The 114,565-nt window shown below is 64.3% G+C and carries 101 protein-coding genes and 6 tRNA genes (2 of these 107 running past the window's edge); 45 read left to right on the plus strand and 62 right to left on the minus strand.

The annotated features are described in order from the left end of the window. Positions 1-1,139: the 5' portion of a cell division protein ZipA C-terminal FtsZ-binding domain-containing protein gene (locus tag QQS38_RS01275; RefSeq protein ID WP_479643563.1), read on the minus strand. The gene continues 115 nt to the left of window position 1, outside the view; only the first 1,139 of its 1,254 coding nucleotides appear in the window; the start codon lies at positions 1,137-1,139; its stop codon lies beyond the left edge, outside the window. A gap of 73 nt (positions 1,140-1,212) precedes the next feature. Next, complete coding sequence (gene smc, locus QQS38_RS01280; RefSeq protein ID WP_479643564.1) at positions 1,213-4,731, minus strand: chromosome segregation protein SMC; 3,519 nt, start codon at positions 4,729-4,731, stop codon at positions 1,213-1,215. A 355-nt stretch (positions 4,732-5,086) separates the two neighbouring features. On the opposite strand from smc, the gene dapC reads away from it, so the two are divergent. The 7 genes from dapC (at position 5,087) to cls (ending at position 12,358) form a co-directional block, all read left to right on the plus strand. Further along, positions 5,087-6,292, plus strand: coding sequence for a succinyldiaminopimelate transaminase (dapC, locus tag QQS38_RS01285; protein WP_479643565.1), 1,206 nt, complete (start codon positions 5,087-5,089; stop codon positions 6,290-6,292). Between the two features lie 180 nt (positions 6,293-6,472). Continuing rightward, the gene (dapD, locus tag QQS38_RS01290) at positions 6,473-7,300 is read left to right on the plus strand and encodes a 2,3,4,5-tetrahydropyridine-2,6-dicarboxylate N-succinyltransferase (protein ID WP_277427986.1); all 828 of its coding nucleotides are present in this window, start codon (positions 6,473-6,475) and stop codon (positions 7,298-7,300) included. After that, positions 7,300-7,662 (plus strand): arsenate reductase, encoded by a 363-nt coding sequence (locus tag QQS38_RS01295; protein WP_479643566.1) that lies wholly within the window; start codon positions 7,300-7,302, stop codon positions 7,660-7,662. Before dapD ends, QQS38_RS01295 begins: the two co-directional genes overlap by 1 nt. A gap of 141 nt (positions 7,663-7,803) precedes the next feature. Continuing rightward, positions 7,804-8,943 carry a succinyl-diaminopimelate desuccinylase gene (dapE, locus tag QQS38_RS01300; RefSeq protein WP_479643567.1) on the plus strand — a complete coding sequence of 380 codons (1,140 nt, stop codon included), beginning with the start codon at positions 7,804-7,806 and terminating at the stop codon, positions 8,941-8,943. A 61-nt stretch (positions 8,944-9,004) separates the two neighbouring features. Continuing rightward, positions 9,005-9,892 (plus strand): 50S ribosomal protein L3 N(5)-glutamine methyltransferase, encoded by an 888-nt coding sequence (gene prmB / locus QQS38_RS01305; RefSeq protein ID WP_479643568.1) that lies wholly within the window; start codon positions 9,005-9,007, stop codon positions 9,890-9,892. 74 nt (positions 9,893-9,966) lie between these two features. Then, positions 9,967-10,716 carry a lysoplasmalogenase gene (locus QQS38_RS01310; protein WP_479643569.1) on the plus strand — a complete coding sequence of 250 codons (750 nt, stop codon included), beginning with the start codon at positions 9,967-9,969 and terminating at the stop codon, positions 10,714-10,716. A 190-nt stretch (positions 10,717-10,906) separates the two neighbouring features. Next, positions 10,907-12,358 carry a cardiolipin synthase gene (gene cls / locus QQS38_RS01315; protein WP_479643570.1) on the plus strand — a complete coding sequence of 484 codons (1,452 nt, stop codon included), beginning with the start codon at positions 10,907-10,909 and terminating at the stop codon, positions 12,356-12,358. A 148-nt stretch (positions 12,359-12,506) separates the two neighbouring features. On the opposite strand, the gene QQS38_RS01320 is transcribed toward cls, so the two are convergent. Next, positions 12,507-12,986 (minus strand): glutathione peroxidase, encoded by a 480-nt coding sequence (locus QQS38_RS01320; RefSeq protein WP_479643571.1) that lies wholly within the window; start codon positions 12,984-12,986, stop codon positions 12,507-12,509. Positions 12,987-13,123: 137 nt separating this feature from the next. On the opposite strand from QQS38_RS01320, the gene QQS38_RS01325 reads away from it, so the two are divergent. Further along, positions 13,124-15,085 carry an ATP-binding cassette domain-containing protein gene (locus QQS38_RS01325; RefSeq protein ID WP_479643572.1) on the plus strand — a complete coding sequence of 654 codons (1,962 nt, stop codon included), beginning with the start codon at positions 13,124-13,126 and terminating at the stop codon, positions 15,083-15,085. A 92-nt stretch (positions 15,086-15,177) separates the two neighbouring features. Continuing rightward, positions 15,178-16,221: a CaiB/BaiF CoA transferase family protein gene (locus QQS38_RS01330; RefSeq protein ID WP_479644073.1), complete on the plus strand. Its 1,044-nt coding sequence runs from the start codon at positions 15,178-15,180 to the stop codon at positions 16,219-16,221. On the opposite strand, the gene radA is transcribed toward QQS38_RS01330, so the two are convergent. Further along, the gene (gene radA / locus QQS38_RS01335) at positions 16,205-17,581 is read right to left on the minus strand and encodes a DNA repair protein RadA (protein WP_479643573.1); all 1,377 of its coding nucleotides are present in this window, start codon (positions 17,579-17,581) and stop codon (positions 16,205-16,207) included. The two genes, QQS38_RS01330 and radA, sit on opposite strands and share 17 nt — an antisense overlap. Positions 17,582-17,682: 101 nt before the next feature. Next, on the minus strand, positions 17,683-18,753 hold the full coding sequence (gene alr / locus QQS38_RS01340; protein ID WP_479643574.1) for an alanine racemase: 1,071 nt from the start codon (positions 18,751-18,753) through the stop codon (positions 17,683-17,685). Positions 18,754-18,968: 215 nt separating this feature from the next. Between alr and lplT the strand changes: the two genes are divergently transcribed. Further along, positions 18,969-20,276, plus strand: a complete 1,308-nt coding sequence (lplT, locus tag QQS38_RS01345) for a lysophospholipid transporter LplT (RefSeq protein WP_479643575.1) — start codon at positions 18,969-18,971, stop codon at positions 20,274-20,276. A 28-nt stretch (positions 20,277-20,304) separates the two neighbouring features. After that, positions 20,305-21,114, plus strand: a complete 810-nt coding sequence (thiD, locus tag QQS38_RS01350) for a bifunctional hydroxymethylpyrimidine kinase/phosphomethylpyrimidine kinase (RefSeq protein ID WP_479643576.1) — start codon at positions 20,305-20,307, stop codon at positions 21,112-21,114. A gap of 145 nt (positions 21,115-21,259) precedes the next feature. Here thiD and QQS38_RS01355 read toward each other — a convergent pair whose 3' ends face one another. Genes QQS38_RS01355 through tsaB form a run of 4 tightly spaced genes read right to left on the minus strand, consistent with a single transcriptional unit; the run spans position 21,260 to position 24,309 of the window. After that, on the minus strand, positions 21,260-22,240 hold the full coding sequence (locus tag QQS38_RS01355; RefSeq protein ID WP_479643577.1) for a DUF1853 family protein: 981 nt from the start codon (positions 22,238-22,240) through the stop codon (positions 21,260-21,262). Beyond that, positions 22,237-23,067 carry a uracil-DNA glycosylase gene (locus tag QQS38_RS01360; RefSeq protein ID WP_479643578.1) on the minus strand — a complete coding sequence of 277 codons (831 nt, stop codon included), beginning with the start codon at positions 23,065-23,067 and terminating at the stop codon, positions 22,237-22,239. The genes QQS38_RS01355 and QQS38_RS01360 overlap by 4 nt, the downstream gene beginning before the upstream one ends. Then, positions 23,054-23,548 (minus strand): ribosomal protein S18-alanine N-acetyltransferase, encoded by a 495-nt coding sequence (rimI, locus tag QQS38_RS01365; RefSeq protein WP_479643579.1) that lies wholly within the window; start codon positions 23,546-23,548, stop codon positions 23,054-23,056. Before rimI ends, QQS38_RS01360 begins: the two co-directional genes overlap by 14 nt. After that, the gene (gene tsaB, locus QQS38_RS01370) at positions 23,545-24,309 is read right to left on the minus strand and encodes a tRNA (adenosine(37)-N6)-threonylcarbamoyltransferase complex dimerization subunit type 1 TsaB (protein ID WP_479643580.1); all 765 of its coding nucleotides are present in this window, start codon (positions 24,307-24,309) and stop codon (positions 23,545-23,547) included. The genes rimI and tsaB overlap by 4 nt, the downstream gene beginning before the upstream one ends. 173 nt (positions 24,310-24,482) lie before the next feature. On the opposite strand from tsaB, the gene QQS38_RS01375 reads away from it, so the two are divergent. The 3 genes from QQS38_RS01375 (at position 24,483) to aceA (ending at position 28,407) form a co-directional block, all read left to right on the plus strand. Next, positions 24,483-24,752, plus strand: coding sequence for an acyl-CoA-binding protein (locus QQS38_RS01375; protein WP_479643581.1), 270 nt, complete (start codon positions 24,483-24,485; stop codon positions 24,750-24,752). A gap of 380 nt (positions 24,753-25,132) precedes the next feature. Then, positions 25,133-26,692 (plus strand): DEAD/DEAH box helicase, encoded by a 1,560-nt coding sequence (locus QQS38_RS01380; protein ID WP_479643582.1) that lies wholly within the window; start codon positions 25,133-25,135, stop codon positions 26,690-26,692. Between the two features lie 410 nt (positions 26,693-27,102). Continuing rightward, complete coding sequence (aceA, locus tag QQS38_RS01385; protein WP_479643583.1) at positions 27,103-28,407, plus strand: isocitrate lyase; 1,305 nt, start codon at positions 27,103-27,105, stop codon at positions 28,405-28,407. Positions 28,408-28,524: 117 nt separating this feature from the next. On the opposite strand, the gene QQS38_RS01390 is transcribed toward aceA, so the two are convergent. Both QQS38_RS01390 and QQS38_RS01395 read right to left on the minus strand, forming a co-directional pair. Next, positions 28,525-28,959: a universal stress protein gene (locus tag QQS38_RS01390; protein WP_479643584.1), complete on the minus strand. Its 435-nt coding sequence runs from the start codon at positions 28,957-28,959 to the stop codon at positions 28,525-28,527. Between the two features lie 171 nt (positions 28,960-29,130). After that, positions 29,131-30,033 (minus strand): LysR family transcriptional regulator, encoded by a 903-nt coding sequence (locus QQS38_RS01395; RefSeq protein ID WP_479643585.1) that lies wholly within the window; start codon positions 30,031-30,033, stop codon positions 29,131-29,133. Positions 30,034-30,184: 151 nt separating this feature from the next. Between QQS38_RS01395 and QQS38_RS01400 the strand changes: the two genes are divergently transcribed. Both QQS38_RS01400 and aceB read left to right on the plus strand, forming a co-directional pair. Then, on the plus strand, positions 30,185-30,937 hold the full coding sequence (locus tag QQS38_RS01400; protein ID WP_479643586.1) for a haloacid dehalogenase type II: 753 nt from the start codon (positions 30,185-30,187) through the stop codon (positions 30,935-30,937). An 85-nt stretch (positions 30,938-31,022) separates the two neighbouring features. Then, complete coding sequence (gene aceB / locus QQS38_RS01405; protein ID WP_479643587.1) at positions 31,023-32,615, plus strand: malate synthase A; 1,593 nt, start codon at positions 31,023-31,025, stop codon at positions 32,613-32,615. Positions 32,616-32,709: 94 nt separating this feature from the next. Here the strand turns inward: aceB and QQS38_RS01410 are convergent, their stop codons facing one another. After that, the gene (locus QQS38_RS01410) at positions 32,710-33,141 is read right to left on the minus strand and encodes a gamma-glutamylcyclotransferase family protein (RefSeq protein ID WP_479643588.1); all 432 of its coding nucleotides are present in this window, start codon (positions 33,139-33,141) and stop codon (positions 32,710-32,712) included. A gap of 305 nt (positions 33,142-33,446) precedes the next feature. On the opposite strand from QQS38_RS01410, the gene QQS38_RS01415 reads away from it, so the two are divergent. Next, positions 33,447-34,337: an AraC family transcriptional regulator gene (locus QQS38_RS01415; protein ID WP_479643589.1), complete on the plus strand. Its 891-nt coding sequence runs from the start codon at positions 33,447-33,449 to the stop codon at positions 34,335-34,337. A gap of 116 nt (positions 34,338-34,453) precedes the next feature. On the opposite strand, the gene QQS38_RS01420 is transcribed toward QQS38_RS01415, so the two are convergent. The 5 genes from QQS38_RS01420 to QQS38_RS01440 all read right to left on the minus strand — a co-directional run bounded on the left by QQS38_RS01420 (position 34,454) and on the right by QQS38_RS01440 (position 35,636). Next, positions 34,454-34,933, minus strand: a complete 480-nt coding sequence (locus tag QQS38_RS01420) for a GNAT family N-acetyltransferase (RefSeq protein ID WP_479643590.1) — start codon at positions 34,931-34,933, stop codon at positions 34,454-34,456. 176 nt (positions 34,934-35,109) lie between these two features. Continuing rightward, a tRNA-Asp gene (locus tag QQS38_RS01425) sits at positions 35,110-35,186 on the minus strand. Positions 35,187-35,266: 80 nt separating this feature from the next. After that, positions 35,267-35,342: transfer RNA gene (locus tag QQS38_RS01430), tRNA-Glu, on the minus strand. Positions 35,343-35,403: 61 nt separating this feature from the next. After that, a tRNA-Asp gene (locus QQS38_RS01435) sits at positions 35,404-35,480 on the minus strand. A gap of 80 nt (positions 35,481-35,560) precedes the next feature. Continuing rightward, positions 35,561-35,636: transfer RNA gene (locus QQS38_RS01440), tRNA-Glu, on the minus strand. Between the two features lie 522 nt (positions 35,637-36,158). Between QQS38_RS01440 and arcD the strand changes: the two genes are divergently transcribed. From arcD to arcC, 4 genes are read left to right on the plus strand one after another with little or no spacing between them, the layout of a single operon-like run. Continuing rightward, positions 36,159-37,640 carry an arginine-ornithine antiporter gene (arcD, locus tag QQS38_RS01445; protein WP_479643591.1) on the plus strand — a complete coding sequence of 494 codons (1,482 nt, stop codon included), beginning with the start codon at positions 36,159-36,161 and terminating at the stop codon, positions 37,638-37,640. Positions 37,641-37,665: 25 nt separating this feature from the next. Then, positions 37,666-38,883: an arginine deiminase gene (locus QQS38_RS01450; RefSeq protein WP_479643592.1), complete on the plus strand. Its 1,218-nt coding sequence runs from the start codon at positions 37,666-37,668 to the stop codon at positions 38,881-38,883. Between the two features lie 36 nt (positions 38,884-38,919). Next, positions 38,920-39,918: an ornithine carbamoyltransferase gene (gene argF, locus QQS38_RS01455; RefSeq protein WP_479643593.1), complete on the plus strand. Its 999-nt coding sequence runs from the start codon at positions 38,920-38,922 to the stop codon at positions 39,916-39,918. Positions 39,919-39,926: 8 nt separating this feature from the next. Then, complete coding sequence (arcC, locus tag QQS38_RS01460) at positions 39,927-40,835, plus strand: carbamate kinase (RefSeq protein WP_479643594.1); 909 nt, start codon at positions 39,927-39,929, stop codon at positions 40,833-40,835. A 218-nt stretch (positions 40,836-41,053) separates the two neighbouring features. On the opposite strand, the gene QQS38_RS01465 is transcribed toward arcC, so the two are convergent. Continuing rightward, positions 41,054-41,129 (minus strand) — tRNA-Ala (locus tag QQS38_RS01465). Between the two features lie 103 nt (positions 41,130-41,232). Then, positions 41,233-42,642 carry a glutamate--tRNA ligase gene (gene gltX, locus QQS38_RS01470; protein ID WP_479643595.1) on the minus strand — a complete coding sequence of 470 codons (1,410 nt, stop codon included), beginning with the start codon at positions 42,640-42,642 and terminating at the stop codon, positions 41,233-41,235. A gap of 158 nt (positions 42,643-42,800) precedes the next feature. Between gltX and QQS38_RS01475 the strand changes: the two genes are divergently transcribed. After that, complete coding sequence (locus QQS38_RS01475) at positions 42,801-43,838, plus strand: patatin-like phospholipase family protein (protein ID WP_479643596.1); 1,038 nt, start codon at positions 42,801-42,803, stop codon at positions 43,836-43,838. Between the two features lie 165 nt (positions 43,839-44,003). On the opposite strand, the gene QQS38_RS01480 is transcribed toward QQS38_RS01475, so the two are convergent. The 5 genes from QQS38_RS01480 to QQS38_RS01500 form a co-directional block, all read right to left on the minus strand. Further along, complete coding sequence (locus QQS38_RS01480) at positions 44,004-44,699, minus strand: C40 family peptidase (protein ID WP_479643597.1); 696 nt, start codon at positions 44,697-44,699, stop codon at positions 44,004-44,006. A gap of 125 nt (positions 44,700-44,824) precedes the next feature. Then, on the minus strand, positions 44,825-46,471 hold the full coding sequence (locus QQS38_RS01485) for an ABC transporter ATP-binding protein (RefSeq protein WP_479643598.1): 1,647 nt from the start codon (positions 46,469-46,471) through the stop codon (positions 44,825-44,827). After that, on the minus strand, positions 46,468-47,499 hold the full coding sequence (locus QQS38_RS01490) for an ABC transporter permease (RefSeq protein WP_479644074.1): 1,032 nt from the start codon (positions 47,497-47,499) through the stop codon (positions 46,468-46,470). The genes QQS38_RS01485 and QQS38_RS01490 overlap by 4 nt, the downstream gene beginning before the upstream one ends. A gap of 77 nt (positions 47,500-47,576) precedes the next feature. Next, entirely contained in the window at positions 47,577-48,623 is a 1,047-nt protein-coding gene (locus QQS38_RS01495; RefSeq protein ID WP_479643599.1) for a microcin C ABC transporter permease YejB, read from the minus strand. Positions 48,624-48,676: 53 nt separating this feature from the next. Then, positions 48,677-50,584, minus strand: coding sequence for an extracellular solute-binding protein (locus tag QQS38_RS01500; RefSeq protein WP_479643600.1), 1,908 nt, complete (start codon positions 50,582-50,584; stop codon positions 48,677-48,679). A 110-nt stretch (positions 50,585-50,694) separates the two neighbouring features. On the opposite strand from QQS38_RS01500, the gene fabI reads away from it, so the two are divergent. Continuing rightward, complete coding sequence (gene fabI, locus QQS38_RS01505) at positions 50,695-51,489, plus strand: enoyl-ACP reductase FabI (RefSeq protein ID WP_479643601.1); 795 nt, start codon at positions 50,695-50,697, stop codon at positions 51,487-51,489. Positions 51,490-51,724: 235 nt separating this feature from the next. On the opposite strand, the gene QQS38_RS01510 is transcribed toward fabI, so the two are convergent. The 9 genes from QQS38_RS01510 to ehuR form a co-directional block, all read right to left on the minus strand. Continuing rightward, positions 51,725-52,066, minus strand: coding sequence for a PXPV repeat protein (locus QQS38_RS01510; protein ID WP_479643602.1), 342 nt, complete (start codon positions 52,064-52,066; stop codon positions 51,725-51,727). 132 nt (positions 52,067-52,198) lie between these two features. Continuing rightward, the gene (locus QQS38_RS01515) at positions 52,199-53,587 is read right to left on the minus strand and encodes an aminotransferase (RefSeq protein WP_479643603.1); all 1,389 of its coding nucleotides are present in this window, start codon (positions 53,585-53,587) and stop codon (positions 52,199-52,201) included. 18 nt (positions 53,588-53,605) lie between these two features. After that, positions 53,606-55,084 carry an NAD-dependent succinate-semialdehyde dehydrogenase gene (locus QQS38_RS01520; RefSeq protein WP_479643604.1) on the minus strand — a complete coding sequence of 493 codons (1,479 nt, stop codon included), beginning with the start codon at positions 55,082-55,084 and terminating at the stop codon, positions 53,606-53,608. A gap of 123 nt (positions 55,085-55,207) precedes the next feature. After that, positions 55,208-55,699, minus strand: a complete 492-nt coding sequence (locus tag QQS38_RS01525; RefSeq protein ID WP_479643605.1) for an Lrp/AsnC family transcriptional regulator — start codon at positions 55,697-55,699, stop codon at positions 55,208-55,210. A gap of 12 nt (positions 55,700-55,711) precedes the next feature. Further along, positions 55,712-56,737 carry a N(2)-acetyl-L-2,4-diaminobutanoate deacetylase DoeB gene (gene doeB / locus QQS38_RS01530; protein ID WP_479643606.1) on the minus strand — a complete coding sequence of 342 codons (1,026 nt, stop codon included), beginning with the start codon at positions 56,735-56,737 and terminating at the stop codon, positions 55,712-55,714. 4 nt (positions 56,738-56,741) lie between these two features. Then, complete coding sequence (gene doeA / locus QQS38_RS01535; protein ID WP_479644075.1) at positions 56,742-57,950, minus strand: ectoine hydrolase DoeA; 1,209 nt, start codon at positions 57,948-57,950, stop codon at positions 56,742-56,744. A gap of 21 nt (positions 57,951-57,971) precedes the next feature. Continuing rightward, positions 57,972-58,973, minus strand: coding sequence for a cyclodeaminase (locus tag QQS38_RS01540; protein WP_479643607.1), 1,002 nt, complete (start codon positions 58,971-58,973; stop codon positions 57,972-57,974). Next, positions 58,966-59,940, minus strand: a complete 975-nt coding sequence (gene eutB / locus QQS38_RS01545; RefSeq protein ID WP_479643608.1) for a hydroxyectoine utilization dehydratase EutB — start codon at positions 59,938-59,940, stop codon at positions 58,966-58,968. The genes QQS38_RS01540 and eutB overlap by 8 nt, the downstream gene beginning before the upstream one ends. 81 nt (positions 59,941-60,021) lie before the next feature. After that, positions 60,022-61,431 carry a MocR-like ectoine utilization transcription factor EhuR gene (ehuR, locus tag QQS38_RS01550; RefSeq protein WP_479643609.1) on the minus strand — a complete coding sequence of 470 codons (1,410 nt, stop codon included), beginning with the start codon at positions 61,429-61,431 and terminating at the stop codon, positions 60,022-60,024. A gap of 223 nt (positions 61,432-61,654) precedes the next feature. On the opposite strand from ehuR, the gene ehuB reads away from it, so the two are divergent. The 4 genes from ehuB (at position 61,655) to ehuA (ending at position 64,789) form a co-directional block, all read left to right on the plus strand. Further along, on the plus strand, positions 61,655-62,506 hold the full coding sequence (gene ehuB / locus QQS38_RS01555) for an ectoine/hydroxyectoine ABC transporter substrate-binding protein EhuB (protein WP_479643610.1): 852 nt from the start codon (positions 61,655-61,657) through the stop codon (positions 62,504-62,506). Between the two features lie 60 nt (positions 62,507-62,566). After that, positions 62,567-63,235 (plus strand): ectoine/hydroxyectoine ABC transporter permease subunit EhuC, encoded by a 669-nt coding sequence (ehuC, locus tag QQS38_RS01560; RefSeq protein WP_479643611.1) that lies wholly within the window; start codon positions 62,567-62,569, stop codon positions 63,233-63,235. After that, on the plus strand, positions 63,232-63,891 hold the full coding sequence (gene ehuD, locus QQS38_RS01565; protein ID WP_479643612.1) for an ectoine/hydroxyectoine ABC transporter permease subunit EhuD: 660 nt from the start codon (positions 63,232-63,234) through the stop codon (positions 63,889-63,891). The genes ehuC and ehuD overlap by 4 nt, the downstream gene beginning before the upstream one ends. A 73-nt stretch (positions 63,892-63,964) precedes the next feature. Further along, the gene (ehuA, locus tag QQS38_RS01570; RefSeq protein WP_479643613.1) at positions 63,965-64,789 is read left to right on the plus strand and encodes an ectoine/hydroxyectoine ABC transporter ATP-binding protein EhuA; all 825 of its coding nucleotides are present in this window, start codon (positions 63,965-63,967) and stop codon (positions 64,787-64,789) included. A gap of 23 nt (positions 64,790-64,812) precedes the next feature. On the opposite strand, the gene QQS38_RS01575 is transcribed toward ehuA, so the two are convergent. The 7 genes from QQS38_RS01575 to cysS all read right to left on the minus strand — a co-directional run bounded on the left by QQS38_RS01575 (position 64,813) and on the right by cysS (position 72,140). Beyond that, positions 64,813-65,001, minus strand: coding sequence for a hypothetical protein (locus QQS38_RS01575; protein WP_479643614.1), 189 nt, complete (start codon positions 64,999-65,001; stop codon positions 64,813-64,815). Positions 65,002-65,192: 191 nt separating this feature from the next. After that, positions 65,193-65,286 (minus strand) — tRNA-Ser (locus tag QQS38_RS01580). Between the two features lie 182 nt (positions 65,287-65,468). Then, positions 65,469-66,719, minus strand: a complete 1,251-nt coding sequence (locus QQS38_RS01585; protein WP_479643615.1) for an aspartate kinase — start codon at positions 66,717-66,719, stop codon at positions 65,469-65,471. Between the two features lie 352 nt (positions 66,720-67,071). After that, on the minus strand, positions 67,072-68,583 hold the full coding sequence (tilS, locus tag QQS38_RS01590) for a tRNA lysidine(34) synthetase TilS (protein WP_479643616.1): 1,512 nt from the start codon (positions 68,581-68,583) through the stop codon (positions 67,072-67,074). 69 nt (positions 68,584-68,652) lie between these two features. After that, positions 68,653-69,624, minus strand: coding sequence for an acetyl-CoA carboxylase carboxyltransferase subunit alpha (locus QQS38_RS01595; protein WP_277427920.1), 972 nt, complete (start codon positions 69,622-69,624; stop codon positions 68,653-68,655). A gap of 117 nt (positions 69,625-69,741) precedes the next feature. Next, the gene (locus QQS38_RS01600; RefSeq protein ID WP_479643617.1) at positions 69,742-70,692 is read right to left on the minus strand and encodes a DNA-3-methyladenine glycosylase family protein; all 951 of its coding nucleotides are present in this window, start codon (positions 70,690-70,692) and stop codon (positions 69,742-69,744) included. A gap of 50 nt (positions 70,693-70,742) precedes the next feature. Further along, positions 70,743-72,140 (minus strand): cysteine--tRNA ligase, encoded by a 1,398-nt coding sequence (cysS, locus tag QQS38_RS01605; RefSeq protein ID WP_479643618.1) that lies wholly within the window; start codon positions 72,138-72,140, stop codon positions 70,743-70,745. Positions 72,141-72,371: 231 nt separating this feature from the next. On the opposite strand from cysS, the gene QQS38_RS01610 reads away from it, so the two are divergent. The 4 genes from QQS38_RS01610 (at position 72,372) to QQS38_RS01625 (ending at position 75,087) form a co-directional block, all read left to right on the plus strand. After that, on the plus strand, positions 72,372-73,070 hold the full coding sequence (locus QQS38_RS01610) for a tetratricopeptide repeat protein (RefSeq protein WP_479643619.1): 699 nt from the start codon (positions 72,372-72,374) through the stop codon (positions 73,068-73,070). Between the two features lie 40 nt (positions 73,071-73,110). Further along, entirely contained in the window at positions 73,111-73,692 is a 582-nt protein-coding gene (locus tag QQS38_RS01615) for a peptidylprolyl isomerase (RefSeq protein ID WP_479643620.1), read from the plus strand. Between the two features lie 61 nt (positions 73,693-73,753). Next, positions 73,754-74,248 (plus strand): peptidylprolyl isomerase, encoded by a 495-nt coding sequence (locus QQS38_RS01620; RefSeq protein WP_479643621.1) that lies wholly within the window; start codon positions 73,754-73,756, stop codon positions 74,246-74,248. Positions 74,249-74,274: 26 nt separating this feature from the next. Continuing rightward, positions 74,275-75,087, plus strand: a complete 813-nt coding sequence (locus QQS38_RS01625; RefSeq protein WP_479644076.1) for a UDP-2,3-diacylglucosamine diphosphatase — start codon at positions 74,275-74,277, stop codon at positions 75,085-75,087. A gap of 4 nt (positions 75,088-75,091) precedes the next feature. Here the strand turns inward: QQS38_RS01625 and cysE are convergent, their stop codons facing one another. Both cysE and QQS38_RS01635 read right to left on the minus strand, forming a co-directional pair. After that, positions 75,092-75,889, minus strand: a complete 798-nt coding sequence (gene cysE, locus QQS38_RS01630) for a serine O-acetyltransferase (RefSeq protein ID WP_479643622.1) — start codon at positions 75,887-75,889, stop codon at positions 75,092-75,094. 243 nt (positions 75,890-76,132) lie between these two features. Beyond that, on the minus strand, positions 76,133-76,948 hold the full coding sequence (locus QQS38_RS01635; protein ID WP_479643623.1) for an RNA methyltransferase: 816 nt from the start codon (positions 76,946-76,948) through the stop codon (positions 76,133-76,135). A 336-nt stretch (positions 76,949-77,284) separates the two neighbouring features. Between QQS38_RS01635 and QQS38_RS01640 the strand changes: the two genes are divergently transcribed. From QQS38_RS01640 to QQS38_RS01650, 3 genes are all read left to right on the plus strand, one after another. Continuing rightward, entirely contained in the window at positions 77,285-78,085 is an 801-nt protein-coding gene (locus tag QQS38_RS01640) for an inositol monophosphatase family protein (protein WP_479643624.1), read from the plus strand. 552 nt (positions 78,086-78,637) lie between these two features. Further along, complete coding sequence (gene mutS, locus QQS38_RS01645) at positions 78,638-81,343, plus strand: DNA mismatch repair protein MutS (RefSeq protein WP_479643625.1); 2,706 nt, start codon at positions 78,638-78,640, stop codon at positions 81,341-81,343. Further along, positions 81,343-82,665, plus strand: a complete 1,323-nt coding sequence (locus QQS38_RS01650; RefSeq protein ID WP_479643626.1) for a hypothetical protein — start codon at positions 81,343-81,345, stop codon at positions 82,663-82,665. Before mutS ends, QQS38_RS01650 begins: the two co-directional genes overlap by 1 nt. Here the strand turns inward: QQS38_RS01650 and QQS38_RS01655 are convergent. Then, the gene (locus tag QQS38_RS01655; RefSeq protein ID WP_479643627.1) at positions 82,642-83,181 is read right to left on the minus strand and encodes an FKBP-type peptidyl-prolyl cis-trans isomerase; all 540 of its coding nucleotides are present in this window, start codon (positions 83,179-83,181) and stop codon (positions 82,642-82,644) included. The genes QQS38_RS01650 and QQS38_RS01655 overlap by 24 nt on opposite strands. 31 nt (positions 83,182-83,212) lie before the next feature. Between QQS38_RS01655 and QQS38_RS01660 the strand changes: the two genes are divergently transcribed. Both QQS38_RS01660 and QQS38_RS01665 read left to right on the plus strand, forming a co-directional pair. Continuing rightward, complete coding sequence (locus QQS38_RS01660; protein ID WP_479643628.1) at positions 83,213-84,463, plus strand: JmjC domain-containing protein; 1,251 nt, start codon at positions 83,213-83,215, stop codon at positions 84,461-84,463. A 230-nt stretch (positions 84,464-84,693) separates the two neighbouring features. Next, a complete protein-coding gene (locus tag QQS38_RS01665) occupies positions 84,694-84,960 on the plus strand; it encodes a hypothetical protein (RefSeq protein ID WP_479643629.1) in 267 nt (88 codons plus the stop codon). 174 nt (positions 84,961-85,134) lie between these two features. Here the strand turns inward: QQS38_RS01665 and QQS38_RS01670 are convergent, their stop codons facing one another. The 10 genes from QQS38_RS01670 to QQS38_RS01715 all read right to left on the minus strand — a co-directional run bounded on the left by QQS38_RS01670 (position 85,135) and on the right by QQS38_RS01715 (position 94,253). Next, a complete protein-coding gene (locus QQS38_RS01670) occupies positions 85,135-85,911 on the minus strand; it encodes an MBL fold metallo-hydrolase (RefSeq protein ID WP_479643630.1) in 777 nt (258 codons plus the stop codon). Positions 85,912-85,919: 8 nt separating this feature from the next. Beyond that, positions 85,920-87,056 carry an outer membrane protein assembly factor BamC gene (gene bamC / locus QQS38_RS01675; protein ID WP_479643631.1) on the minus strand — a complete coding sequence of 379 codons (1,137 nt, stop codon included), beginning with the start codon at positions 87,054-87,056 and terminating at the stop codon, positions 85,920-85,922. Between the two features lie 119 nt (positions 87,057-87,175). After that, complete coding sequence (gene dapA, locus QQS38_RS01680; protein ID WP_479643632.1) at positions 87,176-88,093, minus strand: 4-hydroxy-tetrahydrodipicolinate synthase; 918 nt, start codon at positions 88,091-88,093, stop codon at positions 87,176-87,178. A 42-nt stretch (positions 88,094-88,135) separates the two neighbouring features. Beyond that, positions 88,136-88,738, minus strand: coding sequence for a class I SAM-dependent methyltransferase (locus QQS38_RS01685; RefSeq protein ID WP_479643633.1), 603 nt, complete (start codon positions 88,736-88,738; stop codon positions 88,136-88,138). Further along, complete coding sequence (locus QQS38_RS01690) at positions 88,735-89,937, minus strand: tryptophan--tRNA ligase (RefSeq protein WP_277427903.1); 1,203 nt, start codon at positions 89,935-89,937, stop codon at positions 88,735-88,737. The genes QQS38_RS01685 and QQS38_RS01690 overlap by 4 nt, the downstream gene beginning before the upstream one ends. Before the next feature lie 4 nt (positions 89,938-89,941). Further along, positions 89,942-90,607 (minus strand): site-2 protease family protein, encoded by a 666-nt coding sequence (locus QQS38_RS01695; RefSeq protein ID WP_479643634.1) that lies wholly within the window; start codon positions 90,605-90,607, stop codon positions 89,942-89,944. Between the two features lie 46 nt (positions 90,608-90,653). Then, a complete protein-coding gene (locus QQS38_RS01700; RefSeq protein ID WP_479643635.1) occupies positions 90,654-91,286 on the minus strand; it encodes an L-threonylcarbamoyladenylate synthase in 633 nt (210 codons plus the stop codon). A gap of 94 nt (positions 91,287-91,380) precedes the next feature. Then, positions 91,381-92,211: a 3',5'-nucleoside bisphosphate phosphatase gene (locus tag QQS38_RS01705; RefSeq protein WP_479643636.1), complete on the minus strand. Its 831-nt coding sequence runs from the start codon at positions 92,209-92,211 to the stop codon at positions 91,381-91,383. Between the two features lie 151 nt (positions 92,212-92,362). Continuing rightward, a complete protein-coding gene (locus tag QQS38_RS01710) occupies positions 92,363-93,247 on the minus strand; it encodes an alpha/beta fold hydrolase (protein ID WP_479643637.1) in 885 nt (294 codons plus the stop codon). 136 nt (positions 93,248-93,383) lie between these two features. After that, on the minus strand, positions 93,384-94,253 hold the full coding sequence (locus QQS38_RS01715) for a ferritin-like domain-containing protein (protein ID WP_479643638.1): 870 nt from the start codon (positions 94,251-94,253) through the stop codon (positions 93,384-93,386). 149 nt (positions 94,254-94,402) lie between these two features. Between QQS38_RS01715 and QQS38_RS01720 the strand changes: the two genes are divergently transcribed. The 4 genes from QQS38_RS01720 to QQS38_RS01735 all read left to right on the plus strand — a co-directional run bounded on the left by QQS38_RS01720 (position 94,403) and on the right by QQS38_RS01735 (position 96,492). Next, positions 94,403-94,927 (plus strand): gamma carbonic anhydrase family protein, encoded by a 525-nt coding sequence (locus QQS38_RS01720; protein ID WP_479643639.1) that lies wholly within the window; start codon positions 94,403-94,405, stop codon positions 94,925-94,927. Positions 94,928-94,988: 61 nt separating this feature from the next. Next, a complete protein-coding gene (hslO, locus tag QQS38_RS01725) occupies positions 94,989-95,939 on the plus strand; it encodes an Hsp33 family molecular chaperone HslO (protein WP_479643640.1) in 951 nt (316 codons plus the stop codon). Between the two features lie 26 nt (positions 95,940-95,965). Beyond that, positions 95,966-96,103, plus strand: coding sequence for a hypothetical protein (locus tag QQS38_RS01730; protein WP_479643641.1), 138 nt, complete (start codon positions 95,966-95,968; stop codon positions 96,101-96,103). Then, positions 96,100-96,492 (plus strand): hypothetical protein, encoded by a 393-nt coding sequence (locus QQS38_RS01735; protein ID WP_479643642.1) that lies wholly within the window; start codon positions 96,100-96,102, stop codon positions 96,490-96,492. The genes QQS38_RS01730 and QQS38_RS01735 overlap by 4 nt, the downstream gene beginning before the upstream one ends. 51 nt (positions 96,493-96,543) lie before the next feature. On the opposite strand, the gene ftsB is transcribed toward QQS38_RS01735, so the two are convergent. From ftsB to QQS38_RS01780, 9 genes are all read right to left on the minus strand, one after another. Next, positions 96,544-96,999, minus strand: coding sequence for a cell division protein FtsB (ftsB, locus tag QQS38_RS01740; RefSeq protein WP_479643643.1), 456 nt, complete (start codon positions 96,997-96,999; stop codon positions 96,544-96,546). 109 nt (positions 97,000-97,108) lie between these two features. After that, entirely contained in the window at positions 97,109-98,392 is a 1,284-nt protein-coding gene (gene eno, locus QQS38_RS01745) for a phosphopyruvate hydratase (RefSeq protein WP_479643644.1), read from the minus strand. Positions 98,393-98,439: 47 nt separating this feature from the next. Next, the gene (gene kdsA, locus QQS38_RS01750) at positions 98,440-99,294 is read right to left on the minus strand and encodes a 3-deoxy-8-phosphooctulonate synthase (RefSeq protein ID WP_479643645.1); all 855 of its coding nucleotides are present in this window, start codon (positions 99,292-99,294) and stop codon (positions 98,440-98,442) included. Beyond that, on the minus strand, positions 99,291-100,949 hold the full coding sequence (locus QQS38_RS01755; protein ID WP_479643646.1) for a CTP synthase: 1,659 nt from the start codon (positions 100,947-100,949) through the stop codon (positions 99,291-99,293). Before QQS38_RS01755 ends, kdsA begins: the two co-directional genes overlap by 4 nt. A 122-nt stretch (positions 100,950-101,071) precedes the next feature. Beyond that, the gene (locus QQS38_RS01760; RefSeq protein WP_479643647.1) at positions 101,072-101,881 is read right to left on the minus strand and encodes an alpha/beta fold hydrolase; all 810 of its coding nucleotides are present in this window, start codon (positions 101,879-101,881) and stop codon (positions 101,072-101,074) included. Between the two features lie 26 nt (positions 101,882-101,907). Then, positions 101,908-104,514, minus strand: coding sequence for a DNA internalization-related competence protein ComEC/Rec2 (locus tag QQS38_RS01765; RefSeq protein ID WP_479643648.1), 2,607 nt, complete (start codon positions 104,512-104,514; stop codon positions 101,908-101,910). 87 nt (positions 104,515-104,601) lie between these two features. Next, entirely contained in the window at positions 104,602-105,390 is a 789-nt protein-coding gene (locus QQS38_RS01770) for a TatD family hydrolase (RefSeq protein WP_479643649.1), read from the minus strand. A 22-nt stretch (positions 105,391-105,412) separates the two neighbouring features. Further along, on the minus strand, positions 105,413-106,156 hold the full coding sequence (locus tag QQS38_RS01775) for an ABC transporter ATP-binding protein (RefSeq protein ID WP_479644077.1): 744 nt from the start codon (positions 106,154-106,156) through the stop codon (positions 105,413-105,415). Positions 106,157-106,160: 4 nt separating this feature from the next. Further along, positions 106,161-107,414, minus strand: a complete 1,254-nt coding sequence (locus QQS38_RS01780) for a lipoprotein-releasing ABC transporter permease subunit (protein ID WP_479643650.1) — start codon at positions 107,412-107,414, stop codon at positions 106,161-106,163. Between the two features lie 172 nt (positions 107,415-107,586). On the opposite strand from QQS38_RS01780, the gene QQS38_RS01785 reads away from it, so the two are divergent. The 5 genes from QQS38_RS01785 to QQS38_RS01805 form a co-directional block, all read left to right on the plus strand. Then, on the plus strand, positions 107,587-108,666 hold the full coding sequence (locus QQS38_RS01785; RefSeq protein ID WP_479643651.1) for a regulator: 1,080 nt from the start codon (positions 107,587-107,589) through the stop codon (positions 108,664-108,666). Between the two features lie 130 nt (positions 108,667-108,796). After that, entirely contained in the window at positions 108,797-110,521 is a 1,725-nt protein-coding gene (gene recJ, locus QQS38_RS01790; RefSeq protein WP_479643652.1) for a single-stranded-DNA-specific exonuclease RecJ, read from the plus strand. A gap of 374 nt (positions 110,522-110,895) precedes the next feature. Next, a protein-coding gene (gene prfB / locus QQS38_RS01795; RefSeq protein ID WP_479643653.1) for a peptide chain release factor 2 occupies positions 110,896-112,000 on the plus strand; the annotation gives its coding sequence in 2 pieces (ribosomal slippage) (positions 110,896-110,976 and positions 110,978-112,000; 1,104 coding nt in all). A 16-nt stretch (positions 112,001-112,016) separates the two neighbouring features. Beyond that, positions 112,017-113,543, plus strand: a complete 1,527-nt coding sequence (gene lysS / locus QQS38_RS01800; RefSeq protein ID WP_479643654.1) for a lysine--tRNA ligase — start codon at positions 112,017-112,019, stop codon at positions 113,541-113,543. 247 nt (positions 113,544-113,790) lie between these two features. Beyond that, on the plus strand, positions 113,791-114,565 hold the 5' portion of the coding sequence (locus tag QQS38_RS01805; RefSeq protein WP_479643655.1) for an outer membrane lipoprotein. It continues 29 nt past the right edge of the window; 775 of the gene's 804 nt are visible here — the first part of the coding sequence; its start codon is at positions 113,791-113,793; the stop codon falls past the right edge of the window.

The raw sequence follows: 114,565 nt of genomic DNA on the forward strand, positions 1-114,565 counted from the left end.
AGCGGCCGCCGCTGATCGTCGACCACGCGAGCGCCGATGCGCTCGGCGAGCGACTTGGCGTAGTCGCACATGAGGCGAAACGGCAAGATGTCTTCATCGGCGACGGGCACGTCCAAGATCAGCGTGATCATCTGACCGCCTTTGTAAGTCAGGTCGTCGCGCAGGAAGTTGGTATCGCCGAACTGCAACATGAAGACGGGGCTTTGCTTGGCGTCGAGCTTGACGAACCGCGTGCCGTCGCGCGAGAGCAGGAGGCCGTCTTGCGAAGCCACGGCTTGCACGTAGTTGGCCGACCAAGGCGCGCCGTCGGACAACACGTTGATCGACAATTGTGCGTCGCACTGCGCCGCGAATGCATCGAGCTCACGTGCCATCGACACCGTTTCGAGCATGTCGGGAAACTCGGGAGCGCCGTCGATCGCATCGGCCAATTGCTGCACGCCGGACACGAACTCGGAAAACTCGAGTTCATTGAGCGGGCCACTGCGGTTGGCCAGTTGCACGGCCGCCCGCAATTCCTCGTAGCGCTGCGCGTTTTGCACCAATTCCCACGTTGCGCTTCCTTCCGGCTTCCCTTCGATGAAGACGGGCTTGCTGCCTGCGCGGCGCAGCCGCTGCGCGAGCGGCAACGCCTTCTCGCCGTGGATGGGACCGGCCAACCGAATCGGGACGACGCAATCGATGCGCCGATCGACGACATGGGGCGGCGCAGCAGAAATCGTGGTAGCCGCCGGCGCGACGGCCTCGCTTTCCGCCGCAGCGCCGGGCGCTGTAGCCTCGGCCGCTTCCGAGGGCGCCGTCTCGGGCGTGAAACCGTTCGGCGTCGTGCTCTCGGCTTGGATATCGGCCGGGATGTCGAGCGGCGCGGAGACACCGCCGAAGCTCGGCTCGATGCGCGCCGCCTCGCCATCTCGCGGCGCATCGGACAACGCCGGTTCGCGTCGCGCGCCCGCGCGCGCCGGCTCGATGAAGGGCCGCTCTTCCTCGTGGTCGTGGCGCGCGAGTCCTTGCTCCGCGTCGGCCGGCATTGGCCGCGGCATTTTGCGGCGCACCTTGGCGCTCTGCCAGGCGTTGTACACGACCACGCCCCCCACCACCACGGCGCCAGCGCCGATCAATCCGAGTGTCAACTCGTCCATGCACGCTCCATCAAGCAATCCTGTGTCGCGGCCCCGCGCCGGGCGCTTCGCGCCGGCGAACGCGGGCCGCTCGTTAGACGATATTCTGGGCGAAACCGGCAGCCGTTTCCATGTCGACGGCCACGATGCGCGACACCCCTTGCTCCTGCATCGTCACGCCGATCAGTTGCTGCGCCATTTCCATCGCGATCTTGTTGTGCGAAATGAACAGGAACTGCGTTTTGTCCGACATAGCGCGGACGAGGTTCGCGAAGCGTTCCGTATTGGCGTCGTCCAGCGGCGCGTCGACTTCGTCGAGCAAGCAGAACGGCGCGGGATTGAGCTGGAACATCGCGAACACGAGCGCGGTCGCAGTCAATGCCTTCTCGCCGCCCGAGAGCAGATGGATGGTCGAATTCTTTTTGCCGGGCGGCTGCGCCATCACCTGCACCCCCGCGTCGAGAATTTCGTCGCCCGTCATGATCAGCTTGGCCTGCCCGCCGCCGAACAGCCGCGGGAACAGTTCGCCGAAATGCCGGTTGACTTCGTCGAACGTCCCTTGCAAGAGCGTGCGCGTTTCCTGGTCGATCTTTCGGATCGCGTCTTCGAGCGTTTCGATGGCGCGCGTCAGGTCTTCGGACTGGGCGTCGAGGAAGGCCTTGCGTTCCTTCGCCGCCGCGAGCTCGTCGAGCGCGGCCATGTTCACCGGCCCGAGCGCCGTGATCGCGTTGTTGATACGAGTGACTTCGCCTTGCAGATACGACGGCTTCATGTCCGGCGCGAGCTTTTCCTGCAACTGCGCTTCGTCCACCCCCGCGGCCTGAAGCTGCTCGATGAATTGCTCGCCGGCGATGCGCGCCGCCTGTTCCTTCAACTGCAATTCGGTGATGCGATCGCGCAGCGGCTGCAGCGAGCGCTCCGCCGTCAGGCGCATCTCGTCGGCCTGGCGCAGCTTGGCCGTCAGATCGTCGAGTTCGTGGCGCGCCGCCGTCAGGGCCGCTTCCTTCTGCCCGCGCACTTCGAGCGCTTCTTGCAACCCGGTGTGCGCGGTCTGCTCGTTGATCGTTTCGAGTTCGGCGCGCGCCTCCTCCAACAAGCCCGCCACGCGCTCGCTCTGCTCGTGGGCGACCTGGATGCTGCGCTTGAGCTCGTCGATACGGGTCGCCACATTGCGGGCCGCGAAACGCGCATCGGCGGCGGCGCGTTCCAGCTCGCGCGCCTGCGTGCGCGCAGCCGAAAGCGTCTCGTCGAGCGCTTCGAAGGCGAGCTGGTTCTCTTCGAAGCGGGCCTGCAGCTCCGCGAGTTCGCCGTCATGCCGTTCGAAATTCGCCTCGGATTCCGCGCGCTGCGCACGCTGTTCCTCGATTTGGGCGGCGATTTCCTCGAGTTCTTCACGGATCTGGGTGCTGCGCTGCGTGTAGCGCTCGTGCGCTTGCGTGAGCTTGAGCACGTCCAATTGCAGCGCATGCGCCTGCTGCGTGGCGCGTTCGACCTGCGCGCGCGCATCGGCGAGCGACTTCGACGCTTGCGTGTGCGCCGCTTCGGCGCGAACCGCGGCGCTCTTCGCTTCGTCGGCAAGCAGTGTCTGCGCGCGAACTTGGCGCGCGAGATTCTCGATTTCCTGCTGGCGGGCAAGCATGCCGGCTTGTTCCGAATCGGCCGCATAGAGCTGCACGCCGACGCGCGTCACCACGTGCCCGGCCTTGACGACCAACATGGCGCCCTCGGGCAGTTGCGCGCGCATGGCGAGCGCTTGCGTCAGATCGTCCGCGATGTAGACGTGGCCCAACCACTCGTTCAGGACTGCTCGCAAGCCTGCATCGTCGATGCGCACGAGCGAGACGAGCGGGGTCAGGCCGGCGGGCGCTTCGCGGGCCGTGCCGGCCGCGGGCGGCGCAAAAAAGGCGAGCTTGGCCGGCGGCGAATCGCTTGCGAAAGCGCGCACCCAGTCGAGATTGGAAATTTCGAGGGCCGCCAGACGCTCGCGCAAAATCGATTCGAGCGCGCCTTCCCAGCCGGCTTCGACATGCAGCTTCTTCCACAGACGCGGCAAGCCCGCGAGCTCGTGCTTCTCGAGCCAGGGCTGAATCTTGCCTTCCGTCTGCACGTTCTCCTGCAACTGCTTGAGCGCGATGAGGCGCGCTTCGAATTGGTGGATCTGCGCGCTCTCTTTTTGCACGCGCTCCTGCGCCTCGCGGCGCTGTGCCTCGACCTGCGGCAACGCGTCTTGCGCCTGCGCGAGGCGCGCCTGAGCCTCGCTCAAGATTTCTTGCTGCTCGGCAAGCTGCATGCGCTGCTCTTCGAGCTGCGCTTCGTCGGGAGCATCCAAGCCGCCCGCCTCGGCCTTGAGCCGCTCGTGGCGTTGCTGCAGTTGCTGAAGCTGCTGATCGGCGTTGCGCTGATGCGCCGCCTCGAGCTTGAGGGCCTGCTCGGTTTGCGCGATGCCCGCGCGCTCGTCGTTGAGGTGGGCCTGGGCGTCGCGCCAGCGCGCTTCGAGCGCAGGCAGTTCGTCGTGCTTCGCTGCCGCCGCTTCTTCGGCCAGCGCCGCCTTTTCTTCCGCGACGGCGAGTTGCTCTTCGGCTTCTTGGAGATCGCCGCGCGCCTTTTCCGCTTGGACCTGCCACTGCTCGCGCTGCGCCGTGAGCGCCGCGATTTGCGCTTGCACGCGGTTGCGCGATTCGATCACGAACTTGATCTCGGCTTCGAGCCGGCTCACTTCGGCGTTGGCTTCGTAAAGCGAGCCCTGCGCGCCTTGCATGGCGTCGCTCGCCGCGTAGTGCGCGACGCGCAGCGTTTCGAGATCCGCTTCGACTTCGCGCAGCTTGGCCGTCTGCGCCTCGAGATCGATCTGCGCTTCGGCGATCGCCCGCTGCTGGCGGCCCTGCTCGGCCGCCGCTTCGTTCTTGCGCAGCAGCCACAGCAGCCGCTGCTTCTCCTCGCCTTCGCTCTGCAGCGTCTTGAACTTGGTCGCGACGATCGCCTGGCCCTCGAGCTTTTCGAGATTCGCGCCGAGTTCGCGCACGATGTCTTCGACGCGAGTCAAGTTTTCGCGCGTGTCGTGCAGCCGATTCTCGGTTTCACGGCGGCGCTCTTTGTACTTGGACACGCCCGCCGCCTCTTCGAGGAATACGCGCAGCTCTTCGGGCTTCGCCTCGATGATGCGCGCGATCATGCCTTGGCCGATGATCGCGTATGCGCGCGGCCCAAGGCCCGTGCCGAGGAAGATGTCCTGAATGTCGCGCCGGCGCGCGGGCAGATTGTTGATGTAGTAGCTGGAAGTGCCGTCGCGCGTGAGCACGCGCTTCACGGCGATTTCGCCGTATTGCCCCCACTGGCCGGCCGCGCGCCCGTCGGAGTTGTCGAAGATCAACTCGACGCTGGCCCGGCTGCCGGGCTTGCGCGCGGTGGAGCCGTTGAAGATGACGTCCTGCATCGACTCGCCGCGCAGCTCGGAGGCGCGCGATTCGCCGAGCACCCAGCGCACGGCGTCGATGATGTTGGACTTGCCGCATCCGTTCGGGCCGACTACGCCGACGAGTTGCCCCGGAACCTGAAAATGCGTGGGATCGACGAAGGACTTGAAACCAGCGAGTTTGATCGAGGTCAGACGCACGGCGATATCGCTGTTTTGATGAAGAAGGTCGAACAAAAACGCGGCCGGACAACTCGAGCCGCGCACGACGCGGCAGCTTCATGCACAGAACTGCGCGCGCCATGCACGGCAGAGCGCCGCCGCGATGCTTTTGGGTCGCGAAGCCGCGCACAGCAAGCTGCATGCGCATGCGTCGCGAGCAAGTGGCAATCATACCATCGCCTATCGGCAGCACGGCCGCCAATGCGGCTGCGGCGAGCATGCGTGCCCCGCGCGCCGGCCCTCGCCGAGCTATAATGGCGCCCTTTTCCTCTTATTCCCGTACGAGCGGGCGCGCGTCCCGCGCTTGTCCCTCGACGCACCCGCCGAGCCCGACGTGAATCCGCTACTCGACCGCCTCCAGCCGTACCCGTTCGAAAAGCTTCGCGCACTGTTCAAGGACGCGACGCCGCCCGCCGATCTTCGCCATATCAGCTTCGGCATCGGCGAACCGAAACACGCGACGCCCGCGCTGATCCGCGAGGCCATCGTCGCCTCGCTCGATACCTTGTCGAGCTACCCTGCCACGATCGGCTCGAGCGCGCTGCGCGAAGCGATCGCCGCGTGGGCGGCGCGCCGCTACGGTCTGCCCGCGCTCGATCCGGCCACCGAGGTGCTGCCCGTCTCGGGTTCGCGCGAAGCATTGTTCGCGCTCGCCCAGACAGTGGTCGACGGCACGCGGCCCGGTGCGATCGTGCTGTGCCCGAACCCCTTCTATCAGATCTACGAGGGCGCGGCTCTGCTCGCGGGCGCCGAGCCTTATTTCGCCAATAGCGACCCGGCCCGCAACTTCGCCTGCGATTACGCAGCCGTGCCGCAGGAAGTCTGGGCGCGCACCCAGTTGCTCTACGTCTGCTCGCCGGGCAATCCGACCGGGGCCGTGCTCACGCTCGACGATTGGCGCGAGTTGTTCGCCCTGTCGGACAAGCACGGGTTCGTGATTGCGTCCGACGAATGCTATTCGGAGATCTACTTCGACGAAGCCAATCCGCCGCTCGGCGCACTGCAAGCGGCGCACCGCCTCGGACGCGACTTCGAGCGGCTCCTCATGCTGTCCAGTTTGTCCAAGCGCTCGAATGTACCGGGCATGCGCTCGGGCTTCGTGGCGGGCGACGCGGCGCTCATCAAGCGCTTCCTGCTCTATCGGACCTACCACGGCGCGGCGCTTTCGCCCGTCTATCAAGCGGCCAGCGTGGCCGCTTGGGGCGACGAGGCGCACGTGCGCGAGAACCGCGCGCTCTACGCCGCGAAGTTCTCGACCGTCACCCCCATGCTCGCGCAAGTGCTCGACGTGCGCCGCCCCGATGCGGCGTTCTATCTGTGGGCGAGCGTCGAGCCCACAGGCCTGAGCGACACCGAGTTCGCCCGGCGCCTGTACGCCGACTATAATCTGACGGTCTTGCCCGGCTCGTACCTGGCGCGCGACGCGCACGGCGTCAACCCGGGCCGCAATTTCGTGCGTCTGGCGCTCGTTGCCGATGTCGACGAATGTATCGATGGCGCCAAACGCATCGTCGATTTCTGCCGCAACCTCGCGCGCTGACCGGCGCCGAAAAAGCGGTGGCTGCCGCTGCACGGCGGGAAGCGGTGCGCTCGTGGCAGCCGGCTCCGGCTTCGTCGGCGCGCAGCCCGGCGCCGCGCGCCGCATTGAGTGCCCGTTTGAGTACCCGTAACTGACCGACCGCCCCGTCTTCCTTCGACTTCATTTAGCGAAACTACCGACATGTCGCAACATATTCAGCAAATCATCGACAACGCCTGGGAAAACCGCGCCGAGCTCTCGCCGAAGGCGGCGCCCGCCGAAGTGCGCGAAGCCGTCGCGCAAGCGATCGAGCAACTCGACAAGGGCCGCCTGCGCGTGGCCGAAAAGATCGACGGTCAATGGGTCGTCAACCAATGGTTGAAAAAGGCCGTGCTGCTTTCGTTCCGCCTCGAAGACAATACGCCCATGCCCGCCGGCGGCTATTCGCAGTTCTACGACAAGGTGCCTTCGAAGTTCGCGAACTATACGGCGCAAGATTTCGCCGAAGGCGGCTTTCGCGTCGTGCCGCCCGCCATCGCTCGCCGCGGTTCGTTCATCGCCAAGAACGTCGTGCTGATGCCCTCCTACACGAACATCGGCGCATACGTCGACGAAGGCACGATGGTCGACACCTGGGCGACGGTCGGCTCCTGCGCGCAGATCGGCAAGAACGTTCACTTGTCCGGCGGCGTGGGGATTGGCGGCGTGCTCGAGCCGCTGCAGGCAAACCCCGTCATCATCGAAGACAACTGCTTCATCGGCGCGCGCTCCGAAGTGGTGGAAGGCGTGATCGTCGGCGAGAATTCGGTCATCTCGATGGGCGTCTACCTCGGCCAAAGCACGAAGATCTACGATCGCGAAACGGGCCAAGTGACATACGGCTACGTGCCGCCGGGCTCGGTCGTCGTCGCCGGCAATCTGCCCTCCAAGGACGGCACGCACAGCTTGTACTGCGCCGTCATCGTCAAGAAGGTCGATGCGAAGACACGCGCGAAAGTCGGCCTGAACGAGCTGCTGCGAGGCGACTGATGGGCGTCGAGCGCACCGTCGTCTACGGCATCCCGAATTGCGACACCGTCAAGAAGGCGCGCACGTGGCTTCAAGCACACGGCGTCGCTTTCGAGTTCCACGACTTCAAGAAGGCGGGGCTCACCGCCTCGATCGTCAACGGTTGGCTCGCCGACGTGCCGCTCGAGGTCCTGCTGAACCGCCGGGGCACGACTTGGCGCGCGTTGCCCGACGACGCCAAGGCCGCGGCGGAAACGCAGCAAGGCGCGATCGCGCTGATGGTCGAAAAGCCTTCGATCGTCAAACGGCCTGTCGTCGTAGTCGACGGCCGCGTAACTTCGGTGGGCTTTTCGCCCGACGAATACGCGGCGCTCTACGCGTAGCGCAGGGCGGCGCGGCGTACGCTTCGCGTTGGCCGTTTGGCAGGCTGGCGCCGCACGCCGAGTCGCGGAACAATACGAGCATCGCCTGCCGGCCTGCGTCCGCCGGCATTTTTTTATCAAGCACCAACGGCCTCCGAACCCATGTCCGGCACCCTCGCCCTCACCGAACAACTGATCGCCCGAGCCTCGGTCACGCCCGACGATCAGCACTGCCAGAAGCTGCTGATCGAGCGGCTCGAAACCGCCGGCTTCGTCTGCGAGACGATCCAATCGCATGGCGTGACCAACCTGTGGGCCGTCAAGCGCGGAACGGATGGCGCGAGCGGCAAGCTGCTCGCGTTTGCGGGCCATACCGATGTCGTCCCCACCGGGCCGCTCGAACAATGGACCTCGCCCCCGTTCGTGCCGACGCACCGAGACGGCAAGCTCTACGGGCGCGGCGCAGCCGACATGAAAACGTCGATCGCCGGCTTCATCGTGGCGAGCGAGGAATTCATCGCCGCGCATCCGCATCATCGCGGCTCGCTCGCGTTGCTGATCACGAGCGACGAAGAAGGCCCGGCCACGGACGGCACGGTCAAGGTCGTCGAGGCGCTGCAAGCGCGCGGCGAGCGGCTCGATTACTGCATCGTCGGCGAACCCACTTCCACGGACACGCTCGGAGACGTGGTCAAGAACGGCCGGCGCGGGTCGATGTCGGGCAAGCTCGTGGTCAAGGGCGTGCAGGGTCATATTGCGTACCCTCACCTCGCCCGCAACCCGATTCACCTGCTCGCGCCGGCCTTGACCGAGCTCGTCGCCGAGCGTTGGGACGACGGCAACGAGTACTTCCCGCCCACGACCTGGCAAGTCTCGAATTTGCACAGCGGCACGGGCGCGAGCAACGTGATCCCGGGCCGGGCCGAGCTCACCTTCAATTTTCGTTTTTCGACCGCCAGCACGGTCGAGGGCCTTCAGCGGCGCGTGCATGCCATTCTCGACAAGCATGGGCTCGAATACGACCTCGACTGGACCGTCAGCGGGCTGCCGTTCCTCACTCCGCGCGGCGAACTTTCGAATGCGCTTGCGCGAGCGATCAAGGACGAAACGGGCGTGAGCGCCGAGCTGTCGACCACCGGCGGGACCTCCGACGGCCGTTTCATCGCGCGCATTTGCAAGCAGGTGGTGGAATTCGGTCCGCCGAACGGCAGCATCCACAAGATCGACGAGCATATCGAACTCGCCTTCGTCGAACCGCTCAAGAACATCTACCGCCGCGTGCTGGAAACGCTGATCGCCTGATGCACTTCGCCAGGTCCCGAATCACTTCGCATTACCGCGCATTGCCCAAGGAGATGCCGCAATGACTACGCCGTTTCTTACCGTTCGCGACTTGCTGCGCTATGCGGTGTCCCGCTTCACCGAGGCGCATCTCGCATTCGGGCACGGCAGCGCGAACGCCTACGATGAAGCAGCCTACTTGATTCTGCATACGCTTCACTTGCCGCTCGATACGCTCGATCCGTTTCTCGATGCGCGCTTGCTCGGCGGCGAGATCGAGGCGGTGATGAAAGTCATCGAGCGCCGCGCGGGCGAGCGCGTCCCCGCCGCCTATATCACGCAGGAAGCCTGGATGCACGGGCTGCGCTTTTACGTAGACGAGCGCGTGATCGTGCCGCGCTCGTTCATCGGCGAGTTGCTCGAAGACGGTTTGCAACCTTATGTCGCCGATCCCGATGAAGTCGGCGCCGTGCTCGAACTGTGCACCGGGTCCGGTTGCCTGGCCATTCTGGCTGCGCACGCGTTTCCGAACGCCGATGTCGACGCGGTCGATATCTCTGCCGATGCGCTAGAAGTCGCGCGCATCAACGTGGCCGACTACGCACTCGACGATCGTATCGCGCTGTTCGAAGGCGATCTGTTCGCGCCGCTGCCGCAGCGTCGCTACGACGTGATCATCGCCAACCCGCCGTACGTCAACAGCGATTCGATGGCGGAACTGCCCGCCGAATACCGGCACGAGCCGCAACTAGCGCTCGCGGGGGGCGCGGACGGCATGGACGTCGTGCGGCGCATCATCGGCCAAGCGCGCGATTGGCTAACCGACGAAGGCGTACTCGTCGTCGAAATCGGCAACGAGCGAGCGAACGTGGAAGCCGCGTTCGGCGGGCTCGATCTCGTCTGGCTATCGACGAGCGGCGGCGACGACAGCGTCTTCTTGATTCAGGCCGGCGATCTGCCGTCGGCGTAAGGTTCGGCGAGCTAGCGCCTCGCCTCGCAGTGCCAGACGCCATAAGTTCGACCAAGCAACGGCATGCCCGCCCTATGCCCACTCATCCCCCCGCGCCGCCCCCGGAAAACCACGACAGCGGGCCCGCGAGCCATACGGAAACCGCGGCTTCGCAAACACAGCGCCTATTGCTGATCGCCGCCGGCGCGGGGCTCGCCTACGGCGTATCGCTGCGCGATGCGCCCTATCCCGACCAAGCCGCGGCGAAGGTGCTGATGTGCGCATTGTTGTTCTTGGCCAGCGCGCGCCACGAACCGATGCGCGAACGTCTGATGCTCATGGCGGCGCTCGCCGCTTCGGCTGTCGGTGACGCGCTGCTCGCCCTGCCGCAGCTCTCGTTTTCGTTCGTTGGAGGCCTCGGCGCGTTTCTGGTTGCGCACCTCGCCTATTGCGGGCTGCTAGCCCCGCGGGGAGTGCGCGCCAGTTGGCGGGAATCGCCGGTGTGGGCCCGGGCCGTGGCGCCCATTCTCGCAGCCGCGGCCATCGCAATGTTCTTGGCGTTCCTGCCGAACCTGGGGACGTTGCGCGTCCCTGTCGCCGTCTACATGATCGCGTTGTGCGCCATGGCCAGCTTGGCGCTGCTGGCAGGACGACGCAGCCCGATGCTCCCGCTCGGCGGCCTGGCTTTCGTCGCATCCGACGCCATGATCGGCATCGACCGTTTCCTCGCCGGTTTCTCGGCAAGCGCCTACGCCATTTGGTTCACGTACGCGATCGCACAGGTGTCCATTGCCGCGGGTTTCTTGCTTTGTGGAATACCGACTGGAAGAAACACCGTTTGCTAGCGCGCTACGCCAGCACTCGAGCAGCAGAGGCACACGTGCGCCGTTCACGATCTGCGATCGCGCCACGGTCGACGCCCGCTATGCGCCGTTCCCGCAACGATACGCCCCGCCTGCGCCACAGCTTCTGTAAGATTCATGGCATCGCGCTCCCCCTGTGAGCCACGCATTTGCACAACGCCTCGCGCCACCTATGCATTTCGATTGGCTCTCTCTTGGCAGTCTGATCTTCGCTGCTCACTTGCTGGGCGTGCTCGCGGCAGTGCACGCCATCCTCAATACGCGCACATCCCAAGGGGCGATCGCGTGGGCGGTTTCGCTCGTTGCCGTGCCTTACGTCACGTTGATCCCTTACCTCTTCCTGGGCCGCAGCAAGTTTTCGGGCTATGTCGATAAGCGCCGTATCGAAAGCGAGCTGCTGCGCACGCGCGCGCATCCCAGTGCTTGGGACACGCGCGCGTCGTCCGCGGGGCGCCCGGCCGAAGCCCTCGGTCACCATGTCGTGCGCGCCCTCACGCGGCTGTCCGGCATGCCGTTCCTAGGGGGCAACGCCGTGCGCACGCTCGTGAACGGCGAAGCCACGTTCGCGGCGATCCTCGATGCGATCGAGCATGCGCGCCATTACGTCCTGATTCAATTCTTCATCGTACGCGACGACGCGTTGGGCGAAATGCTCAAGGCACTGCTGCTGACCAAAGCGGCGCAAGGTGTGCGCGTGTGCTTCCTTTACGACAGCATCGGCAGTTTCGATCTGCCGCAGCGGTATGTGGCGGCGCTGATTGCAGGCGGCGTCGAGATGCACCCGTTTGCGACGAGCCGTCGCTTCGTCAACCGATTTCAGCTCAATTTTCGCAATCATCGGAAGATCGTCGTCGTCGATGGAGAGTGCGCGTTCGTCGGCGGCCATAACGTCGGCGTGGAATACCTCGGCGGCAATCCGCGCTTGTCTCCCTGGCGCGACACGCATATCGAACTGCGCGGCCCCATCGTCGCCAGCGTGCAGTTCGTTTTCGTCGAAGATTGGCATTGGGCGACGCAACGCCTGCCTCGGCTCGAGCTATCGCAAGCAGAAGAGCCCGAAAGCGCCGGCGAGGCCGACATGCACTGCCTCGTCGTCGCGCCCGGGCCGGCGGACAAGGATGAAACCGGCTCGCTGTTTTTCGTCGAGGCGATCAATGCGGCGCAGACGCGAATTTGGATCACGAGCCCCTATCTCGTGCCCGACGAGGCCGTATTCTCGGCGCTGCGGCTCGCAGTCATGCGCGGCGTGGACGTGCGCATCTTGATTCCGAGCCGGCGCGATCACTATGTCGTGTTCGAAGCGTCCAAGCTCTATGCCTACGACCTGATTCGCGCGGGCGTGCGCATTTTCCGCTACCGCCCCGGGTTCCTGCATCAGAAGGTGGTGCTCATCGACGACGTCGCCGCGGCCATCGGCAGCGCCAATCTCGACAATCGCTCGTTCCGGCTCAACTTCGAGATCATGGTGCTGACGATCGACGATGCCTTCGCATCGGAAGTCGAAGCGATGTTGCAACGGGACTTCGAACAAGCTTGGGAGGTCGAGCGCGGCGAGTACCGTAACGCTTCGGCACTGCGGCAAGTCGTCATGCACGTGGCACGGTTGTTTTCGCCGATTTTGTAGCGCAGGGCGGCGGCGCTCGTCCATGATCGAGACCGGCTCGCCGCGCGAGGCTGCGGCAGGCGGCGCTGCGGCAAGCGGCCGATGGCCCTTCCTGGCGGGCAGATGCCTTTGCCTGGCTTCCCCGCAGCGTTTCGTTCGCCTTCGGCCGCTACAACAACGCCTCGATATCCGCGGCGATCGCCTCCGGCGTCGTCTTGGGGGCATATCGCTTGACGACCTTCCCCTGGCGATCGACGAGAAATTTCGTGAAGTTCCACTTGATGGCCTTGGTGCCGAACAACCCCGGCGCTTCGCTCGTCAAGTGGCGAAACAGCGGATGCGCCGCAGGTCCCTTGACGTCGGTCTTTTCGAACAACGGAAACGTCACACGGAAGTTCTTCTCGCAGAAGCTGCCGATCTGCGCCGCATCGCCGGGCTCCTGCTTGCCGAACTGGTTGCACGGAAAACCGAGCACCTCGAAGCCGCGCGCGGCAAACCGCTCGTGCAGTTGCTGCAAGCCGGCGTACTGCGGCGTGAATCCGCACTCGCTCGCCGTATTGACGACGAGCAGGACCTTATCGCGGTAACGATCAAGACCCACGGACTCGCCACCCAGCGTGCGGGCGGAAAACGTATAGAGCGTGCTCATCGGAGCGCCTCGATGGGAAAAACGCAAGTCTATGCGAAAGACCCTATGGAAGACAAAATCGGCGAGGCGGCACTCGTCGTGCGCGCCCTGGTCCGCACACCGTCTAAAATAGCGCTTTTCGAGCAGCCGGCCCTGTCGTGATCCGTTTCAGTCAATTCAGCCTTGCCCGCGGCGTCAAGCCGCTTTTCGATGCCGCTTCGTTCGCGCTGAACCCCGGTGAGAAAGCCGGCCTCGTCGGTGCAAACGGGGCAGGCAAATCCACGCTGTTCTCGGTGCTGCGCGGCGAGCTGCACGCCGACGGAGGCGACGTGTTCCTGCCCCCGTCCTGGCGCATCGCGCACGTCGCGCAGGAAACACCCGCCGTCGAGAAAACGGCGCTCGAGTACACGCTCGACGGGGACGCCGCCCTGCGTGAAATCGAAGATCGCATTGCACGAGCCGAAGCCGCCCACGATGGCGAAGCGCTCGCACACGCTCACGCGGCATTCGCCGATGCCGACGGCTATACGGCGCCGGCCCGCGCCGAGGCGCTGCTGCTCGGCCTGGGGTTCACGTTGGCGCAAACGCGCGAGCGCGTCGCCGCGTTCTCGGGCGGCTGGCGCATGCGGCTCAATTTGGCGCAAGCGCTGATGTGCCGCTCCGACTTACTGCTGCTCGACGAGCCGACGAACCACCTGGACCTCGACGCCATCGTCTGGCTCGAAGATTGGCTGGGCCGCTACCCCGGCACGCTCATCGTCATTTCGCACGATCGCGAATTTCTCGATTCCGTTTGCAACGTCACGCTGCACGTCGAAAACCGGCAGGTGAAGCGCTACGGCGGCAACTATTCGCAGTTCGAGATTCTGCGGGCGCAGCAACTCGCTTTGCAGCAGAACGCGTTCGAGAAACAGCAAAAAACCATCGCGCATCTGCAAAGCTTCATCGACCGCTTCAAGGCGAAGGCCACCAAGGCGCGCCAAGCGCAAAGCCGCATGAAGGCGCTCGAGAAAATGGAGCGGATCGCGCCTGCGCACGCGGCCTCGCCCTTCACCTTCGAATTTCGCACACCCGACGCCGCACCCAATCCGATGCTCGTCATGGAAGACGTGCGCTGCGGCTACCGTACGAGCGACGGCATCGAGATCCCCATTCTCGAAGGGGTGACGCTTTCCGTGCAGAACGGCCAGCGAATCGGCCTGCTCGGCGCGAACGGCCAGGGTAAATCGACGCTCGTCAAAACGCTCGCCGGCACGCTCGAACCGCTCGCCGGCACGATGCGCGCAGGTCGCGGCCTCGTCATCGGCTACTTCGCGCAGCATCAATTGGAAACATTGCGTCCCGACGATTCGCCGCTCGCGCACTTGGCGCGCCTGGCACCCGACACGCGCGAGCAGGAACTGCGCGACTTCCTCGGCGGCTTCAATTTTTCGGGCGACATGGCGAGTTCGCCAATCGGTCCGTTCTCCGGGGGGGAGAAGGCGCGCCTCGCGCTCGCGTTGATCATCTGGCAAAAGCCCAATCTCCTGCTGCTAGACGAGCCGACCAACCACCTCGATCTCGAAACGCGCCACGCATTGACCATGGCGCTCGCGCAATTCGAAGGCACGCTGATCCTCGTCTCGCACGATCGGCATTTGCTGCGTGCGAGCACCGATCAATTCATGCTCGTGGCCAAGCATCGGTTGGAACCGTTCGACGGCGATCTGGACGAGTATCGCGACTGGCTGCTTCAGCATGCCGCGCAAACGCGCGCCGCGGCCAAAGCCGCGAACCAAGCGGGCGCAGCCGCGGCGAGCGAGAACGCCCGCGACGGCGAGGTCCAAGCGGGCGGCAACCGAAAAGACCAGCGCCGTCAGGAAGCGGAAGTGCGCCAAAAGCTGTCCCACTTGAAGAAGCCGCTGCAGACGCGCATTGCCAAGCTCGAGAAGGAGATGGAGGCGCTCAACGGCGAAAAGGCGGCGCTCGACGCGTTCGTCGCCGATACTGCGAGCTATGAGCCGGCGATGAAAGCGAAATTGACCGATGCCCTCAAGCGCCAAGCCGAAGTGGCCGCGCGCCTGGAAATGCTCGAAGTGCAATGGCTCGAGGCACAGGAAGAACTCGAGCAGATCGGCTAGCCGCACTCCCGGGCCGATGCGCGCAACGCCGGCGAGCGTGCGGCTAGCCGGCCACGATCGACAGGAGGTACACGTTGACGACGGATGCTCCGCTGCGCGGCCTGCGCGTGCTCGATCTCACGCGCTTGCTGCCCGGTCCGCTCGCGACATTGCGGCTTGCGGAACTGGGCGCCGATGTGCTGAAGATCGAAGAGCCCGGCGGCGGCGACCCGGCGCGAGCGATGATGCAAGCCCCGGCCGATCGCGCCAAGGGGATGCCGAGCGCCTTCTATCGCCACGTCAATCGCGGCAAGCGCGAGACACGACTCGATTTGAAGACCGAGACGGGCCGCACGGTCCTTCGTGCGCTCGTGCGCGAAGCTCACGTGCTCGTGGAAAGCTTTCGCCCGGGCGTGATGGAACGGCTCGGGCTCGACTATGCAAATCTGTCCAAGATCAATCCCAAGCTCGTCTATTGCGCGATCTCAGGCTACGGTGCGCAAGGCCCATTCTCGCAACGGCCCGGCCACGACCTCAACTACCTGGCCTACGCGGGCGTGCTCGACCAAATCGCAACGCCGGAGGGCACCCCCGTCATCGCGAACATCCAAATCGCCGATTTGCTGGGCGGCGCCCTGCCGGCAGTGACACGCATTCTCGCGGCGCTTTGGCAAGTATCGCGAGGGGGTGACGGCGCGTTCGTCGATGTATCGATGACGCATGCGATCCACGCCCACAATATCGTCGCACAGGCGACGCTCGAAAACGCCGAGGGCTCGATGCCTGCGGCCGCCGACGCGCTACGAGCCGGGCACGGCCTCCTGAACGGAGGCGTGCCCTGCTACAACGTCTATCGCACGGCCGACGGGCGCTGGCTTGCGGTCGGGGCGCTGGAATTGAAGTTTTGGGAGCGGCTCTGCCGCGCGCTGGGCCGCCCCGATTGGGCCTCGCGTCACTGGAGCCTGGGTCAGGTCATCGGCGGCCCGGACGCAATTGCATTGACACGAGAACTTGCCGAACACATCGCGACGCATCGGCTCTCCACTTGGGTCGAGCTGCTCGAGCCGCGCGACTGCTGCGTCTCACCCGTGCTCACCGTAGAAGAGGCGCGCAATCACCTGCTGTTCCAACCGCAAGCCCCTACTCCAGCTCCTTGACTCGGTCGATCGCCTGCTCGATGCGTTCGACCGCAAGCACCTGCAACCCGTCGATCGGCTGTTTCGGTGCGTTGGCCTTCGGAATCAAGGCCGCCGTGAAGCCGAGCTTGGCCGCTTCCTTCAAACGCTCCTGCCCGCGCGGCGAGGGACGGATCTCGCCGGCCAAGCCGACTTCCCCGAACACGATCAGCCCCTTGGGCAACGGCTTGTTGCGCATCGATGAATGAATCGCGAGCAACACGGCGAGATCGGCCGCGGGCTCGGCGATCTTCACGCCGCCGACGGCATTGAGGAATACGTCTTGATCGAAGCACGCAATGCCCGCATGCCGATGCAATACGGCGAGCAACATCGCGAGCCGGTTTTGTTCGAGCCCGACGGCCAGCCGCCGCGGATTCGGCACATGGGCGGTGTCGACGAGCGCTTGAATCTCCACGAGCAGGGGGCGCGAGCCTTCCTGCGTGACGAGCACGCACGAGCCCGGGACGATCTGCTCATGCTGAGACAAGAACAACGCCGATGGATTGGCGACGCCGCGCAGGCCGCGCTCGGTCATGGCGAACACGCCCAATTCGTTGACCGCGCCGAAGCGGTTCTTGAACGCACGCACGAGCCGGAACGACGAATGGGTGTCGCCTTCGAAATACAAGACCGTATCGACGATATGCTCGAGCACGCGAGGGCCCGCCAGGCTGCCTTCTTTCGTCACATGCCCGACCATGACCACGGTCGTGCCCGATTGCTTGGCGATGCGCGTCAGTTGCGCCGCGCACTCGCGCACCTGCGCCACCGAGCCCGGCGCCGAAGTGAGCGCATCCGAGTAGATCGTTTGGATCGAATCGACCACCGCGACGTCGGGCCGCTCCGCTTCGATCGCAGCTTGGATTTTTTCGAGTTGAATTTCGGCGAGCAGCTTCAAATCCGCCGCGCGCGAACCGGGCTCGAGCAACGCAAGGCGCTGCGCGCGCAAACCGATTTGGGCGGCCGACTCCTCCCCGCTGATGTAAAGGGCGCTGCGCTCGTCGGCAAGCGAGGCGAGCGACTGCAGCAGAAGCGTCGATTTGCCGATGCCCGGATCGCCGCCGATCAGCACCACGCCACCCGCAACGAAGCCGCCGCCCAGCACGCGATCGAATTCGCCGATGCCCGTTGAAAACCGAGGCACGTCGGCCGCCTCGATATCGGCGAGCCGCTGCACGGGCGCGCTTTTCGCGAGCGATTGGAACCGATGGGCGCCGGCGCTCGGCGCAGCCGTTTCCACCAGGGTGTTCCAGGCGCTGCATGAGGGACACTGGCCTTGCCACTTCGGCGTTTGACCGCCGCACTCGGTACAGGTGTAAATCGTCTTTTGTTTCGCCACGCGCGGTCCTTCGCCGTTCTTGCTTTTGTAATCCTAAAACCAGGGATGAAGCGGACGAACGCACCCCACTGCTCGGCCCCCCTACGCCAACAACTGCGCCACTACTCGGCCAAAACGGGCACGCGCTGCGCGACGGCGCACATGAGCTCGTAGCCGATCGTGCCGCAGGCGCGCGCGACGTCGTCGATGGGCAACTGCGCGCCCCACAGTTCGACCCGCGAGCCGACATTGGCCGTGGGACACGGCGTCAGATCGACGGTGAGCATGTCCATCGATACCCGCCCGACGAGCCGCGTGCGCACGCCGTCGACGACGATGGGCGTGCCCTCGGGCGCGCACCGCAGGTAGCCGTCGGCGTAGCCGCAGGCGACCACGCCGATACGCATCGGCGCGGGCGCCGTAAACGCCGAGCCGTAGCCGACAGTCTGGCCCTTTGCCAGCGATTGCACGCCGATGAGTTCCGACGCGAGCGTCATCGCAGGCTGCAGTCCTACGCCGTCGATGGCGGCCGTCACGCCCGAGGGCGAAGCGCCGTAAAGGATGATCCCCGGCCGCACCCAATCGAAGTGGGCACCGGGGTGCCACAGGGTGGCGGCCGAATTGGACAGGCTACGCGCCCCCGCAATGCCCTCGGCGCCGCGTTCGAACGCAGCGAGCTGGTGTTCGATGCCGCGTTCGCCGTCCGCATCGGAAAAATGGGTCATGAGCACGATTTGCCCGACCCCCGGGCATGCGCGCGCCCGTTCCCAGGCCGCGCGGAACTTCTCGGGCGTATAGCCGAGCCGGTTCATGCCGCTGTTCATCTTCAACTGAATATTGACGGGCTTGGACAGCCGCGCCATTTCCAGCATGCGCAACTGCTCGTCGCTATGCACGGTGGTGGTCAGGCTGTAGCGGTCGATGACGTCGATGTCCGTCGGCCGGAAAAAACCTTCGAGCAGAAGAATGGGACCGGCCCATCCCAATTCACGCAACTTGACGGCCTCTTCGAGGTCTAGCAAACCGAACCCGTCGGTTGCGCGCAATCCCGGGAATGCGCGGGCAAGGCCATGACCGTATGCATTGGCTTTGACCACGGCCCACACTTTCGAATTGGGTGCGTGGCGGCGGGCGCAAGCGAGATTGTTGGCTAGGGCTGCGGTATGGATGGTGGCGAGAAGCGGGCGCGGCATGGTGTTTTCGTATGAAGCACGAGGCAAATCGTGACAGGAGGGCGCGTTTTGCGGCGCACAAACGAGGCTGCGCCGTTCGGGCGGCGCGCCGGCAGTCCGAAGGCACCTATTTTCGTGATATAAAGCCGTGCGCACAACCCATTTCGAACGGCCTAAGTCCTAACGCGTCACACGCGTCCGGGGAGGACGCGCCGCAAAGGACCGCACCGCATCAGATGAAAAAAGGTTTTTACTCCATCATGGCCGCGCAGTTTTTCTCGTCGCTGGCCGATAGCGCCCTTCTGATCGCTGCCATTGCACTACTGAAAGACCTCCATGCCCCCAATTGGATGACGCCGCTGCTCAAGCTGTTCTTCGTCCTGTCGTACGTGGTGCTCGCCGCGTTCGTCGGCGCTTTCGCCGATTCGCGTCCAAAGGGGCGGGTCATGTTCGCCACGAACACGATCAAGATCCTCGGCTGCATCGTCATGCTCGTCGGCGCCCACCCGTTGGCGGCGTACGGCATCGTCGGCTTCGGGGCCGCGGCCTACTCGCCGGCCAAGTACGGCATCTTGACCGAACTGCTGCCGCCCGAGCGCCTCGTCGCCGCCAACGGCTGGATCGAAGGCACGACGGTCGCCTCGATCATCCTCGGCACCGTGCTGGGCGGCGCGCTGATCAGTCCGCACATCGCCGCGCACGTGCTCAAGCACCGCATGCCCTTCGTGGCAACGCCGGCCGAAGCCGCAATGATCGTCATCATGGGCATCTATGTCGCCGCTGCGCTGTTCAATCTGCGTATTCCCGATACCGGCGCGCGGTATCCGAAACAGCAGCATGGCCCGATCAGGCTCATCACGGATTTCGCCGATTGTTTCCTCACGCTGTGGCGCGACAAGCTCGGCCAGATCTCGCTCGCCGTCACCACGCTGTTTTGGGGCGCGGGCGCGACGCTGCAATTCATCGTCTTGAAATGGGCCGAGGTGTCGCTCGGCATGTCGCTGTCCGAAGGCGCGATCTTGCAAGCCATCGTGGCTGTCGGCGTGGCGGGCGGCGCGATGTTCGCGGCCGCGCGCGTGCCGTTGAAAAAATCGCTGACGGTGCTGCCGGTCGGCATCATGATGGGCATCGCCGTCATGTTGATGGCGTTCTACACGCGGCATGTCGTGCCGGCCAACTGGGGCTTTTACTTCGGGCGCCTGCACGTGCCGGGCTATCTCATCATCGCCTATTTGTTCCTGATGATCGTCGGCGCCCTCTCCGGTTATTTCGTCGTGCCGATGAACGCATTGCTGCAGCATCGGGGGCACGTACTGCTCTCCGCCGGCCATTCGATCGCCGTGCAGAACTTCAACGAAAACCTTTCCGTGCTCATCATGCTGTGCCTGTACGCGGTGCTGGTATGGCTCGACGTGCCCGTATCGATCGTCATCGTTCTATTCGGCACATTCGTGTGCGTCATGATGTGGCTCGTCATGCGCCGCCATCAAGCCAATCAGCGCGCGTTCGATTCGGTCGCCCTGATCGGCGAGGTCAAGCATTGAGGTCACAGCCGCGTCCCGGCCGCTTGCCATGACTCGCACCATTGCCAACGCCTTGACGATCGCCGGCTCCGATTCCGGCGGCGGAGCGGGAATTCAAGCCGACTTGAAGACGTTTTCCGCGCTCGGCGTGTACGGAGCGAGCGTGATCACCGCATTGACGGCGCAGAACACGCATGGGGTGCGCACCGTCCACGTACCGGAGCCCGGCTTCATCGCGGAACAGCTCGATGCCGTCTTCGACGACATCCGTATCGACGCCGTGAAAATCGGGATGCTCGCGAACGCCGATATCGTGCACGCGGTAGCCGAGGCCCTGCGCCGCTACCGTCCGCAGCGCGTGGTGCTCGACACGGTCATGTTGTCGAAGAACGGGCGCGCCCTACTCGCTGCGGATGCCGTCACGGCGCTGCGCGAAGAACTGCTGCCGTTGGCCGATCTCGTGACGCCCAATCTCGACGAAGCGGCCGCGCTCATCGGCGCGCGCGAGCGGGCGAGCGACGAAGCCACGATGCAACGGCACGGCGAGGCGCTGCGCGCCATGGGCGCGAAGGCGGTCCTCATGAAGGGCGGACACTTGGGCGGCGCGCAAAGCCCCGATTGGCTCATCGACGAGCGCGGCGCTCACCGGCTAGGCGGCGAGCGCATCGCCGTCAAACATACGCACGGCACCGGCTGCACGCTGTCGGCGGCCATTGCCGCGCTGAGCACGCAGCGCCCCGATTGGCTCGACGCCGTCACCGACGCGAAGGCCTATCTCGCCCAGGCATTGCGCGAGAGCGGACGGCTGGACGTCGGCACCGGCATCGGACCGCTGCATCATTTTCATCGCTTCTGGTAGCCTCTGGTAGCTGCCCGCCGCGTGCCTTTCCAGCTTCGGGCCGCGCAATGCACGGATGCAGCCAGCGCGTTTGCTTGCTGCATCGCGTTGCGCTCGGCGCGAGCGCATGATGGACGCGATCGCTCGATCGACGCAATCAACACAATCAACGCAAATAGGCGCTAGCCCGCTCTGGCCATTCGTCCGGTACGACGAACCCTCGGCTCGTCTCGCGCCAAGGTCCGAACAGCTTCGACTCTCGCTCGAATGACGCAACCATCGTGGGGCCGGTGTGCTGGGCCAGCCGTTCGGCCAACGCGCCTAGCGCCGACGATCCGGTCGCGGCGAGGTCGTCGTCCGACACCGCCGGCCGCGGCGCCAGCCACGCAAGACGCGGCAACACGGCCCATCGTGCATCGGGGCGAACGGCACAAAGCGCGGGCAGTTGCCCGCGAGTCACCCAAAAGCCGCGGTGATGCGAAGGATCGACGGCCAGCGCAATGTGCGGCGAATCCGGCCAGCGATAGAACAGCCAACCTTTGACGAACATCTGGGGCCGCCAAGGACCTGTATGCCCGAGCGTCGCGAACTCCTCGCGCGAAGATAACGGCAGTTGCCGCTCGAGCAAATGCGCGAGCTTCAGGTCGAAGCGGTCTTGCAGATTCGGGCCGACATAGTCGGACAACCCGCCACGGTCGCCCGGCGCATGCAAATAGCATTTGACGGCCAATTCCCAGTGCAGCCTGCGACCGCTCGCCGTCTCGACGAGGAAATCGCACTCGCCGATCGTGCGACCCGCGAGGCGTAGCGCAACGTTAGCGGCAACGAGGCGCGCCGCCGGCCCGTGCTGCAGGAAATACGCGAGCAGGCATTCGGCGTAGCGGCCCAGACGAACGACACGCGCACTTGCAATCGCTTCATGCAACGGCATGGGATCGCGCTCGAGCGCGAGCAGCCAATCGATCGTGGCCTGCATTTCGGCGGCGCTTTCGAATGGATTGGCAAGCTCGCCCGCGCTCGGCTGGGCGCGCAATAGCGGTGTACTCAACAACAGCCAGGCCAAATCGCGGACCAAGGGGTCCGACAACACGCCCTGCAACGCATCGAGCGCGGCGGCTGGGGCAGGGGCCGGCTCGAGCGCACTCATCGCGCCGCCTGCTGTTCGTCCAGGGCTTGCCGGTAGGTATCGTGCGCGAGGCACAGGTCGAGCCATGCCTTCGCCTTGTCCGGCAAGCTGCGCAGCAAGTAGGCAGGGTGATAGGTCACGATGACCGGAACGTCTTCATAACGATGCACTCGGCCCCGCAGCGACGAAATGCTGGCGTCGGTCTTGAGTAGATTCTGCGCGGCGACACGGCCCAACGCGACGATGAGCTTCGGTTTGACGAGCGCGACCTGCCGCTGCAAATACGGCTCGCAGCGCGCCACTTCGTCCGGCTCGGGGTTGCGGTTGCCCGGCGGCCTGCACTTGACGACGTTGGCGATATACACGTTCTCGCCGCGCGCGAGCGAAACCGCACGCAGCATGCTGTCGAGCAGCTTGCCCGCCTGGCCGACGAACGGCTCGCCCTGCTTGTCCTCGTTTTCGCCCGGCGCCTCGCCGATCAGCATCCAATCGGCTGCGCGGTCGCCCACGCCGAACACGGTGCGGGTGCGCTTCTCGCAAAGCCGGCACTGCTCGCACGCCGCGACGCGCGCCTCGAGTGCGTCCCAATCGAGCATCGCAACGCCGCTCTCCGTCCCAGGCGTCGACACGACCCGCTGCGTCGCTTCGCCTTGCGGCACGCCTGCTGCCGGCGCCTCTTGCGCCAAGCCCGGGGTTTCTTGCGGCGCCGTGTCGTCACCTTGAGCGGCCGCCTGCCGCGGCGGCGGCGAGGGCTCTCGCACGTCGCCGCCCCCACCGACCGACGCGCCGCGGCGCACCCAAAGCGTCGTCAGGCCAAGCGTGTCCAGCGCGGCTTCATCGAGCGCCATCGTCGCCCTCCTTCGAAAGTGTGTAGCGCATCACGAGTGCATCCTCGCGGCCATGCCGCCGTGCCGGGTAGTAGTTTTTGCGGCGGCCGATCGTGGCGAAGCCGAACTGCTCGTACAGCCGCAGTGCACGCACGTTGGAGGGCCGCACCTCGAGCAAGAGCCCGCCCAACTGCTTGGCGCGTGTGATGCGCACGGCTTCGCGCAGCAGCGTGAGGCCCGCGCCCGTGCCTTGCGCCTGCGGCGCGACGCATAAATTGAGCAGGTGCATTTCGTCGACCACGGGCATCAGCACGCAGTAGCCGACGAGCGTGCCGGTCAGGTGCCGCATGCAAACGCCGAAGTAGCCGTTGCGCAGCGAATCTTCGAAGTTACCGCGCGACCAGGGGAAGTCATAGGCCTCGCGTTCGACGGCGGCCACCTCGTCGAGGTCGGCTTCCGTCATGGGCGACATATACCGGTCGGCGAGCAACACCCCGCTCATCGCCCCTCCCGGCCGCCTCGCGCGGCACGCTCGGCCATCCGTTCGGCCGTGGTCTGAGCGACTTTGTCGCGCACGTACTCGGGCGCGGCGTCGTGGGCGGCCACGATGCGCCCCGCCCCGTAAGCGCGCAACGCCGCGAACGCGAGCGGCTGCGCATGGGGCAACGCTTCGTGATCGACCAGCACGGCTCGCCCGGCGAGCGCCAAACGTTCGCCGAAGGCGCGCGCGGCGTTGCCGGCAACCGCAAACGGTTCATCGGGCGCCGTCAGCGACTCGGGCGCCGCGAGGGTGGGCGGCGTCAGCGTGCGCCATTCTCCGGCGCCGGCATCCCAGGCGTAGTCCGCCCAGTAGACTTCGTCCATGCGCGCGTCGAGCACGGCCAGCACACGCCCGATCGAGGGCTCGCGCTGTCGCACGCTTTCGGCACAGACGAGCAGCGTGCTGATCGGAACGACGGGCACGCCGAGCCCGAAGGCCAGGCCTTGCGCGACGCCCGTGGCCGTGCGCAAACCCGTGAACGATCCGGGACCGGCCCCGAAGGCCACGGCGCTGCACTGCGCGAGCGTCACGCCGGCTTCGTCGAACAATTCGCGCACGGCGGGCAACACGCGCGAACTGGAAACCGGCCCAGTTCGCTCGTGACGGAGCCAGATGCGCGACGAAGCCGGTTCGGCGGCCGCCGACGGCCCTTCCGAACGAAGCAGCGCAACCGAGCAATATTCGGTCGATGTATCGAGAGCAAGCAGCACAGTGGATGTCATGGGCGCTATTGTAATGCGGGTAGTGCGGCGCTCCGACGCCCGCATGCGGCTCACCGGCCGGTTGCGCTGCGCGCGCCGTTTCGCCGCGCGCGTTTGGAAGCATCGCTCGACCTTTTCGGCAGTGGCGCTTGCTATGATCGGCGGCCTTACCGTTTCCGCATGGGAGAGTTGTCATGAGCAATGTCGATGCGCAGTTCGACCAAGCCCAAGTCGACGTCAAAGCGTTGCCGGAAAAACCCGGCAATATGACCTTGCTGCGTCTGTATGCGCTCTTCAAGCAAGCCACCGAAGGCGACGTGCACGGCGACAAGCCCGGGTTCACCGACATCGTGGGCAAGTACAAGTACGACGCGTGGGCCTCGTTGAAAGGCACGGCGCAAGACGTGGCGAAACAGCAATATGTCGAGCTCGTGGAGGCGCTAAAGAGCGGCACTGCCAGCTAGACGCCAAGCGCAAGACGCACCACTCGTCACAAAGGCCACGTCAGTTGTGGCGCGGCGCAGCAAAACCTCGTATAATGGCGGCTTGCGCGTTACCTACCGGCAACGAGCCGTCTGTAGCGCGCTACCGTAGCGTTTTGCTCCAATCCAGTTTAGAACCTGTCCCCTTCCGCCTAGGCCCTTACAGGCCGTCTCATACCAGGCTGGCGGCGATGCCATAGCGGCGTCCCGTACCCGATACAGCTTCTAACGAAAAGCTCGCATCGATTCGCGAGCTGCCCCCGTTTTTCGATTTGCGCGCGTGTCCTCTTGCATGCTGAATCCGACGACTTGGGTAATGCCGATTGGCGCCGACGTATCTTTGACGTCTTCTTAGGATTCTCATGACTTCGAGCTTTGAAACCAGCCCGTTGACCGCTATCGCCGATCGCGCCCTCGATCTGCCCGCCGATGCGCCTGCCGCGATCGAGCCGGCCGCCGAAGCGCCGTCGGGCCCGAGCTTCGCCTCGCTCGGCCTGTCGCCCGAAATTCTTTCGGCGCTGACGGCCGCAGGCTATTCCGCGCCCACGCCCGTGCAGCAGCGCGCCATTCCGGCCGCCATTGCGGGCCGCGACCTGCTCGTCTCGAGCCCCACGGGCTCGGGCAAAACCGCAGCCTTCATGCTGCCGGCGATCGAACGTTTCGCCCAATTGCAAAAAACGCAAGCCGCGCAGCCGCGCGAAGCCGGCGGCGAGCGCCGCCCGCGCCGCGGCCCGCCCGTCGCGCAACCGAGCATGCTCGTGCTCACGCCCACGCGTGAACTCGCCATGCAAGTCACGACGGCCGCATCGACCTACGGCAAGCATCTGCGTCGCTTGCGCACGGTCAGCATCCTCGGCGGCGTGGCCTACGGCCAGCAGCTCACGCTGCTCGCCAAGAACCCGGAAATCCTGGTCGCCACGCCGGGCCGCCTGCTCGACCATCTGGAGCGCGGCCGCATCGACCTGTCGCAACTGCAAATTCTGGTGTTGGACGAAGCCGATCGCATGCTCGACATGGGCTTCATCGACGACATCGAGACGATCGTCGCCGCCACGCCGGCCTCGCGCCAGACCCTGCTGTTCTCGGCCACGCTCGACGGCAAGATCGGTTCGCTGACGAGCCGGCTGCTGAAAGACCCCGAGCGCATCGAGATCGTTCAGCGGATGGAATCGCGCACGAACATCGCGCAGACGGTCCACTACGTCGACGACCGCGATCACAAAGATCGCTTGCTCGATCATCTGCTGCGCGATTCGGCGCTCGACCAAGCCATCGTGTTTACGGCCACGAAGAACGATGCCGACCAGTTGGCGGGCCGCCTCGCCGACGCCGGCTTCTCTTCGGCCGCATTGCACGGCGACTTGCCGCAAGGCGCACGCAACCGCACCGTCCGCGCGTTGCGCGAGCGCCGCGTGCGCGTGCTCGTGGCGACCGACGTCGCAGCTCGCGGTATCGACATTCCCGGCATCACGCACGTGTTCAACTACGACCTGCCGAAATTCGCCGAAGACTACGTGCATCGTATCGGCCGTACGGGCCGGGCCGGGCGCTCGGGTATCGCCGTGAGCCTCGTCCATCACGCCGAGCAAGGCGCGCTCAAGCGGATCGAGCGTTTCGTGCGTGCGCCGCTGGCGGTCAACGTCATCGAAGGCTTCGAACCGCGCAAAGCGCCGCCTGCCCGAAGCGGCAACGGCAACGGCCGTGGTCGGCCGGGTGGCAACAACGGCGGCCGACGCTTTGGCTCGAACGGCGCCGCGCGTGGTGCCAGCGCCGGTGCCAGTGCCGGTGCAGGCGAAAAACGCACGGGTAGCGGCGGCTGGAGTGGCCGCAGCTCGAACGGCTCGCGCGAGGGCTTCGGTGCTCGCGAGGGCTACCAGGGCCGCCGCAGCGACGGCCAGCGCGGCGCACGCCGTAGCGGCTGATGTATGGCGGCTCGCGCCGCCCACAGCAGACGGACGATGAGTCGGTCGAATAAACCGGTGCGGCGTTAGCCCGCGCCGGTTTTTTTTCGCCCCGAGTTTGAGGGCCCATTCCCGGACACCCAGCTCTTCGCGCCCCAATTTCACAATGCGAAAAGGTCTTTTGCGTCGTAAAAATCTGTGCTGCGTGGCACAACGATTGGCGTTGCGGGATGGGAAATGTCTTTTCGCATCGTGGTACACGCAGTATACGTAATTGATTTATAACGATTAACCAATCTCTAAAAACATCAAATTCCCCATACCCTCTCGGCTTCACATTGCCTAGACTCTTATATAAGAGTTCGCGCCGCCGAACGTCGCGACGAACGAGATCGCTGTCTTCTCTCTTTCAGGCAACAAGGAGCCACACCATGTCACGGCAACAGCAAGCACAACAGCTTCAGCAACAATGGGAAACCGACCCGCGCTGGAAAGGCATCAAGCGCGGTTACACGGCCGAAGACGTCGTCCGTCTGCGCGGCTCGTTGCAGCCCGAGCATACGATCGCCAAGGAAGGCGCCCAAAAGCTCTGGAACCTCGTGAACACCGAGCCCTTCGTCAACGCCTTGGGCGCGCTGACGGGCAACCAGGCGATGCAACAAGTGAAAGCCGGCCTGAAGGCGATCTACCTTTCGGGCTGGCAGGTGGCGGGCGATGCGAACGTCGCGGGTGAAATGTACCCCGACCAATCGTTGTATCCGGCCAATTCGGTGCCGCTCGTCGTCAAGCGCATCAACAACACGCTCACGCGCGCCGATCAAATTCAATGGTCGGAAGGCAAGAACCCCGGCGACGAAGGCTACGTGGACTTCTTCGCTCCCATCGTCGCGGATGCCGAAGCCGGTTTCGGCGGTGTGCTCAACGCGTTCGAATTGATGAAGGCGATGATCGAGGCCGGCGCTTCGGGCGTTCACTTCGAAGATCAGCTCGCATCGGTGAAAAAGTGCGGCCACATGGGCGGCAAAGTGCTCGTGCCGACGCGCGAGAACGTCGCCAAGCTGACGGCGGCACGCCTGGCGGCCGACGTGTGCGGCGTGCCGACCGTTCTGATTGCTCGCACCGATGCCGAAGCCGCCGATCTGATCACCTCGGACGTCGATGAGAACGATCGCCCGTTCCTCACCGGCGAGCGCACGGTCGAAGGCTTTTTCCGCACGAAGCCGGGCCTCGAGCAAGCCATCTCGCGCGGCCTTGCCTACGCGCCGTACGCCGACATGATCTGGTGCGAGACGGGCAAGCCCGATCTCGAATACGCGAAGAAGTTCGCCGAAGCCATCCACAAGCAGTTCCCCGGGAAGCTGCTCTCGTACAACTGCTCTCCGTCCTTCAACTGGAAGAAGAATCTCGATGATGCGACGATCGCGAAGTTCCAGAAGGAACTGGGCGCGATGGGCTACAAGTTCCAGTTCATCACGCTGGCGGGTTTCCACGCGCTCAACTACTCGATGTTCAACCTCGCGCATGGCTATGCGCGCTCGCAGATGAGCGCGTTCGTCGAATTGCAGCAAGCCGAGTTCGCGGCCGCCGAGAAGGGCTTTACGGCCGTGAAGCACCAGCGCGAAGTGGGCACCGGCTACTTCGACGCCGTCACGCAGACGGTGGAGCGCGAGGCGTCGACCACTGCATTGCACGGCTCGACCGAAGACGAACAGTTCTTCGACAAGAAGGTCGCGTAAGCAACAGAACCAGCACAGGGGACCAGGGAGGGACGCGGGCCCCGCATGCGCGATGCATGCGGGGCCTGACGTTTAAGCCCCAGTGCGCCGCGAATACGCTCGACCGACAAGGGCCAATCAGCGGTAGACGATGACGGGGATCTTGGTATGGGTGAGCACGCGCTGCGTCTCGCTGCCGATGAGTAAGCTGCCGAGCCCTTTGCGCCCGTGCGAGGCCATGAAGATGACGTCGCACCCCCCGCTCTCGGCCGCCTCGATGATGCCCAGATACGCCGAAGGATGCACACTCGTTTGGCTGCTGAAGGGCACGCCGGCGACACGCGCAGCCGCTTCGACTTCGTCCAGATGCTCGCGTGCCTCGCGTTCGCTGCGCTCCAGAAAATCGGCGGGCGGCTCGACGACGACTTCCGAAAACGGCGAATACGGGTACTGCGGCAAACATGCATAAGCCGTGATACGCGCGCCGACCGTACGCGCGAGATCGATCGCCCCGTCGATCGCTTTCTTGGAAAGTTCCGAACCGTCAGTTGGGACCAGGATGTGCTTGAACATGGCGCCTGCCTCGTCGATGGATGTTCGCCGCTGTGCATGGCTGAGCGGCCTCGCTGCGCGAGCGCTGCCCTGATCGATTGTAGTGCGGCATTGGCCTACCGACGGCAGGGCCTCGGGTGAGTCCGCATATCGGAAACCCGCCCGCACCGACGCCACGGCGACGATCGGTCGTTATTGCCAGTAGCCGGGACGCTCATAGGTATGCTTGAGGAAATCGAGAAACAGCCGCACTCGCAACGGCAGATGCCGCCGCTGCGGAAACACCGCATGAATTCCGATCGGCGGTGCGGCGAAGGCATCGAGCACCGTCACGAGGCGGCCCGCCGCAATGTCTTCCCCCGCCTCCCAGGACGAACGCCATGCAAGGCCATGCCCCGCCAAGCACCAGTCATGGAGCACGGCGCCATCGGAGCATTCGAGCGTGCCCGAGACTTTGATCGACACGATCTTGCCCTCGTGCTGAAAGGTCCAGCCGCGTTGCTGGTTGACCCCGGCCGCGAGCGCCAGGCAGTTGTGATGCGCGAGATCGGCCAGCGTGTGTGGCGTCCCGCGACGGGCGAGGTAAGCCGGCGCGGCGACGCACACGCGACGGTTCTCCCCAAGCCGCAGAGAAACGAGCGAGGAGTCGGGCAACTCGCCGAAACGCACGGCGCAGTCGAAGCCTTCGTTGACGAGATCGACCATGCGGTCGGACAAATCGAGCGCCACCGATACCTCGGGATGCGCCGAAGCGAACGCCGGGATCAAGGGCGCGACGTGCTTACGGCCGAAACCGGCCGGCGCCGACACGCGCACGTGGCCGCTCGCCTTGACACCGCCCGCCGAGACGCTGGCTTCGGCGTTCTGCATGTCGTTGACGATCCGCTGGCAATCCTCCAAGAACGCAGAACCTTCGAACGTCAACGACAGTTTGCGCGTCGTGCGCACGAGCAGCTTCACCCCGAGCCGCTCCTCGAGCGCGTCCAACCGCCGGCCGATGACGGCCGGGGCCACCCCTTCCGCCTGGGCCGCGGCCGACAAGCTACCCTTTGCTGCCACGGCGACGAACGTTTCGATTTGCTTGAAGCGCGACACGAGGGTAGCCCCCTTCCCCAAAGACCGATCGGCCGATTATGAACTAAAAAGTCACAGATCAAGTGACGCCAAGCCTATTTTTCATTACGGCAAGTCACAAATAGAATTCGTTCCAGACCTGTATCACGCGAGAAAACCGGGAGCCTAGGCCATGTCGACTTCGCCACGACGTTTGCCCAAAGCGGTGCTGTTCGACGCGTACGGCACCCTCTTCGATGTCCACTCGGTGGTGGCCGCGGCCGAGCAGCTGTTTCCCGGCCGAGGCGACGCGCTGTCGCAGTTGTGGCGCCTGAAGCAAATCGAATACTCGCAGTTGCGCACCCTAGCCGATCCGCACGGCGCTCACTACAAACCGTTCTGGGACATCACGCTCGATGCACTGCGCCATGCGGCGCGGCGCTTGCAGTTGCCGCTCGATAGCACCGGGGAAAAACGCCTGATGGATCAGTACGCGTGCCTATCCGCTTTTCCCGATACGGCGCCCGCATTGCGCACCCTGCGCGCGCTGCGCGAGAGCACGAGCGCCGCCGGCGGCCCCGGGCCGAGCCTGGGCATTCTTTCGAACGGCAATCCCGAGATGCTCGCAGTCGCTGTGAAAAGCGCGGGCATTGGCGATTTGTTCGATCACGTGTTGTCGGTCGACGCCGTGCGCGCCTACAAGCCCGCACCGGCCGCTTATGCGCTCGGCACGCGCGCCGTCGGCGCCCATGCGCGCGAGATCGTTTTCGTCTCGTCGAACGGCTGGGATGTGGCCGGCGCCGGATGGTTCGGCTACACCACGTTTTGGATCAATCGCGCCGGAGCGCCCCTCGAGGAACTCGAAGCGAAGCCGCGCGGCACCGGCGGCGGGATGTCCGACCTCGTCGCATTCGTGCAGACGCTCGGGCCGCCCGAAAAGGATTGAAGCGGATGGCATGGTGCGCCCCAGCCCGGCGCGCCATGCCGCCCGTTTGTATTTTTGCCATCTGACCGACCAAAGGAGATATTCCATGGCGAACACCTTGTCGTTGCCGCAAGGCATGCAAATCACCGGCGCAATCGAAGCGGGCTTCGAAACCATCCTGACGCCCGAAGCGCTCGCGCTCGTCGCCAACCTGCACCGCGCATTCGAAGCGCGCCGACGTGAACTGCTGCAAGCCCGTGCGCAGCGCACGCAGCGGCTAGATGCCGGCGAGCGGCCGGATTTCCTCCCGCAAACGAAGGCCGTGCGCGATGGCGATTGGACGATCGCGCCGCTGCCGAAGGACCTCGAATGCCGCCGCGTCGAGATCACGGGGCCCGTCGAGCGCAAGATGATCATCAACGCCTTGAACTCGGGCGCCGATTCCTACATGACGGACTTCGAGGATTCGAATACGCCCGATTGGCACAATCAGATCACGGGGCAATTGAATCTGAAGGATGCGGTGCGCCGCACGATCTCGCTCGAACAGAACGGCAAGACCTACAAGCTGAACGAGAAGACAGCCACGCTCGTCGTGCGCCCGCGCGGCTGGCACCTCGAGGAAAAGCATGTCACCGTGGACGGCCAGCGTGTCTCGGGCGGCATCTTCGATTTCGCGCTTTACCTGTTCCACAACGCCCGGGAACTGCTGGCACGCGGCAGCGGCCCCTACTTCTATCTGCCGAAGATGGAAAGCCACCTCGAAGCGCGCCTGTGGAACGACGTTTTCATCGCTGCCCAGGAAGCGATCGGCCTGCCGCGCGGCACGATTCGCGCGACCGTGCTGATCGAGACGATCCTCGCGGCGTTCGAAATGGACGAGATTCTGTACGAGTTGCGCGAGCACAGTGCGGGGCTGAACGCCGGGCGCTGGGATTACATCTTCTCCGCGATCAAGAAGTTCAAGAACGACAAGGATTTCTGCCTGGCCGATCGCGCGCAAATCACGATGACGGTGCCGTTCATGCGCGCCTATGCGTTGCAGTTGCTCAAGACGTGCCACAAGCGCCGCGCGCCCGCGATCGGCGGGATGAGCGCGCTGATTCCGATCAAGAGCGATGCAGCCGCGAACGACAAGGCGATGGCCGGTGTGCGCGCGGATAAGAAGCGCGATGCGACCGACGGCTACGACGGCGGCTGGGTCGCGCATCCGGGGCTCGTGCCGGTCGCGATGGAGGAGTTCGTCAGCGTGCTCGGCGACAAGCCCAATCAGATCGACAAGCAACGCGACGACGTGCAAGTGACGGCCACCGATTTGCTCGACTTCCGCCCCGAAACGCCGATCACGGAAACGGGCTTGCGCAACAACATCAATGTCGGGATTCACTACCTCGGTTCATGGCTCGCCGGCAACGGCTGCGTGCCGATCCATAACCTGATGGAAGATGCGGCGACGGCCGAGATCTCGCGCTCGCAGGTGTGGCAATGGATCCGCTCGCCGAAGGGCAAGCTCGAGGACGGCCGCAAGGTAACGGCCGAACTGGTGCGCGGCCTGATTGCCGAAGAACTGCCGAAGATCAAAGAGGCCGTGGGCGGCGATACGCAGTCCTACGATCGCGCCGCGACGATCTTCGAGCAAATGTCGACGTCGGAAACGTTCACCGAATTCCTGACGTTGCCGCTTTACGAGCAAGTGTAAGAGCGGGACAAGCAGTGCCTGGTTGCGGCGCACACGAGCCGCCGCGATCGCCGCGCGTTGTCAGCGCGGCGGTCGCGCCCGAGGCAGCAACCATTCAGCTGCCGTACCTGAATGCCGCCAGCGTCTCGCGTGCGAGCCGGTAACTGACCCAATCGCCCGCTTCGATGCGGGGCCGTCCCTCGACGGATACATCCTCGACCGGATAGAAGAAGCATCGCACGGGGTGGCCCGCCACGGCGACGGTCACCTCGCGCGATTTGAAAACGCCGTCGATTCCCGGCACCACGCCCTCGATTTCATCAAGGACCGGCACGAGCGCATCGGCGATTTCATAAACGTCGCCGCGCACGAAGCTCGCCGTCTCGTCCGGGACGAGCCCCGGGTAGTCGCCCAAGTCGTATAAGCGGCCATTGATGGCCGCACGCCCGACGAAGCGCGGCGCGTCGATCCCATGACGCGCCGCCGCCGCCCCAATATCGTTGATCTCGCCCGCGCGCAGCGTCCCGTAAACGAATACGTATCGCATTTGCCCCTCGTCTTTATTTTGTTTGAAATGAACGTCCCCGGTCGTTGCCGGCTTGCTGTGCGGACTTCCCGGCGAACAATCGGCACCCAGCACGATGGCACGCAGCCCATGCCAGGAATGCGCATTATGCATCTCGAATATCGTCCTCGCGAGGATTGCGCGTGCTCGCTCGCCGAGTGTTTCCTCGGTAACCGGCCCGAAGGCCCGCGCATTCGCATGCGCGGGCCTCGGAGCATGCGCATACAATATCGAACGCGCATGCATTCTGCCTCGCATCGCCTTTCATTTCGCCAACGGGGCTAGCCGTGATCCCGACCGATCTGCCGCCAACCACGCCCGCCGCACGCGTGCGGCTGCTCGATATTCCCGCACACGTGGCGCCCGCCCCCACGCACCCGATTCGCGTCCGCGCGCGCCCGATGCCCGGCGGCGAGCGCATCGCGCTGCACATGCACCCTTGGGCACAGTTGGCTTATGCTTCGCGCGGAGTCATGCGGCTCGGCGTGGAAGGCTGCACGTGGATGGTTCCTCCCTCGCGCGCGGTGTGGGTGCCGCCGCATGTGCCGCATGAAGTCGTGATCGTGGAAGACGCGTATCTGCGCACCGTCTATATCGATGAATCCGTCGTGCCCCCGGGCCTCGACACGTGCCGCGTCGTCGAAATGTCGGGGCTGCTGCGAGAAGTCATCGCAGCGCTCGACGCGGACGGGCTCGACGCACGACGCGAGCGGTTGCTCGGCGAACTCGCACTCGACGAGATCACGCGCTCGGAACCCTTGCCGTTGTCAGTGCCCATGCCGACGGAAAAACGGCTGCGCACGCTGTGCGAGGCGCTACTCGCTGATCCCGGCAACACCGACCCGCTCGAATATTGGGCAGCGAGTGTCGGCGCTAGCACGCGCACGATCGCTAGGCTGTTTCGCCAAGAGTTGGGGATGAGCTTTTCTCAGTGGCGTCAGCAAGCCGTCCTGGCTCGCGCGATTCCGCTGCTCACGCGCGGCCGCGCGCTGTCGCAGATCGCTCATGAATTGGGCTATCAAAGCCAGAGCGCATTCTCGGCGATGTTCCGGCGCGCATTCGGTGAAAGTCCGCGCGCTTTCATGATGCGTGACGCCGAACCCGCACCCGAGCGCGCCAACGCAGACGACGATTTCGACGACGACATCATGGAGCCGTCTTCGCAACCCAGCGTATAGGGCTCATTTGCACGCCTAATTCGCCGGCCGGCGTTGCGCTTATCGGCTCGGCGTGTCCATGGCGCCCCTTGCGAGCGCGCAGGCATCCTGGACGATGCCCGGCGGGGCTGAAACGCTCAGACGCGCCGCGCCATATGGCGAATCGGCCCCAACTGTGCAAGCCGCGGGCCGGCAACGCGATACCCCATGCGCAGATAGAGCCGCGCGGCGGGGTTATCGACGAATACGCGCAGTTGCAGTTCGCGCAACCCGCGTTCGCGCGCCCAACGGCGCGACGTCTCGAGCAGGAACGTGCCGGCCCCTTGCCCGCGATGCCCCGCGGCGATCTGCACGTCGCGAATATGCAGCGAATCGCCTTCCTCGGTGAGCCGAAGCAAGCCCACCGGCGCGTTGCCAACCTCGAGGATGAAATTTTCAGACTCACGCCAGCTTGCGAGGAATAGATCGGCACGCCAAGTCAGCCGATGCCGCTCGTAATAGTGGCCCATGTTGTCGTGCGTCAGCGCCTCGGCGAACGTGAAGTCGTCCAGCGAGGCTCGGCGCAAGTGAAACGGCGATGGCGCGTAGGATGACGGCGCGTCGGTCGGATCGAACATCGTAGCCGAAAGGAAAATGATCGCGACCACAGTAAGGCAGCGCGGCGCGACTTGCAATGGCCGATTGTCCGGCGTCGCACGAAAAACGAAGCGAGTCTCGGCGTCGGTCCGCCCCCGCTTCGACCTGCGTGCAAGAAAAAAGCCCGTTCGAACCGATGCTCGAACGGGCTTTTATTTGGCGGAGTGGACGGGACTCGAACCCGCGACCCCCGGCGTGACAGGCCGGTATTCTAACCGACTGAACTACCACTCCAGTCTTGCATCTTGGCCCGCGAGCGTCGGTTGTGTCTCGCGAACCGCAGTGCTTCGAACCTGCAAAGCACCGCCGATGTTTGGCGTCCCCTAGGGGATTCGAACCCCTGTACTCACCGTGAAAGGGTGATGTCCTAGGCCTCTAGACGAAGGGGACAATAGTACTGCTTCACTTTATTGAAAAAGCCCGTTCAAGCGATACCTGAACGGGCTTTGTCTGGCGGAGTGGACGGGACTCGAACCCGCGACCCCCGGCGTGACAGGCCGGTATTCTAACCGACTGAACTACCACTCCAATACTGCTCATCATACCTACGAGCGTCGGTCTCGTCTCGTAAGCTGCTGCGCCCCACACTGAGAGCGCCGCCGATGTTTTGGCGTCCCCTAGGGGATTCGAACCCCTGTACTCACCGTGAAAGGGTGATGTCCTAGGCCTCTAGACGAAGGGGACAAAATCTTTTCACTACCTGCGCTTCGCGCTTAACTTTCGTTATCAGCGAAGAAGGCTATTCTAACGCGACCTCGAGTGTTTGTGAAGTTTTTTCTTGCAACGATTGCCCGCCGAAAGCACTTCAACACGCGTTACCGGTCGATCGGCGCAATATAAGGCTATGCGCCACACCTCGAACAGCAGAGCCACGGATTATACGCATACTTCGCGCTGGACCGCAAGCTGTTTTGCGCGCAAGCCTCCTCCGACGCGCCCGCTTCTCCTGGCATCCCAGGGTCGAACGGCCACGAGAAAAAGAAGAAGCAAACGCGGACCGCCGAATACGACTAAGCGCAATTTGCCAACGGTGCGGGTGCGGCGCGCATCGCCATCGGTTCTCGCATCGGCACTCGCTCAGCCCCAACGGACATGCCGAATTTGCTCGTTCGGCGACGCAACCGCCCCGCATGATCCAGATCAATAGGCAAATCGGCACGCGATGACTTAATCCTATTTATCGGAGAAACGATAGCGAGGCCTTTCATGAAAAACCTGGCAGATCCCATTTCGGCGTCGCCTTCGTCGACCCCGACCGATCCTCGAGCTGGCGTCGCTGCGAAACCATTGCCACTGGGCCTGCTGACTGCGCTCGTCATCGGCTCGATGATCGGCAGCGGCGTGTTTTCCCTGCCGCAGAACATGGCGTCGGGCGCCGGCGCGGCGGCCGTGCTCATCGGCTGGATAATCACCGGCGCCGGCATGTTAATGCTCGCATTCGTTTATCAAACGCTCAGCACGCGCAGGCCCGAACTGAACAACGGCATCTACGCTTACGCACAAGCGAGCGCCGGCGACTTCGTAGGCTTTAACTCCGCCTGGGGTTATTGGGTGAGCGCGTGGATCGGCAACGTCGGCTACCTCGTCATCGTGTTCGGCACTCTCGGCTACTTCTTTCCGATATTCGGTGACGGCAATACGCGTGCCGCCGTACTCGGCGCCTCGATCGTGCTGTGGATCATGCATGCGGTCATCCTGCGCGGTGTACGCAGCGCCGCCGTGCTGAACGCGATCACCACGGTCGCCAAGATCATCCCGTTGCTGTTGTTCATCGTGCTAGCGGCCGTCGCGTTCAGAGGTCACGTCATAGCGCAGGATTTCTGGGGCAATGCGAAGCTCGGCAGCGTGTTCACCCAGGTCAAGAGCACAATGCTGATCACCGTATGGGTGTTCATCGGCATCGAAGGCGCCAACGTTTTCTCTGCGCGCGCACAGCGGCGCGAGGATATCGGACGCGCGACGCTGTTCGGTTTCAGCGTTGTGCTGCTCCTGCTGATGGCCGTCTCGCTGCTCTCGCTCGGTATCGTTGCGCAAGGCGAACTCGCAGGGATGAAGAACCCTTCGATGGCCGGTGTGCTCGGCAAAGCGGTAGGCGCGTGGGGCGTGGCCTTCATCAGCCTGGGCCTGCTCGTGTCCGTCGGCGGAGCCTTGCTCGCGTGGACGCTGCTCGCGGCTGAAACGCTCTTCACGCCGGCGGAAGGCGGCGTCATGCCGCGATTTCTAGCGCGCTCCAACCGTCACGGCGTGCCGGCCAACGCGCTCTGGGTCACCAACGGACTCGTCCAACTCTTTCTCGTCGTCACGCTGATTTCGAACGCGACCTATCAAGCCCTGATCTCGCTCGCGACTTCGATGATCCTCGTCCCCTATCTGTTCTCCGCCATCTACGCGACCCGCATCGCGCTGCGCGGCGACGGTTACGCGCCGGCGGACCGCGCCCGAACGCGCGACGCGCTGATCGGTGCGGCCGCCAGCCTCTACTGCTGCTGGCTGCTCTATGCCGCCGGCCCGAAGTACCTGCTGCTCTCCGCGATCCTCTACGCACCCGGCGCGCTCGTGTATGGCTGGGGCAAACGAGAGCGCGGAGCCCGTCTGTTCAAACCGTTCGAAGCGACGATTCTCGTGGCCTTGCTCGCGCTTGCCGCGCTCGCGGCATGGCTGTTGTCCACCGGCGCGCTCGGTTTGTGATCCGCCTGCCTTCGGGAGAAACACAATGACATTTGGCGTCCATTCGGAAATCGGCGCCCTGCGCACGGTCATGGTATGTCGGCCTGGCCTAGCCCAGGCGAGGTTGACACCGGCAAATTGCCGCGAGCTGCTGTTCGACGACGTGCTCTGGGTATCGCAGGCAAAAAACGACCACTACGCGTTCGTCAGCACCATGCAGGACCATGGCGTAGAAGTGCTCGACGTTCACGATCTGCTCGCCGATATCTTGCAAGGCCGGGAGGCGCGCGACTGGGTGCTCGAACGCAAACTGGCGCCTAGCGGCGTCGATACCGAACTTGGCGCGCAACTCAAGCTCTGGCTCGAACAGATGAAGCCCGACGAGCTTGCCGAGCGACTGATCGGGGGGATTGTCCGTGCGGAATTGCCGTTCGAGCCCAAGGGCCTGCTCGCCCAATGCACGCCGCGATCCGGCTTCATCTTCCCGCCTTTGCCGAACACGCTGTTCACGCGCGACAGCAGTTGCTGGATCAACGACGGCATCGTGCTGGGCTCGATGTACTGGCCGGCGCGCCAGCACGAGACGCTACTGAGTGCGGCGATCTATCGTTTCCATCCACGCTTTAGCGGTGGCGCGCACATTTGGTGGGGCGGCCCCGACGCCGTACACGGCAACGCGACGATCGAAGGCGGGGACGTCATGCCGTTGTCGCGCGACGTCGTCCTGATCGGCATGGGCGAGCGCACGTCGCCCCAAGGCGTGGCCCAGCTTGCCCGCGCGCTCTTTGCCCGGGAATCGGTCAAGCAGGTGATCGCCGCGCAACTGCCGCGCTCGCGCGGGGCAATGCACCTCGACACGGTGTTCACCTTCTGCGATCGCGACCTGGTGACGATCTTCCCCGACGTGGTCGATTCCATCCGCTGCAGCAGTTTGCGTCCTGGCAAGTCGCCGGAGCAGCTGGATGTACGACCCGAAAACGCCCCGTTCCTCGAGGTGGTCGCAAAGGCGCTCGGCCTCGACGCGCTACGCACCGTCGCCACCGGCGGCGACATGTGGGAGTCCGAGCGCGAGCAATGGGACGATGGCAACAACGTGATTGCGCTCGCACCGGGCGTCGTCGTCGCCTACAACCGGAACGTGTACACCAACACGCTGCTGCGCAAGGCAGGGATGGAGGTCATCACGATCCCCAGCGGCGAACTTGGCCGCGGCCGCGGCGGCGGTCATTGCATGACCTGCCCGATCGAACGTGCCGCCCTTTGACGCGAAAAGAGCGTCGTATTTTTGGAGCATTCGCCCATGGGATTCAATCTACGCAATCGCAGCCTGCTGAACATGCAGGACTTCGCGCCGCGCGACATCCGTTTTCTGCTCGATCTCGCCGCCGAACTCAAACGCGCCAAATACGCCGGCAACGAAGTGCCGCGGCTAGCCGGCAAAAACGTCGCATTGATTTTCGAAAAGACCTCGACGCGCACCCGCTGCGCCTTCGAAGTCGCCGTGCACGACCAGGGTGGACATGTCACGTACATCGACTCGTCGAGTTCTCAACTGGGCCGCAAGGAATCGCTCAAGGATACGGCCAGAGTGCTGGGGCGACTATACGACGGCATCGAATACCGGGGATTTCACCAGAACGTGGTGGAAGAGCTCGCGACCTTTTCGCACGTCCCGGTATGGAATGGGCTCACCGACGAATTCCACCCGACGCAGGTGCTTGCCGATCTGCTGACCATGGAAGCCTTCGGCGAAAAACCGCTGCACGAGCTGTCGTTCTGCTATGTGGGCGACGCCCGCTTCAATATGGGTAACTCGCTGTTGATCGGCGGCGTGCAAATGGGCATGGATGTGCGCATTGCAGCGCCACGCGAACTCTGGCCGCACGATGATTTGGTTCAGCAAATGCGGCGTCTGGCCGAGACCACGGGCGCAAAAGTCACGCTCGAAGAAGATCCGCGCGAGGCCGTGAGCGGCGCCGATTTCGTCTATACCGATGTTTGGGTATCGATGGGGGAACCGGTAGAAGCGTGGGGCCCGCGTATCGAGCTGCTGCTGCCCTATCAGGTCAACGCCGCATTGATGAAGGCGACCGGCAAGCCACGTACTCGTTTCATGCATTGCTTGCCTGCTTATCATAACCTCGAAACCGAAACGGGACGGATGGTGCACGAGCGCTTCGGTCTTTCGGAACTCGAGGTCACCGACGAGGTATTCGAGTCCGATGCCTCGATCGTCTTCTCCCAAGCCGAGAACCGCATGCACACGATCAAAGCCGTGCTCGTGGCGACGCTGGCATAGGTGCGACCATGCGAATTTTGATCGCGCTCGGCGGTAACGCGCTGCTGCGCCGCGGCGAGCCGATGACGATGGCTCACCAGCTCGCCAACGTTCGCCGCGCGGCGCAGCAGATCGCGCTGCTCGCCGATTCCAATCAACTGGTGCTCGCGCATGGCAACGGCCCCCAAGTCGGCTTGCTGGCCATCCAGGCCGCCGCGGGCAATGCAGAAGACCCAACTCCGCTCGATGTCCTCGACGCCGAATCCGAAGGCATGATCGGATATCTGCTCGAGCAGGAACTGGCGAACGCATTGGGGCCTGCGCGGCAGGTAGCCACATTGCTCACGCGCGTGGAGGTCGATGCCCACGATCCCGCGTTCGAGCACGCAACGAAGCCGATTGGCCCGGTGTATACGAAGGCGCAGGCCGAACGGCTGGCCGAGCGTAACGGCTGGCGCATCGCGGCGGATGGGACGGGCTTCCGGCGTGTCGTTCCGTCGCCCAAACCGAAACATATCGAGGCATTGAAGCCCATTCAGTGGCTTCTCCAACATGAAGTGATCGTCATTGCGGCCGGTGGCGGCGGTATCCCGGTGACGCGGGCGCCGGATGGGCGAACGCTCCGCGGTGTCGAAGCGGTCATCGACAAAGACCTGTGCAGCGCGTTGCTGGCCGCAATGCTCGACGCCGACTTGCTGCTGATCGCAACGGACGTCGACGCTGTCTATACCGATTGGCATACTGCGCAGCAGCGCGCAGTGCGAACCGCTTCTCCTGCCATGCTTCGCGCGATCGAATTTCCTGCGGGGTCGATGGGACCGAAGGTCGAGGCGGCGTGTGATTTTGTCGAGCGTACGGGCAAGCGCGCCGTCATCGGCTCGCTGGAGCACATCGCGGAAATGGTGGCCGGCACCGCCGGCACGCAGGTCGCATCGTGATGCCTCGGCCCGCGGGACAAGCGGGCACGGTCACGGCAGCGCACGAACGCCGAAAGCCGGCTCGGTGACTGCGCAAGACGAGCGCCTCGCGGCTCGCTGGCTCCGAGGGGAGGATCGGTAGGTTAGAACACGACGAGATTCTACGGACCGTAGAAAAAGATAAAGCCCCGATTTCTCGAGGCTTTTCTGACTACTGCGGCTGTCTGCGGACCATGTTTTGGTGGAGGTAAGCGGGATCGAACCGCTGACCTCTTGCATGCCATGCAAGCGCTCTCCCAGCTGAGCTATACCCCCTTGCAGAACAGAAACGAGATTGTATAGGCCCTATTGCGACTTGTAAATACCCTCGCGCGATCTTTCTTCACTTTTTAAAAGACGCCCGGCCCCCTCGTCAACCTCACGCTGCCAAAGCGGCCTCGATGCGGCCCGTCACGCACTCGCGCCCGAACAAGACGAGCACCGCGTCGATCGATGGCGTGTGGGTCGTGCCCGCGACCAGCAAGCGCACCGGCATCGCGAGTTGCGGCATCTTCAGCTTGTGAGCGGCAAGCGTTGCCTTCAACGCGGCGGAGACGCCCTCCTTCGTCCACTCACAGGTGCGCAAGGCAGCGGCGAGCTCAGCCAGCGCGGGGCGCACGGCATCCGTCACGTGTTGCGCGAGCGCCTGGGCATCCGGCGCCGGTGCGCGATAGAACATCGCCGCGTTCTCGGCAATCTCCTTGACCGTCGTCGCACGGTCCTTCATCAGCGCCACCACGGACGGCAGGTCCGGCCCTTGCGCGAGCGCCGCTTCGTCGACACCGATTTGCGCGAAGAACGGTTTGGCCAGTTCCGCAAGCCGAGCGTCGTCGGCTTCCTTGATGTAGTGGTTGTTGAGCCAGTTCAGCTTGTTGTGGTCGTACTGAGCAGGCGACTTGCCCAGATGCTCGAGGTTGAACCACTCGACGAACTGTTCGCGCGAGAAGATTTCGGCGTCGCCGTGCGACCAGCCAAGGCGCGCCAAATAGTTGAGCACGGCCTCGGGCAAGTAGCCGGCATCGCGATAGCCCATGACGCTCATCGCGCCGTGCCGCTTGCTCATCTTTTCGCCGGCTTCGTTCAGCACCGTGGGCAAATGCGCATACACGGGCGTTTGCCCGCCGAGCGCACGCAGGATGTTGATCTGCCGCGGCGTGTTGTTCACGTGATCGTCGCCGCGAATCACGTGCGTGATGCGCATATCGAGATCGTCGACAACCACGCAGAAGTTGTAGGTGGGCGTACCGTCCGGCCGCGCGATCACGAGATCGTCGAGTTCGTCGTTGGAAATTTCGACGGGCCCCTTGACCGCATCGTCCCAAGCAACCACGCCCGTCAGCGGATTCTTGAAGCGAATCACGGGTTCGACGCCCGCCGGCGGCGCCGGCAAGGTCTTGCCCGGCTCGGGCCGCCACGTGCCGTCGTAGCGCGGCTTCTCGCCGGCCAGACGTTGCCGCTCGCGCAGCGCCTCGAGCTCTTCCATCGACATGTAGCAGCGATACGCGAGCCCCTGATCGAGCATTTGTGCGACGACCTCGCGATATCGCTCCATGCGCTGCATCTGGTAGAAGGGACCCTCGTCGAAGTCCAATCCCAGCCATGCCATGCCTTCTAGGATCGCATCGACCGATTCGGGCGTCGATCGCTCCACGTCCGTATCTTCGATGCGCAGGATGAACGTGCCCTTCATCTTGCGAGCGAAAGCCCAGGGGTAAAGCGCGGAGCGAATGTTGCCGAGATGAATGAAGCCGGTCGGGCTCGGGGCGAAGCGGGTGCGGACGGTCGTCATAGGTAGCGTCGATGGTTCGGCGGCGGGCGCAGGACATAAGCAGCGCACCGCCGCCGAACGAACAGAAAAGTAAGGGGCGATTATAACCGGCGGCTCGCCGTCGCCCGTCTGCGAACCTCATCGGCAACGCCGTCGACGAGCGTCGCTTTTGCCGTATCATGTGCGCGCGCCAGCCGGCTGGCCGGCGTGCCGGGGCGCCACTATCCGCGTCCGGCGCATCGATGCGCGCCGTCTCGGGCGCGCCGCTGGAGATACCGTTGAAATCGTCTTCCCCCCGCCTCGCCCGTCGCGAGTTCACCGTTGCATGCGCATCGGCCCTGCTCGCCGCCTGCGCCTCGCCCGTCACCAAACAGAACGATTCGAACGTCGAAACGAAACCGGCTGCGCCGCAAAGGCCGCTTCGAATCGGGCTCGCGCTAGGCGGGGGCGCCGCGCGCGGCTTCGCGCATATCGGCGTGATCAAAGCGCTGGAAGCCCGCGGGCTTCAAGTCGATCTGATCTGCGGCACGAGCGCGGGCTCGGTCGTCGGCGCGCTCTATGCCTCCGGCATGAGCGGGCTGCAAATCAACAAACTGGCCTTGACGATGGATCAAGCGTCGATCAGCGATTGGGCCATGCCGTTTCGCACGCGCGGTTTCCTGCAAGGCGTCGCGCTGCAAAGCTACGTCAATACGACGTTGCACAACCGGCCGATCGAAAAAATGGCGCGTCCGCTCGGCATCGTGGCCACCGATCTGCGCAGCGGCCAGCCGATTTTGTTCCAGCGCGGCGATACCGGCGTCGCGGTGCGAGCCTCGTGCAGCGTCCCGTCGATCTTCGAGCCCGTGAAGATCGGCGGCCACGAGTACGTCGACGGGGGGCTCGTGAGCCCCGTCCCTGCTTCATTCGCGCGTAGGATGGGCGCCGATTTCGTGATCGCCGTCGACATCTCGGCCAATCCGGAAACCGCGCTGACGCAAAGCTCGTTCGACGTGCTGCTGCAGACGTTCACGATCATGGGACAAACGATCAAGACCTACGAGCTCGAGAAATATGCGGATTTCGTCATCCGCCCGAATCTAGCCGCCATGAGCGGAGCCGACTTCGGCCAGCGCAACGCAGCCATTTTGGCCGGCGAAGAAGCCGTGGCGCGGCTCTATGGGGATCTGCAACGCAAGCTGACCGAACATCGGCCAGGGGTTTCAGCGGCCGCTTGAGAGGCAGAGCAAAGTGCATGTGAGAAAGCCCGCCTAAGCGGGCTACATGAGTTGGCCCACCTAAGCGGGCTACCTAAGCGGGCTACCTAAGCGGGCTACCTGAGCGGACTAATCGCGCGCCTTACCGAAGGCACCCGCGGCCAGCAAGGTCTAAGTCGATACGCGTCAGTTGCCGCTCACGCCGACTTCGTTGAAGCTCGCGCTGACGCGCTGGCGCAAGTCGTCGTCTTTCGTATGGAACTGCGTCTCGATTCGACGCGCACCCGTGAAGCGCTTTTCCCAGTAGCCGTCGTCCAAGTCGTCGACCCGAATGGTGCTACCCGTCGAGGGCGAATGGACGAACTTGTTGCCGCCGATGTAAATGCCGACGTGGGAGAACGTGCGACGCATGGTATTGAAGAATACGAGATCGCCCGGTTTCAGATCGGCCATCCGCACCTTCTCTCCGACGCGGCTCATTTCCTCCGCGCGGCGCGGCAACGCCATGCCCAGCGTGTCCTGGAACACGTAGCGCACGAAGCCGCTGCAATCGAGCCCCGAATCGGGCGAACTGCCGCCCCAGCGATAGCGCACGCCGATCATGTTCAGCGCGCCGACGACGACGTCGCCCGCTTTCCCGGCGACACCGGAGAGGAACGCCTTCGCGCGACCGCTGGTGGTGGTCGAGTTTAACGATTGCGAGGAAGATGCGAGTGAAGAAGACGATGCATTCGACCCTATCTGAGCCGAAGCGGGTGAAGCGATCTGCTGTGAATTGTTGACTTCTTCTGCGAACGCGCCGGCTGTTGCCGTCATCAACACGCCAATGAACATCCCGGCGACGACGCGCGTACAAGCCTGGGCAAAATATCGGTGCTGCATTGGTCGGTAGGTTTTGCTTAAGAATCAGTGAACTGCGAAAAGTTTGGACGATACTAGCCACGAAGTTACCGAATGTCAAAACAAATTAAAAAAAACAATCGGGGTACCGTCACAATTGCTACGAATTACCCTTGCAGGCTCGCGGCCAGGAGTTTTCGCGTATACGGATGGCTCGGATTCGAGAAAATTTTTTCTACGTCGCCGCTTTCCACGATGGCGCCGTTTTGCATGACCGCCACCCGGTGCGCCATGGCGCCGATCACGCCCAAATCGTGACTGATGAAGACGAAACCGAGGTTGTATTTATGCTGCAATGCAGCGAGCAGCGCCAACACTTGCTGCTGAATCGAGACATCGAGCGCACTGGTCGGCTCGTCCAGCACCAGCAGCCGCGGCTCCAACACCAAAGCGCGCGCGATCGCTATCCGCTGCCGCTGCCCGCCGGAAAATTCGTGCGGATAGCGCGCTAGCGCCATCCGATCGATCCCTACTTCCCGCAAAACGGCAATCACCTTTTCGCGGCGCGCGCTCGCATTCAGTTGGGGGCGATGCAACGCCAACCCCTCGCCGACGATGCGCTCGATGGTCTGACGCGGGGACAGCGAACTGAACGGATCTTGAAACACGACCTGCATGTTCGAGCGCAGTTGGGTCTGCTCGCGGCCGCGGTAGCTTGCGAGCGGCCGCCCTTGGAACTCGATCGAGCCTTGCGCCGTGCGTTGCAGCCCTAGCAGCGCCATGGCCAGCGTCGATTTGCCCGAGCCCGATTCGCCGACGATGCCGAGCGTCTCGCCTTGTCTGACGGTGATGCTGGCGCTCGATACGGCCTCGAATCGGCCCGAGCGGAACCAGCCGCGCACGCCGGGCATTGGCGTGGCAAACGATACCGACACGTCGCGGGCGTCGAGCAGCACCGGCGCGATCGGCAGCACCGGCGTCACGCTGCGTTGCGGGCGGCTTGCGATCAAGCGCTGCGTGTACGAGTGCTGCGGCGCTTCGAAAACCTGCTCGACGGGCCCGTGTTCGACGAGCAGACCGCGCTCCATCACGGCGACACGCTGGGCGAAGCGCCGCACGAGATTGAGGTCGTGCGTGATCAGCAAAACGGCCATGCCGCGTTTTTGCGCTTCGTCGCGCTGAATATCGAGCAATAGATCGACGATCTGTGCGCGAATCGTCACATCGAGCGCCGTGGTGGGCTCGTCGGCCAGTAACAGACGCGGCCGGCAAGCGAGCGCCATCGCGATCATGGCGCGTTGGCGCTGCCCTCCCGAGAGCTGATGCGGGTAGCTCAGCACGCGCTTGGCCGGCTCGGCCACCCCCGTGCGGGCCAGCAGTTCCACGGCGCGCACCCGGCCTTGCTGCGGCGAAACACCTTCATGCGCGACGATCGTCTCGGCAATCTGCTCCCCGATCGTATAAAGCGGGTTGAGCGCCGTCATCGGCTCTTGGAAGATCATCGCGATATCGGAGCCGCGCAGCGCTTGCATCTCGCGCTCGCTTTTGCCGAGCAGATCCTCTCCGGCGAAGCGAATGCCGCCGCTGATTTGCGCATCGCGCAGCAGCCGCAGGATCGCGAGCGCGGTCACGGTCTTGCCCGATCCCGATTCGCCGACGAGCGCCACGCGCTCGCCCTGCGCGATGGCGAAGGTCAGATCGTCCACGGCGATCGTATCGCCGAACGCGACACGCAGATGCTCGAGCTCGAGCAGCGGCGCCGCAGACGAGCACGCACCCTGGGGCACGAGCGGAACAGCCGAAGCCGGGCTCATTGATTGCCTCCCGCGCGCATCGCGTCGGCGATACGCGTGTCGAGCGCATTGCGCAACGCGTCTCCCATGAACGTCAACAACAGCAGCGTGACGACGAGCACGCCGAACGTCGAAAGCGAAATCCACCAGGCATCGAGATTCGCTTTGCCTTGCGCGAGCAATTCGCCGAGGCTCGGCGTCGGCGCGGGCACGCCCAGCCCGAGGAAATCGAGGCTCGTCAGCGCGAGAATCGATCCGCTCATGCGAAACGGCAGAAACGTGATGACGGGCGTCAGGCTATTTGGCAAAACATGGCGCCAAATGATTTGCGGATCCGAGAGCCCCATCGCGCGCGCTGCGCGCACATAGTCCTGCGTGCGGTTGCGTAGACATTCGGCGCGCACGTAGTCGGACAACCCGATCCAGCCGAACAGCGACAGCAAGACGATGAGCAGCAAAAAACTAGGCTCGAAAATCGACGCGAAAATGATCAGCAAATAGAGTTCCGGCAACGAGCTCCAGATTTCGATCAAGCGTTGCCCCACGATGTCGATGCGTCCGCCGAAATACCCTTGCACGGCCCCTGCGACGATGCCGAGCGCGCTGCCGATCAGCGTCAGCACCAACGCGAACTCGACCGATACGCGAAAGCCGTACAAGAGCCGAGCGAATACATCGCGGCCTTGAGAATCGGTGCCGAGCCAATTTTCACGCGATGGCGGCGCGGGATTGGGCTCGCGCGAGAAGTAGTTGAGCGTGTCGTAGTAATAGTGATTCGGCGGATATAACGCAAAGTTGCCGGGCAACGAGAAGCGCCGCTTTACATAGGGGTCGAGGTAATCGGCGGGCGTGGGGAAATCGCCCCCGAAACGCGTCTCAGGGTAGGTCTTGGCGATCGGGAAATAGAACTTGCCGTCGTAGCGAACGACGAGCGGCTTATCGTTCGACCATAACGGTCCGGCAAGGCTCGCGGCGAACGCCACGACGAACAGCACGAGGCTCCAATAGCCCAAGCGCTGCGCCTTGAAGCGCCGCCACACGCGGCGCATCGGCGAAGGCGAAGCCAGCACGCTCGGCAGTGCGCTGCGCGGCTGGGCGTCGGTACGGGGGCGAACGTGATTCAACGTCATCGCTCCAATTGTTCGAATTGAATTCGCGGATCGACCCAGACGTAGCACAGGTCGGACAGCAGCTTCGTCGCGAGCCCGATCAGCGTGAAGATATAGAGCGTGCCCAACACGACCGGATAGTCGCGGCGCACGACGGATTCATAGGAAAGCAGGCCCAAGCCGTCGAGCGAGAACAGCGTTTCGATCAATAGACTGCCCGTAAAGAACGCCCCGATGAACGCCGCCGGGAAACCCACCACGAGCGGCAGCATGGCATTGCGAAACACGTGCTTCCACAGCACGCGCCGCTCGCTCAAACCCTTCGCGCGCGCGGTCAGCACATACTGCTTTTTGATTTCGTCCAGAAAGGCATTCTTCGTCAGCATCGTCACCACGGCAAAGCTGCCGACGACCGAGGCCGTGACCGGCAACGCAATGTGCCATAGGTAATCGGCGATCTTTCCGCCCACGCTCAATTGCGAAAAGTTGTCCGACACCAAGCCACGCAGCGGGAAAATCTGTAGGAACGAGCCGCCGCCGAACAGCACCAGCAGCAATACACCCAGCACGAAACCGGGAATCGCATAGCCCACGAGCACGATCAAGCTCGTCGCCAAATCGAACGGCGAACCATTGCGCACGGCCTTGGCGATGCCGAGCGGCACCGATATCAGATAGGTGAGGAAAAACGTCCACAGCCCGATGCTGATCGACACGGGCAGCTTCGAGACGACGAGCGACCAGACGCTTTGATGATGGAAGTAGCTCTGGCCGAGATCGAAGCGAGCGAAGCGCGAAAGCATCAACCAATAGCGCGTGAGGGGCGGCTTGTCGAAGCCGTACAACGCTTTGAGTTGCGCGATCTGCTGAGCGTCGACCCCCGCGTTTGCGCGCAAGCCGAAGGGCCTGGCCTGCCCTTCTTGCACCGCCCCCTTGCGAAGCTCATAGGCCGCTTGCTCCACCGGGCCACCCGGCACGAACTGAATGACGGCGAAGGTGAGCGTCAGCACTCCGATCAGCGTCGGAATCATCAGCAGCAATCGCCTGAGGATGTAACTCCACATAAACGTGCACCCGAAAATGAGCTAAGCGAAACCGGAGCATGGCCCGCAATGCGCTAGTTCGCCGCGGCAGCGCTGCCGCCCGGCGGCGACGGCGCGAACCACCATGTCGAGACGATCCAATCGCTCGCCGAATAGTACAGCGGCAGCGTGGCCGGATACCGCAGCGTGCGCTTATAAGCGATGCGGTGAGTGGTGCTGAACCACTGCGGCACGACGTAATAGCCGTGCATCAGCACGCGGTCGAGCGCGCGCGCCGCATCGACGAGTTGCTCTCGCGTCTGCGCATGCACCAGCGTGCGCAATATCGCGTCGACGGCGGGCGACTTCAACCCCATCAGGTTGTCCGAGCCTTGCTCGTCGGCGGATTTGCTGCCGAAGCGCGACACCTGCTCCGTGCCCGGGACTTGCACGTCCGGGTAGCGCAGCGACGTCATGTCGAAGTCGAACGTATCGAAGCGTTTTTGAATCAACGCAAAATCGACGGTGCGAAAGTTCGCTTCGATGCCGAGCTTCTTCAGGTTGCGAATGTAGACGCTTGCCACCGGCGCCATCGATGCCCCCGAATCATCGAGAATCTCGAAGCGAAACGGCTCTCCTTGCGCGTTGCGCAGCGCGCCGTCGCGATAGTGCCAGCCTGCTTGGGCCAGCAGCGCGCGCGCTTGGAGCAGATTGGCCCGGAGCGAGCCGGGCGGATCGGTGCTCGGCTGCACCGTCATCGGCCCGAACACCGCGGGATCCAGTTGCGCGCGCAACGGGTTCAGAATCGCAAGCTCGCCCTGGCTCGGCATGCCGCTCGCCTGTTGCGCACTATCGGCGAAATAGCTGTCGAGCCGGGTGTAGCCGCCGAAGAACAACTGCCGGTTCAGCCATTCGAAATCGAACGCGAGATCGAGCGCTTGGCGCACGCGCACGTCCTGGAACAGCGGACGTCGCAAGTTCATCACGAAGCCTTGCATGCCGGCGCCGTTGTGCTGGCGAAACTCGCGCTTGATCAACTCGCCGTTGTCGAAGCGCTTGCCCACATCGCGTCGAGCCCAATTGCGCGCAATGTACTCCACGAGCGCATCGTATTCCCCGGCCTTGAACGCTTCGAGCCGGGCCGTGCTATCGGCGTAGAGCTTGTAGGTGATGCGATCGAAGTTGCCCGTGCCGACCCGCACGGGCAACGCGGCGCCCCAATACGACGGGTTGCGCCGATAGGTGATCGTGCGGCCCGTGTCGTAGTGATCGATGACGTACGGCCCGCTGCCGATCGGCTGCTCGAAGGCGAGCTGGTCGAACGGGATGCGCGTGCCGTCGGGCCGCATGCCCCATTTGTGCGAGAAAACGGGAACGCCGCCCGCGATCAACGGCAGCTCGCGATTGGGCTGGCGAAACTCGAAGCGGATCGTGGCGGCATCGACGACGACGGCGCGCGCGATATCGCCGTAAAACACCGCGAACTGCGGTGCGGCCTGCTTGCTCTTGAGCGTGTCGAACGAGTATTTGACGTCTTCGGCCGTGACGGGATCGCCGTTCGAAAAACGCGCACGGGGGTTCAGATGAAACGTGACCGAGAGGCGATCGGGCGCGACGCGGATATCGTCGGCGAGCAGCCCATAGGCGGACGCCACTTCGTCGGAACTTCCCGTCGTCAAGCTTTCGAACAGCATCTCGATGCCGGGCGCCGGGTTGCCGCGCATCGTGAACGGGTTGAACTTGTCGAAGCTCGTGAGCCGGTTCGGATTCGCCAGCACGAGCGTACCGCCTTTTGGCGCCTGCGGATTGACGTAATCGAAATGCTTGAAGCCGGCCGGGTACTTGGGCTCGCCGAATTGAGCAATGGCGTGGACGGCCATGGCCGGGCGCGCCGTACCGAATGCCCAAGCAAGACAGCATGCGAACAGCAGACGCCAAGCGAGGCGCGCGCGGGTGTTTCGTGGCGCAAGCGGGCGCCGGCCTGGAGTCGTCGTCACCGTCATCGGATGATCATAAGTGCCAATGTGAGAGAATTCTACCCAAACCGATACCCGCCACCGCTGTGCGGCGCTTGCGCGCACGGCGCCCGGCACTGACAACGCTAGGAGAATTCATGGGCTTTCTCGCTGGAAAACGCATTTTGCTGACCGGTCTGCTGTCGAACCGCTCGATCGCCTACGGCATCGCGCAAGCTTGCAAGCGCGAAGGCGCGGAACTCGCCTTCACGTATGTCGGCGATCGCTTCAAGGACCGCATCGTCGAATTCGCCGCTGAATTCGGCAGCGAACTCGTGTTTCCTTGCGACGTAGCCGACGACGCACAGATCGACGCGCTCTTCGCCTCGCTGCGGGAGCACTGGCCCACGCTCGACGGTCTCGTGCATTCGATCGGCTTTGCGCCGCGCGAAGCGATCGCCGGGGATTTCCTCGAAGGCATGACACGCGAAAACTTTCGCATCGCGCACGACATCTCGGCCTATAGCTTCCCTGCGCTCGCGAAGGCGGCGCTGCCGATGCTGTCGGAGAACGCGTCGCTGCTCACGCTCTCGTACCTCGGCGCCGAGCGAGTCATCCCGAACTACAACACGATGGGCGTCGCGAAGGCCGCGCTCGAAGCGTGCGTGCGTTACATGGCCGGGGCCGTCGGCCCCAAGGGCGTGCGCGTGAACGGCATTTCGGCCGGCCCGATCAAGACGCTGGCCGCCAGCGGGATCAAGGGCTTCGGCAGAATCCTCGAATTCGTCGAGCAAAACGCGCCGCTCAAGCGCAACGTCACGATCGAGCAAGTCGGCAATACCGCCGCCTTCCTGCTGTCGGACCTCGCGAGCGGCGTGACGGCCGAGATCATGCACGTCGATAGCGGCTTTCACGCCGTCGTCGGGGGGATGGTGGGCGAAGCGGCCGAATGAAGCTGGCGGCGTACGCCGCGGCCGGCGCATGCCCATAAGCGCGCCGGAGCGCACTCTCGCAGCCTGAAAAGAAAAACCGCCTCGGCGTGCGCCGTAGGCGGTTTTTCTCTATCCGGCACGCCCCGATGGCGGTGCGCGCCGGTGCTCTTCCCTGATTGCCCGCCGTTCAGCAGGATTTGTTGCGGCCGACCGCGTAGCGATTGCCCACCGGCGGGCGACCGAAGCGAGCCGCCCGTCAGCGATCCCACCCGCGATGCTCGCCGTGCCCCCATCCGTGCCCGCGATCGTGGTCATGATCCCAACCACGATGATGGCGATCCCAGTCGTCGCGGCCCCACCAGCGGCCGCCGTCCCAATAGCGGTCGCCGTGCCAGCCGACGATGATCGCCGGCGCGGCGTAGACGGGGGCCGGCTGATAAACGACGGGCGGCGGCGCATAGACCGGAGCCGGTGTGACATAGACCGGCGCGGGAACGCCGATATTGACGCCGATGTCGACTCTCGCCATCGCCGCCGTGGATGCGCCGATAGCCAGCGCGCCGGCCGCCAACGAAACGATACGGGCAACGGATCTCATGGATTCACCTGTGATTGCGTAGCATGGTTGGATCGAACTATAGCTCGGCGCAATCAATAGGCGTATTTCAAACTTGTAACTCTTGCTGCAGAACGGCGGACGGCGAAACACTTACGGCTGAGTAGCCGGTGCTCAGCGTGCCGCAACCTGATCGGCGACCTCGTCGACCGCGGCTTTGACGATCGTGACGATCTCGTCGACTTCGGCGCGCGTCGTCACGAGCGGCGGCGCAAAACCCAGGATGTCGCCGTGCGGCATGGCGCGCGCGATCACCCCGCGCTGCAGCGCCGCGGCCGAAACGCGCGGCCCCACCTTGAGCGCGGCGTCGAACGGCGTGCGTGCGTCGCGCTCGGCCATGAATTCGAGCGCCGCCAGCATGCCCGCCCCCCGCACTTCGCCCACGAGCGGATGCGCGTCGAACTCGGCGTGCAAACGTTCGAGCAGATAACCGCCGACTTCGGCCGCATTGCGCGTCAGATTTTCGCGCTCCAAGATGCGCAGGTTCGCGAGCGCCGCCGCCGCGCAGACGGGGTGTCCCGAGTAGGTCCAACCGTGTCCCATCGCGCCGTGCTCTTTCGAGCCGCGATCGATGACGCCCCACACCTTCTCGCCCACGATCACGCCCGACAGCGGCGCGTAGGCGCTCGTCAAGCCCTTCGCGATCGTGATCAAGTCCGGCTCGATGCCGTAGTGCTGCGAACCCATCTTGGAGCCGACGCGGCCGAAGCCGCACACCACCTCATCGGCGATCAGCAGAATGTCATGCTTGCGCAGCACGGCCTGAATCGCCGGCCAGTAGCCCGCGGGCGGCACGATGATGCCGCCCGTGCCCATCACCGGCTCGCCGATGAATGCGGCGATCGTGTCCGCACCTTCGCGCGCGATGAGCTTTTCGAGCTCATCGACGCAATAGGCGACGAAGCGCGCTTCGTCCATGCCGGCCGGCGCCTTCCGATACCAATGCGGACACACCGTGTGCTTGACCCGATCGATCGGCAAGTCGAAATGCTGATGGAAACTCGGCAAGCCGGTGAGGCTACCGGTGACGATGCCCGAGCCGTGATAGCCGCGATCGCGCGAGATGATCTTCTTCTTGTTCGGCCGGCCGAGCACGTTGTTGTAATACCAGACGATCTTGACTTGCGTCTCGTTCGCGTCGGAACCCGACATGCCGTAATAGACCTTCTTCATCCCGACGGGCGACCAATCGATGATGCGCGACGAAAGCTCGATGATCGCATCGCTCGAGTGACCGACATACGTGTGATAGTAGGCGAGCGCTCTGGCCTGCTCGTACATCGCTTCGGCCACCTCGGTGCGGCCATAGCCGATGTTGACGCAATACAGGCCCGCGAACGCATCGATGTATTGCTTGCCTTGATGGTCTTCGATACGGATGCCTTTGGCGTCGCGAATGATCTTTCCCGCGAGCGCACCCGTTGCGTGGTCGTGGGCATGCGTCGACGGATGCATGAAGTGCGCGCGGTCTTGCTGAAACAGTTGTTCGATCGATTGCGTCATGATGACTCCTGATATGCGTTAGGCGAGGGCCGCGACAGGCAGGCCCAAATTGCCGAGACAGAAATATTTGGTTTCGACGAAAGGCTCGAAACCTTCGAAGCCGCCTTCGCGGCCGAGGCCCGAGGCCTTCATCCCACCGAACGGGATCGGCGCGCCGGTGAACTTCACGCCGTTGACCGACACCATGGCGAAATCGAGCCGGCGGATCAGTTGAAAGATCGTGTCGACGTTCGTCGCGCACACGTACGCGGCAAGCCCGTACTCGGTGTCGTTCGCGCGGGCGAGCGCTTCCTCGATCGTGTCGAACGGCGACACCGCGGAAATCGGGGCGAAGTTTTCTTCGTCGTAAATGCGCATGCCGGGCCGCGCGTCCGCGACGACGGTCGGCTCGACGAACCATCCGCCGCGCTCGTGCGGCCGCCCTCCGGTCAGGATTCGCGCGCCCTTGGCGCGCGCGTCTTCGATCCGAGCAAGCGTGCTCTCGAACGCGCTCCGATGCATGAGGGGCCCGACGTCGACGCCCGGCTCGAAGGCGGCGCCCACCTTCAGCGCCCGCACGGCTTGCGCATATCGGTCGACGAATGCGTCGTAGAGCGGCCGCGCGACGAGAATGCGGTTGGCCGCGCAGCAGTCCTGCCCCGATGTCTGGAATTTCGCCACGACCGCAATGCGCACCGATGCATCGAGATCGGCGTCTTTCGTCACGATGAACGGCGCGTTCCCGCCAAGCTCCAGCGCCAACTTCTTGATGCCCGCCTGGGCCGCGGTTTGCGCAACGAGCTTGCCCACGCGCGTGGACCCGGTGAAGCTCACCGCACGCACGCGCGAATCGGATACGAGCGTCTCCATCGCCATTTGCGGCTCGCCGAGCACGACGTTGAACACGCCCGCCGGGAAGCCGGCCTCTTCGGCGAGCTGCGCGAGCGCCAGCGCCGTGAACGGCGTTTCGTGCGCAGGTTTGACGACGACGGTGCAGCCGACGGCGAGCGCGGCGGCCGCCTTGCGCGTGATCATCGCAACCGGAAAATTCCACGGCGTGATCAGCGCCGCCACGCCGACCGGCTCCATCAACGTGGCCAGATGCGCGCCGTCGATGTGCGTGGGAATCGTGCGGCCGGCGAGCCGCTTCGCTTCGTTGGCAAACCAGTCGACGAAGCTCGCCGCGTAGCGCACCTCGCCGCGCGCCTCCTCGAGCGGCTTGCCCTGCTCGAGCGACAGCAGCGTCGCCAGGTCCTCGGCATGCCGAACGATCAGCGCGTGCCAGCGCAGCAGCGCCGCGCTGCGCTGCGCCTGCGGCACCCAGCGCCAACTTGCGAACGCCCGGTCGGCCGCATCGACCGCGGCGACGATCTGCGCGCGCTCGAGCATCGGCACGTGGCCGATCACGGATTGGTCCGCGGGATTTTGGACCGCGATCGTCGACGCGCTGTCGCTATGCGTCCAATGGCCGTCGACGTAACACACCGATTTGAATAGAACGGGGTGCCCGAACTTCATGTCACACACTCCTGCTCAGCGTTGAGATGACATTCATTCTGTCGCGGTCGCCGCTCGCGAAGTTTCTGTTTGAAGGACCCCGTTCACACGTTTTTTCTGTCCGAGGCCTTCGCCACGCGAGTTTCAAGCGCCGTTCGGGAAATGCTCGGGCGCGTCCGGGATCGGGCCGGGCGCATCCTTGACGACTTTCGTCACCACATACGTGAAATACCGCTCGATTCCGAGGTCTTCGCCAAGCAGCGCATCGATGAAACGTTGATAGCGATCGATGTCGCGTGCGACCACGTGCATCACGTAATCGATGCCGCCGCCCGTCGCGTGGCACTGGATCACCTCGCTCGCCGCCGAGATGCGCGCCTCGAATCGGCTAAGGTCGTATGCGGTGTGACGCGAAAGCGTGACTTCCACGATGATCCGGCTGCCGCTGAACGCACCCACCCAATCGATGTCCGCGCGATAGCCGCGAATCACGCCGCTCTCCTCGAGCTTGCGCACGCGCTCCCACGCTGGCGAAATCGACAAATTCACCTCTTCCGCGAGCTTCGATTTCGTGATGCGGCCATCGCGCGCGAGGATGCGCAAGATGGCGACGTCGTAGCGGTCGAGCTTGATCACGGCGGCCTCGATTCAACCTGCGGTGGCGATCCCGCGCTCGATGACGTCGGCGACGACGGCAATCGTATCGCCCGCTTTCACGAGCCCCGGAAAATGCCGCGCGGCGACGATGCCGTCGCGCTTCGCGCGATATTCGACGCCGGGATTGCCCAAGCGCACCGTGTCGTAGACGCGCGCCAGCAGATCGCCGCGCCCCACCGTCTCGCCTAGGTCGCGGCACATTTCGAGCAGCCCCTCGTGCTCGCTCGTCGTGAAGCACGATGCGTCGGGCATGTCGAGCAGCGTCGTCGTGAGCGGCTCGTTCTGCGCCCGAGCTTCGCCTGCCAGCACGCCGGCATAGCGCAAGAACCCTTGCACGCCGCGCTCGGCGACGGCGACGCTTCGTGCCGTGCAGGTGCCGCCCCCTCCAAGCTCGGTCGTCACGAAGACTTTGCCCGCCTCCTCGACCGCGCTATCGAACAGCCCCACGCTGTCGAGCTCGAGCATCCGCATCGAATAAGGCGCACCGAACGCGAGCATCGCGCGTTCGCAGCGCGCTTGTTGTTGCGCATCGGGCAGCAAGTGAATCGCGGCGAACGGCACGAAATCGAGCGTGCGCCCGCCGGCATGAATATCGAGCACATAGTCCGCAAGCGGCAGCAGATGACGGTGGAAGTAATCCGCGATCTTCTCCGTGACGGTGCCGTCGGGCTTGCCGGGGAAGCTGCGGTTCAAATTGCCCGCATCGACCGGCGAGGTGCGCGTGCCGGCCCGAAACGCCGGATAGTTCATGAACGGCACGATGATCACGCGCCCGCGCAGCTCGCTCGCCTTCAGGGTACAGGCGAGCTTGGCCAAGGCGACGGGGCCCTCGTATTCATCGCCGTGGTTGCCGCCGGTGAGCAGCACGGTGGGCCCCTGCCCGTGCTTGACGACCGTGATAGGAATCATGATCGCGCCCCACGCGGAATCGTCGCGCGAGTACGGCAATTTCAGGAACCCGTGCTGCTCGCCGTCCGCGTCGAAATCGACCGTCGGCGTGATGGGTGAAGCGCGCATCGAGTCACTCCTTGACGAACAGCTTGCGCGGCGTGTTGCAGAAGGTCTCGACGCCCGTTTGCGTGATGAGAATGCTCTCGGTGATTTCCAGGCCCCAATCGTCGAGCCATAGGCCCGGCATGAAGTGGAAGGTCATGCCCGGTTCGAGGACCGTCTGGTCCCCGGGACGCAAGCTCATGGTGCGCTCGCCCCAGTCCGGCGGATAGCTCGCGCCGATGGGGTAGCCGCAGCGGCTATCCTTTTCGATGCCCGATTTGCGAAGCACCGCAAAGAACGCGTTTGCGATGTCCTCGCAACGATTGCCAGGCTTCGCGGCGGCAAGGCCCGCTTCGATGCCTTCGACGATCGCGTTCTCCGCATCCAGAAAATGCCGCGGCGGCTTACCCAGATACACCGTGCGCGATTGCGGGCAGTGATAGCGTTTGAAGCATCCGGCGATCTCGAAGAACGTACCGGCGTTCGCCGTGAACGGGGAGTCGTCCCAGGTCAAGTGCGGAGCGGCCGCGTCGGAGCCCGTGGGCAGCAGCGGCACGATGGCGGGATAGTCGCCGCCGTATCCGTCCACGCCGGTGATCCCCGCCGAATAGATCTCGGCCACGAGATCGCTCTTTCTCACGCCCGGTTCCACCACATCGACGATGCGCGCATGCATCTTCTCGACGATGCGCGCCGCGATGCGCATGTATTCGATCTCGCGCGGCGACTTCACGGCGCGTTGCCAGTTGACGAGACTCGTCGCATCGACCCACTGCGCGCGCGGCAAATGCTGCTGCAACGAGCGGTAGGCCGCGGCGCTGAAATAGTAGTTGTCGAGTTCGACGCCGATCCGCAATGCGTCCCACCCGCAGGCCGCGATCACTTCTTTCGACAAGTAATCCATCGGATGGCGAACCGGCGACTGCACGTAGTGGTCGGGATAGCCGACGATGCGCTCGTGCGGCATGAACACCGTGCGCTTCGCGCCGTTCGAGTCCTGGCCGCGGCCGAACCAGAGCGGATCGCTGTCCATGGGCAGCAGCACGCACTGGTGAACATAGAACGACCAGCCGTCGTAGCCGGTCAGCCACGCCATGTTGGTCGGATCGGTGACGATCAACAGATCGATGCCGGCGCGCTGCATCGCGCGGCGCGTCTTGGCGATTCGCGTGGCGTACTCGTCGCGCTCGAACGCAAGGCGCGGTTCGACGCGGGTGGATTCCGCCTGCTGCTCCATCTCAGTGGACATCGCTTCCTCTCAGGGTGTCGTGTCGTTGTGGAAAATCGTTCCCGCACGCGCGGCGCGCACTCGCTCCAGCGCGAGCACCGCGATGGCGGTGTCTTGAGCGCCCGTGCCCGTCAGATCGCATACGGTGATGTCGTCCGCGCTCGAGCGACCGCTCGCGCGCCCGGCCGCGATCTCGCCGAGTTCCGGGAATGGCGCGTCGGCGGCCACCGCCCCGGCCCGCACCGCGTGCGCGAGTTCGCCGATCACGCGCACTTGCGCGAGACGGTCGCATACGTAGCGCACGCGCTCGAACACCGATGGCGCGAGCTCGGTCTTGTAATCGGCATCCGCACCCATCGCCGTCACATGCAGGCCGCGATGAAGGTCTTGGGCTTCGATGAGCGGTGCGCGGCTCGGGGTCGTCGTGATGGCAACGTCGGCTCGAGCGAGCGCCTCATGCACGCTGTGCGCGACGACGCATTCGACGTCGAAGCGCGAGCGAACGTGCGCTGCATACGCGGCCGCCTGCTCGGCATCGCGCGCCCAAACCGCGACCTGCTCGATCTTGCGCACGAGCATCAACGCCTGCAGTTGCAGCCGCGCCTGTTCCCCCGCTCCGATCACGGCGGCGTGCCGCGCATCGGGGCGTGCAAGCCAGCGCGCCGCGACGGCGCCCGCCGCCGCGGTGCGCACCGCCGTCAAGTAGCCGTTGTCGAGCAACACGGCCTCGGTCAGTCCCGTGGTCGCGGACAGCACGAGCATGAGGCCGTTCAAGCTCGGCAAACCGAGCGCGGGATTGTCGAAGAACCCCGGGCTCACTTTGATGGCGAAACTGCCCAAGCGCGGCAGGTATGCCGTTTTGACGTCGACCTCGCCGTGCCGCTCGGGCAGCGCGAGATTGAGGACCGGCGGCATTACCACGGGCTCGGTCGCGAGTGAGACGAAGGCGCGTTCGATTTGATCGACGGCGGCCAGGTCGAGCGCAACGAGCGCGCGCAATTGCGCCTCGCCGACAATCGTGATGTCAGGCATCTGCGTTCTCCATGACGATGCGCCGATGCGCATCCATATCGATGTTGGCGCCGCTCACCACGATGACGATCGGTCCATGGCGCGCGGCGATTCGCTGCTCGAGCAGCGCCGCGATGCCCACCGCCGCGGCGCCCTCCGCGATGAGTCGCTCCTGCCGGTATGCGTGAACGATGCCGCGCGCAATCGACGGCTCGTCCACCAGCACGATTTCATCGGCGAGATCGTGCGTCATGGCGAACGTGTAGCGGTTCTCGAGCCCGATCCCGCCGCCTAGCGAATCGGCTAGCGTTTCCACCTCCTCGACCGCGATCGGCATGCCGGCCGCGAGACTCGCATGCATGGCGGCGCCGCGCGCCATCGACACGCCGATCGCGCGCAGATCCGGGCGTATGCCTTTCGCCGCGAATGCCGTTCCGCTAAATAAGCCCCCGCCCGAGAGCGGGACGACGAGCGTCGCGGCATCGGGCAACGCCTCCAAGATCTCGAGTCCGATCGTCGCCTGCCCGGCGATCACGCGTAGATCGTCGAACGGCGCGACGAACGCGTAGCCCTCTTCTTGCGCCATGCGCAGCGCTTGAACCTGAGCGTCGTCCTGGCTGCGGCCCGCGATCACGATGCGCGCACCGAGCGCCGCGACGGCATCGACCTTGTTCTTCGGCACGAGCGACGACATGCAGACGGCGGCCTCGATGCCGAGCGCCCGCGCGGCGTAGGCAAGCGCGCGCCCATGATTGCCCGTCGACGCGGTGACCACCCGGCGAACCCCGCTCTGCGCGATCTCGGCCAAGGCGTTGGTCGCGCCGCGCACCTTGAAGCTGCCGGTCGGTTGGGCGGTCTCGAGCTTGAGGTAAACGGGCGCGCCGGCAAGGGACGACAGCGACGGCGATTCGACGAGCGGCGTGTGCGCTACTCGCCCCGCGAGGCACTGCCGCGCACGAAAGACATCCGCGAGAGACAAATTGGACATGGGCCGCTACCGCAAAGCATGATCGATGCGGCCAAGTCTAATGTTGCGAAAAATGCTTCCCGAATGTCCTAGGACATCAAATCACAAGAAATCGTGAACATGCGGAAACTGCTCGAAGACTTCGGCAATGACGCCGAGCGCGGCCGCGAATGCGGGCTCGCTCACGTCCGCGCCGAGGCACAAGCGAACCGCGTTGGGCCGCTCGGCCCCGCTCACGAGGAAAGGGTCGGGTGAAGTCACCGCAATTTGGCGATTGCGCAATTCACGCACCACGCGGTCCGCCTGCCAGTGATCGGGCACGCGCAGCCACGCGGACACCGCATTCGGATGGCTACCGAGCACGTACTTGCCAAGGACGGCCGTGAGTACCGCGTGGCGCGCCGCGAGCCGCGCGCGCTGCAACTCGACCAGGCGCCGCGCCGTGCCGTCGGCGATCCAGCGCGTGGCCACTTCGGCGATGACGGTCGTCGCCATCCACGAACTGACGCGCAGCACGCTCTCGCAGCGCAGCGCAAGACGCCGGGGCATCGCGAGGTAGCCCGTGCGCAACCCGGTTAAGACGGACTTGGTCATGCTCGTGCAGTAAAACGCCAATTCCGGAATGAGGCTCGCGATCGGCGTATACGTCTTCTCCGGCAGCGCGCCGTATACGTCGTCTTCGATGACATACACGCCATAGCGCTCGGCGATGCGGGCGACCGCGCGACGACGCGCGTCGGTCATCACCGAGACGGTCGGATTATTCAGCGTGGGGGTGCAAACGAGCGCAGAAATGCGCTCGCTGTCGCACATCTCTTCGAAATGTTCCGGCCGCAACCCGTGCTCGTCGATCTCGAGGCCCTTGAGCGTGAAACCGAGCACGTTCGCCGAGCCGATCACCCCATGATCGGTCAGGCTTTCGCACAATACGGTGTCGCCGGGACCGACGAGCGATGCCAGCGCGAGAAAGATGCCGTGCGCCGCGCCATTGGTCACGAGCAGCGAATCGGCATGGGCAGGCATGTTGAGCGACTCGAGCCAAGCGACACCCGCATGGCGATGCCGTTCGAACCCGGCAATCGGGCGGAACGCGCGAATCCACGGCTGGTCTTCCACGCCGGCGAGGGTCGCGCAGACTTTGCGCCACGCCTCGTCGTGCTCGGGCGTATGAACCATGCGAGCGATCGAGAAGTCGACGACTTCGCGCTCGGCGGTATCGAGAATGTAATTGGACACGCGATCGGTGAGCCGCCCCGCAACGAAACTGCCGCGCCCGACCTCGCAGCGAATGAGCCCTTGCCGCTCCAACTCCTTGTAGGCGTTCGTGACCGTTTGCACGCTGATGCCGAGTTCGGCCGCCACCTCGCGCTGCGGCGGCAAGCGTGCGCCGGAGAGAAGCACCGCGCTTTCGATTTCGCCGGCGATCGCCTTGACCAAGCGCTTATATTTCGATTCGACGCCATGCACGGAATCCACCGCATCGCGCCATGCCCTGCTCGTTCCTTGTGTCATGCTCATCTCCGTCGCTGTGCGGCAATGGTCGCTCCATCTGCGCCCGAAAAATAATTGTCCTAGAGCAATCGAAAAGAAAAATATGGCTCGGTATGCTGCATTCGACTGGTGTTGCGATACGCCAGTGCGTTGTTCTGCAAGGGTTTTCCACTAGACCGCGACGGCAGGCGGGCACCGGCGGCCGCGGTGAATCAGTCAACCAACGGGAACGGAACGGATCGACATGAAACTGAATAGACTGACTGGCGCTCTCGGCATGCTCTGCGCAATCGCCGGCCTGATCGGCGCAACGCCCTCGGCCCGCGCGGAAACCACACTGCAGCGGATCCAGCGCACCGGCGTCGTGCGCATCGGCTACGCGAACGAAAAACCGTTTGCGTATACGCTGCCGAACGGTGAAGTCACCGGCGAATCTCCCGAGATTGCGAAAAAGATCTTCTCCAAACTCGGCGTCAAGAAGGTCGATGCCGTGCTGACCGAATGGGGATCGTTGATCCCGGGCCTGCAGGCTGGGCGTTTCGATGTGATCGCGGCGGGGATGTACATCACGCCGCAGCGCTGCACGCAAGTTGCGTTCGCCGATCCCCAATATCAGATCGGCGATACCTTGCTGACGCTGCCCGGAAATCCGAAGCGCCTCGACAGCTATACGTCGGTCGCGAAGAACCCCGAGGTGAAGCTGGCGGTCATGGCCGGCACGGTCGAACTCGGCTACGCGCGCGAGGCAAGCATCAAGGACTCACAGATCCTGCAAGTGCCCGACACCACGGCGCAACTTCAAGCGGTGCGCTCTCACCGGGCGGACGCGGCGGTCGGCACCGCATTGACGATGAAGGATCTGGCCGCGAAGATGCCGGGGCAAGTTGCGACCGTCGACAAGTTCGTCGACGATCCCAAGCACATGGGCTATGGCGCCCTTGCATTTCGCAAGGACGACACCGATCTGCGCGATGCGGTCGACAAGCAATTGCATGCGTGGCTCGGCACGCCGGACCACTTGCAGACCGTGGCGCCGTTCGGCTTCGACAAGTCCAACGTGACCGATAAGACCGCGGCCGAACTGTGCCGCGAGTAAACGCGATCCCCGCGGCCCAGTCGCGGGAATCGGCTTCGCCTCTCTTTGCCAGGAGCCGCCATGGGTGATCTGGAACAATTGCTTCCGCTGCTCGCGAAAGGCGCTGCCGTCACGGTGGAGATCGCCGCCTGCGCGATCGTGCTGGCCCTGTTCATGGCCTGTTTCGCGAATGTGCTGCGAGCCGCGCCATGGCGGGCCGTGCGTTGGAGCGGCAACGTCTACGTCGAAGTGTTTCGCGGCACGTCTCTGCTCGTGCAGCTTTTCTGGTTCTTCTTCGTGCTACCGTTGCCTCCGTTCAATGTCGCGCTGACGCCCTTCACCGTGGCTATCGTCGGGCTGGGGCTGCACTACGGCGCATACGGTTCGGAGATCCTGCGCGGTGCGCTGCGCTCGGTGCCGCACGGCCAGTTCGAAGCGGCGCTCGCGCTCAATATGTCGCCGGCTACGCGCATGCGCCGGATCATCCTGCCGCAAGCCATGATCAACGCGCTGCCGCCCGCGACCAATCTCATGATCGAGCTGATCAAGGGCACCTCGCTCGTCTCGCTCATCACGCTTTCCGACCTGACCTTTCGTGCGCGCCAGCTCGACGAGGCCACCCTCGAAACCGCGAAGATTTTCGCGCTGACGCTCCTCATCTATTTCGCCCTCGCGCAATGCCTCGTTGCGCTCATGCGCCGCGTCGAACTCCGATTCAGCCACGGCGCCGCCCGGAGAGCCGCACGGTGAACACCTTCTTCGACCTTCATTACGCCGCGCGCATCCTGCCCGCGCTCGCCCGCGCCAGCTTGTATACGATCGGCATCACGCTCGTCGGATTCGCCATTGCGCTCGTGCTCGGTCTCGTGCTCGCGTTGCTGCGCCGCAGTCCCATTGCGGCGATTTCGCGCACGACCGGCTTCGTCGTCGAGTTCGTCCGCAGCACGCCTTTGCTGATCCAGGTGTACGTGATCTTCTACGTGGGGCCGCTGTACGGCCTCGTGATCAGCGCGCTGACCGCGGGCACGATCGGCATCGCATTGCACTACGCGTGCTATGTCTCGGAAGTCTACCGAGCGGGCCTCAATTGCGTCGCACGGGGACAGTGGGAAGCGGCGTGCGCGCTGTCGCTCTCACGCTGGCGCACCTATACCGGCGTCATCTTGCCGCAAGCCATCCGCCAAGTCATACCGGCGCTTGGCAACTACCTCGTGGCCATGTTCAAGGACACGCCCGTGCTGTCCGCGATCACGGTCGTCGAATTGATGCAGCAAGCCAAGAACCTCGGCTCCGAAACCTTTCGTTATCTGGAACCGATCACGATGACCGGCGCCTTCTTCCTTGCGATCAGCCTGACCTTCGCCGCAGGCGCGCGCCACCTCGAAAAACGTTTGCGCTTGCCGTGAGCATGTGCGCGATGCGCGGCACCGGAGTCCGATGATGGTTGAGTTCACGCAAGCAGAACATCAGGAGCAACAGATGAAACGCGATCCTTATCCCGCGGCGGACGCGGCAGCGGGCACGCAGACGGAACGGCCGATGGTGCGTTTCGCCGGCGTCACCAAGCGTTATGGCGCACTGACGGTGCTCGACGGCCTCGATCTCGATATCGCCACCAACGAGAAAGTGGCCGTGATCGGCCCGAGCGGATCGGGCAAGTCGACGCTATTGCGGGTGTTGATGACGCTCGATGCGGTCACCGACGGCTTGATCGAGGTGGACGGCGAACCGCTGACGCACATGATGCGTGGCGGCAAGCTCGTACCGGCGAGCGAAGCGCACGTGCGTCGTGTCCGCAGCAAGATCGGCATGGTGTTTCAAAGCTTCAATCTATTTCCGCACATGACGGCCTTGCAGAACACGATCGAAGCCCCGATCCACACGCTCGGCATGTCGCGGCGGGAAGCGACCGAACGCGCACGCGAGCTGTTGTCGCTCGTCGGCTTGGCGGAAAAATGCGATCACTACCCTTCGCAGTTGTCGGGCGGCCAGCAGCAGCGCGTGGCGATCGCGCGCGCGCTCGCTATGCGGCCGAAGGTCATGTTGTTCGATGAAGTCACCTCGGCGCTCGATCCCGAGTTGTGCGGCGAAGTGCTCAACGTCATTCGCCGCCTCGGCTCGGAACACAATTTGACCATGCTGATGGTTACGCATCAGATGGGATTTGCGAAAGAGTTTGCCGATCGCGTCTGTTTCTTTTCGCAAGGCAAGATCATCGAACAGGCGCCGCCCGCGCAATTCTTCTCGTCGCCGCAGCACGAACGCACGCGGCAGTTCCTGCGCGCGGTGCGCGAGGCGATGTGAGCGACGGATAGGACGCCGTCGCCCTAGTCGTGGATTGCCGTGAAGTCGAGCAAGATCTTGCAGCTTTCCGACGGCTTTTGCTCCCAGGTAAGAACGCACTCCTTCATCGCACAACCGCCGCATTTACGCCGCTTCATCTTGATCACGAGAGCTTCACGATTTGTTGCCCACTCGCCCTGCTCGGCAGCGCCTTCTATGCGATTCTTGTTCATCGGCCCGCGATTTATGCTCCACGCTTCCTCCCCACACTCGGTCGCCCTCATGCAGTTGCGCTTCACTTCATTCGCTGTGACCAGCTTGTGGCGGGACTTGCACCCGCAGGAGTGCGCCCATGCTGGGCGCACAACAAAAACCCCGCAGAACCGAGATTCTGCGGGGTTTCCACCGCCATATACCGAAGTACTGGCGGAGACGGAGGGATTCGAACCCTCGATCCAGGTTTTGGCCCAGATGCTCCCTTAGCAGGGGAGTGCCTTCGACCTCTCGGCCACGTCTCCCAAACTTGTCGTTGCGCCGGGAGGCAGCGCAACGAGACCAAGATAATAACGGGAACGGTTGCGCAGGTCAATTTGTGCGATGCATTTTTTTACGGCATCGCCCACTCGCACCTGCGGCACCTGCGGCCGCGCACGCGCGCCCGGCCGACACCCGCTCATGACGGACGCAAGACAGCCTCGGCTTACACCTGATCGAGTTCGAACGCTTTGTGCAGCGACCGCACGGCCAATTCCATGTACTTCTCGTCGATGAGCACCGAGATCTTGATTTCGGAGGTCGAGATCATCTGAATGTTGATGCCCTCTTCCGAGAGCGTGCGGAACATCTTGCTGGCAATGCCGACGTGCGAGCGCATGCCCACACCCACCACCGATACCTTCGACACACGCGGATCGCCCACGACTTCCTCGGCATTCACGTGACCCTTCACGTGATTGACCAAGATATCCATCGCACGCTGATAATCGCCGCGACCGACCGTGAACGTGAAGTCGGTCTTGCCGTGCACGCTCTGATTTTGAATGATCATGTCGACGTCGATGTTCGCGTCGGCCACGGGCCCGAGGATCTGATAAGCGATGCCCGGCTTGTCGGGCACGCCGCGCACTGCAATGCGCGCTTCGTCGCGTTGGAACGCGATGCCGGAGATGACTGCTTTTTCCATGGTCTCGTCTTCTTCAAAAGTGATCAGCGTGCCCGATTTCATTTCTTCCTCGAGCGGAATCATCGGGTCGGTCAAGCTCGACAGCACGCGCGTCTTCACGCGGTACTTGCCCGCGAATTCCACGGATCGGATCTGCAGCACCTTCGAGCCGAGGCTCGCCATTTCCAGCATTTCTTCGAAGGTGACGCGATCGAGCCGGCGCGCTTCTTCGACCACGCGCGGATCGGTGGTGTACACACCGTCGACATCCGTGAAGATCAAGCACTCGTCCGCCTCGAGCGCCGCGGCAACGGCCACGGCCGACGTATCCGAACCGCCGCGGCCCAGCGTCGTGATGTGCCCTTCGGGATCGACGCCCTGAAAGCCCGTGATCACGACCACTTTGCCCGCGTCGAGTTCGCGCACCACGCGCTCGCCATCGATTTCGCTGATGCGCGCTTTCGTATAAGCGCTATCGGTCTTGATCGGCACTTGCCAGCCCGCATAGCTCACGGCTTCGATGCCGATGTCTTGCAACGCGATCGACAAGAGGCCCACGCTAACTTGCTCGCCCGTCGCCGCGATCACGTCGAGCTCGCGCGGATTGGGCTGGCTCGAAATCTCTTTGGCGAGACCGAGCAAGCGATTGGTTTCGCCCGACATCGCGGAAGGCACGACGACCATCTTGTGCCCGGCCTTGTGCCACTTCGCGATGCGCTTTGCGACGTTCTTGATGCGCTCGACCGAGCCCATCGAGGTGCCGCCGTATTTATGTACGATGAGTGCCATTGTCGTTCTGAACTGGAGGAGGAACCGCGCCGATGCGCCAAAAGCAGTACCGCAAGACTGCCGTTCGGTCTCGCGGCCTCGTGAGCGCTTCGACGACGACGAAGGATGGCTGCGAAAGCGTGGGTGCAGCATGCGCGGATTTGCCCGGATGCGAAGCGCCTGCTGCGGGCGCCTATGGCCGGCGCGGGTAGCGCGCAGATAGGCGGCGAATGCGCACAATGCGCGCAAACGGCTGCGAAAGCGGATCGGGCGAGCCTTCGAGCGTACTTGATCGACGACGAAAAAACAAGCACCGGGCGCACGCCGCGTCAATCCGGCGCGACGCCGAGCGCCCGCGCGGCAGGCCCGCACGCTAGGCGATCAGCACATCCGGGCGCCACTCCAATCGCCTGCGCTCGCCCCGCGCACGCGAGGGCGGCAGCGACTGCGCAACTGCGCCGTTCAGTCCCAGGAGCGGCACGTAAAGGAGCTTGTCACCGAGATAGATGAGCGGCACATCGCGCTCCCAGGCCGGCACGCCCATTTCTTGAAACAAGTTCTTCAGCGTGCGCGCCGCGCTGCCAACGGCGCGCTGCATGCGCTCCCCGCCCGTGCGCGCTCGCGCCGAAAGCGGGGCGCTGCCGAGCAGCGCGGCCGGCACGGTGTGCGCTCCGGCATCGTCTTCATCCGTCGGCGCGAAGACGAGCGAGCCTCGCCATTGCGGCAAATGCCACACCTCTTGCCCGCTCCAGACGAGATGGGCAACGCGCTTCACCTCGCCTGCAGCCGGCGCGCTCGGCTGCTCGACGTGACCGGCCGGCGGCGCCGTTGCAACGCTCGGCGCCGCCTTCTCGGCGGTGACGATCGAGCTGAGCGACAGGCGCGCGGGAGGGCGCGGCTCCCAATAGATCTTGTCTCGATACAAGCGCAGACGGGCGCCCCCATGCATCACGCTCAACGCATGTCCGTCGCGGGCTTCGCGCAACTGCCGCAGCATGTCGCCCAGGCGCGCGGCCGATGGCGTTGGCAGCACCGCCGAGCGGATCCAAACGCGCATGACGTTCATCGCGCGCGCATCGTCCAGTGAGATCAGCGCCTTGCGCGAGAGCGCGGCCCCCTCATCGCGCTCGATCGTGCGCAAATCGATGCGCGCGAGGTCGTCGAGCAGTCGCTGCGCAGTGGCCGCGTGCCGCGCCGTGCGGGCAAGCGCATCGCGAAAACCGGGGAAGCGCGTCGTCAATGCAGGCAGCACCTCGTGACGAAGCGCGTTGCGCGCATAGCGCGTGTCGGCGTTCGATTCGTCTTCGATCCAGCGCAAACCGCGCAGATGCGCGTAGCGCTCCAACTGGGCACGCAACAAGTGCAAAAACGGGCGCACGCGCGGCGCCGCGGACGTCTCGTCGACGCGCTGCGGCGCCATCGCCGCAAGCCCCATCACGCCGGAGCCGCGCAACAACTGCAGCAGCACCGTCTCGGCTTGATCGTCGGCATGGTGCGCAAGCCACAGCGCGGCGACGCCTTGCCGCGCGCACATGACATCGAGCGCGCGGTAGCGCGCTTCGCGCGCGGCGGCTTCGAGGCTTTCCCCGCCATCGCGCGCAATGCGCACGTGCTGCGCCTCGAAGCGCGCGCCGAGCGCATGCGCGGCTGCCTCGCAGTGCGCAAGCCAACGATCGGCGTTCGGGCTCAACCCATGATGAACGTGCAGCGCAACGCAGCGCGAAGCGCCCATCACACGCACCGCCGCATCGAGGAGCACGCTCGAGTCGAGTCCGCCGCTGAACGCGATCGCAACGAGCGCATCGTCGGAAGGCAACGTAGAAAGCGCGCCGCCGAGGGCATCGAGAACGATGCGCTCGGCGGCGGAATCGACTGAAGGCGTCACGTCGGTAGAGATTGAAAGGGAACCCGCGAGCGGCGACCGAAGCCCCCGCGCTGCACCGCTTCCCGCGCCTTATGCGCCGGGGAGCGATTCCTTGAATTTGCCGTAAGACATGAGCCGCTCGAAACGACGTTGCCGCAGATCCGGCACGCTCATGCCTTGGAATTGACGCAGCGTGTCCGCCAACGCTCGACGCAGCAAGGCGGCCATGCCTTTGACGTCGCGGTGGGCGCCGCCCAAGGGCTCGTTCACGATCTTGTCGATGAGGCCGAGCGCCTTCAGCCGGTGCGCCGTCAAGCCCAGTGCTTCCGCCGCTTCGGGCGCCTTGGCGGCGCTCTTCCAAAGAATCGACGCGCACCCTTCGGGCGAAATCACCGAATACGTCGAGAACTGCAGCATCAACACGCTGTCGGCCACGGCGATCGCCAGTGCGCCGCCCGACCCGCCCTCGCCGATCACGGTTGCGATAATGGGCGTCTTCAATTCGGCCATGACATAAAGGTTACGGCCGATCGCTTCCGATTGCCCGCGCTCTTCGGCCCCGACCCCGGGGTATGCGCCCGGCGTGTCGATGAACGTGAAAAGCGGCAGCCCGAATTTTTCCGCCAGACGCATCAAGCGCTCGGCCTTGCGATAACCCTCGGGACGCGGCATGCCGAAATTGCGCGCCGCGCGCTCTTTCGTATCGCGGCCTTTCTGTTGACCGATCACCATACACGGATGGCCGTTGAAGCGCGCCAAACCGCCGACGATCGACAGGTCATCGGCATACGCGCGATCGCCATGCAATTCGTGGAAATCTGTAAACAGCTCGTTCACGTAATCGAGCGTATAGGGACGCTGCGGGTGACGGGCGATCTGCGAAACTTGCCAGGGCGAGAGGTTCGCGTACAGATCCTTCGTGAGCTGCTGGCTCTTCTTCGACAACCGCTCGATCTCTTCCGAAATATCGACCGCCGAATCGTCTTGCACGAAGCGCAATTCTTCGATTTTCGCCTCGAGCTCCGCGATGGGCTGTTCGAAATCCAGAAAGGTCGTTTTCATATGTTTCATTCCTAGAGTCTTGCGGCAGCGCGTATTCTAACCGTCCGCGCCCTTATCGGAATCGAGCGAATCTATCAATTTCCACTATCGATAGCCCCGGGCCTTTCGGCCGTTGCGCTACACCTCGGCCGTTCCGTCGAGGCTGCGCCACATGTACCAAGTCGCGACCGTGCGCCACGGCTCCCAATTCGCCGCCACTTCGCGAGCCTCGCTGCGCGTGACCGGCTCGCCGCTGAAGTAATTGACGCTGATCGCGCGGATGAGACCGAGATCGTCGAGCGGCAGCACGTCGGGGCGAGACAAGTTGAAGATCAGGAACATCTCGGCGGTCCAGCGGCCGATGCCCCGAATTTGCGTGAGTTCGGCGATCACAGCTTCGTCTTCCATCGACATCCATTTGTCGACGTGCAACGCACCGGACGCGAAGTGCTGCGCCAGATCGAGCAAGTACTCCGACTTGCGTTTGGACAGCCCGCACGCGCTCAGTTTGTCCTGACCGAGCTTTCTGAATTGCTGGGGCGAAAGCTTCGGGCACGCAGCTTCGATCCGGTGCCACACGGCCTGTGCAGCCTGCACCGAAATCTGCTGGCCCACGACCGAGCGCGCGAGCGTCACGAACGGATCGCCGCCGTTGATCAGATGCACGGGCCCGAACTTGGGGATCAGTCTTTTCAGAATGCGATCGCGTTTGACGAGGTCCGCGCACGCGCGATCCCAATAGGCCGGGCGCGTGATGGCAGGCTCGAGGCCGCCGATCTGCACGGGCACCGCTGCTTGCTCGTCCTTGCCCGCGCGCGACTTGCGCACGATCTCGCCATCGGCGCCGCCTTCGCGCGAGAACGCTTGGACGTCGGTCGGCTCGGGCGCCGCCGCGCCGTTGGTTTTCGCCGGGCGCGCCGTCTTGCCCTTCGCACGCGTCGGTGCCGGTTTGGCCGACACCGCGCGCTTCATGCTCGAAGCACGCTTGGCGACTGCCTTGTCGTCTTTTTCAGCGGTTGCCGCCGTTGCGCTCGCGCGTACGTCGCCCTTGCGACTTGTGCGCGCGGGCGCCTTTCTGGCCGTTGCCATCTTGCCTCCTGCCTGGCGAGTCGATCAGCGCAATGCGCGATGCGCGTTCGTCATACGCGGCGCCATTCGGTCAGCCCGCCCGGTTTGTCTTCAAGTGCAACACCGGCTTCGAGCAATTGCGCGCGAATCCGGTCTGCCTCGGCGTAGTTTTTCGCCCCCTTGGCGGCGGCGCGCTCGGCGATCTTCGCCTCGATCGCGGCCGCATCGAGCCCGTCGATCGCGCGCTCGCCGGCCGCATGCTGCAAAAACGCGCGCGGATCGCGGCCGAGCAACCCCAAGGTGCCGGCCAGTGCGTGCAACTGCCGCGCCAGAGCCGCATCGCGCGTGCGATTCAGTTCGGTCGCGAGTTCGAACAGCACCGCGACGGCAACGGGCGTGTTGAAGTCGTCGTTCATGGCGTCGCGAAAGCGCTGCGCATACGGCTCGCTCCAATCGAGCGGCGCGGCATCGGGCGTCACGTCCTTGAGCGCCGTGTAAAGACGCGTCAGCGCGGCGCGCGCATCGTCCAGATGGACGTCGCTGTAGTTGAGCGGCGAACGATAGTGCGCACGTGCGAGAAAAAAGCGCACGACTTCGGGATCGTACTTCGCGATCACGTCGCGGATCGTAAAGAAATTGCCGAGCGATTTCGACATCTTCTCGTTGTCGATCTGCACGAACCCGTTATGCATCCAATAGTTGACGAATGTCTGCCCGGTTGCGCCTTCGCTTTGCGCAATTTCATTTTCGTGGTGCGGAAACTGCAGATCTTGCCCGCCGCCGTGAAGATCGAAATGCTCGCCGAGCAACGTGCATCCCATCGCCGAACATTCGATATGCCAACCGGGACGCCCTGGCCCGTACTGCGAGTCCCAGGTGCAATCGGCCGGCTCGCCCGCCTTGGCGTGCTTCCACAGAGCGAAGTCGAGCGGGTCTTGCTTGGCGTCGTTCGCCGCCACGCGTTCGCCCGCGCGCAGATCCTCGAGCGTCTTGCCCGAGAGCGCGCCGTAGCGCTCGAACTTGCGCACCGCGTAGTTGACGTCGCCATCGGCCGCTTGATAGGCGTAGCCGTTCGCGACGAGCGCGTCGATCATGCCCAGCATCTGAGGAATGTAATCGGTCGCCCGCGGATCGATATCGGGGCGCGCACAGCCGAGCGCATCGGCGTCTTCGTACATCGCCGCGATGTAGCGGTCGGTCACGGCCTTGATCGTCTCGCCGGAATCGACTGCGCGCCGAATGATCTTGTCGTCGACGTCCGTGATGTTGCGCACGTAGGTCACGCGATAGCCGAGCGCGCGCAGCCAACGCTGCACGACGTCGAATACGACGAAAAGACGCGCATGACCGATGTGGCAGTAATCGTAGACGGTGATGCCGCAGACGTACATCCGCACTTCGCCTGCACGGCGCGGCACGAAGAGTTGCTTGTCACGCGCTAGCGTGTTGTAGATGCGCAGTGATTCCATAGAGACGATGCGTGAGCCTGGAGCAATCCGCACTCGGCGAACGCGCGTTTCGCAGCATTTCGCGATGAAGCGCAAACGGCTTGCGCGGTGCGAATACCTTTGCGCCACGAGCGCTTCGATGCGAGCGGCGCGAAAAGGCGACCACGACTGGCGGAGGACCGTTTGCCGTTCGAGGAAACCGACAAACGTTTTGTTAGAATGGGCCGGAGTATAACATCCAGACTTGAGCCTATGAAACCTTCCAGCGGCCGCATGCACCGTACTGCGGCCCTCGCCGCGGCCTCCGTTTTCGCCTTTGCGCTCGCGGCTTTCGCGGCCGTGGCGGCGCACGCGCAAACGTCGCCGGCCGTGGCCGACGACACGCCGCAAATCGACGCATCCATCGCCGCGCGAAATTGGAACGGCGCGCTCGCCGAACTCGATGCGCGCATCGCTTCGCATCCGCGCGACGCTCAAGCAAAATTCAAGCGCGGCACCGTCCTCGCGCATCTGAATCGCGACGACGACGCGATACGCCAATTCACCGAACTCACGCAGTCGTACCCCGAGTTGCCCGAGCCGTACAACAACCTTGCCGCGCTGTACGCGAAGCAAGGCCGCTACGAAGACGCCCGCACCGCGCTCGAGACGGCCGTGAAGGCCAATCCCAGCTACGGGCTCGCCTACGAAAACCTTGGCGATCTATACCTGCGGCTCGCCGATCGCTCGTACCGGCGCGCGCAAACGCTCGGCCAAGCCAGCCCGTTGACCGCACAGCGTATCGCTTCCATCGAGCAAATCGTCTCGCCCGCGAGCGGCGCGAGCGCCGCCGTCAAGGCGGCCGTACCGGCGCGCCCGGCCGCCGTGCCGCGCGCAAGCCCTTCCACCGTCGAATTCGGCGGCTCGAACGGTATGTTCCCGACGCAGCCCTACATTGCACCGTCGCGCTAAGCACGGCATTCGATTCGATTTCTTCCACGCAGAGGACCTCATGAAAAGCTTTTGGTTGGCGCTTGGCAGCGCCGCTTTGATCGCGAACGCGCCGGCTTTCGCGCAAACGAACGCGGCGGGTACGCATCCCCAAGTGCTGCTCAAGACGACGGACGGCGACATCAAGATCGAGCTCTACCCCGAGCAAGCGCCCAAGACCGTCGCCAATTTCCTCGCCTACGTGAAATCCGGCCAGTACAGCGGCACGATCTTCCATCGTGTGATCCGAGGCTTCATGATTCAAGGCGGCGGCTATACGGCCAGCTACGCCGAAAAGCCGACGCGTGCGCCGATCCCGCTCGAAAGCCGCAACGGCTTGAAAAACGCTGCCGGCACGATCGCGATGGCCCGCACGAGCGATCCGAACTCGGCGACCGCGCAATTCTTCATCAACACGGTGGACAACGCCGGGCTCGACTATCCCAATCCCGACGGCAACGGCTATGCCGTGTTCGGCAAAGTGGTGTCGGGCATGGACGTTGTAAAGAAGATCGAAGCGACGCCCACCACGACGCGCGGACCGATGGCGGACGTGCCGCAGCAGCCGATTTCGATCGAATCGGCAACCGTCGTTTCCAAATAACGCCCCTCCCCGCCGGCGCGCCGTCGCGGCGCCGGCTTGGCTCTTCAGAAAGGAACGCATCATGGTCGAACTGCATACGAATCACGGCGTCATCAAGCTCGAACTCGACGCCGAGAAAGCGCCGAAGTCCGTGGAAAATTTCCTCAATTACGTGAAGAAAGGTCATTACGACAACACGGTGTTTCATCGCGTGATCGACGGCTTCATGATCCAAGGCGGCGGCTTCGAGCCAGGCATGAAGCAAAAGCCGACCGACGCCCCCATCGACAACGAAGCGAACAACGGTCTGAAAAACGTCAAGGGCTCGATCGCGATGGCCCGCACGAACGATCCGCACTCCGCGACGGCGCAGTTCTTCATCAACGTGAACGACAACGATTTCCTCAACCACACCTCGCCGACCCCGCAAGGCTGGGGCTATGCGGTGTTCGGCCGGGTGGTCGACGGCCTGGACGTGGTCGAGAAAATCAAGAAGGTGCGCACGGGCTCCAAGGGCTTTCACCAGGACGTGCCGCTCGACGATGTCGTCATCGAGAAAGCGGTCGTAGTCGATTGAATACGAGCGTCATCCGAGATGCCGGAATATCGGCGCGGCAAGACACGGGGCCACGCAACGTCGAGGCCAGCGTGCCGCACGAACACGGCCATGCGCGCCCCCAGGCGCCGCGGCCGCTCTTGCTCATCTCGGATTTGCACCTGAGCGCGTCGATCCCACGCACGGTCGACGCGTTCGAGCACTTCATCCGCGTGACGGCGGATAGCGCCGATTCGGTGTTCATCCTGGGCGACTTGTTCGAATATTGGATTGGCGACGATAGGCTCGGCGCGGATACATTCGCCGCGCGCATCGCCGCGATCTTGCATACGCTCAGCGAACGCGGCATCGCGCTGTATGTCATGCACGGGAACCGCGACTTTCTGCTCGGCAAGCGATTCATGAAGGCGGCCGGCGCGATTTGGCTCCCCGATCCTTTCGTGATGACGGCATTCGGCGCGCGTATCGTGCTCGCCCATGGCGACGCGCTTTGCACGGCGGATCGCAAATACCAAGCGTTCCGCCGGATCGCACGCTGGCGCGCGCTTCAGTTGATGTTTCTCGCCTGGCCGTTCACGTGGCGTCAGGCGCTGGCCGAACGCATGCGCACGTCGAGCGAGGCAGGCCGGGCTCGGCCGCCTTCGCCGTTATACGACGTCACGCACGAAAGCGTCGAGGCGCTGTTCCGCAAGAGCCATACGAAGACGATGATCCACGGGCACACGCACAAACCCGCGCGTCATCAAGAAGCGGGCGGCACGCGTTGGGTGCTGCCCGATTGGGATCTCGATCACGGCACGCGCCGAGGCGGCTATCTACGGATCGATGCCGAAGGAATCCACGCGCTGCCGTTGGATTGACGGCTCAACCCGTTCGTTCCTGATGCGTTTGCGCATCGGCATGAACCATCGCGCCGGCGATCACGGCCGATAAGCGCCGCAAATCGACGCCTGCCCCATCCACGCCATGCAACGCCTCGAGCCGCGCGCCGAGGCGCTCGAGCGCGGCCACGATCTCATCGACGCGCTGCGCCTCCTTGGCTGCATGATCGATCAGCCCGTGCAACGCGAGCGACACCGGGTCTTCCGCGTTGGGCGTGATCCCGTACGCGCAAAATGCGGCTCGCTCCGGCGCCCGCTTGGCGTCGGCCGGCATGATCACACGCGCCGGGTTGCCGACAGCGGTGCCTCCCGGCGGCACAGGCTTCACGACCACGGCGTTGGAACCGATCTTCGCATCGGCTCCGATCGTGAAACCGCCGAGCACCTTCGCACCCGCGCCGACGATGACACCGCGCTCGAGCGTCGGATGGCGTTTGGCGCCGCGCGTGAGCAGCGTGCCGCCGAGCGTCACCCCTTGATAGATCGTGCAGTCGTCGCCGACCTCGGCGGTCTCGCCGATCACGACGCCCATACCATGGTCGATGAACACGCGGCGGCCGATCGTGGCGCCGGGGTGGATCTCGATCCCGGTCAAGAAGCGGGCGATCTGCGACACGAAACGCGCGAGCCAGCGACGGCGCACGCGCCAGCAGGCATGCGCGAACCGGTGCAGCACCAGCGCGTGCAGCCCGGGGTAACAGGTGAGCACTTCCCAAGCACCGCGAGCCGCGGGGTCCCGCTGACGAATCGTGGCAATGTCTTCGCGAAGTCTCTTGAACATGGTGGGGGCTCGCTAAAAAGCGCCGGAGCACCGTCGCCTGTGGGCAACGCCGGCCGCATCGATATGACGTCGGGCGATTTGCTTATGAAGAACGGCTCGATTGTAGGGTGATCGCGGCAAACCTGCTGAGCCCGTCTCGATCGTCCCTGCGCCTACCAGGGGCATTGCCGCTGCCGTGGGCCGATCGTTACGACGATCACTCGGTTAGGCGGGCGGCAGCGGTCGCCGCGCGCACGAGCGCATTCACGACGAGGACGACCCATCGCCGGCACGCGCTTTGAGCAGAATATGCTTTGCGATGCCGCGAACGATATTGACTTCCTCGCGCTCCAAGCCGGCGCGCGCGAACAAACGTCGCAGCCGTGACATCAGTTTCTTGGGATTGGCCGGATCGAGGAACTCGAGCGCGATCAGCGCGTTTTCAAGGTGCATGTACATGCGCTCGACGTCTTCGCTCGGCGCGCGCACGCTGGCCTCGTCGGCCGGTGCTGCGCCGGCGTCCTGCCGATCGGCGAGATATGCCATGCGCAGCTCATAGGCGAGCACCTGCACGGCCTGCGCAAGATTGAGCGAGCTATATGCGGGGTTGGCGGGGATGTGGGCGAGCGCGCTGCACCGCTCGACGTGCTCGTTCGAGAGCCCGGTCCGCTCGTTGCCGAAGACGAAAGCGATGTCGCCGGAAAGCGCGTGGTTGCGCGCCGCCTGCGCGGCCTCGCGCGGTGCGAGCTGCGGCGGCCCGTACTCGCGCATGCGCGCCGTCAACGCCACCGACCAGGCGACACCGGTGAGCGCATCGGCCATCGTCGGCACGATACGGGCCGAAGCGAGCACATCTTCCGCGCCGCTGGCCATCGCGATCGCCTCGGGCTCGTTCTGCACGAGCGGCACGCGTGGCGCGACGAGGACCAGCCGGGAGAACCCCATCGTTTTGATCGCACGGGCCGCGGCGCCCACGTTGCCTGGGTGACTCGGCTCGACGAGCACGAACAGAGTCGAAGTGAAGCCGCCATGCGGACCCGACGCGCAGGTATGAACGGTGGTCGAAGGCGATTGCGACATAGAGCGATTCGGAGTGGGGAGATCGACGAGAACGAACGAATGAATATGAACCGGCGAGCAAAGCCCGCGGAGGGTATGTTAGCGCGCTCGCCGAGGCGATGCGAACCCGATCGCGCCCCGATGCGGCCAACCGACGGTTTGCGGCAACGTTTGAGCCGAACGGGCGCCGACTCGGGTAAAATCCACTTATTCGTGCGCGCGATTTGGGACATGGACCAGCCGCCCGCACACCGCTCTTCTTCAATTCGCTTTCGTCGACGGAATGCGTGCGCATTCCGGGCGGTTTGGCCCACCCATCGCAGCGCTCGCACCGCCGCGGTACAAGGAATCCGTTTTATGCACCCGATGCTCAATATTGCTGTCAAGGCCGCCCGTCGCGCCGCACAGATCATCAACCGCGCCTCGCTCGACTTGGATCTCGTCCAGGTCAGCAAGAAGCAGCACAACGATTTCGTGACGGAGGTCGACAAAGCGGCGGAAGTTGCAATCATCGATACGCTCAAGACGGCCTATCCCGATCACGCCATCCTGGCAGAAGAATCGGGCCGCTCCGAGAACGAATCCGATTACGTCTGGATCATCGATCCGCTGGACGGCACCACCAATTTCATCCACGGCCTGCCCTATTACGGCGTATCCATCGCGCTGGCGCACAAAGGGATCGTCACGCAAGCGGTCGTCTACGATCCGACCCGCAACGATCTCTTCACGGCATCGCGCGGCCGCGGCGCTTATTTGAACGACCGGCGAATTCGCGTCGGCCGCCGCGACCGTCTTGCCGACGCGCTGATCGGCACGGGCTTCCCCTTCCGGGAGAACGACAGTCTCGAAGCCTACGGCCGCCTGTTCGCCGACATGACGCGCGCTTGCACGGGCTTGCGCCGCCCCGGCGCTGCGGCGCTCGATTTGGCCAATGTAGCAGCGGGCCGGCTCGACGGCTTTTTCGAGCAAGGCATCAGCGCGTGGGATATGGCGGCGGGCAGCCTCCTGATCACCGAGGCGGGCGGGCTCGTCGGCAACTACACCGGCGATTCCGATTTCCTGCAACTCGGCGAAATCGTTGCGGGCAATCCCAAGATCTACGCCCAAATGGTGCCGATCCTGAGCCCCTATAGCCGCGTAGGGAAAGGCAACTAAGCACCGCCCTTCCCTCTAACCGCGACGTGCGTCGCTGTCAGAAGACGCGCGACGGACCATGACAAAAAGGCGGCTGCGGCCGCCTTTTTGCTGGTCGCGTCCTTTTCGGCCTGGGATACGACGAGCAGACCGATGAGAGACGGCTTCTACACGATTATCGCGACGCAGTTCGTGTCGTCGCTTCGTATGAGTCGCGACATCGTCGCCTTTGCTCGAGGCGTTCGTCGGCGCCATCCGCTCGAAGCCGTTCGTTCCATCCGCTTGCAGCGGTTCGGCGTGGCACCGCCGAAATGCGCGGTTGCGCCGTCGAATCCCATAAAATGCTGGGCTTGACTGCGCCTTGATCCGAAACACGCGGTGCACGCGCGGCGCGGCGCGGCCGTCGCACGCGTCCAAGGTCGGCCGTTCGACCGACTGCGCAAGGAAAGCGGCGCGCAGTATAGTCCGCCCACAGTCGCGCTGCCGCCGCGGCAGCGGCGCATCGTCAATTGGAGCGCGCCGCGCCGTAGAAGGAACAGCCCGCAACCGAACACGTTTTTGCGAACGCCACGAATGAAAACCGAAACCAGCGTCGATGCTCCGGCGGAAACCACGCTCGTGAAGCACACGCCGTATATGCAGCAGTATCTGCGCATCAAAGCCGCTCATCCCGGCACGTTGCTGTTTTTTCGCATGGGCGACTTTTACGAGCTCTTTTTCGACGACGCCGAGAAAGCCGCTCGCCTGCTCGACCTCACGCTCACGCAACGCGGCGCTTCGGCCGGCAATCCGATCAAGATGGCCGGCGTGCCGCACCATGCTGTCGAGCAGTATCTCGCCAAGCTAGTCAAGCTTGGCGAATCAGTTGCCATTTGCGAGCAGATCGGCGATCCGGCCACCGCGAAGGGGCCGGTCGAGCGCAAAGTCGTGCGCATCGTCACGCCCGGCACCCTCACCGACGCCGCGCTGCTATCCGACAAAAGCGACGCCTACCTGCTCGCCGCGTGCCCCGCCCACAACAAGCGCGGCGTAACGACGTCGATCGGCCTTGCGTGGCTCAACCTCGCCAGCGGCGCGTTGCGGCTGGCCGAAGTCGCGCCCGGCGAAGTCGCCGCCGCGCTCGAGCGCATCCGGCCCGCCGAAATTCTCGTTGCCGACGGCATGGCCGAAGTCATGCCGGGCACGCCTTCGGGCACGCTCACACGCGTACCGGCCTGGCACTTCGACGTCGCATCCGGCATTCAAAGGCTATGCGATCAACTGAACGTGGCCAGCCTCGACGGCTTCGGCGCGGAAGGCTTCACGAGCGCCTGCGGCGCCGCCGGCGCGGTGCTCCTCTACGCCGCAGCGACGCAGGGCCAGCAGTTGCGGCACATACGCAGCCTCAAAGTCGAAACCGAATCGGAATACATCGGCCTCGACCCAGCCACGCGGCGCAATCTCGAGCTCACCGAGACGTTGCGCGGGGGTGAAGCGCCGACGCTCTGCTCCTTGCTCGACACGTGCTGCTCGACGATGGGCAGCCGCCTCTTGCGCCATTGGCTGCATCATCCGCCGCGCGCCGCCGCCGTTGCGCAGTCGCGCCAGCAAGCCATCGGGGCGCTGTTGGAAGCCGCCTCGGGCGCAAGTCTCGATCTCGTGCGCACCGCGCTTCGCCGCATCGCCGATGTCGAGCGAATCACCGGCCGGCTCGCGCTGCTCTCAGCCCGTCCGCGCGATCTGTCGAGCCTGCGCGATACGTTCGCCGCACTGCCGGCACTGCGCGAGCTCGTCACGGCAATGGCCCCGGATGTCCCGGCGCTCGACCGTATCGGCGCCGCGCTCGAGCCGCCGCACGGGTGCATGGATTTGCTCACGCGCGCCATCGCGGATGAACCGGCTGCGATGGTGCGCGACGGCGGAGTGATTGCGCGCGGCTACGACAGCGAGCTCGACGACTTGCGCGACATCTCCGAGAACTGCGGCCAATTTCTGATCGATCTCGAAGCGCGCGAGCGCGCTCGAACCGGCATCGGCAATCTGCGCGTCGAATACAACAAAGTGCATGGCTTCTACATCGAAGTCACGCGCGGTCAAACCGACAAAGTGCCCGACGATTATCGGCGCCGCCAAACGTTGAAGAATGCGGAGCGCTACATCACGCCCGAGCTCAAGACGTTCGAGGATAAAGCGCTATCGGCGCAAGAGCGCGCGCTCGCACGGGAGCGTGCGCTGTACGATGCGCTTCTGCAGACGCTGCTGCCCTTCATCGAGGACTGCCAGCGCGTAGCGACGGCGCTCGCCGAGCTCGACCTGCTTGCCGCGTTCGCCGAGCGCGCTCGAGCGCTAGGATGGGTCGCACCCGAATTTTCCGACGATGCGGGCATCGACATCGAGCAAGGCCGGCATCCCGTGGTCGAAGCGCAAGTCGAACAGTTCGTGGCCAACGATTGCCGCTTGAGCGCCGAGAGAAAGCTGCTCTTGATCACCGGGCCAAACATGGGCGGCAAATCCACATTCATGCGACAGACCGCGCTCATCGCGCTGCTGGCCTACGTGGGCAGCTATGTGCCGGCACGGCGCGCTCGCTTCGGCCCGATCGATCGCATCTTCACGCGCATCGGGGCGGCCGACGATCTAGCAGGCGGCCGTTCCACCTTCATGGTCGAAATGACGGAGGCTGCGGCCATTCTGAACGATGCCTCGGAACACAGCCTGGTTCTCATGGACGAGATCGGCCGCGGCACATCGACGTTCGACGGCCTCGCACTCGCGTGGGCCATCGCTCGCCACCTGCTGTCGGTCAACGGCTGCTATACGCTCTTTGCGACGCATTACTTCGAACTCACTCAGCTACCGCTGGAATTCGCGCAAGCGGCCAACGTCCACCTGTCGGCTGTCGAGCACGGTCACGGCATCGTCTTTCTGCATGCTGTCAACGAGGGGCCTGCGAGCCAAAGTTACGGGCTGCAAGTGGCGCAACTGGCGGGCGTGCCTTCCGCCGTCATCCGCGCAGCACGCAAGCACCTCGCCCATCTCGAGCAGCAATCGGTCGCCCAAAGCACCCCGCAACTCGACTTGTTCGCGGCGCCCGTCTACGCCGAGGATGCACCGGACGACCGTGACGGCCACGGCGGCAACTCCGATGCAACGGGGCCTTCGGAACATGCCGCGCTAGAGCGGTTACGCGAGATCGATCCAAACGAACTCAAGCCGCGCGACGCGCTCGATCTGATCTATGAGCTCCACGAGATCGTAAGCGCATCGAAGGAAGAACCAACGCGGGAGCCAAAGGCGTGATGGCCGTTGGTCGGGTGCACGAGCGAGGCCGTGTTGCACTCATCGCGGCCGCATTCGGCTACCTGTCCTTGTTTGCGCCGCCCGCTTGCGCTGCGCAGCCGCGCTACGCGTTCGCGGTCGTTTCAAGCGCGATCGGCAGCCAGGCCGACGCGCCCGCCGCGCAGCGGCTGCTTGCCACGATCGGACTCGATATGCACCTTTCGTTCGTCGTTTACGACGGCAACCTAAAAGGCGCGGACGAGCCCTGTTCCGACACACTCTACGAGCGGCGGCTGCAGTGGCTGCAAACCTCGGCGATCCCGCTCGTTCTTCTGCCCGGGCAGCACGATTGGGCCGACTGCACAACGCCGGCGGCCGGCCGTTACGATGCCGCCGAGCGGCTGGATTTCTTGAGACAGACCATGTTCTCCGATGCGGCTTCGCTCGGGCGCCCCACCCTATCGCTCACACGCGAAAGCGAGGTGGCGCGGTTTCATGCGTTCCGCGAAAACGTGCGTTGGGAAACGGGAGAGACCGTCTTCGTCGGATTGGATATCGTCGGCGGCAATAATCACTACTCGGACGCAGGCGGACGTAACGGCGAATTCGATGATCGAGCCATCGCCTCGGCATTTTGGCTGGAGCACGCAGCCGAATATGCCAAACGCCGCGCGGCGAAAGCGCTCGTCGTGTTGTTCGAGGCGGACCCGGACTTCTCTCGCTACGAAGAACACGCCGATCGCTTCGCGTGGCTGCGCTTTGCTCGTCACCGGAAACGCGACGGCTACCTCGAATTCAAGCGCAGCCTCGTGAACGCGGCCCGCATCTTCCACGGGCCGGTCATCGTGGTGCATCACAGCGCGCATTCGCTGCCGGGCGGCTTCGCCATCGACCAGCCGCTCTATAACGATAGAGGCACGCGCGTCGATAATTTGACGCGCATCGCCATTGGCCTGCGTGACGCCTCCTTGCAATGGGTGCAATTCGACGTGGCCTTCGGCCGCCCTGGGCCATTTCGGGTTAGCGTGCGCACCGCGACCGCGGTCACACCGACCTCGCCATCCAACAATTCATGGCTAGCACCGGCACCGGCATCCAACGCATCAGGGCCGCTGATTGGGCCGCTGCCGGGCATCCAGAACGTGCCGCCAGCGCCGTCTCTGCCCGGCCCTGCGCCCGCCATGCCAGCTTCGGAACCGCCGCTGCTGCCCGAAGGCCCGGGAAGCAGCCCGGCGTCGGCCACGTCCCCACCGATGCCCGTGAAGACACCGGCGCAGCGGCCGACGCACGACGACGCTGCGCCCCAGGAGGGGCCGGGTTCAATGCAGGGTGGGGGTTCCTGACGCGCCTTCCTCGTCGTCATCGTCGTCGATGACTTCGATACCTTCGGCGCCATGCACATGCGCATGCTCGATCTCATCGGCAGTCGCTTCGCGCACCTCTTTGACAGTGAGCGCAAAGCGCAACGCCATGCCCGCCAGGGGGTGATTCCCGTCGAGCACGACCTTGTCCTCAGCCACGTCCGTCACGGTGTAGATCAGCGAGTCGATTTCATCGTCGCCGTCCTCGGGCGTGCCTTCGAACTGCATGCCCACCTCGAGCGGCTCCGGAAACCGGTTGCGCGGCTCGACCTTCACGAGCTCGGGATCGTATTCGCCGAATGCGTCCTGAGGCTCGAGCTGGATCTGCGTTTGAAAACCAGGCTCGTGCCCGTCGAGTTCTTCCTCGATTTTAGGGAACGTGCCATCATAGCCGCCGTGCAGATAGACCATCGGCTCTTCGCTTTCCTCGATAAGGTTGCCTTGGGCATCCGAGAGTTTGTAAGCGACCGACACAACGGTGTTCTTCGCAATTTTCATCCAAGTCTCCAAAATACGGTTCCATTATACGATGCCCACGCGGCCCCCCTACCATCGGGCCGGCACGGCCGCTCCGCCTGCGCGCTCCCCGCACTCGGCCCAGCTCCCGTGCCCCCCGGCGCCTGACGCACCAACGCCCCTGCTCGGCGGACTGACACCATCGCAATTCATGCGGCGGTATTGGCAGAAACGGCCGCTACTGATTCGCGGCGCCGTGCCGGACATGGCGCCGCCGCTCTCGCGCGAGGCTCTGTTCGAGCTGGCCGCTAGCGAGGACGCCGAATCGCGTCTCGTATCGCATACGCGCGGACGTTGGCGTCTCGAACATGGCCCGTTCGCGCTCGACGCGCTGCCCAGCGTCAAACGCCGCGAATGGACGCTGCTCGTGCAAGGCGTGGACTTGCACGACGACAACGCGCGCGCTTTGCTCGATCGGTTTCGCTTCGTACCCGACGCGCGTCTGGACGATCTCATGATCTCGTATGCGACCGACGGCGGCGGCGTCGGGCCGCATTTCGATTCTTATGATGTGTTTCTTCTGCAAGTGCACGGCCGGCGCCGCTGGCGGATCGCGTCGCAACGCGATTTGACGTTAAAACCGGGATTGCCCTTGAAGGTTTTACAGCATTTCGAAGCGGATCAAGAGTGGGTGCTCGAGCCGGGGGACATGCTTTATCTACCGCCGCATATCGCCCATGACGGCGTCGCGATCGGCGAATGCATGACCTGCTCCATCGGTTTCAGAGCGCCTAGCGCCAACGAACTGGTGGGCCAATTTCTCTACTATTTGGCCGAGCGCAGCGAGCTCGCCCGCTCGCGCGCGGGCGAGCGCCTCTACCGTGACCCGCAGCAAGCCGCCGTTGCCCACCCGGCCGCCTTGCCGAACGCGCTGGTCGCCGAACTTGGCTCGATACTTGCACGTGTGCGATGGACGGAACGCGACCTGGTCTCGTTCCTAGGCGGCTATTTGAGCGAACCGAAGTCGCACGTGGTGTTCGATGCGCCTGATCGACCGCTCGGCGAAGCGGCATTCATCCGGCGCGCGCAAGCCGCAGGCGTACGTCTCGACAACAAGACGTCGCTCCTGTATGGCCCACGGACGTACTTCATCAACGGCGAGGAGTCGCAGCTTCCGCGCCGCCGCAAATGGCTCTTCGAATTGGCCAATGCAAGACGAATTGAAGGGAAACGCTTTGTAACACTCTCGCCCGACTCATCGATGACAGCGCTGCTACACGAGTGGTATCGTGCCGGCTGGGTACGAGTGGGCGCATCCTCATGACGTTAGCCGTGCCCGCCCTATCGATTACGGTTAAATTCTGTATGAGAAAGGCAACGTATTGACCCTGCTTTGTCGACGGTCGGTACGAAAGTGCATATAATTTCCGCCCAAGCCGTGGGGAAGATTCACGCTCTGATGTGCATCCCACCAGCGGCCTAGGTTGGTGTTGGAGCACATTACCGGTATTATTTCGCGCTGTTGCTTACCTTTAACCATAAAAGGACGTGATCATGAAGAAATCCCTCCTCGTAGCATCCCTGTTGGCGGCTGTTGCACTGGCTGCGTGCAACAAGAGCAGCGATCAAAACGCTGCCGCTCCGGCTAGCGACGCTGCTGCTGCCTCGGCTCCGGCTGCTGCCGCTGCTTCGGACGCTAACGCTGCTGCTTCGAGCGCTGCTGCTGCGAGCGACTCGGCTACCGCCGCTTCGGGCGCTGCCGCTGCTGCTTCGGACGCTGCCGCTTCGGCTGCTGCTCCGGCTTCGGGCGCAAGCCAGTAAGCTGCTGCCTGCAACGAGGCAACAAAAAACCGGCCATGAGCCGGTTTTTTGTTGCCTATTCGAATCTTGTTGCCTATTCGAATCTTGCTGTCTATTCGAAACGGATTCGCAACGAGCGCCGAGCGGTTGCCTTTGCCATGCGTGGCCGCTGGCGCGCCCTCGTTTGCCGCGTGCTCAACCGCATCCGAGCCAGTCGAATCCTTGTGCCTGCGACGCCACCAGAACATCGTCGAGCGCCGCGCCCAGTACGCCCGCCAATGCGGCCTGGGCCAGCTCGGGAAGATTGTTCTGCTGACTGAGGTGAGCGGCGATGACATGAGTCAAGCGCGTCCGGTCCAAGCCCCGCAAAATGTCGGCCGCGGCGTCGTTGCTCAAGTGACCGTGGTTGCCGCCGATACGCGCCTTCAGTGACTGCGGATACCGGCTCGTCGCCAGCATCTGCACGTCGTGATTGCACTCGAGCACGAGCGCATTGCAGCCATTGAGCATGGCTGTGATATGGGGGGTGCAGGCGCCGACATCGGTTAGCACACCTAACCGATGTGCGCCGTCCGAAAACACGAATTGGAGCGGCTCGCGGGCGTCGTGAGGTACCGTATAGGGCGAGAGCTCAAGATCCCCAATGGCGGCCGTCTCGTCGCCCCACAGCACGTGCAAATCGATGGCCGCGCTATCGGCTCCGACGGCTTTCGCCGTTCCCCAACTCATGTAGAGCGGCAACGACCACTTGCGGGCGAGCGTCAACGCGCTGCCGATATGGTCGCTATGTTCGTGCGTCACGACGATGGCATCGAGTGCGTCGATGCCGCAATGAAGCCGTGCGAGCCGACGCTCCAGCTCCTTTGCGGAGAACCCGCAATCGAGCAGCACACGCGTGGTGGTGTGCTCGCTCGCCGCCTCGACGACGAGCGCATTGCCCTCGCTACCGCTGCCGAGGCTGGCAAAGCGCATGGCAGGGACTAGTTCAGTTGCGCGTGCAGCAAGGAGATCAAACGCTGCGCTTCGGGCGACGTATCGATCTGGCCGTTGGCATCGACGACGGCCACTTGCGTGCCGCGCTCGACGGGCTGGACGCTCACGAGGAACTCTTTGCCAGCCTTTTGCTTGGACGCGCCGCTATAGAACAGCTTGCCGAACAGGCCGTCGCGCTTGAGCTCTTGTGTCGAATCGGCGTAGCGCACGTAGTAGATGCGCTTCTCGCGGTCGCGATTGTCCACGGTGAAGTTGGTGCGGTCGAGCGCAAGGCCCACACGCAGCCAAGCCACCTCGATGCCGTCCGTGAGATCGAGCGTCGTCGCGCCGGCGTTCATGTTGATCTTCGCAGGAGCTTCGGCGGGTTTCGCGCTGGCGAGCAATTGTTTGGATTGCTCTTCCGTCAGGCCGAACTTCTGCATCAGCTTCGACAAGAACAACGCCTCGAGCACCGGGTTGCGCGGGCGCTCGATCCATCGCGACGATGTTTTGTCCTGCCCCGTGAGCATCTCCTCCATCGCGCTGTGCGTGATCGAAATGTCCGTCGTGCCGTTCGACCCGCGCTCGACGAGCGTACGGAAACTGTCGCGCGTGCCCGAGGAATACGCGAAATCGATCACGCGACCAATGGTGCGACGGAACCAATCGTCGGGAATGTTCGCCCGGTTTTCGGCCCAATCGGTCGTCATGATGCCCGTGGCGGGCGTATCGGTTTTCAGCGCGAAGCCGTTGTCCTTCCAGAACCCTTCGAGTTGCGCCCACAGTTGGTCCGGCGTGCGCCCGTCGACGACGAGCCAACGCCGATCGCCGTCTCGCTCCACATGCATGCCGAGCGGATCGTTCGCGCTCGGCACGCCTTCGCTCGAATTACCAGCCGCGGTCACATGGCGGGTCGGTGCACCGCCCAGAGCGGCAGTGACGGGGGGCGCCGTGTACTGCGGCTGCCCTTGAGTCGTAGTCAAATCGCCCGGCACCTGCAGCGGGGGCGCCGACCCCGTCGCGTTGTAATTGACGCGATCCGTGGCGAACCAATCGTTGAGCGTGTCGCAACCCGCAAGCGTCGAGATCGCGAGCACGAGCGCCGCCGCGCGGATGGCATGGGTAGAGAAAGCGGAACGTTTCATGAGGTCCTTCGTGATGCGCAACACATGCCTGCGACGGCGCCGAGCCTGTATCCCGGAATCGACGTCGATGAATGCAACAACAAATCAATGCGGTGGATGGCGCCGGCTGAGCAGCCCATTCAAGCGAGGACGCCCGATTCCGAGAGCGCGGCACGGACGGCCTCATGGCAGCGCGCGTCCAGCGGCGTCAGCGGCAGTCGAATCCCGCCCTTCATCCGGCCCATCTGCTCGAGCGCCCACTTCACCGGAATCGGATTCGATTCGATGAATAAATTCTTGTGTAGCGACAGCAGCTTGAGGTGGATTCCGCGCGCGGTTTTCGCATCGCCGGCGAGCGCGGCTTTACACAGTTCGCTCATGGCGCGCGGCGCGACGTTGGCCGTGACGGAAATGTTGCCGTGCCCGCCGAGCAGCATGAGCGCGATCGCCGTCGGATCGTCCCCGCTGAGGATCGCGAAACCGGCCGGCGCCGCTTTGATCAGATGCGCCGCGCGATCGATATTGCCCGTCGCATCCTTGATGCCGATGATGCCCGGCACTTGCGCGAGCCGTAGCGCCGTCTCGTTCGACATGTCGGCCACGGTCCGGCCCGGCACGTTGTAGAGGATCACCGGCAGATCCACCGATTCGGCAATCTTCGCGAAATGGCGGTAGATGCCCTCTTGGGTCGGCTTGTTGTAATACGGCACGACCTGCAGCGTGGCGTCGGCCCCCACCGCCTTCGCATGCTTGGTCAGCTCGATCGCCTCGACGGTCGAGTTGCCGCCCGCGCCGGCAATGACGGGAATGCGACCCGCCGCATGCTCGACAGCCGTCTGGATCATGAGGATGTGCTCCTCGACCGACAGCGTGGCCGACTCGCCGCTGGTGCCGACGACGACGAGCGCATCCGTCCCTTCGTCGATATGCCAATCGATCAGCTTGCGAAACGCGGGCAGATCGAGACTGCCGTCTTCGAGCATGGGCGTGACGATCGCAGGAATGCTGCCGCGAATGCGCAGGCCGCCTTGGGTGCCGCTGGATGTGCCGTTAGCCATGAAACACGATGAATTCAAACGTGAAAGCGCGATTGTAGCGGATTAGCCGGCCAAATCGTAACGCGGCGGCGCGACGCCCGCCGCAAAGGGCTGCCCCGGCAGCGCCGCGCAGATCCGTTGGACGAATGCCGGGCGCGGCTCGGTCACGTAGCCGTCCTCGTACGAGACGACCGACAGGCGGCCATGCACGGCCGCGAGCAGCTCGCCCGGCTCCAGCAAAAACGCCGGATTCGACGGCCTGCCGACGGTTTCATTGCCGCGCGCGAATGTTTCGTACAAGAACACGCCCCCGGGCGCCACGCACCGCACGAGCCGCGGCAGCAACGCCCGATTGAGGTAGTTGGTCACGACCACGGCCGCGAATCGCTCGGTTTCGGGCAACGGCCATGCGCTGCCATCTTCCAAATCGGCACGAACCGGCGTGACGCCTTGGACCGCCGCGAGCGCATCCAGCGCCGCCTGCACCCGGTCGATAGCCACGACCGGGTGCCCGCGCCCAGCGAACCAGCGGGCATGGCGGCCGGCGCCGGCCGCCACGTCCAGCACGGCGCCACCGGGCGCAACGAGGTGCGACCAACGAACGATCCACCTGGACGGCTCGCCGCTGGCGGCCGCGCCGTTCGACGCCGTGCCGGGCAAATTCATGAATACGACAAGCCCATCGCCTCGCGCACGTCGCGCATCGTCTCGGTGGCGAACTTGCGGGCTTTGTCGCAGCCGTCGGCGACGATCGCGCGAAGCAACGACGGATCGTCCATGTATTTTTGCGCGCGTTCGAGCATCGGCTGCTGCTCGCGCAAAATGCCTTCGATGACGGGCTGCTTGCACTCGAGGCAGCCGATGCCGGCCGAACGGCAGCCCTTTTGCACCCATTCGTGCGTGGCTTCGTCCGAATAGACCTGATGCAACTGCCAGACCGGACACTTGTCCGGATCGCCCGGATCGGTGCGGCGCACCCGAGCCGGATCGGTCGGCATCGTGCGGACCTTCTTCGTGATCGTCTCCGCATCTTCACGCAGGCCGATCGTGTTGCCGTACGACTTCGACATCTTTTGGCCGTCGAGCCCGGGCATGCGCGAAGCCTTGGTGAGCAATACCTGCGGCTCGACCAGGATGATCTTGCGCGAACCCTCGAGGTAGCCGAACAGCCGTTCCCGGTCGCTCATGGACAAGCTTTGCGATTCCTGCAGCATGGCGCGCGCTTGCTCCAGCGCTTCGTCATCGCCCTCTTGCTGGTAGGCGTTGCGCAATTCGTGGTAAAGCTTCGCGCGTTTTCCGCCGAGCTTCTTCGCCGCTTCGAGCGCCTTCTCTTCGAACTCGGGCTCGCGCCCGTACAAATGATTGAAGCGACGGGCGATCTCGCGCGTCATCTCGACGTGAGGCACTTGGTCCTCCCCCACGGGCACGAGCGAGGCGCGATAGAGCAGGATGTCGGCCGCCATCAAAACCGGGTAGCCGAGAAAGCCGTAAGTCGACAGATCCTTATCCTTGAGCTTTTCGATCTGCTCTTTGTATGTCGGCACGCGCTCGAGCCAGCCGAGCGGCGCGCTCATGCCGAGCAACAGCGAAAGCTCGGCGTGCTCGGGCACGCGACTTTGGATGAACAGGGTCGCTTGCGCGGGATCGATGCCCGAGGCAAGCCAGTCGATCAGCACTTCCCAGACGTTCTTTTCGATGACCTCGGGCGTCTCGTAGTGCGTCGTCAGCGCGTGCCAATCGACGACGCAAAAGAAACAGGGGTATTCCGACTGGAGCCGGACCCAGTTCTTGAGCACGCCATGGTAGTGGCCGAGGTGGAGCGACCCGGTCGGGCGCATGCCGGAGAAGATGCGGTCTGGAAACATGGTGTCAGTTGATAAGCGAAGCAAGAGGGGTCAGGATGGCCGTGACGGCATCGTAGCCGATCGCGACGAGTGGGCGCAGCCAAACCTTCGTCAAGACGCCCGTCATCACGAGCGCCATGACAATGAAAAAACCATACGGCTCTAATCGCGCAAGCGCCAACGCCTGCCGCGGCGGCAGCAACGCCGTCAGCACGCGCCCGCCGTCGAGCGGCGGCAGCGGGAACAAGTTCAGCACCCCCAGCACGAGGTTGACGCCGATGCCCGCCGCCGCCATGCGGGTGACGAACGGCTCGTCGATACCGAACGCCGCCAGCGCCACGCCGAACACGCCCCACAACAACGCCTGCACGAAATTGCACGCCGGACCGGCCAGCGCCACCCAGAACGTGCCCCAGCGCGGATTGCGCAGATTGCCGAACGTCACGGGCACGGGCTTGGCATAGCCGAACAAGAATGCTCCCCCGGTGACGAAATAGAGCAGCAGCGGAATGGCGATGGTCCCGACGGGATCGATGTGGCGCATCGGATTGAACGAGACGCGCCCCATCATGTATGCCGTGTTGTCGCCGAGCAGGCGGGCGACGTAACCGTGCGCCGCCTCGTGCAAGGTGATCGCGAAGATCACGGGCAAAGCATAAAGAACGATTGTCTGAATGAGCGAGGGGTTCATGGGCGCATTGTAACAAGCAGCCGACCCCGCTTTGCGGCGCGGCGGCTCATGATGTGGCGAGCCCGAACGGCTCGAGCGATCCGCGCCCCGCGCGAACGAGCGCGGGCAACTCACCCGTCAAATCGACAACCGTCGAAGGCTCGCGCGGACACGCGCCGCCGTCGATCACGAGATCGAGTTGCTTTTCCAGACGAGCGCGGATTTCCTCGGGATCGTTCAGCGGCTCGTCCTCGTCCGGCAAAATCAGCGTGGTCGCGATCAACGGCTCGCCGAGCACCTCCAATAACGCGAGCGTGATCGCGTGATCCGGCACCCGCAGCCCGATGGTTTTGCGCGACGGATGCGATAAGCGCCGCGGCACTTCCTTGGTCGCGAGCAAAATGAACACGTAAGGCCCCGGCGTCACCGATTTGATGAGCCGGAACTGCCGATTGTCCACCATGGCGAAGGTCGCCAATTCGGACAAGTCACGCACCAGCAACGATAAGTGCTGGCGCTCGTCGAGCCCGCGAATGCGGCGCAAGCGCGTCACGGCATCCTTATCGTCGAGCCGGCACGCGAGCGCATAGCTCGAATCGGTGGGCAGCGCGATCACGCCGCCATCTTTGACGATTTGGGCCGCTTGTGAAACGAGGCGCGGCTGAGGATCGTCGGGGTGAATCCGGAAAAATTGGGACATGTGAGAACGATCGATGAGTCGGCGCAAACGTCGACGGAGCCGACTTGCGTCACGGCACGCAGTGAAACGCCGCGCGCGATACGCGCGAAAACCGTTAACGCCAGCGCAACCAAACCGGCGTGAGATCGGACGGCAACGGCGGCAGCAAGCCAAGGCCCAGTCGCCCCTCGCCCGGCGCATGAAAATCGGAGCCGCGCGACGCCTCGAAACCGAAACGGCGCGCCACTTCCGCGTACTCGCGAAACTGATCCGGCGTATGACTGCCCGTCACCACTTCGATGGCTTTGCCGCCCAAATCCAGAAACTGGCCGAACAAGGTGTCGAACTCGAGCGGCGTGAATTTGTAACGGCCCGGGTGTGCAATCACCGCTACGCCCCCCGCGGCGCGAATCCACGCGACGGCATTCTCGAGCGTCGCCCAACGGTGCGGCACGTAACCGGGTTTGCCATCGCCGAGATAACGCTCGAAAACCTCCGAAGTCGATGCCGCGTAGCCTTTTTCGACCAGAAACCGGGCGAAATGCGTGCGCGAGATCAGATCAGGGTTCCCCACATAGCGCAGCGCACCCTCATAGGCGCCCTCGATGCCGACTTCGGCGAGCGCGTCGCTCATTGCCTGGGCTCGCGCGGTGCGCCCGTTGCGCGTGGCGTGCAGCCCCTCGACGAGCACGGGACAGGCTGGGTCGATATCGAGGCCGACGATATGCACGGTGCGCGAAGCCCAGGTGACCGAGATCTCCACGCCGGACACGTAACGCATGCCGAGCGCTTGCGCCTCGCTGCGCGCTTCGGCCTGCCCGGCGACCTCGTCGTGATCGGTCAACGCCCAAAGCGTTACCCCGCCCGCCTGTGCGAGGCGCGCAACTTCACGCGGCGCAAGCAAGCCGTCGGAAACGTTCGAATGGCAGTGGAGATCGGCGTTCATGCTCTCGGGATCGAATGATTTCTCATTTTACCCGCAATGCAGCAAAAGAGCGGATTGGCCGGTCGCCAACGCTGCAGGACGCACGGCGTCGTCCGCTTGCGCCATGCCGCCAGCCGTCGATCGGATCGCCGGCCGGCAACCGCCCCGCCTCTCAAGCGCAGAACGCCTCGATCAGCGCGGCCACTTGCTCGGGCTGGTCGTGATGAACCATGTGTCCCGCGTCATCGATCAGTTTTTCTCGCCAGTCGGGAAACGCCTTGAAGCGCGCCTTGTATTCATCGAGCGGGATCGAACCCGCAAGCATCGCGAGCGTGGGCGATGCGACGGCTTCGACGTGCAGCACCTTCGCCGTCACCTCGGACCAGACCGCCATCACTTCGTCCAGACGATACAGCAAGGGCCCATGGTGCTTGTGCGCAGGATCGGCGAGCAACATGTAACGGCCGTCCTCACCGAGCTTGGCCCAATGCCGGGCCAAGAAACGCGCGCGCTCGGGCGCGAGCCGGGGGTTCGTCTTGATCAGCCGGGCGGCGACGTCCTCCAAAGACTCATACGTCTTCAGGCGCGCGCCCTCGCGCACATCGTCGAGCCAAGCCTCCAGCCGGCGCGGCCACTCGCTGGCACGCGCCGGCGCGAGCCCGAAGCCTTCGAGATCGACGACGCGCCGCACCCGCTCCGGCCGCGCGCCGGCGTACAGGCAAACGACGTTTGCGCCCATGCTATGGCCAACGAGATTGACCTGCCCAGTGGGCGCGTAGCGATCGAGCAGCGCATCGAGGTCGGACAGGTAGTCGTGAAACCAGTAGTGGCCGCCGCCGCGCGCGGCCACCGGCCAATCGGATAGGCCGAACCCGCGCGCGTCGGGAGCGATTACCTGCCAATCGCCGCCCAATGCGTCGACTACGAATTGAAACGACGCCGAAACGTCCATCCAGCCATGCAACATGAAAAGCGTCGGCGCATCGGAGTTGCCCCAACGCCGCACGTGCAACTTGACGCCGCGCACGGTGACGAAATCGGATTGCGGGTTGTTCATTGTCGGGAAGCGGCCAAGCCGCGAAAAACGAATGATCGTTCGATTATATCCGCGGATGGCGGATTTCGCTGCACTGCCGCACGAAACTTTTAGGCACGCGGCTCGATCGCCGCCGCCACAGACGCCCCCGGTTGATCTACGGCGCGTCCGGGCCGCGATCCGTGCGCTCCTGCGACGCCAGCGCCGCCAATTCGGCGTCGTCGAAACCGGCGTCGCGCCGAGCATCGAAATTGAACGGGCCACGCAGGCGGGGCGCACCGTATTGCGCGGCGAGCCGCGTGTATGTCTCGTGCGGCTCGAGGCCGCGCGCCTCGCACACATGGCGGAACCAGCGATTGCCTATACGCACGTGGCCGATTTCGTCGCGCAAGATGACATCGAGGATCGCGGCCGATTGCGCGTCCCCCGCTTGCACGAGGCGGGCGCGGATCGGCGGCGAGGCATCCAAGCCACGGGCCTCTAGCGTGCGCGGAACGAGCGCCATGCGCGCGAGGACATCTTCGCGCGTGCGCGCGCACATATCCCACAGACCGTCGTGCGCGGGGAAATCGCCGTACGCGTGGCCGAACTCGTGCAAGCGCGACTGCAGCATCTCGAAGTGATGCGCTTCCTCCGCCGCCACGCGTAGCCAATCGGCGTAATACGCGGGCGGCAGCCCCGCAAACCGCCAGACAGCGTCGAGAGCCAGATTGATCGCGTTGAATTCGATGTGTGCCAGTGCGTGCAGCAAGACCGCACGTCCGGCTTGCGTCTGCATGCCTCGGTGGCGCAACAGGCGCGGCTCGACGAGCGTCGGCCGCTCGGGCCTTCCCGGTAGCCCGGGCGGCTCGTCGAGCGGCTCGTCGAACCGGCATATCGTTTCGCCCGCACGGTAACGGGCGAACAAGGCGCCGGCAGCAGCGGCTTTCGCTGCCGGCTCGCGCTCGCACAGCGCCGCCAGCGCCGCACGGCGCAGATCGGGGCCACGCCCGTGCTCGACCGCAGAATTGGACACGAACTGATTCATCGATAGTGGGAACAAAGCGGCCGGCGCCGCGCCCTGCACGCCGCAGGCACCGAGCGGACCGTTTACAATATGCGATTCGACATTGCGCGCAGGCCGGAGCATTTTGCGGCATCCCGCGGGCCTGCGCACACCTCGCCCAAGGAGCCATTGTGCCGATTTACAAGCTGGGAGACCATGCTCCGACGATTCACGAAAGCGTCTTCGTGGCCGATACCGCCACGATCGTCGGCAAAGTTGCGCTCGAAGAGCATGCGAGCGTGTGGTTTGGCGCGGCCATTCGCGGCGACAACGAACCGATCACGATCGGCCCGAACAGCAACGTTCAAGAAGGGGCGGTGCTCCATACCGATCCGGGCCGGCCGCTCACCATCGGCAATGGCGTAACGGTGGGGCATCAAGCCATGTTGCATGGCTGCACGATCGGGGACGGCTCCCTCGTCGGCATTCAAGCGGTGGTCTTGAATGGTGCGGTAATCGGCCGCAACTGTCTGGTCGGCGCCGGCAGCGTCGTCACCGAAAACAAGACGTTTCCGGACCGGTCGCTGATTCTCGGCGCGCCTGCGCGCGTCGTCAGAGAATTGACGGACGAGGAAGTCGAGGGTCTCGCCCGAAGCGCGGAAACCTACGTGGCCCGTCGCGACCTGTTCAAGGCGCAGCTCGTGCGGATCGGCTGACATCGCGCGCCGCTTCGCCGCAGGCCTTGGGCCGCGGCAACATACGATCGAAGGAAAAGTTGTGGACGACCAGTTGCAAAAATTCATCTTCGCCGCCGCGCCAGTACGCGGCGAGATCGTCTCGCTGCGCAATACCTGGCAGGAAGTGCTAGCGCGCCGGCAGTATCCGGTGGCCGTGCGCGACATCCTCGGCGAGATGATGGCCGCATGCGCGTTGTTGTCGGCGAACCTCAAGTTCGACGGCACGATGATCATGCAGATCTTCGGCGACGGACCGATCAAAATGCTCGTCGTGCAATGCAGCTCCAATCTGACCATGCGCGCGACGGCGAAGATATCGAGCGAGTTCGATCCGACGCTCAGCGATAGCCTTTCGTTCGTCGAACTGCTTAACGCGAGCGGCCACGGGCGCTGCGTCATCACGCTCGACCCGCACGAGAAGCTGCCAGGCCAGCAGCCGTATCAAGGCATCGTGCCTTTGAGCGGTCAAGACGGCCCGCTGCAGTCCATCGCCGCGGTGCTCGAACATTACATGCATCATTCGGAGCAACTCGACACACGCTTGTGGCTCGCAGCCGATACCGAGCGCGCAGTCGGCATGCTGCTGCAGAAGCTGCCGGGCGACGGGGGCATCGTGCCGCACCCCGACGAGCACGACGCCGATACCTGGGAGCGCGTTTGCGTGCTGGGCGGCACGCTGTCGCAAGAAGAGCTGCTTCGAGAAGAGCCCCAGACGTTGTTCAGGCGTTTGTTCTGGCAGGAAAACGTGCAGCACTTCGCGCCAAAGCTCACTCGCTTCGAATGCAGTTGCTCGCGCGAGCGCGTCGGCTCGATGCTGAAAATGCTCGGGCAGATCGAAGTCGACGGGGTCATCGCCGAACAAGGCCACGTGGAAATTCACTGCGAATACTGCAATCAACGCTATGAATTCGATCCCGTCGATGTCGCCCAATTGTTCGCGGCAACCGAGGTCACGGCGGGTGTCGCCCCGGCTCGGTCCCAGCGGCATTAGGGCCGGCCCGGATCGACCCCATGCGGATGAACGTGCCCATGCACTATGCGGCGCTGATCGGCACGCACGGCATCGACGTTGCATTGGATCCGCACGCCCGCATCGTCCACACCGCGCGTGCGTTCGCGCGCGCTTGCTTCGCGCCACTCGGAGTCCATCAATGAATGCCACGATTGTGCAGCATCCATCGCTGGCGGCACGCATCGGCCGTTTGGCGAGCGCCGCCGCCGGCGCCGCGGCCTTCGCTTTACTGTCCGGCTGCGTCGTGGCCCCGCCGCCGGGCCCCATCCTCAGCCGCTTGCCGCCCGGGCAACCGGGCGCAGCCGAGTCTGCGCATCCGCTCTCGGCCGCCGAGAAAAAGCGCTACGACGACATCGACAAGCAAGTCCTGCGAGAACAGAACGAGGCAATGTCGGCGAGCGCGTGGGCGCGCTACTACGCGCCTTACTACTACCCGGCGCCCGTGACGTTCGGGACGTATTACGGCGGATGGAACAGCGGTTGGGGCGTGGGATACGCCAGCCCGGGCTACTATCCCGGCTGGTGGTGGTAAGGGCTGGGGCGGTAAGGGCGAGGATCGCCAAGACGCGGCGCGAGCGCCGGTTCAACCCGCGCTATGGCCTTTCGGCGCAGGCGAGTGCTTCGGCTTTTCGCCGGCGTGCTTCTTAGCCTTAGACGGCCGTTCGCGTGAGACCGGATTCGGCACGACGCTGACCGGGGCCGCGGACACCTCGCCCCGCGTGGACGTGTTGCTCGGAACGGCCGTTGCGGGCACGCTCGACGTGGCGTTCGGCGAGACGAATTGCACGAACACTTCGCCTCCTTTGACCATCCCCATCTCGTAGCGGGCGCGCTCCTCGACGGCGGCCGTGCCGTTTTGCAAGTCCTGCACTTCCCCTTCGATCCGCTCGTTGCGCAGCTTTTCGTCCGCGTTCTTCTGTTGCTGCGCGGCCAGGGCACCGCGCAATTCATGCACGCGCAGCCACCCGCCATGGCCCCACCAAAGCGGATACTGGATCAGCGCAAGGAGGGCGAGGAGAGCTACTGTGACGAGGCGCATTCAGAAGGCCGCAAATTCGAAACCGCCCCGTGCGCCCCGCGGGGCAATCCCTTGGGAACCAAAGCACGAGGCGGCAAGCAAAAACGAACGCGTAGGAAGCAGACGCGCTTTAGCGAATGTTGTAGAACGTGGACTTGCCCGGATAGCTTGCGATATCGCCCAGATCTTCCTCGATGCGCAACAATTGGTTGTACTTAGAGATGCGATCGCTACGCGAGAGCGAACCCGTCTTGATCTGACCGGCGTTCAGGCCCACGGCGATATCCGCAATCGTGGAATCTTCGGTCTCGCCCGAGCGGTGCGAAATGACGGCCGTATAGCCGGCGCGCTTGGCCATTTCGATGGCGGCGAACGTTTCGGTGAGCGTGCCGATTTGGTTGATCTTGATGAGGATCGAATTGGCGATGCCCTTCTCGATGCCCTCCTTCAGGATTCGCGTGTTCGTGACGAAAAGGTCGTCCCCGACGAGCTGGATTTTCTTGCCGAGCTTGTCCGTCAACAACTTCCAGCCATCCCAGTCCGACTCGTGCATGCCGTCCTCGATCGAGACGATCGGGAATTTGTCGGCAAGCGTGGCCAAGTAGTCGGTGAACTCGGCCGAGGACAATTGCAGCCCCTCGCCAGCAAGTTGATATTTGCCGTCGTGATAGAACTCGCTCGCCGCGCAGTCGAGGGCAAGCAGGACGTCTTCGCCGGCGCGGTAACCGGCCTTCTCGATGGCTTGGAGAATCGCCGACAAGCATTCGGCGTTGCTGCCGAAGTTCGGTGCGAAGCCGCCTTCGTCGCCCACCGCCGTGCTCATGCCGCGATCGGAGAGGATCTTCTTCAGCGCATGGAACACTTCCGCGCCGCAACGCAGCGCTTCACGGAACGTCGGCTGGCTGACCGGAACGATCATGAACTCTTGGATGTCGAGGCTGTTGTTCGCATGCGCGCCGCCGTTGACGATGTTCATCATCGGCACGGGCAGTTGCATCGCGCCCGAACCGCCGAAGTAACGGTACAGCGGCAGGCCGGCTTCTTCGGCGGCCGCCTTCGCGACCGCCATCGACACGGCCAGCATCGCGTTCGCGCCGAGGCGCGATTTGTTGTCGGTGCCGTCGAGCTCGAGCAGCGTCTTGTCGAGGAACGCCTGCTCCGAGGCGTCCAGCCCCATGATTGCTTCGGAAATCTCGGTGTTGATATGCTCGACCGCCTTCAGCACGCCCTTGCCGTTGTAGCGGCCGGCTTCGCCGTCGCGCAGCTCGATCGCTTCGCGAGAGCCCGTCGACGCGCCCGACGGTACCGCCGCGCGACCCATCGTGCCCGACTCGAGCAGCACATCGCATTCGACGGTCGGGTTGCCTCGGGAATCCAAAATCTCACGGCCGATGATATCTACGATTGCACTCATGATTTCCTCTAAATTTGACGATGAATTCTCTTTCTTGAAGGGTGCAGTCAGTTGAAATCGCGCTCGATGAACGGAGTGCGTTTCACGACGGCATCCAGCGCGACCAGCGTCTCGAGCAAGTCGGCCATCCGGCGCAGCGGCACGGCGTTGGGGCCGTCGGACAGCGCGCAGGCGGGATCGGGGTGAGTTTCCATGAACAAGCCCGCGACGCCCACCCCAACGGCAGCGCGCGCGAGCACCGGCACGAACTCGCGCTGCCCGCCCGAACTCGTGCCCTGCCCGCCCGGCAGTTGCACCGAGTGCGTGGCGTCGAACACGACGGGCGCGAGCGTCTCGCGCATGATCGCGAGCGAGCGCATGTCGGATACCAAGTTGTTGTAGCCGAACGAGACACCGCGTTCGCAGGCGAGGAACCGATCTTCGGAAAGGCCGGCTTCACGCGCTGCGTCGCGCGCCTTGTCGATCACGTTCTTCATGTCGTGCGGCGCGAGAAACTGGCCCTTCTTGATATTGACGGGCTTGCCCGAGCGCGCGCAGGCGTGGATGAAATCGGTTTGGCGGCACAGAAACGCCGGCGTTTGCAAGACGTCGACGACCGAGGCGACGTGCTCGATTTCGTCTATGGCGTGCACGTCGGTAAGCACCGGCACGCCCAGTTGCCGCTTCACTTCGGCCAGGATACGCAGGCCCTCGTCCATGCCGAGTCCGCGAAACGACTTGCCCGAACTGCGATTGGCCTTGTCGTACGAAGACTTATAGATGAACGGGATGCCGAGCTTCGCGCAGATCTCCTTGAGGCGGCCTGCCGTATCGATCGTCATCTGTTCCGATTCGACGACGCAGGTGCCCGCGATCAAGAAAAACGGCTTGTCCAGACCGACATCGAAGTCGCATAGCTTCATGCCTTCTCCTTGCGCGCTTCGTGGCAGGCCAGCGCCGCTTCGACGAACGACTTGAACAGCGGATGCCCGTCGCGCGGCGTCGACGTGAATTCAGGGTGGAACTGCACCCCGACGAACCACGGATGCATGCTGCGCGGCAGTTCCATCATTTCGGGCAGATCCTCGCTCGGCGTACGGGCGCTGATCACGAGGCCACCGGCTTCGAGCTGCGGCACGTAGCGGTTATTGACCTCATACCGGTGACGATGGCGCTCGTTCACGTCCTTGCCGTAGATCTGCTCGGCCAACGTGCCGGGCTTGACCGGGCAGCGCTGCGAGCCCAGGCGCATCGTACCGCCGAGATCCGATTCTTCCGTACGCTTCTCGACGCGGCCTTCGCGGTCGTACCACTCGGTGATCAACGCGACGACGCGATGCGCCGTGTCGACGTCGAATTCCGTGCTGTTCGCCCCTTGCAGGCCGACGACATCGCGCGCGAACTCGATCACGGCCAGTTGCATACCGAGGCAGATGCCCAGATACGGCACCTTCGCTTCGCGCGCATAGCGGATGGCCGCTATCTTGCCTTCGGTGCCGCGACGGCCGAAGCCGCCCGGCACGAGCACGGCGTCCAAATGCTTGAGGCTTTCGACGCCTTCGGTTTCGATCTGTTCCGAATCGATGTACTCGATATTGACCTTGGTCGACGTATGGACCGACGCGTGGCGCAGCGCTTCGATCAGCGACTTGTACGACTCGGTCAGATCGACGTACTTGCCGACCATGCCGATCGTGACTTCGTGCTTCGGGCGCTCGAGCTTGTCGACGATCTCCGACCACATCGACAAGTCGGCCGCCTTCGGCTGCAGCTTGAGCTCCTCGCAAATGATGCCGTCGAGCCCTTGGTCGTGCAGCATTTGCGGAATCTTATAGATGCTGTCGACGTCCCACACCGAAATCACGGCATCTTCGGGTACGTTCGAGAACAGCGAGATTTTCTGGCACTCATCGTCGGGAATCCGGCGATCGGCACGGCACAGCAGGACGTGCGGCGAGATGCCGATTTCGCGCAGCTTCTGGACGCTGTGCTGCGTGGGCTTGGTCTTGAGTTCGCCGGCCGTGGCGATGAACGGCACGAGCGTGAGATGGACGAAGCACGCGCTGTTGCGCCCCATGCGCAGGCTCATTTGCCGAGCCGCTTCGAGGAACGGCAGCGATTCGATGTCGCCGACGGTACCGCCGATCTCGACGATGGCCACATCGGGCTCGCCGCAGGTGGCCGATGCCGCGCCCCGCTCGATGAACGCTTGGATCTCGTTCGTGATGTGCGGGATCACCTGCACGGTCTTACCGAGGTAGTCGCCTCGGCGCTCCTTGCGGATCACCGATTCGTAGATCTGGCCGGTCGTGAAGTTGTTCGCGCGGCGCATCTTCGTGCTGATGAACCGCTCGTAGTGACCGAGATCCAGATCCGTCTCAGCGCCGTCTTCCGTCACGAACACTTCGCCGTGTTGAAACGGGCTCATCGTGCCGGGATCGACGTTGATGTAGGGATCGAGCTTGAGGAGGGTGACTTTGAGGCCGCGCGATTCGAGGATCGCGGCGAGAGAAGCGGCGGCAATGCCCTTGCCGAGGGACGACACTACGCCGCCGGTGACGAAAACATATTTAGTCATCGCTGAATGCTCGCGGGAAAAACGGATTATACCTTAGGGTCCGCCCGTTTATGGAACGCGCGTGCGCCGCCATGGGAACGGCGCTCCTTCGGTTTCGCGAGCAGCCGCGACGAGCGTCCGGCTTACCGGCCATCTCCCTCGCGCAGGCGGCGCAGCATGCCGAGCAGCACGCGCGCCGTCTCGATCGGCCGCTCCATCGGAAACAAATGGCTGCCTTCGATCCATTCGATGCGTCCGTGCGCCGCACGCGCCGTCGCCTCGAGCCCGACTTGGCGAATCTCCTTCGAATGCGTGCCGGCGATGAAGCCGACGGGCACGCTCGGCCCGTGCGCGAGCCGCGCGCCGAGCGTACGCGGCAATGTGCGGTAGATGCGGTATTCCACGTCGCGATCGAACGCGAGCGCGCGCACGCCGCTCGGCGCGGCTTGCGGAATGCCGAAGTCGACGTAGTCGGATAGGACACGCTCGTCCCAGCGCGCGAACGCCGGTTTGGCGTGGAAATGGCGCCAGGCCTCCTCGCGGCTCGCCCACTGGGTGCGGCGCTTGCGCGTGGCCGCGGCAGGCGAAAGCCGCTCGTCGAGCCCGGTCCATTGCGAGAAACGCAGCACGTTCGCACGCCAACCCGAGACGATAGGCGAGTCGAGCATGACGACGCCGCGCACGAGATGCGGGTGCTTGAGCGAGGCCATCAGCGAAAGATAACCGCCGAGCGAATGGCCGACGAGCCACACGGGCCGCTCGTAGCGGCGGCCGATGTCGGCCAGCAACTCTTCGACCAAATGCGGCCAATCGCTCGTGACGGGATAGCGCGGATCGTGGCCGATGCGTTCGAGATAGCGCAACTCGTAATCATCGGATAGTTCGGCGAAGAGCGTCCTGTACGTCGATGCCGGAAACCCGTTCGCATGCGAAAAGTGGATGATTTCTTTCAAGCGCCCCTGCCTCCGATTCGTTCGTTTTATCGATCCATCCAATAGCGCGCATGCGTTTGCCGGTAGCGTTCGAGCGTGATCCGGCCCCCCTCGCGCGTGACGCGCACGGCGCCGTCGCGATCGGTTCGCGCCAGCGCGACGCCGCGTTCGTACAGGCGCGACCACACGTACGGATGGGGATGGCGAAAGCGATTGCGATAGCCTACCTGAAATACCGCGACGCGCGGTTGAACCAAATCGAGGAAAGGCTCGGTGGACGACGTTGCGCTGCCGTGGTGAGCGACGATCAGCACGTCGGCGCCGAGCGCATCGGGCCTGCGGCGAGCGAGCTGGCGCTCCGAGGAGGCGCCGATGTCTCCTGTCAGCAGCGCGCTCATGCCGCTTGCGCTCACCTTGAGCACGCACGACTGCTCGTTGGAACGCGCCGGCAACGGCCCGGGCTCGGGCCAGAGCACTTCGAACGTGACCCCGTCCCATTGCCAGCGTTGGCCCGCCGCACAGCGCAGGCGCTCGAAGGCCGCCGCCTGCGCCTGGTCCCACACGCGGTGCTCTGGCGGCAAGCCGCCCAGGACTTGCCGAACGTCGGCGGCCGCGAGCACGGCCGGCACGCCCCCGGCATGGTCGGCATCGCCGTGACTCACGACGAGCGCGTCGAGCCGCGTGACACCGTTGGCACGCAGATAGGGCGCGACGACGCGCGCTCCCGCGTTGCTCGACTCCGGGCCGGTGCCCGCATCGAACAGCAGCGAACGGCGGCGCGTTTCGATCAGGATCGACGCGCCCTGCCCCACGTCGAGCGCGGTGAGCCGAAACGATCCGGGCTCGACCTGCGATGCCCCTGGGACGACGAGCGGCAGCCAGGCAAGCGGCGCGGCAAAGCGCAACGGCCAGCCGCGCGGCATCGAGCACCAGGCGACGCCCGTCAGCGCCGACGCCACGGCCCACAACGAGGGGCGCGGCGGATATCGGTCAGCCCAAGGCGCTTGCGAGAGCGCATGCAATAGCCGCATCAGCGGTTCGAGCAACGCGTGCGCCGCCTCGTAGGCGAGCGCATCGAGCGGCGCCGGCAATATGAGCGCGACGAGCACGATCGGCACGACGAGCACACTCACCCATGGCACGGCGACGGCATTCGCCAACGGCCCAACGAGCGAAACTTGCGAGAACCAATATGCGGTCAAGGGAGCGAGGCCGAGGGTGACGGCCCATTGCGCACGCACCGCATCGGCGCACTTGGCGCGCACGCTAGCAAGCCGGCGCCGCCACCTCGAGCGGTCGGGATCGTTCGGCTGTTCGTCCCTCGGCATCCACGCCGCATCGGTCGCGCGGATCGCGTGGAGCTCGTCGAGCTGCGCCTCGCTGTCCGCACGCGAGCGTAAGCGGGCTCGCATCGCGAATGCGATCGCAGCAACCGCGCCGAAAGACAGCCAGAAGCCGGCGGACGTCACCGCCCATGGATCGACGATCGACACGAGCGCCGCCGCCCATGCGAGCACGAGCGATAACGCGACGCTGCGTCCGAGCACGAATGCCATGCTCGTCACGACGAGCATCCACAGGGCGCGCTGCGCCGGCACGTTGAACCCGGCAAGGGCGGCATAGCCGAGCGCGCACACGGCGCCGGCCAGCGTGGCGACAACCGGCGCCGGCAATACGAGCGGCCACTCGCGCCTGCCTCGATCGGCAAGGATCGCTCCCAAGAAACACGAGCGACGCCATAGCCACGAGGCGAGCATGGCGCACAGGCCCGCCACGAACCCGATGTGCAAGCCGGATACCGCGACGAGGTGGCTCGTCCCCGTACGGCGCAACGCAATGCGATCGTCCTCGGCAATCGCATCTTGAGTCCCGATCGCAAGCGCCGTCACGATGCCGCGATGCCGCGCATCGGCAAGGACCTGCTTGATGCGCTCACGCAATGCGAAGCGCGCCCGATCGATCACGGCGCCAACACCGCCCGCGCCGCCCGGCAAGCGCATCGCGGCGGACGCAGGCACCACGGCGCCGGTTGCGCGCACGCCCCGCTCGAGCAGTGAAACTTCCGTGTCTTGGCCTGCGAAATTGGCGTACCCGTGCGGGCGCTTGAGCCGCACCGTCAAGCGAAATCGATCGCCGGGCGCAAGCGGCGGCGCCGCGCCGCGTCCGCGCCCGCTCCAATGCAGTTGCACGATCGAAGGGAAGCGTTCGATGCCGGTTCGTTGTCGCACTTCGTCTACGTCGACCGCGAACAAGAACCGAGTGTTCGCCCGCTCGCCCGTGGGCAGACCGAGCACGTGCCCCGAAAGCGCAAGCTCACGTTGCTCCCAGGCGAGCGGTAGCGCTTGCGCCAAACGCAGCTCGGCACGCATCGCCGCATAGGCATGACCGGCGACGACGGCGGCCCCCGCCAAGGCGGCGGGCGCCATGCGCGGTGCGTACGCCGCGACCCTCCCGAAGACGATGCGAACCCGCATCGAGCGCCCGTACCGCGCGCATCGTTCGATCGCCGGCGTGCTTGCCCACGCGCATGCAGTCATGCCCAACATGGCCGCGAACAGCAGGCCGAGCGCCGCCCATTCCCCGCGCGCCGGCAACGACGCGCGTTGCTGCAGCATGACGACGCCAAGCACAAAGCCGATCAGCACACCCCGCATCCGCACTCCCTCGATCAACGCGCCGGGATGCGAGGGCCGCCGCGCGCGCGAGGCCGAGCCGTCACCTCCGGCGCAAACGATCGACGATTATGCGCAAACGAGCGCGAGTCGGGGCAGCGCGGCGTGAGCGTTAGCCGTTGTGCCTATCTGCAAGTCCTTTTCGGCGATGCCGCGCAGCTCGGCAAGCACGCTGCCGATGCGAGGCACCTGATCCGGCGCATTGCGTTGCTTGTAGGCCCAAGCGGGGGGAATGTCGGGCGCATCCGTTTCGACGACGATGGCCTCGAGCGGCAACTCGGCCGCCAGCCGCCTGATTTGACGGGCACGTTCGAAGGTGACATTGCCGCCGAATCCAAGCCGCATCCCCTGGTCGATGAAAGCCCGCGCTTGCTGGAAGCTGCCATTGAACGCATGGGCGATGCCGCGCCGGACCCCGTAGCGGCGCAAGCCTTTGAGCACGAGGTCTTGCGATTTGCGAACGTGACAAATGACAGGTAGATCGAACTCGCGCGCGAGCTTGAGCTGGGCATCGTAGAAGAAACGCTGACGAGCGTCGTCGAGGTCCGGAACGAAGTAATCGAGCCCGATCTCGCCGATGCCGACGAACCGCGGATCGCCCAAGCTCGCCTCGATTTCGCGGCGCAGCGCATCGAGATCGTCGTCGCGCGATCGCGGTGCAAACAAAGGATGGATACCGAGCGCGTAAACGCCGCCCTCGATACGATGCGCGAGCGCGCGCACGATCGCAAAATTGGCCCGCGCCACTGCGGGAATGACGATCCGCGCCACGCCCGCCTTGCACGCAGCCGCCGCGACATCGTCCCGGTCGCTGTCGAATTCGCCCGCGTCGAGATGACAGTGCGTATCGATCCACATGGCGGCCTTCCATCCAAATGGGCTACACGGGCACGGACGGCTCTTCGTGCAAGACCCCATCGCGCAGGCGCAAGATGCGGTCGCAGCGTCCAGCCAAATCGGCATCGTGCGTGACGATGACGAAACTCGTCTCGAGCGTGGCCGACAACTCGAGCATGAGATTGAACACGTTGTCGGCCGTCGCGCCGTCGAGGTTGCCGGTGGGCTCGTCGGCCAGCACGCAGGCGGGCTTGGTGACGAGTGCGCGCGCGATCGCGACGCGCTGGCGTTCGCCGCCCGATAGCTCGCCGGGGCGATGCTTCGCGCGATGGGCAAGGCCGACGCGCTCGAGCGTCGCGAGCGCCTCGCGCCGCGCTTCGTCTGCCGGCAGGCGCCGAATGCGCAGGGGCATCGCGACGTTATCGAGCGCGCTAAATTCCGCGAGCAAGTGATGGAACTGATAGACGAAGCCGAGCGCACGGTTGCGCAGCGTATTGCGCTCGCGTTCGGCCAGGTCGGTAAAAGGCCGCCCGAGCAAGGAAACGCTGCCGGCGCTAGGTTCGTCCAGCCCGCCGAGCACGTGCAAGAGCGTGCTCTTGCCGGACCCGGAGGCGCCGACGATCGCCAGTTTTTCGCCGCGCCGCACCGAGAGATCGGCGCCGCTCAGTACGGGCACGTTCAGCCCGCCCTGCACGAACGCCTTCGATATGCCACGCGCTTCGAGCACGCATTCGTTCGGGCCGTGCATGCCGTATGCGGCGCCGGCCGCCGTCGATCGTTCGATCATAAAATCACTCATAGCGCAGCGCCTCGGCCGGGCGCACCTTCGCGCCCCGCCAACTCGGGTACAGCGTCGCAAGCGCCGACAGGGCAAATGCGATGATGCCGATTCTCGTCACGTCGCCCGGGACCAACTCGGAAGGCAGTTCGGTGATGAAGTAGACCGACGGCGGCAGAAATTGAACGCCGAACAGATGCTCGATCATCGGCACGAGCCAAGGGATGCTCCAGGCGATCAAGCAACCGAGCGCAACGCCCGTTGCCGTGCCCACGAAACCGATCGTGATGCCCTGCACGAAAAAGATCTTCATGATCGAGCCTGGCTGCGCGCCGAGGGTGCGCAAGATCGCGATATCGGCCTGCTTGTTCGTTACCGTCATGACGAGCGAGGACACGAGGTTGAACGCGGCGACCGCGATGATCAGCGTCAGAATCACGAACATCATCCGTTTTTCGATCTTCACCGCCGAGAACCACGTCTTGTTCTGTTGCGTCCAGTCGCGAATGTAGAGATCGCCCGAGAGCGTGCGCGACAACTCGTGCGCCACGCGCGGCGCCTCTTGCATGTCCTTGAGCTTGAGCCTCACGCCCGTGGGCGCGGTGATGCGAAAGAGCGCTTCGGCGTCGCGAATGTTGATGAGCGCAAGGGTGCTGTCGTATTCGTAGTGCCCCGAGGCGAACACGCCCGTGACCGTGAACTGCTTCAAGCGCGGCATCATGCCCGCGGGCGTCATCGAACCTTCGGGTGCGACGAGCGTGACCTTGTCGCCGACGGAAACGCCGAGGTTGGCGGCCAGATCGGCGCCGAGCACGATATTGAACTGGGACGGCTCGAGGCTCGTCAACCGGCCCGCCTTCATGTCGTTGCCGATTTCGGACACTTGCGGTTCCAGCGAGGGCTCCACGCCGCGCAGCGCCACGCCGCTCACGGCCTCTTGCCGGGTGAGCAGCGCCTGCGCGTCGACGTACGGGGCCGCGCCTATCACCGCCGGATTGCGGCGTGCTTCGAAAGCCGTGCGCTGCCAATCGGGCATCTCACCCGTCGGCGAGAAAATTTCGACGTGCGCGAGAACCGACAACATGCGGTCACGCACCTCTTTTTGGAAACCGTTCATGACCGACAACACGACGATCAACGCGGCCACGCCGAGCGCAATGCCCGACATCGACACGGCCGCGATGAACGAAATGAAGCCGTTGCCCGTCGTGCGCTTGCTGGCGCGTGTATAGCGCCAGCCAATCTGCCATTCGTAAGGGAATTTCAAGCGAATCCTTCCATTCTTTGCTGCCACGACCTACCGCGGCAGCGCGAGCGCCGCGCGTAGGCAGGGCCGTGAACCCGGCGCCCGCGCGGGTGGCCGCGCATGAGCGGGCGCAACTCGCATGCCGGCAAGCGAGTTCGGCGCGGCGCCGATCAAGCGCGCAGTTTGCCATACAATGCGCACCATCATGCATTCCAACCGTCTTCACCTCCTGTTGCCCTTCGCGCTGCCGGCAGCGGCCGACGCCTCCATGGCGCTGCACGATCTGAGCAGCCCGGCGCTAGATAAGCTATTGGCCCGCGCAACCCTCGTCGAGCGTGTGGCGGGCGAAGATTTTCAGCGCACCTTGCCCCACGAACGCTGGATTGCGCGCCAGTTCGGCGCGATCGCATCGAACGCGGTCGACGAGGCGCCGCTCGCGCCCTATATGCTACTCGCCGACGGCGGCGCCCCGGGCAACGAGCAATGGGCGTGCGTCGAGCCCGTGCACGTGCGTATCGCGCACGATCACCTCGTGCTGATCGATCCTGCGGCGCTCGATTTGAGCGACGAAGATGCGGCCCAGCTACTCGCCGCGGCCAAGCCCTTGATCGAAGAACTCGGTGTGAAGGTGGTGGCGCCCACGCCGCGCCGCTGGTATTTGACCGGCGCGGCGCTGGGCGAGCTCGCCGGCGCGTCGCCATTGCGCGCGAGCGGGCGCAGCATCGAGATCTGGCTGCCGCATGACGCGCAGTCGGGCCAACGCTCGCGCATTTGGATGAAGTTGCAAAACGAGGTGCAGATGAGCTGGTTCGAGCACCCCGTCAACGAGGCTCGCGAAGCGCGTGGCCTGCCGGCCGTCAATTCGATTTGGCTGCATGCGCAAGGGGTGGCGCAGCGCGTGCGCAGTCCGTTCGTGCGCGTGCTTTCGGACGCTGCCGCCACGCGCGGGTTGGCGCTCGCGGCGGGGGTGGATACGGCTGGCGCGAGCGCCTCGTTCGAAGCGCTGGCGCCGCTGGGCGCCGGCCAAACGCTGGTGGAGTTGGAACCGTTCGCCGCACCGTTCATCGCCCAAGATTGGGCCGCTTGGCAAGACGCGCTGGGCCGCATCGAGCGCGACTGGTTCGCGCCCGCGCTCGAGGCGCTCGAGGCGGGCCGCCTGGGCGCGTTAGCCCTAACGCTGGCGGGCGATACCAGCTCGGTCACTCTCGCCGCCACCCGCGGCGACTTGCGCAAGTTTTGGCGCCGGCGCGTGCTCGCGTCGCTGTTCGAGTGATGCGGCGCCCGCTTGCTGCCGTGTGCGCTCGATACGGCGAGCCTCGGCGGGTGTCGCCGTATCGAGCGCCGCAGTACGGCATTTGCGCTGTGTCGTCCCTCACGCACTCTCTCCTTCCCGGCTTTCCAGCATGACTCGAATCGTCAACCGCGCGTGCTCGCCCGCCGACGAAGCTGCGTTGATCCGCCACGGCCTCCATCCGATTCTCGCGCGTCTCTATGCCGCGCGCGGCGTGCGTATGCCCGACGAGATCGAAACCGCACTCACGCGACTCGTGCCGCCCGTCGCGTTAAAGGGCGCGAGCGACGCGGCCGCATTGCTGGCCAATGCCATCGCCCAAGACAAGCGCCTGCTCGTCGTCGCCGATTACGACTGCGACGGCGCGACCGCCTGCGCCGTGGCCGTGCGCGGACTGCGCATGTTCGGCGCCCGGGTCGATTACCTCGTGCCGAATCGCTTCGAATACGGCTACGGGCTGACGCCCGAAATCGTCGAGCTTGCCGCCGAGCGCAGCCCGGATTTGCTGATCACGGTGGACAACGGCATCGCGAGCGTCGATGGCGTGGCGGCGGCAAACGCGCGCGGCATCGATGTCCTCGTCACCGATCACCACCTGCCCGGCGATGCGCTGCCGGCCGCCCGTGCGATCGTGAATCCGAATCAGCCCGGCTGCGCGTTCCCGAGCAAGTGCATCGCGGGCGTCGGCGTGATGTTCTACGTGCTGCTCGCACTGCGCGCGCGGCTGCGCGAGCAAGGCGCGTTCGGTCACGACGGCGCCCTTGGCAAGGCCGGGATACCGGAGCCACGGCTGGACGGCCTGCTCGATCTCGTTGCTCTCGGCACCGTGGCCGATGTCGTCAAGCTCGACGGCAACAACCGCGTGCTGGTGGCGCAGGGCCTCGCACGCATCCGCCGCGGCCGCATGCAACCGGGCATCGCCGCCCTGTTTCGCGCGGCCGGCCGCGACGCGCGCAGCGCTTCGGGCTTCGATCTGGGCTTCGCGTTGGGTCCGCGGTTGAACGCCGCCGGGCGTTTGTCGGATATGTCGCTCGGCATCGAATGCCTGACGACCGACGATGTCGGGCGCGCGTGGGAGCTCGCGCAGCAGCTCGACGCGATGAATCGCGAGCGGCGCGAGATCGAAGCCGGCATGCAGCAGCAGGCGCTCGACGAAATCGCGACGCTCGACCCCGAAGGCCGCGCGACGATCACGCTCTTCAACGAAAGCTGGCACCAGGGCGTGATCGGCATCGTCGCCGGGCGTCTCAAGGAAAAATATCATCGGCCCGCGTTCACGTTCGCGCTGGCCGACGAGCGCGGCGAACTCGTCAAGGGCTCCGGCCGCTCGATCCCCGGGTTTCATTTGCGCGACGCACTCGACTTGATCGCCAAGCGCGAGCCCGGTCTCATCGGCAAGTTCGGCGGTCACGCGATGGCCGCCGGCGTCACGCTGGCCGCGCGCGACGTGCCGCGCTTTGCGCAGGCGTTCGAGGCGGTCGCGCGCGCGGCGCTCGACGACGATGCGCTCGCGCGCGTCGTGATGACCGATGGTGAACTCGAAGACGCTTACTTCACGCCGCAAGTCGTCGAACTGATCGACGCTGCCGTCTGGGGACAAGGCTTCCCCGCTCCGACGTTTTCGGGCGAATTCGACGTCGTGTCGCAGGCGCTGGTGAAAGACAAGCATTTGAAGCTGCAACTCGCGCGCGGCAGACAGCGCTTCCAGGCGATTTGGTTCAATCACACCGACACGCTTCCGGCACGTGCGCGGCTCGCCTATCGGCTCGCGGCCGACAGTTGGAACGGTGTCGTGCGCGTCCAGTTGATCGTGGAGCACGCAGTGGCCGCGCGATGAACGCCAGGAGGCCGCGCCTCTTTCGGTTGCACGCGCTCTTGCACACGCCTAAGCCCAATCACAAAAGATTCGAGCAATCTCGGGCGCCCCACCGCACCGTTAGCGCTCATCTGCTCGCAACTGTTGCCGCAGCTCCGCATTCGCAATAGATAAAGCAGGAATTGATAAGGCAGGAATTCGCTTCGTTCAGAAGCGAAGCGCCCGAAAACACCTCGCTACGAACGTGTGCACGACCGAGCGTGTTTCCCCCTTCATATGCGAACGGGATCACGCCCAGGCCCCACCGGCCACGCAGCATCCGGGGTGCTCATCCGCCAAGCCCCGGCCGCTGATCAGCTATAATTTCCCCTTTTGACGAAGCGAAGCAGATCGACATGGAAGCCGAACGCCTGAATGCGATCGAAAGCTCTTTAGCAGACTTGCGCCGGCGCGCGGGCGAGCTACGGGGGTATCTTTGACTACGACGCCAAAGCCGCGCGTCTAGCAGAAGTCAACAAGGAACTCGAAGATCCGAACGTCTGGAACGACGCCAAGCACGCCCAGGCCCTCGGCCGGGAAAAGAAGTCCCTAGAAGGCGCCGTGCTGACGCTTTCCGCACTCGATACGGACCTGCGCGACGCGCACGACCTGTTCGAGATGGCCCGCGAGGAAAACGACGACGAGACGCTCGTCGCTTGCGAAGCCGATGCGCAGAAAATCGAAGCGCGCGTCGCCGATCTCGAATTTCGCCGGATGTTCTCCAACCCGGCCGATCCGAACAACGCCTTCATCGATATCCAAGCCGGCGCCGGCGGCACCGAAGCCTGCGATTGGGCGTCGATGCTGCTGCGCCAATACCTGCGCTATTGCGAGCGCAAGGGTTTCAAGACCGAGGTGCTCGAGGAATCCGAAGGCGACGTCGCGGGCATCAAGAACGCGACGATCAAGGTCGAGGGCGAGTACGCCTATGGCTTCTTGCGCACCGAAACCGGCATCCACCGTCTCGTGCGCAAGTCGCCGTTCGATTCGTCGGGCGGCCGTCACACGTCGTTTTCATCGGTGTTCGTCTACCCCGAAATCGACGATTCGATCGAAGTCGACATCAACCCGGCCGATTTGCGCATCGACACCTACCGCGCCTCGGGCGCCGGCGGGCAGCACATCAACAAGACCGACTCGGCCGTGCGCATTACGCACATGCCGTCGGGCATCGTCGTGCAATGCCAGAACGACCGCTCGCAGCACCGCAACCGCGCCGAGGCGATGGCCATGCTCAAATCGCGCTTGTACGAAGCCGAAATGCGCAAACGCCAGGTGGAGCAGGACAAGCTCGAATCCAGCAAGACCGACGTGGGCTGGGGCCACCAGATTCGCTCGTACGTGCTCGATCAGAGCCGTGTGAAGGATTTGCGCACGAACGTGGAAATCAGCAACACGAAGGCCGTGCTCGACGGCGACCTCGACGAATTCATCAGCGCCAGCCTGAAACAAGGCGTGTAAGCGCAGCGGATACACCATGACCGAATCGACACTCCCCACCGTCGACGCAGTGCTCGACGAGAACAAGATCATCGCGGAGCGGCGCGAGAAGCTGCGTGCGTTGCGCGAGGCGGGCATCGCCTACCCGAACGATTTCACGCCGACGCACCATGCGGGCGATCTGCAAGCGCAGCACGCCGATACCGACAAGGAAGCACTCGAAGCGGCCGCGCTGCAAGTGGCCGTCGCGGGCCGCATGATGCTCAAACGCGTGATGGGAAAGGCAAGCTTCGCGACCGTGCGCGACGGCTCGGGGCAGATCCAGTTCTTCGTGACGCCGGCCGATGTCGGCGAGCAAACGTACGAGGCTTTCAAGAAGTGGGACCTGGGCGACATCGTCGCCGCGCGCGGAGTGCTGTTTCGCACGAACAAGGGCGAGTTGTCGGTGCGCTGCACCGAGTTGCGCCTGCTCTCGAAGGCGCTGCGCCCCCTGCCCGACAAGTTTCACGGTTTGTCGGATCAAGAAATGCGCTATCGCCAACGTTACGTCGATTTGATCGTGACGCCGGAGGCGCGTAAGACCTTCGTCGCGCGGACGAAAGCGATTTCCTCGATTCGTAAGTTCATGTCCGACGCCGACTTCATGGAAGTCGAAACGCCCATGCTGCACCCGATTCCGGGCGGCGCCGCGGCAAAGCCGTTCGTGACGCACCACAATGCGCTCGACATGCAGATGTTCATGCGCATCGCGCCCGAGCTCTATCTGAAGCGATTGATCGTGGGCGGCTTCGAACGCGTCTTCGAGATCAACCGCAACTTCCGCAACGAAGGCGTCTCCCCGCGGCACAATCCCGAATTCACGATGATGGAGTTCTACGCCGCGTACACCAATTACACGTGGCTCATGGATTTCACGGAGCAGTTGCTTCGCCAGACGGCCATCGACGCCCTGGGCACCGCGAACATCGTGTATCAGGGCCGCGAGCTCGATCTGTCCAAGCCGTTCCATCGGCTGACGATCACGCAGGCAATTCGCAAGTACGCGCCCGACTATACCGATGCGCAACTGGGCGACGCCGCATTCCTGCGCACCGAGCTCAAGCGTCTGGGTGTCGACACGACGCAGCCGATGTTCTTGAACGCCGGCGCGGGGGCGCTGCAATTGGCGCTGTTCGAAGAAACGGCGGAAGCGCAATTGTGGGAGCCGACCTTCATCATCGACTATCCGGTCGAAGTATCGCCGCTTGCGCGTGCATCGGATTGCGTGGAAGGTATCACCGAGCGCTTCGAACTGTTCATTACAGGCCGCGAAATCGCGAATGGTTTCTCGGAATTGAACGACCCCGAAGATCAAGCAGCGCGCTTCAAGAAGCAAGTCGAGCAGAAAGACGCCGGTGACGAGGAAGCGATGTACTACGACGCCGACTACATCCGCGCGCTCGAATACGGCATGCCGCCGACGGGCGGCTGCGGCATCGGCATCGACCGCCTGGTCATGCTGCTGACCGATAGCCCCAGCATCCGCGACGTCATCTTGTTCCCGCACTTGCGCCGCGAAGATTGACGCGTACCCGCCACGGAAGTTTGTAACCATCGGTAAAAGCCGTTCGCAGCGTTGCCGTGAACGGCTTTTTTACACCCGATTCGACCCTTATGCCGTTGCTCACGTTGCCAGCGGCCCCTTGGGCCGTGCGGCCGCGCTCCCCTTTGCGCCCCTATGCGAAGGTTACAAATTGAAACCGCGACCGTGCCGCGATGATCGACACTATCGTTGTTCCGATAAATGGCTTTCGTATCCACGGAGGCGCAAGATGAATAATCCGACCACATCCACTCGTCGCCTGCACCCACTGATTGCCGTCGCGGCCGGCACCGTCATCGTGGCGAGCCTGGCCGCCACCGCTGCTATCACGGGCGTGTTTCCCAAAGCATCGAGTTCGAGTGTGCAGACCGACCAGGCGCAAAGCGCACAGGTCGGATCGCAGCCTGTCGTCGACTCGGCCGCTCCCGCCAATATGTCGGCGCTGACGAGCCAGCAACAGCCGCAGGAACAACAGACGCAGCCGCCGGCAGCAAGCCCGACCCAATCGGCCCAAAGCGCGCCTCCGGCGCCGGGCCAAGTGCCTTACGCCGAGGGGAACCCCGCTCAGCCTTCGTACGCCCAACAGCAACAGCCTGGACAACCGGGACAGCCGCCTTATCGACAACAGCAGGTCCAACAGCAGCAACTAGCCCAACAACCCTACGCTCAGCCGCAACAGCCAAGCGCTCAATCTGCCTACTGCTCCACCTGCGGCACCGTGGAATCGATCGCGGCCGTGCGGCATGAAGGACGGGGAACGGGGGTCGGCGCCGTCGGCGGCGCGGTGGCGGGCGGCTTGCTGGGCAACCAATTCGGCCGAGGAACGGGCCGCACGGCGATGACCGTCCTTGGCGCGGTAGGCGGCGGCTTTGCCGGCAATGCCGTCGAAAAACACCTGCGTAGCGAAACGAGCTACCAGGTTCGCGTGCGGATGGCCAACGGTCACACGCGTTACTTCACCTATCGTCAACCGCCGCCGTTTCAGCAAGGCGAGCGCGTTCACA

The sequence above is a fragment of the Trinickia sp. Z7 genome, assembly GCF_056498045.1.

What these genes read in the sequence shown, in the direction of transcription:
- cysE (WP_479643622.1), bottom strand. Translation starts at nt 75,889, where the DNA reads ATGTTCAAGAGACTTCGCGAAGACATTGCCACGATTCGTCAGCGGGAC.
- bamC (WP_479643631.1), bottom strand. Translation starts at nt 87,056, where the DNA reads ATGAAACGTTCCGCTTTCTCTACCCATGCCATCCGCGCGGCGGCGCTC.
- dapE (WP_479643567.1), top strand. Translation starts at nt 7,804, where the DNA reads ATGTCCGGCACCCTCGCCCTCACCGAACAACTGATCGCCCGAGCCTCG.
- QQS38_RS01700 (WP_479643635.1), bottom strand. Translation starts at nt 91,286, where the DNA reads ATGTCCCAATTTTTCCGGATTCACCCCGACGATCCTCAGCCGCGCCTC.
- gltX (WP_479643595.1), bottom strand. Translation starts at nt 42,642, where the DNA reads ATGACGACCGTCCGCACCCGCTTCGCCCCGAGCCCGACCGGCTTCATT.
- prmB (WP_479643568.1), top strand. Translation starts at nt 9,005, where the DNA reads ATGACTACGCCGTTTCTTACCGTTCGCGACTTGCTGCGCTATGCGGTG.
- ftsB (WP_479643643.1), bottom strand. Translation starts at nt 96,999, where the DNA reads ATGCGCCTCGTCACAGTAGCTCTCCTCGCCCTCCTTGCGCTGATCCAG.
- QQS38_RS01420 (WP_479643590.1), bottom strand. Translation starts at nt 34,933, where the DNA reads ATGTTCGATCCGACCGACGCGCCGTCATCCTACGCGCCATCGCCGTTT.
- rimI (WP_479643579.1), bottom strand. Translation starts at nt 23,548, where the DNA reads ATGAGCGGGGTGTTGCTCGCCGACCGGTATATGTCGCCCATGACGGAA.
- lysS (WP_479643654.1), top strand. Translation starts at nt 112,017, where the DNA reads ATGACCGAATCGACACTCCCCACCGTCGACGCAGTGCTCGACGAGAAC.
- QQS38_RS01685 (WP_479643633.1), bottom strand. Translation starts at nt 88,738, where the DNA reads ATGAATTTGCCCGGCACGGCGTCGAACGGCGCGGCCGCCAGCGGCGAG.
- QQS38_RS01715 (WP_479643638.1), bottom strand. Translation starts at nt 94,253, where the DNA reads ATGAATCAGTTCGTGTCCAATTCTGCGGTCGAGCACGGGCGTGGCCCC.
- QQS38_RS01410 (WP_479643588.1), bottom strand. Translation starts at nt 33,141, where the DNA reads ATGCGATACGTATTCGTTTACGGGACGCTGCGCGCGGGCGAGATCAAC.
- QQS38_RS01610 (WP_479643619.1), top strand. Translation starts at nt 72,372, where the DNA reads ATGAAACCTTCCAGCGGCCGCATGCACCGTACTGCGGCCCTCGCCGCG.
- QQS38_RS01360 (WP_479643578.1), bottom strand. Translation starts at nt 23,067, where the DNA reads ATGGCGCTCGATGAAGCCGCGCTGGACACGCTTGGCCTGACGACGCTT.
- QQS38_RS01500 (WP_479643600.1), bottom strand. Translation starts at nt 50,584, where the DNA reads ATGACGGTGACGACGACTCCAGGCCGGCGCCCGCTTGCGCCACGAAAC.
- QQS38_RS01515 (WP_479643603.1), bottom strand. Translation starts at nt 53,587, where the DNA reads ATGACGCAATCGATCGAACAACTGTTTCAGCAAGACCGCGCGCACTTC.
- arcC (WP_479643594.1), top strand. Translation starts at nt 39,927, where the DNA reads ATGCGAATTTTGATCGCGCTCGGCGGTAACGCGCTGCTGCGCCGCGGC.
- eno (WP_479643644.1), bottom strand. Translation starts at nt 98,392, where the DNA reads ATGAGTGCAATCGTAGATATCATCGGCCGTGAGATTTTGGATTCCCGA.
- mutS (WP_479643625.1), top strand. Translation starts at nt 78,638, where the DNA reads ATGAAAACCGAAACCAGCGTCGATGCTCCGGCGGAAACCACGCTCGTG.
- QQS38_RS01400 (WP_479643586.1), top strand. Translation starts at nt 30,185, where the DNA reads ATGTCGACTTCGCCACGACGTTTGCCCAAAGCGGTGCTGTTCGACGCG.
- QQS38_RS01735 (WP_479643642.1), top strand. Translation starts at nt 96,100, where the DNA reads ATGAATGCCACGATTGTGCAGCATCCATCGCTGGCGGCACGCATCGGC.
- QQS38_RS01620 (WP_479643621.1), top strand. Translation starts at nt 73,754, where the DNA reads ATGGTCGAACTGCATACGAATCACGGCGTCATCAAGCTCGAACTCGAC.
- QQS38_RS01490 (WP_479644074.1), bottom strand. Translation starts at nt 47,499, where the DNA reads ATGCGCCGCGTGTGGCGGCGCTTCAAGGCGCAGCGCTTGGGCTATTGG.
- QQS38_RS01485 (WP_479643598.1), bottom strand. Translation starts at nt 46,471, where the DNA reads ATGAGCCCGGCTTCGGCTGTTCCGCTCGTGCCCCAGGGTGCGTGCTCG.
- QQS38_RS01785 (WP_479643651.1), top strand. Translation starts at nt 107,587, where the DNA reads ATGCGCACCATCATGCATTCCAACCGTCTTCACCTCCTGTTGCCCTTC.
- QQS38_RS01585 (WP_479643615.1), bottom strand. Translation starts at nt 66,719, where the DNA reads ATGGCACTCATCGTACATAAATACGGCGGCACCTCGATGGGCTCGGTC.
- eutB (WP_479643608.1), bottom strand. Translation starts at nt 59,940, where the DNA reads ATGTCCAATTTGTCTCTCGCGGATGTCTTTCGTGCGCGGCAGTGCCTC.
- QQS38_RS01710 (WP_479643637.1), bottom strand. Translation starts at nt 93,247, where the DNA reads ATGAACAACCCGCAATCCGATTTCGTCACCGTGCGCGGCGTCAAGTTG.
- QQS38_RS01705 (WP_479643636.1), bottom strand. Translation starts at nt 92,211, where the DNA reads ATGAACGCCGATCTCCACTGCCATTCGAACGTTTCCGACGGCTTGCTT.
- QQS38_RS01770 (WP_479643649.1), bottom strand. Translation starts at nt 105,390, where the DNA reads ATGTGGATCGATACGCACTGTCATCTCGACGCGGGCGAATTCGACAGC.
- aceA (WP_479643583.1), top strand. Translation starts at nt 27,103, where the DNA reads ATGTCACGGCAACAGCAAGCACAACAGCTTCAGCAACAATGGGAAACC.
- fabI (WP_479643601.1), top strand. Translation starts at nt 50,695, where the DNA reads ATGGGCTTTCTCGCTGGAAAACGCATTTTGCTGACCGGTCTGCTGTCG.
- lplT (WP_479643575.1), top strand. Translation starts at nt 18,969, where the DNA reads ATGAAAAAAGGTTTTTACTCCATCATGGCCGCGCAGTTTTTCTCGTCG.
- QQS38_RS01475 (WP_479643596.1), top strand. Translation starts at nt 42,801, where the DNA reads ATGTGCGCGCGCCAGCCGGCTGGCCGGCGTGCCGGGGCGCCACTATCC.
- QQS38_RS01665 (WP_479643629.1), top strand. Translation starts at nt 84,694, where the DNA reads ATGAAGAAATCCCTCCTCGTAGCATCCCTGTTGGCGGCTGTTGCACTG.
- QQS38_RS01540 (WP_479643607.1), bottom strand. Translation starts at nt 58,973, where the DNA reads ATGCCTGACATCACGATTGTCGGCGAGGCGCAATTGCGCGCGCTCGTT.
- QQS38_RS01670 (WP_479643630.1), bottom strand. Translation starts at nt 85,911, where the DNA reads ATGCGCTTTGCCAGCCTCGGCAGCGGTAGCGAGGGCAATGCGCTCGTC.
- argF (WP_479643593.1), top strand. Translation starts at nt 38,920, where the DNA reads ATGGGATTCAATCTACGCAATCGCAGCCTGCTGAACATGCAGGACTTC.
- ehuR (WP_479643609.1), bottom strand. Translation starts at nt 61,431, where the DNA reads ATGACACAAGGAACGAGCAGGGCATGGCGCGATGCGGTGGATTCCGTG.
- tsaB (WP_479643580.1), bottom strand. Translation starts at nt 24,309, where the DNA reads ATGACATCCACTGTGCTGCTTGCTCTCGATACATCGACCGAATATTGC.
- QQS38_RS01600 (WP_479643617.1), bottom strand. Translation starts at nt 70,692, where the DNA reads ATGGCAACGGCCAGAAAGGCGCCCGCGCGCACAAGTCGCAAGGGCGAC.
- doeB (WP_479643606.1), bottom strand. Translation starts at nt 56,737, where the DNA reads ATGCGCGCTTCACCCATCACGCCGACGGTCGATTTCGACGCGGACGGC.
- arcD (WP_479643591.1), top strand. Translation starts at nt 36,159, where the DNA reads ATGAAAAACCTGGCAGATCCCATTTCGGCGTCGCCTTCGTCGACCCCG.
- QQS38_RS01650 (WP_479643626.1), top strand. Translation starts at nt 81,343, where the DNA reads ATGGCCGTTGGTCGGGTGCACGAGCGAGGCCGTGTTGCACTCATCGCG.
- QQS38_RS01595 (WP_277427920.1), bottom strand. Translation starts at nt 69,624, where the DNA reads ATGAAAACGACCTTTCTGGATTTCGAACAGCCCATCGCGGAGCTCGAG.
- QQS38_RS01635 (WP_479643623.1), bottom strand. Translation starts at nt 76,948, where the DNA reads ATGTCGCAATCGCCTTCGACCACCGTTCATACCTGCGCGTCGGGTCCG.
- ehuA (WP_479643613.1), top strand. Translation starts at nt 63,965, where the DNA reads ATGAAACGCGATCCTTATCCCGCGGCGGACGCGGCAGCGGGCACGCAG.
- kdsA (WP_479643645.1), bottom strand. Translation starts at nt 99,294, where the DNA reads ATGAAGCTATGCGACTTCGATGTCGGTCTGGACAAGCCGTTTTTCTTG.
- alr (WP_479643574.1), bottom strand. Translation starts at nt 18,753, where the DNA reads ATGCCGCGCCCGCTTCTCGCCACCATCCATACCGCAGCCCTAGCCAAC.
- QQS38_RS01510 (WP_479643602.1), bottom strand. Translation starts at nt 52,066, where the DNA reads ATGAGATCCGTTGCCCGTATCGTTTCGTTGGCGGCCGGCGCGCTGGCT.
- QQS38_RS01660 (WP_479643628.1), top strand. Translation starts at nt 83,213, where the DNA reads ATGCCCACGCGGCCCCCCTACCATCGGGCCGGCACGGCCGCTCCGCCT.
- thiD (WP_479643576.1), top strand. Translation starts at nt 20,305, where the DNA reads ATGACTCGCACCATTGCCAACGCCTTGACGATCGCCGGCTCCGATTCC.
- QQS38_RS01310 (WP_479643569.1), top strand. Translation starts at nt 9,967, where the DNA reads ATGCCCACTCATCCCCCCGCGCCGCCCCCGGAAAACCACGACAGCGGG.
- cysS (WP_479643618.1), bottom strand. Translation starts at nt 72,140, where the DNA reads ATGGAATCACTGCGCATCTACAACACGCTAGCGCGTGACAAGCAACTC.
- QQS38_RS01295 (WP_479643566.1), top strand. Translation starts at nt 7,300, where the DNA reads ATGGGCGTCGAGCGCACCGTCGTCTACGGCATCCCGAATTGCGACACC.
- QQS38_RS01520 (WP_479643604.1), bottom strand. Translation starts at nt 55,084, where the DNA reads ATGAAGTTCGGGCACCCCGTTCTATTCAAATCGGTGTGTTACGTCGAC.
- QQS38_RS01640 (WP_479643624.1), top strand. Translation starts at nt 77,285, where the DNA reads ATGCACCCGATGCTCAATATTGCTGTCAAGGCCGCCCGTCGCGCCGCA.
- QQS38_RS01730 (WP_479643641.1), top strand. Translation starts at nt 95,966, where the DNA reads ATGAACGTGCCCATGCACTATGCGGCGCTGATCGGCACGCACGGCATC.
- QQS38_RS01755 (WP_479643646.1), bottom strand. Translation starts at nt 100,949, where the DNA reads ATGACTAAATATGTTTTCGTCACCGGCGGCGTAGTGTCGTCCCTCGGC.
- QQS38_RS01355 (WP_479643577.1), bottom strand. Translation starts at nt 22,240, where the DNA reads ATGAGTGCGCTCGAGCCGGCCCCTGCCCCAGCCGCCGCGCTCGATGCG.
- QQS38_RS01320 (WP_479643571.1), bottom strand. Translation starts at nt 12,986, where the DNA reads ATGAGCACGCTCTATACGTTTTCCGCCCGCACGCTGGGTGGCGAGTCC.
- doeA (WP_479644075.1), bottom strand. Translation starts at nt 57,950, where the DNA reads ATGGAGCAGCAGGCGGAATCCACCCGCGTCGAACCGCGCCTTGCGTTC.
- QQS38_RS01695 (WP_479643634.1), bottom strand. Translation starts at nt 90,607, where the DNA reads ATGAACCCCTCGCTCATTCAGACAATCGTTCTTTATGCTTTGCCCGTG.
- dapD (WP_277427986.1), top strand. Translation starts at nt 6,473, where the DNA reads ATGTCGCAACATATTCAGCAAATCATCGACAACGCCTGGGAAAACCGC.
- QQS38_RS01380 (WP_479643582.1), top strand. Translation starts at nt 25,133, where the DNA reads ATGACTTCGAGCTTTGAAACCAGCCCGTTGACCGCTATCGCCGATCGC.
- QQS38_RS01375 (WP_479643581.1), top strand. Translation starts at nt 24,483, where the DNA reads ATGAGCAATGTCGATGCGCAGTTCGACCAAGCCCAAGTCGACGTCAAA.
- ehuC (WP_479643611.1), top strand. Translation starts at nt 62,567, where the DNA reads ATGGGTGATCTGGAACAATTGCTTCCGCTGCTCGCGAAAGGCGCTGCC.
- QQS38_RS01775 (WP_479644077.1), bottom strand. Translation starts at nt 106,156, where the DNA reads ATGATCGAACGATCGACGGCGGCCGGCGCCGCATACGGCATGCACGGC.
- QQS38_RS01450 (WP_479643592.1), top strand. Translation starts at nt 37,666, where the DNA reads ATGACATTTGGCGTCCATTCGGAAATCGGCGCCCTGCGCACGGTCATG.
- aceB (WP_479643587.1), top strand. Translation starts at nt 31,023, where the DNA reads ATGGCGAACACCTTGTCGTTGCCGCAAGGCATGCAAATCACCGGCGCA.
- QQS38_RS01480 (WP_479643597.1), bottom strand. Translation starts at nt 44,699, where the DNA reads ATGCAGCACCGATATTTTGCCCAGGCTTGTACGCGCGTCGTCGCCGGG.
- QQS38_RS01690 (WP_277427903.1), bottom strand. Translation starts at nt 89,937, where the DNA reads ATGTTTCCAGACCGCATCTTCTCCGGCATGCGCCCGACCGGGTCGCTC.
- QQS38_RS01765 (WP_479643648.1), bottom strand. Translation starts at nt 104,514, where the DNA reads ATGCGGGGTGTGCTGATCGGCTTTGTGCTTGGCGTCGTCATGCTGCAG.
- ehuB (WP_479643610.1), top strand. Translation starts at nt 61,655, where the DNA reads ATGAAACTGAATAGACTGACTGGCGCTCTCGGCATGCTCTGCGCAATC.
- QQS38_RS01390 (WP_479643584.1), bottom strand. Translation starts at nt 28,959, where the DNA reads ATGTTCAAGCACATCCTGGTCCCAACTGACGGTTCGGAACTTTCCAAG.
- recJ (WP_479643652.1), top strand. Translation starts at nt 108,797, where the DNA reads ATGACTCGAATCGTCAACCGCGCGTGCTCGCCCGCCGACGAAGCTGCG.
- cls (WP_479643570.1), top strand. Translation starts at nt 10,907, where the DNA reads ATGCATTTCGATTGGCTCTCTCTTGGCAGTCTGATCTTCGCTGCTCAC.
- dapA (WP_479643632.1), bottom strand. Translation starts at nt 88,093, where the DNA reads ATGGCTAACGGCACATCCAGCGGCACCCAAGGCGGCCTGCGCATTCGC.
- QQS38_RS01655 (WP_479643627.1), bottom strand. Translation starts at nt 83,181, where the DNA reads ATGAAAATTGCGAAGAACACCGTTGTGTCGGTCGCTTACAAACTCTCG.
- QQS38_RS01615 (WP_479643620.1), top strand. Translation starts at nt 73,111, where the DNA reads ATGAAAAGCTTTTGGTTGGCGCTTGGCAGCGCCGCTTTGATCGCGAAC.
- QQS38_RS01575 (WP_479643614.1), bottom strand. Translation starts at nt 65,001, where the DNA reads ATGAACAAGAATCGCATAGAAGGCGCTGCCGAGCAGGGCGAGTGGGCA.
- QQS38_RS01495 (WP_479643599.1), bottom strand. Translation starts at nt 48,623, where the DNA reads ATGTGGAGTTACATCCTCAGGCGATTGCTGCTGATGATTCCGACGCTG.